Origin of the sequence: Variovorax sp. TBS-050B (assembly GCF_029893635.1) — a bacterium.
In the GTDB taxonomy this organism is placed as follows: domain Bacteria; phylum Pseudomonadota; class Gammaproteobacteria; order Burkholderiales; family Burkholderiaceae_C; genus Variovorax.
This window is the reverse complement of record NZ_JARXYR010000002.1, coordinates 1,125,244-1,235,187: the sequence shown is the minus strand read 5'-3', so window position 1 is coordinate 1,235,187 and position 109,944 is coordinate 1,125,244. Positions and strand designations below refer to the sequence as shown.

At 69.6% G+C, this 109,944-nt stretch carries 107 protein-coding genes, 1 tRNA gene and 3 pseudogenes (2 of these 111 cut by a window edge); 66 read left to right on the top strand and 45 right to left on the bottom strand.

Annotated features, from left to right (window positions below):
- Both M2165_RS08920 and pyk read left to right on the top strand, forming a co-directional pair.
- Positions 1–335, top strand: partial view of a phosphoglycerate kinase gene (locus M2165_RS08920; RefSeq protein ID WP_280814292.1) — the final stretch only. It extends 859 nt beyond the left edge of the window; the window shows 335 of its 1,194 coding nt (coding positions 860–1,194); its start codon lies beyond the left edge, outside the window; the stop codon is at positions 333–335.
- Between the two features lie 84 nt (positions 336–419).
- Positions 420–1,868, top strand: a complete 1,449-nt coding sequence (gene pyk, locus M2165_RS08915) for a pyruvate kinase (protein WP_280814291.1) — start codon at positions 420–422, stop codon at positions 1,866–1,868.
- A gap of 114 nt (positions 1,869–1,982) precedes the next feature.
- On the opposite strand, the gene M2165_RS08910 is transcribed toward pyk, so the two are convergent.
- Positions 1,983–2,999 carry a 1-aminocyclopropane-1-carboxylate deaminase gene (locus tag M2165_RS08910; protein WP_280814290.1) on the bottom strand — a complete coding sequence of 339 codons (1,017 nt, stop codon included), beginning with the start codon at positions 2,997–2,999 and terminating at the stop codon, positions 1,983–1,985.
- A gap of 137 nt (positions 3,000–3,136) precedes the next feature.
- On the opposite strand from M2165_RS08910, the gene M2165_RS08905 reads away from it, so the two are divergent.
- The 5 genes from M2165_RS08905 to M2165_RS08885 all read left to right on the top strand — a co-directional run bounded on the left by M2165_RS08905 (position 3,137) and on the right by M2165_RS08885 (position 8,058).
- Positions 3,137–3,646 carry an Lrp/AsnC family transcriptional regulator gene (locus M2165_RS08905; protein ID WP_280814289.1) on the top strand — a complete coding sequence of 170 codons (510 nt, stop codon included), beginning with the start codon at positions 3,137–3,139 and terminating at the stop codon, positions 3,644–3,646.
- 56 nt (positions 3,647–3,702) lie between these two features.
- Entirely contained in the window at positions 3,703–4,641 is a 939-nt protein-coding gene (locus tag M2165_RS08900) for an alpha/beta hydrolase (protein WP_280814288.1), read from the top strand.
- A gap of 62 nt (positions 4,642–4,703) precedes the next feature.
- A complete protein-coding gene (fba, locus tag M2165_RS08895; protein ID WP_280814287.1) occupies positions 4,704–5,768 on the top strand; it encodes a class II fructose-bisphosphate aldolase in 1,065 nt (354 codons plus the stop codon).
- 25 nt (positions 5,769–5,793) lie between these two features.
- Positions 5,794–7,077 carry a DUF2254 domain-containing protein gene (locus tag M2165_RS08890; RefSeq protein ID WP_280814286.1) on the top strand — a complete coding sequence of 428 codons (1,284 nt, stop codon included), beginning with the start codon at positions 5,794–5,796 and terminating at the stop codon, positions 7,075–7,077.
- A gap of 75 nt (positions 7,078–7,152) precedes the next feature.
- Positions 7,153–8,058 (top strand): phosphoribosylaminoimidazolesuccinocarboxamide synthase, encoded by a 906-nt coding sequence (locus tag M2165_RS08885; protein WP_280814285.1) that lies wholly within the window; start codon positions 7,153–7,155, stop codon positions 8,056–8,058.
- Positions 8,059–8,080: 22 nt separating this feature from the next.
- On the opposite strand, the gene M2165_RS08880 is transcribed toward M2165_RS08885, so the two are convergent.
- From M2165_RS08880 to M2165_RS08865, 4 genes are all read right to left on the bottom strand, one after another.
- Entirely contained in the window at positions 8,081–8,515 is a 435-nt protein-coding gene (locus M2165_RS08880; protein WP_280814284.1) for an META domain-containing protein, read from the bottom strand.
- A 64-nt stretch (positions 8,516–8,579) separates the two neighbouring features.
- Positions 8,580–9,860: a HipA domain-containing protein gene (locus M2165_RS08875; protein WP_280817501.1), complete on the bottom strand. Its 1,281-nt coding sequence runs from the start codon at positions 9,858–9,860 to the stop codon at positions 8,580–8,582.
- Positions 9,861–9,901: 41 nt separating this feature from the next.
- A complete protein-coding gene (locus tag M2165_RS08870) occupies positions 9,902–10,213 on the bottom strand; it encodes a helix-turn-helix transcriptional regulator (protein ID WP_280814283.1) in 312 nt (103 codons plus the stop codon).
- Between the two features lie 127 nt (positions 10,214–10,340).
- Positions 10,341–11,261: a tetratricopeptide repeat protein gene (locus tag M2165_RS08865; protein WP_280814282.1), complete on the bottom strand. Its 921-nt coding sequence runs from the start codon at positions 11,259–11,261 to the stop codon at positions 10,341–10,343.
- Positions 11,262–11,297: 36 nt separating this feature from the next.
- Between M2165_RS08865 and purE the strand changes: the two genes are divergently transcribed.
- Genes purE through M2165_RS08850 form a run of 3 tightly spaced genes read left to right on the top strand, consistent with a single transcriptional unit; the run spans position 11,298 to position 14,028 of the window.
- On the top strand, positions 11,298–11,840 hold the full coding sequence (gene purE, locus M2165_RS08860; protein ID WP_280814281.1) for a 5-(carboxyamino)imidazole ribonucleotide mutase: 543 nt from the start codon (positions 11,298–11,300) through the stop codon (positions 11,838–11,840).
- Complete coding sequence (locus M2165_RS08855; protein ID WP_280814280.1) at positions 11,837–13,030, top strand: 5-(carboxyamino)imidazole ribonucleotide synthase; 1,194 nt, start codon at positions 11,837–11,839, stop codon at positions 13,028–13,030. Before purE ends, M2165_RS08855 begins: the two co-directional genes overlap by 4 nt.
- On the top strand, positions 13,027–14,028 hold the full coding sequence (locus M2165_RS08850) for an L-threonylcarbamoyladenylate synthase (RefSeq protein ID WP_280814279.1): 1,002 nt from the start codon (positions 13,027–13,029) through the stop codon (positions 14,026–14,028). The genes M2165_RS08855 and M2165_RS08850 overlap by 4 nt, the downstream gene beginning before the upstream one ends.
- Positions 14,029–14,175: 147 nt before the next feature.
- Here M2165_RS08850 and M2165_RS08845 read toward each other — a convergent pair whose 3' ends face one another.
- The 3 genes from M2165_RS08845 to M2165_RS08835 form a co-directional block, all read right to left on the bottom strand.
- Entirely contained in the window at positions 14,176–15,780 is a 1,605-nt protein-coding gene (locus tag M2165_RS08845) for a prolyl oligopeptidase family serine peptidase (RefSeq protein WP_280814278.1), read from the bottom strand.
- Between the two features lie 130 nt (positions 15,781–15,910).
- Positions 15,911–17,347 (bottom strand): D-alanyl-D-alanine carboxypeptidase/D-alanyl-D-alanine-endopeptidase, encoded by a 1,437-nt coding sequence (gene dacB / locus M2165_RS08840; RefSeq protein WP_280814277.1) that lies wholly within the window; start codon positions 17,345–17,347, stop codon positions 15,911–15,913.
- A 7-nt stretch (positions 17,348–17,354) separates the two neighbouring features.
- Positions 17,355–17,942, bottom strand: coding sequence for a GDP-mannose pyrophosphatase (locus M2165_RS08835; RefSeq protein ID WP_280814276.1), 588 nt, complete (start codon positions 17,940–17,942; stop codon positions 17,355–17,357).
- Positions 17,943–18,022: 80 nt separating this feature from the next.
- Here M2165_RS08835 and M2165_RS08830 point away from each other — a divergent pair, with 80 nt between their 5' ends.
- The 6 genes and pseudogenes from M2165_RS08830 (at position 18,023) to pyrF (ending at position 22,722) form a co-directional block, all read left to right on the top strand.
- On the top strand, positions 18,023–18,787 hold the full coding sequence (locus tag M2165_RS08830) for a DeoR/GlpR family DNA-binding transcription regulator (protein WP_280814275.1): 765 nt from the start codon (positions 18,023–18,025) through the stop codon (positions 18,785–18,787).
- A gap of 57 nt (positions 18,788–18,844) precedes the next feature.
- On the top strand, positions 18,845–19,858 hold the full coding sequence (locus tag M2165_RS08825) for a DMT family transporter (RefSeq protein ID WP_280814274.1): 1,014 nt from the start codon (positions 18,845–18,847) through the stop codon (positions 19,856–19,858).
- Positions 19,851–20,568 (top strand): annotated as a pseudogene (gene tsaB / locus M2165_RS08820) (tRNA (adenosine(37)-N6)-threonylcarbamoyltransferase complex dimerization subunit type 1 TsaB). Before M2165_RS08825 ends, tsaB begins: the two are co-directional and overlap by 8 nt.
- The gene (rimI, locus tag M2165_RS08815; RefSeq protein ID WP_280814273.1) at positions 20,565–21,107 is read left to right on the top strand and encodes a ribosomal protein S18-alanine N-acetyltransferase; all 543 of its coding nucleotides are present in this window, start codon (positions 20,565–20,567) and stop codon (positions 21,105–21,107) included. Before tsaB ends, rimI begins: the two are co-directional and overlap by 4 nt.
- A complete protein-coding gene (locus M2165_RS08810; protein ID WP_280814272.1) occupies positions 21,104–21,886 on the top strand; it encodes a uracil-DNA glycosylase family protein in 783 nt (260 codons plus the stop codon). The genes rimI and M2165_RS08810 overlap by 4 nt, the downstream gene beginning before the upstream one ends.
- Positions 21,887–21,897: 11 nt before the next feature.
- Positions 21,898–22,722, top strand: coding sequence for an orotidine-5'-phosphate decarboxylase (gene pyrF / locus M2165_RS08805; RefSeq protein ID WP_280814271.1), 825 nt, complete (start codon positions 21,898–21,900; stop codon positions 22,720–22,722).
- Positions 22,723–22,867: 145 nt separating this feature from the next.
- Here the strand turns inward: pyrF and M2165_RS08800 are convergent, their stop codons facing one another.
- Positions 22,868–23,602: a helix-turn-helix transcriptional regulator gene (locus M2165_RS08800; protein WP_280814270.1), complete on the bottom strand. Its 735-nt coding sequence runs from the start codon at positions 23,600–23,602 to the stop codon at positions 22,868–22,870.
- Positions 23,603–23,753: 151 nt separating this feature from the next.
- On the opposite strand from M2165_RS08800, the gene M2165_RS08795 reads away from it, so the two are divergent.
- The 6 genes from M2165_RS08795 (at position 23,754) to M2165_RS08770 (ending at position 29,610) form a co-directional block, all read left to right on the top strand.
- Positions 23,754–24,611: a hypothetical protein gene (locus tag M2165_RS08795; RefSeq protein ID WP_280814269.1), complete on the top strand. Its 858-nt coding sequence runs from the start codon at positions 23,754–23,756 to the stop codon at positions 24,609–24,611.
- Positions 24,612–24,625: 14 nt separating this feature from the next.
- On the top strand, positions 24,626–26,587 hold the full coding sequence (locus tag M2165_RS08790; RefSeq protein WP_280814268.1) for an MFS transporter: 1,962 nt from the start codon (positions 24,626–24,628) through the stop codon (positions 26,585–26,587).
- Positions 26,588–26,704: 117 nt separating this feature from the next.
- A complete protein-coding gene (locus M2165_RS08785) occupies positions 26,705–27,208 on the top strand; it encodes a YiaA/YiaB family inner membrane protein (protein ID WP_280814267.1) in 504 nt (167 codons plus the stop codon).
- Between the two features lie 47 nt (positions 27,209–27,255).
- Positions 27,256–27,723: a hypothetical protein gene (locus M2165_RS08780; protein ID WP_280814266.1), complete on the top strand. Its 468-nt coding sequence runs from the start codon at positions 27,256–27,258 to the stop codon at positions 27,721–27,723.
- Positions 27,720–28,517 (top strand): DUF2145 domain-containing protein, encoded by a 798-nt coding sequence (locus M2165_RS08775; protein WP_280814265.1) that lies wholly within the window; start codon positions 27,720–27,722, stop codon positions 28,515–28,517. Before M2165_RS08780 ends, M2165_RS08775 begins: the two co-directional genes overlap by 4 nt.
- Positions 28,518–28,557: 40 nt before the next feature.
- Entirely contained in the window at positions 28,558–29,610 is a 1,053-nt protein-coding gene (locus M2165_RS08770) for a serine endopeptidase (protein WP_280814264.1), read from the top strand.
- A gap of 16 nt (positions 29,611–29,626) precedes the next feature.
- Here M2165_RS08770 and M2165_RS08765 read toward each other — a convergent pair.
- Positions 29,627–30,422: pseudogene (locus M2165_RS08765) on the bottom strand (SDR family oxidoreductase).
- Between the two features lie 125 nt (positions 30,423–30,547).
- Between M2165_RS08765 and M2165_RS08760 the strand changes: the two are divergent.
- Positions 30,548–30,922, top strand: a complete 375-nt coding sequence (locus M2165_RS08760; protein ID WP_280814263.1) for a hypothetical protein — start codon at positions 30,548–30,550, stop codon at positions 30,920–30,922.
- A 12-nt stretch (positions 30,923–30,934) separates the two neighbouring features.
- On the opposite strand, the gene tgt is transcribed toward M2165_RS08760, so the two are convergent.
- From tgt to queA, 3 genes are read right to left on the bottom strand one after another with little or no spacing between them, the layout of a single operon-like run.
- Positions 30,935–32,134: a tRNA guanosine(34) transglycosylase Tgt gene (tgt, locus tag M2165_RS08755; RefSeq protein WP_280814262.1), complete on the bottom strand. Its 1,200-nt coding sequence runs from the start codon at positions 32,132–32,134 to the stop codon at positions 30,935–30,937.
- A complete protein-coding gene (locus M2165_RS08750) occupies positions 32,131–33,375 on the bottom strand; it encodes a PQQ-dependent sugar dehydrogenase (protein WP_280814261.1) in 1,245 nt (414 codons plus the stop codon). The genes tgt and M2165_RS08750 overlap by 4 nt, the downstream gene beginning before the upstream one ends.
- Positions 33,372–34,427 (bottom strand): tRNA preQ1(34) S-adenosylmethionine ribosyltransferase-isomerase QueA, encoded by a 1,056-nt coding sequence (gene queA / locus M2165_RS08745; protein WP_280814260.1) that lies wholly within the window; start codon positions 34,425–34,427, stop codon positions 33,372–33,374. Before queA ends, M2165_RS08750 begins: the two co-directional genes overlap by 4 nt.
- Before the next feature lie 89 nt (positions 34,428–34,516).
- Between queA and recG the strand changes: the two genes are divergently transcribed.
- Positions 34,517–36,655: an ATP-dependent DNA helicase RecG gene (gene recG, locus M2165_RS08740; protein WP_280814259.1), complete on the top strand. Its 2,139-nt coding sequence runs from the start codon at positions 34,517–34,519 to the stop codon at positions 36,653–36,655.
- Positions 36,656–36,686: 31 nt separating this feature from the next.
- Here the strand turns inward: recG and M2165_RS08735 are convergent, their stop codons facing one another.
- From M2165_RS08735 to M2165_RS08725, 3 genes are all read right to left on the bottom strand, one after another.
- The gene (locus M2165_RS08735; RefSeq protein WP_280814258.1) at positions 36,687–38,486 is read right to left on the bottom strand and encodes a redoxin family protein; all 1,800 of its coding nucleotides are present in this window, start codon (positions 38,484–38,486) and stop codon (positions 36,687–36,689) included.
- Positions 38,487–38,586: 100 nt separating this feature from the next.
- Positions 38,587–39,960, bottom strand: a complete 1,374-nt coding sequence (locus tag M2165_RS08730) for an ATP-binding protein (protein WP_280814257.1) — start codon at positions 39,958–39,960, stop codon at positions 38,587–38,589.
- Between the two features lie 32 nt (positions 39,961–39,992).
- On the bottom strand, positions 39,993–40,412 hold the full coding sequence (locus M2165_RS08725; protein WP_280814256.1) for an organic hydroperoxide resistance protein: 420 nt from the start codon (positions 40,410–40,412) through the stop codon (positions 39,993–39,995).
- 210 nt (positions 40,413–40,622) lie between these two features.
- Here M2165_RS08725 and M2165_RS08720 point away from each other — a divergent pair, with 210 nt between their 5' ends.
- Positions 40,623–41,366, top strand: a complete 744-nt coding sequence (locus M2165_RS08720; protein WP_280814255.1) for a response regulator — start codon at positions 40,623–40,625, stop codon at positions 41,364–41,366.
- Here M2165_RS08720 and M2165_RS08715 read toward each other — a convergent pair.
- Positions 41,330–41,488 carry a hypothetical protein gene (locus M2165_RS08715; RefSeq protein ID WP_280814254.1) on the bottom strand — a complete coding sequence of 53 codons (159 nt, stop codon included), beginning with the start codon at positions 41,486–41,488 and terminating at the stop codon, positions 41,330–41,332. The two genes, M2165_RS08720 and M2165_RS08715, sit on opposite strands and share 37 nt — an antisense overlap.
- A 1-nt stretch (position 41,489) precedes the next feature.
- A complete protein-coding gene (locus M2165_RS08710; protein WP_280814253.1) occupies positions 41,490–42,071 on the bottom strand; it encodes a thioredoxin family protein in 582 nt (193 codons plus the stop codon).
- 285 nt (positions 42,072–42,356) lie between these two features.
- On the opposite strand from M2165_RS08710, the gene M2165_RS08705 reads away from it, so the two are divergent.
- From M2165_RS08705 to ubiA, 4 genes and pseudogenes are all read left to right on the top strand, one after another.
- The gene (locus tag M2165_RS08705) at positions 42,357–46,247 is read left to right on the top strand and encodes an autotransporter outer membrane beta-barrel domain-containing protein (RefSeq protein ID WP_280814252.1); all 3,891 of its coding nucleotides are present in this window, start codon (positions 42,357–42,359) and stop codon (positions 46,245–46,247) included.
- A 124-nt stretch (positions 46,248–46,371) separates the two neighbouring features.
- Positions 46,372–47,337, top strand: a complete 966-nt coding sequence (locus M2165_RS08700) for a LysR substrate-binding domain-containing protein (RefSeq protein ID WP_280814251.1) — start codon at positions 46,372–46,374, stop codon at positions 47,335–47,337.
- Between the two features lie 140 nt (positions 47,338–47,477).
- Positions 47,478–48,041 carry a DNA starvation/stationary phase protection protein gene (locus M2165_RS08695; protein WP_280814250.1) on the top strand — a complete coding sequence of 188 codons (564 nt, stop codon included), beginning with the start codon at positions 47,478–47,480 and terminating at the stop codon, positions 48,039–48,041.
- A gap of 63 nt (positions 48,042–48,104) precedes the next feature.
- A pseudogene (gene ubiA, locus M2165_RS08690) lies at positions 48,105–48,966 on the top strand (4-hydroxybenzoate octaprenyltransferase).
- Positions 48,967–48,986: 20 nt separating this feature from the next.
- Here the strand turns inward: ubiA and proC are convergent.
- Positions 48,987–49,844 carry a pyrroline-5-carboxylate reductase gene (proC, locus tag M2165_RS08685; RefSeq protein WP_280814249.1) on the bottom strand — a complete coding sequence of 286 codons (858 nt, stop codon included), beginning with the start codon at positions 49,842–49,844 and terminating at the stop codon, positions 48,987–48,989.
- Positions 49,841–51,016 (bottom strand): esterase-like activity of phytase family protein, encoded by a 1,176-nt coding sequence (locus tag M2165_RS08680; RefSeq protein ID WP_280817500.1) that lies wholly within the window; start codon positions 51,014–51,016, stop codon positions 49,841–49,843. Before M2165_RS08680 ends, proC begins: the two co-directional genes overlap by 4 nt.
- A gap of 226 nt (positions 51,017–51,242) precedes the next feature.
- On the opposite strand from M2165_RS08680, the gene rplN reads away from it, so the two are divergent.
- From rplN to M2165_RS08590, 18 genes are all read left to right on the top strand, one after another.
- Positions 51,243–51,611, top strand: a complete 369-nt coding sequence (gene rplN / locus M2165_RS08675; protein WP_009124801.1) for a 50S ribosomal protein L14 — start codon at positions 51,243–51,245, stop codon at positions 51,609–51,611.
- Between the two features lie 12 nt (positions 51,612–51,623).
- Entirely contained in the window at positions 51,624–51,956 is a 333-nt protein-coding gene (gene rplX, locus M2165_RS08670; protein WP_280814248.1) for a 50S ribosomal protein L24, read from the top strand.
- An 11-nt stretch (positions 51,957–51,967) separates the two neighbouring features.
- On the top strand, positions 51,968–52,507 hold the full coding sequence (gene rplE / locus M2165_RS08665; RefSeq protein ID WP_057593145.1) for a 50S ribosomal protein L5: 540 nt from the start codon (positions 51,968–51,970) through the stop codon (positions 52,505–52,507).
- An 8-nt stretch (positions 52,508–52,515) separates the two neighbouring features.
- Positions 52,516–52,821 carry a 30S ribosomal protein S14 gene (rpsN, locus tag M2165_RS08660; RefSeq protein ID WP_280814247.1) on the top strand — a complete coding sequence of 102 codons (306 nt, stop codon included), beginning with the start codon at positions 52,516–52,518 and terminating at the stop codon, positions 52,819–52,821.
- 20 nt (positions 52,822–52,841) lie between these two features.
- Complete coding sequence (gene rpsH, locus M2165_RS08655) at positions 52,842–53,237, top strand: 30S ribosomal protein S8 (protein WP_280814246.1); 396 nt, start codon at positions 52,842–52,844, stop codon at positions 53,235–53,237.
- A gap of 25 nt (positions 53,238–53,262) precedes the next feature.
- Complete coding sequence (gene rplF / locus M2165_RS08650) at positions 53,263–53,796, top strand: 50S ribosomal protein L6 (RefSeq protein ID WP_280814245.1); 534 nt, start codon at positions 53,263–53,265, stop codon at positions 53,794–53,796.
- Positions 53,797–53,810: 14 nt separating this feature from the next.
- On the top strand, positions 53,811–54,176 hold the full coding sequence (gene rplR, locus M2165_RS08645; RefSeq protein WP_280817499.1) for a 50S ribosomal protein L18: 366 nt from the start codon (positions 53,811–53,813) through the stop codon (positions 54,174–54,176).
- A gap of 18 nt (positions 54,177–54,194) precedes the next feature.
- Positions 54,195–54,713 carry a 30S ribosomal protein S5 gene (rpsE, locus tag M2165_RS08640; protein ID WP_280814244.1) on the top strand — a complete coding sequence of 173 codons (519 nt, stop codon included), beginning with the start codon at positions 54,195–54,197 and terminating at the stop codon, positions 54,711–54,713.
- 35 nt (positions 54,714–54,748) lie between these two features.
- The gene (rpmD, locus tag M2165_RS08635; protein ID WP_009124818.1) at positions 54,749–54,934 is read left to right on the top strand and encodes a 50S ribosomal protein L30; all 186 of its coding nucleotides are present in this window, start codon (positions 54,749–54,751) and stop codon (positions 54,932–54,934) included.
- Between the two features lie 11 nt (positions 54,935–54,945).
- Positions 54,946–55,377, top strand: coding sequence for a 50S ribosomal protein L15 (gene rplO / locus M2165_RS08630; RefSeq protein ID WP_280814243.1), 432 nt, complete (start codon positions 54,946–54,948; stop codon positions 55,375–55,377).
- 26 nt (positions 55,378–55,403) lie between these two features.
- Positions 55,404–56,717, top strand: a complete 1,314-nt coding sequence (secY, locus tag M2165_RS08625) for a preprotein translocase subunit SecY (RefSeq protein WP_280814242.1) — start codon at positions 55,404–55,406, stop codon at positions 56,715–56,717.
- Positions 56,718–56,766: 49 nt separating this feature from the next.
- Positions 56,767–56,880 (top strand): 50S ribosomal protein L36, encoded by a 114-nt coding sequence (gene rpmJ, locus M2165_RS08620; protein WP_038201958.1) that lies wholly within the window; start codon positions 56,767–56,769, stop codon positions 56,878–56,880.
- Positions 56,881–56,904: 24 nt separating this feature from the next.
- A complete protein-coding gene (gene rpsM / locus M2165_RS08615; RefSeq protein WP_019653977.1) occupies positions 56,905–57,270 on the top strand; it encodes a 30S ribosomal protein S13 in 366 nt (121 codons plus the stop codon).
- 12 nt (positions 57,271–57,282) lie between these two features.
- A complete protein-coding gene (rpsK, locus tag M2165_RS08610) occupies positions 57,283–57,687 on the top strand; it encodes a 30S ribosomal protein S11 (RefSeq protein ID WP_009124825.1) in 405 nt (134 codons plus the stop codon).
- Positions 57,688–57,819: 132 nt separating this feature from the next.
- The gene (gene rpsD / locus M2165_RS08605) at positions 57,820–58,443 is read left to right on the top strand and encodes a 30S ribosomal protein S4 (RefSeq protein WP_280814241.1); all 624 of its coding nucleotides are present in this window, start codon (positions 57,820–57,822) and stop codon (positions 58,441–58,443) included.
- A gap of 124 nt (positions 58,444–58,567) precedes the next feature.
- Positions 58,568–59,557, top strand: a complete 990-nt coding sequence (rpoA, locus tag M2165_RS08600; protein WP_009124827.1) for a DNA-directed RNA polymerase subunit alpha — start codon at positions 58,568–58,570, stop codon at positions 59,555–59,557.
- Between the two features lie 82 nt (positions 59,558–59,639).
- The gene (gene rplQ, locus M2165_RS08595; RefSeq protein WP_280814240.1) at positions 59,640–60,038 is read left to right on the top strand and encodes a 50S ribosomal protein L17; all 399 of its coding nucleotides are present in this window, start codon (positions 59,640–59,642) and stop codon (positions 60,036–60,038) included.
- Between the two features lie 18 nt (positions 60,039–60,056).
- Positions 60,057–60,133: transfer RNA gene (locus tag M2165_RS08590), tRNA-Met, on the top strand.
- 135 nt (positions 60,134–60,268) lie between these two features.
- Here the strand turns inward: M2165_RS08590 and M2165_RS08585 are convergent.
- From M2165_RS08585 to M2165_RS08560, 6 genes are read right to left on the bottom strand one after another with little or no spacing between them, the layout of a single operon-like run.
- Positions 60,269–60,667, bottom strand: a complete 399-nt coding sequence (locus M2165_RS08585) for a RidA family protein (protein ID WP_280814239.1) — start codon at positions 60,665–60,667, stop codon at positions 60,269–60,271.
- Positions 60,664–62,289 (bottom strand): AMP-binding protein, encoded by a 1,626-nt coding sequence (locus tag M2165_RS08580; protein ID WP_280814238.1) that lies wholly within the window; start codon positions 62,287–62,289, stop codon positions 60,664–60,666. The genes M2165_RS08585 and M2165_RS08580 overlap by 4 nt, the downstream gene beginning before the upstream one ends.
- A gap of 5 nt (positions 62,290–62,294) precedes the next feature.
- Entirely contained in the window at positions 62,295–63,488 is a 1,194-nt protein-coding gene (locus M2165_RS08575) for an acyl-CoA dehydrogenase family protein (RefSeq protein WP_280814237.1), read from the bottom strand.
- A 4-nt stretch (positions 63,489–63,492) separates the two neighbouring features.
- Positions 63,493–64,347 (bottom strand): enoyl-CoA hydratase family protein, encoded by an 855-nt coding sequence (locus tag M2165_RS08570; RefSeq protein WP_280814236.1) that lies wholly within the window; start codon positions 64,345–64,347, stop codon positions 63,493–63,495.
- Complete coding sequence (locus M2165_RS08565; RefSeq protein WP_280814235.1) at positions 64,344–64,823, bottom strand: MarR family transcriptional regulator; 480 nt, start codon at positions 64,821–64,823, stop codon at positions 64,344–64,346. The genes M2165_RS08570 and M2165_RS08565 overlap by 4 nt, the downstream gene beginning before the upstream one ends.
- A 1-nt stretch (position 64,824) precedes the next feature.
- Positions 64,825–67,215, bottom strand: a complete 2,391-nt coding sequence (locus M2165_RS08560; protein WP_280814234.1) for a bifunctional salicylyl-CoA 5-hydroxylase/oxidoreductase — start codon at positions 67,213–67,215, stop codon at positions 64,825–64,827.
- A gap of 116 nt (positions 67,216–67,331) precedes the next feature.
- On the opposite strand from M2165_RS08560, the gene M2165_RS08555 reads away from it, so the two are divergent.
- Together M2165_RS08555 and M2165_RS08550 are read left to right on the top strand one after the other, a co-directional pair.
- Positions 67,332–68,600, top strand: coding sequence for a cyclopropane-fatty-acyl-phospholipid synthase family protein (locus M2165_RS08555; protein WP_280814233.1), 1,269 nt, complete (start codon positions 67,332–67,334; stop codon positions 68,598–68,600).
- Positions 68,601–68,616: 16 nt separating this feature from the next.
- Entirely contained in the window at positions 68,617–68,940 is a 324-nt protein-coding gene (locus tag M2165_RS08550) for a DUF1840 domain-containing protein (protein WP_280814232.1), read from the top strand.
- 145 nt (positions 68,941–69,085) lie between these two features.
- Here the strand turns inward: M2165_RS08550 and M2165_RS08545 are convergent, their stop codons facing one another.
- Both M2165_RS08545 and M2165_RS08540 read right to left on the bottom strand, forming a co-directional pair.
- Entirely contained in the window at positions 69,086–70,093 is a 1,008-nt protein-coding gene (locus M2165_RS08545) for a tripartite tricarboxylate transporter substrate binding protein (RefSeq protein ID WP_280814231.1), read from the bottom strand.
- Between the two features lie 67 nt (positions 70,094–70,160).
- Positions 70,161–71,090, bottom strand: a complete 930-nt coding sequence (locus M2165_RS08540) for a LysR family transcriptional regulator (protein ID WP_280814230.1) — start codon at positions 71,088–71,090, stop codon at positions 70,161–70,163.
- 113 nt (positions 71,091–71,203) lie between these two features.
- Between M2165_RS08540 and M2165_RS08535 the strand changes: the two genes are divergently transcribed.
- A complete protein-coding gene (locus M2165_RS08535; protein ID WP_280814229.1) occupies positions 71,204–71,977 on the top strand; it encodes an SDR family oxidoreductase in 774 nt (257 codons plus the stop codon).
- Between the two features lie 10 nt (positions 71,978–71,987).
- On the opposite strand, the gene M2165_RS08530 is transcribed toward M2165_RS08535, so the two are convergent.
- From M2165_RS08530 to M2165_RS08520, 3 genes are all read right to left on the bottom strand, one after another.
- Positions 71,988–72,968 (bottom strand): transketolase C-terminal domain-containing protein, encoded by a 981-nt coding sequence (locus M2165_RS08530; RefSeq protein ID WP_280814228.1) that lies wholly within the window; start codon positions 72,966–72,968, stop codon positions 71,988–71,990.
- Complete coding sequence (locus M2165_RS08525; protein ID WP_280814227.1) at positions 72,959–73,981, bottom strand: thiamine pyrophosphate-dependent dehydrogenase E1 component subunit alpha; 1,023 nt, start codon at positions 73,979–73,981, stop codon at positions 72,959–72,961. Before M2165_RS08525 ends, M2165_RS08530 begins: the two co-directional genes overlap by 10 nt.
- A gap of 78 nt (positions 73,982–74,059) precedes the next feature.
- Complete coding sequence (locus M2165_RS08520) at positions 74,060–74,989, bottom strand: hypothetical protein (protein ID WP_280814226.1); 930 nt, start codon at positions 74,987–74,989, stop codon at positions 74,060–74,062.
- Between the two features lie 170 nt (positions 74,990–75,159).
- Here M2165_RS08520 and xylF point away from each other — a divergent pair, with 170 nt between their 5' ends.
- The 5 genes from xylF to M2165_RS08495 all read left to right on the top strand — a co-directional run bounded on the left by xylF (position 75,160) and on the right by M2165_RS08495 (position 82,229).
- A complete protein-coding gene (xylF, locus tag M2165_RS08515; RefSeq protein ID WP_280814225.1) occupies positions 75,160–76,182 on the top strand; it encodes a D-xylose ABC transporter substrate-binding protein in 1,023 nt (340 codons plus the stop codon).
- 100 nt (positions 76,183–76,282) lie between these two features.
- A complete protein-coding gene (locus M2165_RS08510) occupies positions 76,283–77,473 on the top strand; it encodes an ABC transporter permease (protein WP_280814224.1) in 1,191 nt (396 codons plus the stop codon).
- Positions 77,474–77,636: 163 nt separating this feature from the next.
- A complete protein-coding gene (locus M2165_RS08505; protein ID WP_280814223.1) occupies positions 77,637–78,410 on the top strand; it encodes an ATP-binding cassette domain-containing protein in 774 nt (257 codons plus the stop codon).
- Entirely contained in the window at positions 78,407–79,564 is a 1,158-nt protein-coding gene (locus tag M2165_RS08500; RefSeq protein ID WP_280814222.1) for an ROK family transcriptional regulator, read from the top strand. Before M2165_RS08505 ends, M2165_RS08500 begins: the two co-directional genes overlap by 4 nt.
- Positions 79,565–79,745: 181 nt before the next feature.
- Positions 79,746–82,229 (top strand): membrane-bound PQQ-dependent dehydrogenase, glucose/quinate/shikimate family, encoded by a 2,484-nt coding sequence (locus tag M2165_RS08495; protein WP_280814221.1) that lies wholly within the window; start codon positions 79,746–79,748, stop codon positions 82,227–82,229.
- A gap of 151 nt (positions 82,230–82,380) precedes the next feature.
- Here M2165_RS08495 and M2165_RS08490 read toward each other — a convergent pair whose 3' ends face one another.
- Positions 82,381–83,616 carry a helix-turn-helix domain-containing protein gene (locus tag M2165_RS08490; protein ID WP_280814220.1) on the bottom strand — a complete coding sequence of 412 codons (1,236 nt, stop codon included), beginning with the start codon at positions 83,614–83,616 and terminating at the stop codon, positions 82,381–82,383.
- A gap of 162 nt (positions 83,617–83,778) precedes the next feature.
- Here M2165_RS08490 and M2165_RS08485 point away from each other — a divergent pair, with 162 nt between their 5' ends.
- Positions 83,779–85,905, top strand: coding sequence for a PQQ-dependent dehydrogenase, methanol/ethanol family (locus M2165_RS08485; protein ID WP_280814219.1), 2,127 nt, complete (start codon positions 83,779–83,781; stop codon positions 85,903–85,905).
- Positions 85,906–86,057: 152 nt separating this feature from the next.
- Here the strand turns inward: M2165_RS08485 and M2165_RS08480 are convergent, their stop codons facing one another.
- Complete coding sequence (locus M2165_RS08480; protein ID WP_280814218.1) at positions 86,058–87,032, bottom strand: tripartite tricarboxylate transporter substrate-binding protein; 975 nt, start codon at positions 87,030–87,032, stop codon at positions 86,058–86,060.
- 212 nt (positions 87,033–87,244) lie between these two features.
- Here M2165_RS08480 and M2165_RS08475 point away from each other — a divergent pair, with 212 nt between their 5' ends.
- The 3 genes from M2165_RS08475 to M2165_RS08465 all read left to right on the top strand — a co-directional run bounded on the left by M2165_RS08475 (position 87,245) and on the right by M2165_RS08465 (position 90,774).
- The gene (locus tag M2165_RS08475) at positions 87,245–88,435 is read left to right on the top strand and encodes a M48 family metallopeptidase (RefSeq protein WP_280814217.1); all 1,191 of its coding nucleotides are present in this window, start codon (positions 87,245–87,247) and stop codon (positions 88,433–88,435) included.
- Positions 88,436–88,578: 143 nt separating this feature from the next.
- Positions 88,579–90,042 carry an NAD-dependent succinate-semialdehyde dehydrogenase gene (locus M2165_RS08470; RefSeq protein WP_280814216.1) on the top strand — a complete coding sequence of 488 codons (1,464 nt, stop codon included), beginning with the start codon at positions 88,579–88,581 and terminating at the stop codon, positions 90,040–90,042.
- 156 nt (positions 90,043–90,198) lie between these two features.
- Positions 90,199–90,774, top strand: a complete 576-nt coding sequence (locus tag M2165_RS08465) for a type 1 glutamine amidotransferase domain-containing protein (protein ID WP_280814215.1) — start codon at positions 90,199–90,201, stop codon at positions 90,772–90,774.
- Here the strand turns inward: M2165_RS08465 and M2165_RS08460 are convergent.
- Complete coding sequence (locus M2165_RS08460) at positions 90,734–91,972, bottom strand: citrate synthase (RefSeq protein ID WP_280814214.1); 1,239 nt, start codon at positions 91,970–91,972, stop codon at positions 90,734–90,736. The genes M2165_RS08465 and M2165_RS08460 overlap by 41 nt on opposite strands.
- An 86-nt stretch (positions 91,973–92,058) precedes the next feature.
- On the opposite strand from M2165_RS08460, the gene M2165_RS08455 reads away from it, so the two are divergent.
- Both M2165_RS08455 and M2165_RS08450 read left to right on the top strand, forming a co-directional pair.
- Positions 92,059–93,171, top strand: a complete 1,113-nt coding sequence (locus M2165_RS08455; protein ID WP_280814213.1) for a citrate synthase/methylcitrate synthase — start codon at positions 92,059–92,061, stop codon at positions 93,169–93,171.
- Between the two features lie 122 nt (positions 93,172–93,293).
- Positions 93,294–94,340 carry a hypothetical protein gene (locus M2165_RS08450; RefSeq protein ID WP_280814212.1) on the top strand — a complete coding sequence of 349 codons (1,047 nt, stop codon included), beginning with the start codon at positions 93,294–93,296 and terminating at the stop codon, positions 94,338–94,340.
- On the opposite strand, the gene M2165_RS08445 is transcribed toward M2165_RS08450, so the two are convergent.
- The 7 genes from M2165_RS08445 to M2165_RS08415 form a co-directional block, all read right to left on the bottom strand.
- Positions 94,331–95,578 carry an AMP-binding protein gene (locus M2165_RS08445; protein WP_280814211.1) on the bottom strand — a complete coding sequence of 416 codons (1,248 nt, stop codon included), beginning with the start codon at positions 95,576–95,578 and terminating at the stop codon, positions 94,331–94,333. The two genes, M2165_RS08450 and M2165_RS08445, sit on opposite strands and share 10 nt — an antisense overlap.
- Before the next feature lie 313 nt (positions 95,579–95,891).
- Positions 95,892–96,704 carry an ABC transporter ATP-binding protein gene (locus M2165_RS08440; protein ID WP_280814210.1) on the bottom strand — a complete coding sequence of 271 codons (813 nt, stop codon included), beginning with the start codon at positions 96,702–96,704 and terminating at the stop codon, positions 95,892–95,894.
- Positions 96,705–96,786: 82 nt separating this feature from the next.
- Entirely contained in the window at positions 96,787–98,121 is a 1,335-nt protein-coding gene (locus tag M2165_RS08435; protein ID WP_280814209.1) for an ABC transporter substrate-binding protein, read from the bottom strand.
- Between the two features lie 64 nt (positions 98,122–98,185).
- A complete protein-coding gene (locus M2165_RS08430) occupies positions 98,186–99,250 on the bottom strand; it encodes a branched-chain amino acid ABC transporter permease (RefSeq protein ID WP_280814208.1) in 1,065 nt (354 codons plus the stop codon).
- Position 99,251: 1 nt separating this feature from the next.
- On the bottom strand, positions 99,252–100,181 hold the full coding sequence (locus M2165_RS08425) for a branched-chain amino acid ABC transporter permease (protein WP_280814207.1): 930 nt from the start codon (positions 100,179–100,181) through the stop codon (positions 99,252–99,254).
- Positions 100,182–100,361: 180 nt separating this feature from the next.
- Positions 100,362–101,144 (bottom strand): ABC transporter ATP-binding protein, encoded by a 783-nt coding sequence (locus tag M2165_RS08420; RefSeq protein WP_057597139.1) that lies wholly within the window; start codon positions 101,142–101,144, stop codon positions 100,362–100,364.
- Positions 101,145–101,291: 147 nt separating this feature from the next.
- The gene (locus tag M2165_RS08415) at positions 101,292–103,259 is read right to left on the bottom strand and encodes an AMP-binding protein (RefSeq protein ID WP_280814206.1); all 1,968 of its coding nucleotides are present in this window, start codon (positions 103,257–103,259) and stop codon (positions 101,292–101,294) included.
- Positions 103,260–103,350: 91 nt separating this feature from the next.
- Here M2165_RS08415 and M2165_RS08410 point away from each other — a divergent pair, with 91 nt between their 5' ends.
- Positions 103,351–104,166 (top strand): Crp/Fnr family transcriptional regulator, encoded by an 816-nt coding sequence (locus M2165_RS08410; RefSeq protein ID WP_280817498.1) that lies wholly within the window; start codon positions 103,351–103,353, stop codon positions 104,164–104,166.
- Positions 104,163–104,639 (top strand): hypothetical protein, encoded by a 477-nt coding sequence (locus M2165_RS08405; protein WP_280814205.1) that lies wholly within the window; start codon positions 104,163–104,165, stop codon positions 104,637–104,639. The genes M2165_RS08410 and M2165_RS08405 overlap by 4 nt, the downstream gene beginning before the upstream one ends.
- A 50-nt stretch (positions 104,640–104,689) precedes the next feature.
- Here M2165_RS08405 and M2165_RS08400 read toward each other — a convergent pair whose 3' ends face one another.
- On the bottom strand, positions 104,690–105,418 hold the full coding sequence (locus M2165_RS08400) for a hypothetical protein (RefSeq protein WP_280814204.1): 729 nt from the start codon (positions 105,416–105,418) through the stop codon (positions 104,690–104,692).
- A 164-nt stretch (positions 105,419–105,582) separates the two neighbouring features.
- Here M2165_RS08400 and M2165_RS08395 point away from each other — a divergent pair, with 164 nt between their 5' ends.
- On the top strand, positions 105,583–106,353 hold the full coding sequence (locus M2165_RS08395; RefSeq protein WP_280814203.1) for an SDR family NAD(P)-dependent oxidoreductase: 771 nt from the start codon (positions 105,583–105,585) through the stop codon (positions 106,351–106,353).
- Positions 106,354–106,375: 22 nt separating this feature from the next.
- A complete protein-coding gene (locus M2165_RS08390) occupies positions 106,376–106,633 on the top strand; it encodes a hypothetical protein (protein ID WP_280814202.1) in 258 nt (85 codons plus the stop codon).
- 72 nt (positions 106,634–106,705) lie between these two features.
- Here M2165_RS08390 and M2165_RS08385 read toward each other — a convergent pair whose 3' ends face one another.
- Together M2165_RS08385 and M2165_RS08380 are read right to left on the bottom strand one after the other, a co-directional pair.
- Positions 106,706–107,758, bottom strand: coding sequence for an MBL fold metallo-hydrolase (locus tag M2165_RS08385; RefSeq protein WP_280814201.1), 1,053 nt, complete (start codon positions 107,756–107,758; stop codon positions 106,706–106,708).
- 47 nt (positions 107,759–107,805) lie between these two features.
- Positions 107,806–108,786, bottom strand: coding sequence for a tripartite tricarboxylate transporter substrate binding protein (locus tag M2165_RS08380; RefSeq protein WP_280814200.1), 981 nt, complete (start codon positions 108,784–108,786; stop codon positions 107,806–107,808).
- A gap of 142 nt (positions 108,787–108,928) precedes the next feature.
- Here M2165_RS08380 and M2165_RS08375 point away from each other — a divergent pair, with 142 nt between their 5' ends.
- Entirely contained in the window at positions 108,929–109,306 is a 378-nt protein-coding gene (locus M2165_RS08375; protein ID WP_280814199.1) for a VOC family protein, read from the top strand.
- 142 nt (positions 109,307–109,448) lie between these two features.
- Here the strand turns inward: M2165_RS08375 and M2165_RS08370 are convergent, their stop codons facing one another.
- A protein-coding gene (locus tag M2165_RS08370; protein WP_280814197.1) for a Fe-Mn family superoxide dismutase crosses the window boundary here: on the bottom strand, positions 109,449–109,944 show its 3' portion. Its footprint extends 86 nt past the window's final position; only the last 496 of its 582 coding nucleotides appear in the window; its start codon lies beyond the right edge, outside the window; its stop codon occupies positions 109,449–109,451.

Sequence of the window (109,944 nt, the reverse complement as noted above, 5' to 3'; positions counted from 1 at the left end):
TGGCCGACGACGACCTGATCCTCGACATCGGCCCGAAGACCGCGGCCCAGCTGGCCGCGCAATTGCGCGAGGCCGGCACCATCGTCTGGAACGGGCCGGTCGGCGTGTTCGAGTTCGACGCCTTCGCGGGCGGCACCAAGGCCATCGCGCAGGCGATCGCCGACAGCAGCGCCTTCTCGATCGCAGGCGGCGGCGATACGCTTGCGGCCATCGCCAAGTACGGCATCGAGAAGCAGGTCGGCTACATCTCGACCGGCGGCGGCGCCTTCCTCGAAGTGCTCGAGGGCAAGACCCTGCCGGCCTTCGAAATCCTGGCCAAGCGTGCCGCCGGCTGATTTTTCTTCGCGCCCGGTGCGTGTCCGCTTCCGGTTGTCACACAAAGTGTATACAGTAGCGGATACAAAATGGAGACTCGCTCAATGATCACGGACCGCCTTCCCCGCCACGCCACCAAGATCGTCGCCACGCTCGGCCCCGCTTCCAGCACGCCCGAGCTGCTGGAGCAGATGATCGTGCACAAGGTCAGCGTGGTGCGGCTCAACTTCAGCCATGGCACCGCGCAGGACCACATCGACCGCGCGACCATGGTGCGCGAGGCGGCGCGCCGGGCGGGCCGCGAAGTGGCGATCATGGCCGACCTGCAGGGTCCGAAGATCCGCGTCGGCAAGTTCGCGCAGGGCAAGGTCTGGCTCGAGCAGGGCGCCAAGTTCGTGCTCGACGCCTCGCGCACCGAGCCCGGCGACGCCGAGGCCGTGGGCCTCGACTACAAGGACCTGCCGCGCGACGTGCGCCCGGGCGACCGGCTGCTGCTGAACGACGGGCTGATCGTGCTCGTGGTGGATGCGGTGCGCGGCGAGGCGGTGCACACCACCGTGAAGCTCGGCGGCGAGCTCTCGAACAACAAGGGCATCAACAAGCAGGGCGGCGGCCTCACGGCGCCGGCGCTCACGGCCAAGGACATGGAGGACATCAAGACCGCCATGAGCTTCCAGGCCGACTACGTGGCCGTGAGCTTCCCGAAGAACGCGACCGACATGGAAATGGCGCGCCAGCTGTGCAACGTGGCCGCGGCCGAGTACGGCCACAAGCCCGGCCTGATCGCGAAGATCGAACGCGCCGAGGCGATCCCCAAGCTCGAGGAGATCCTGCGCGCGAGCGACGGCATCATGGTGGCGCGCGGCGACCTCGCGGTCGAGGTGGGCAACGCGGCCGTGCCGGCGCTGCAGAAGAAGATGATCCGCATGGCGCGCGACATGGACAAGGTGGCGATCACCGCGACCCAGATGATGGAGTCGATGATCACCAACCCCGTGCCCACGCGCGCCGAGGTGAGCGACGTGGCCAATGCGGTGCTCGACGGCACCGACGCCGTGATGCTCTCGGCCGAGACCGCGTCGGGCCGCTATCCGCTCGAGACGGTGCAGGAGATGAGCCGCATCTGCGAAGCCGCCGAAGCGGCCGAGGACAAGCAGCTCGACGCCGATTTCAGCGGCAAGACCTACAGCCGCATCGACCAGTCGATCGCCATGGGCGCGCTGTTCACCGCGCACCACCTGGGCGCGAAGGCGATCGTGGCGCTCACCGAATCGGGCTCCACGCCGCTGTGGATGAGCCGCCACCGCGCGCACATCCCGATGTACGCCCTGACCTCGCGCCTGTCCACGCAGCGCCGGATGGCGCTCTACCGCAACGTGCGTCCGCTGCTCATGGATTCGGAAAGCGACCGCGACACCGCGCTGCAGCAGGCCGAGAACCACCTGAAGAAGCGCGGCATCGTGCAGGCCGGCGACGTCTACGCCATCACCTGCGGCGAGCCGATGGGCGCCCCCGGCGGCACCAACATGTTGAAGATCTGCCGGGCGAGCTGAAGACGCTATTCGGGAAACACCGCGGAACCGGCTTTGCCGGGCCGCAGGTGTTGCCCCCTGCAAGGGGGGTGGCGAAGCGACACGAAGTGCGCGCAGCCTGGGGGTTTGCCAATTTCAGCCGTTGCGGAACAGGAAGCTGTAGGCGTTGAGGGCGGGCACGCCGCCGAGGTGCGCATACAGCACCTTCGAGCCGGCCGGGAATTCGCCGCGCCGCACCTTCTCGATCATCCCGTGCATCGACTTGCCCTCGTAGACGGGGTCGGTCAGCATGCCTTCGAGGCGCGCGCAGAGGCGGATCGCCTCCAGCGTGCCCTCGTTGGGCAGGCCGTACTCGGGGCCGCCGAAGCGGCGGTCGAGCACCACGTCCTGGTCGGTGATGTCGCGGCCGAGCTCGACCAGTTCGGCCGTGCCCTTGGCGATGCGCACGATCTGCTCGAAGGTCTGCTGCGGCTTGGCCGAGGCATCGATGCCGATCACCCGGTCGGCACGCCCGTCGGCCGCGAAACCCACCACCATGCCTGCCTGCGTGCTGCCGGTCACCGAGCAGACCACGATGTAGTCGAACCTGAAGCCGAGTTCGGCCTCCTGCTGCCGCACCTCTTCGGCGAAGCCGACGAAGCCCAGCCCGCCGCGCGGATGCTCGGAGCATCCGGCCGGGATCGGGAAGGGCTTGCCGCCGGCCTTGCGCACGTCGGCCATGGCCTCTTCCCAGCTCTTGCGGATGCCGATGTCGAAGCCCGCGCTGTCGAGCCGCACGTCGGCGCCGAGGATGCGCGACATCTCGATGTTGCCCACGCGGTCGTACACCGCGTCCGAATAGTTGACCCAGTTCTCCTGCACCAGCACGCACTTCAGGCCCAGGTGCGCCGCCACGGCCGCGACCTGCCGCGTCTGGTTCGACTGGATGCCGCCGATCGACACCAGCGTGTCGTAGCCGCCTTCGAGCGCCTCGGGGATCAGGTATTCGAGCTTGCGCGTCTTGTTGCCGCCGAAGGCGAGGCCGCTGTTGCAGTCCTCGCGCTTGGCATAGAGCGCGACCTCGCCGCCCAGGTGCGCGCTCAGGCGCGGGAGCGGATGGATCGGCGTGGGGCCGAAGGTCAGCGCATGGCGCGGGAATTTCTTCAGGTTCATCGATGGACTCCAGGCAGGGGGGATGCCATCGATCGTAGGAAGAAGGCGCCGACGGGTGGTTGCAAACTTTGCGCGAAATCCGAAACGAAAACGGACAAGATGGCGGGATCAGCCACTTTCGTTTTGCAGGAGAGCCCATGCGCACAACAAAACTGCGTGCCACGCCGAGGCCGGCCACCGACGCACCCGCGGACCTCGACCGCACCGACCGCGCGATCCTGCGCGCGCTGCAGCGCGACGCCTCGGTGTCCAACGTGGCGCTCGCGGCCAAGGTGAATCTCAGCGCGCCGGCCTGCCTGCGCCGCGTCGAGCGGCTCAAGGCGGCGGGGCTCATCAGGGGCGTGGTGGCGCTGCTCGATGCCGATGCGCTCTCGCTGGGCATGCTGGTGATGATCGGCGTGGTGCTCGACCGCTCCACGCCGGATTCGTTCGCCGCCTTCGAGAAGGCGGCGCAGAAGGTCTCGGGCTGCCTCGAATGCCATGTGGTCACGGGCGAGTTCGACTATTTCATGCTCGTGCGCACGCGCGACAACGACAGCTTCAACCGCCTGCATGCCGAGCAATTGCTCTACCTGCCCGGCGTGCGGCAGATCCGGACCTTCGTGGTGCTCAAGCAGGTGCTGTCGACCACGCAATTGCCGATCTAGTCGCCCGAATCGACCGTGCCGCAAAACCGGCTGGCGCCTGCGCGCGTACAAGCGCGATGACCACGGCAGAACCCTCCTCTTCCCCACCGATCCGCCGGCGCCGCAGCGCCTTCCTCGGCCTGCTCGCGGCCGCCGCGGCGGGCGCGCTCTCCGCCTGCTCGCCGATCAAGCTGCTCAACGGGCTGGTGCCGGGCGACACCTACCGCTTCGAAGGCGGCATCGCGTACGGGCCCGCCCCGCGGCAGCGGCTCGACGTCTACCAGCCGCTGCCCGATGCGCTGCCCGTGAGCGGCCAACGCCCGCTGGTGGTGTTCTTCTACGGCGGCGCATGGACCGGCGGCGACCGCGCCAGCTATCGCTTTCTCGGCGAGGCGCTGGCCGCACGCGGCGCAGTGGTGGTGGTGCCCGACTACGGGCTCTCGCCAAGCCACACCTACCCGGTGTTCGTGCGCGACAGCGCACTCGCGGTCAAATGGGCGCTCGACAATGCCGCGCGCCTGGGCGCCGATCCGAAGCGGGTGCACGTGATGGGCCACAGCTCGGGCGGCTACAACGCGGCGATGGTGGCGCTCGACGCGCGCTGGCTGGCCGAGCTCGGCGCCAGTCCCGCGCAGCTCGCGGGCTGGATCGGCCTCGCGGGGCCCTACGACTTCCTGCCCATCGGCGACCGCGACGTGCAGCTCGCCTTCAACTGGCCGGACACGCCGCGCGACTCCCAGCCCATCGCGCACGCGGGCGCCGCATCGCCGCGCACGCTGCTGCTGGCGGCTTCGAAGGACAACCTGGTCTATCCCGAACGCAACACCCTGCGCCTGGCCGCGGCGCTGCGCGCGGCGAAGGTGCCGGTGGACGTGCATCTGTACGACAACCTGAGCCACGTCACGCTGATGGGCGCCTTCGCGCGGCCCATCCAGTGGCTCGGCGGGCCGGTGCTGCCGCCCGTCGTCGAATTTCTCGGCCTGCCGTCGGCCGCGTCTTACAAGGCCCGTCGGTAGAATTGCGGCAGTTTTCTTTCGTCTTTTCCGCTCTTCTCACCCCATTCCCACGAGGTATTCCCATGGCACTCGTCTCGATGCGCGAACTGCTGGACCACGCAGCCGCCAACGGCTACGGCATTCCGGCCTTCAACGTCAACAACCTCGAACAGGTCCAGGCCGTCATGGAGGCCGCCAAGGAAACCGGCGCGCCCGTCATCCTGCAGGCCAGCGCCGGCGCACGCAAGTACGCGGGCGAAGCCTTCATCAAGCACCTGATCCAGGCCGCGATCGAGCAGTACCCGAACATCCCGCTGGTGATGCACCAGGACCACGGCCAGAGCCCCGCGATCTGCCAGGGCGCCATCGACCTCGGCTTCTCCTCCGTCATGATGGACGGCTCGCTCAAGGAAGACGGCAAGACGCCGGCCTCGTTCGACTACAACGTGGACGTGACCCGCAAGGTCGTCGAGCTCGCGCACAAGGTGGGCGTCACCGTCGAGGGCGAACTGGGCTGCCTCGGCTCGCTCGAGACCGGCATGGCCGGCGAGGAGGACGGCATCGGCGCCGAGGGCGTGCTCAGCCATGACTCGCTGCTGACCGACCCCGAGGAGGCCGCGCAATTCGTCAAGGCCACGCAGCTCGACGCGCTGGCGATCGCCATCGGCACCAGCCACGGCGCCTACAAGTTCACGCGCAAGCCCACGGGCGACATCCTCTCGATCCAGCGCGTGAAGGAGATCCATGCCCGCCTGCCCAACACCCACCTGGTGATGCACGGCTCGTCGTCGGTGCCGCAGGACCTGCTCGAGATCATCCGCAAGTACGGCGGCAACATGAAGGAGACCTACGGCGTGCCCGTCGAGGAGATCCAGGAAGCCATCAAGTACGGCGTGCGCAAGATCAACATCGACACCGACATCCGCCTGGCGATGACCGGCGCGGTGCGCAAGTTCATGGCCGAGAACCCCGAGAAGTTCGACGCCCGCGAATGGCTCAAGCCCGCACGCGAGGCCGCCAAGCAGATCTGCAAGCAGCGCTACATCGAGTTCGGCTGCGAAGGCCAGGGCGCCAAGATCAAGGGCGAACCGCTGCAGGTCGTGGCCGCCAAGTACGCCAAGGGCGAACTCGCGCAGCAGGTGGTCTGAGCGCCGCGCGGCGACGGGCTGCCGCATGCTGGCCGCGTTCCGCCACAGGCTCTGGTGGAGCCGCCTGCGCGAGCAGCTCTGGTTCCGCCCCGCGGTCTGGAGCCTGGCGGCCATCGGCGCGGCGCTGATCGCCGCCGCCGCCAACGAATTCGTGCCGCCGGGCCTGCTGCCCGACATCGCGCACGACACCCTCTCGGGCCTGCTCTCGATCATCGCGGCGAGCATGCTCACGGTGAGCACCTTCTCGCTGTCGATCCTGGTCAGCGCCTATGCCTCGGCCTCGTCCACCGCCACGCCGCGCGCCACGCGGCTGGTGATGGCCGACAACGATGCGCAGAACGCGATCGCCGCCTTCGTTTCGGCCTTCATCTTCTCGATCATCGCGCTCGCGGCGCTGGGCGTGCGCTACTACGGCGCGGCCGGGCGCTTCGTGCTGTTCGTCTTCACGCTCTGCGTGCTGGCCTACCTGATCCTTGCGCTGCTGCGCTGGATCGGCACCCTGTCCACGCTCGGCCGCATGAACCACACGATCGAGACGGTGGAGCGGGTGGCGACGCAGGCAGTGCGCGACTGGTGTGCCGCACCCGGACTGGGCGCGCGCCTCGTGGCCGAGGCGGGGCCCCGCGCGCCGGGCGCGCCGATCCATGCCCCGTGGACCGGCTACCTGCAGCACATCGACGTGGCCGGCATCGATGCCGCCGCCAAGGCCGCGGGCGCCAGCGTGCATGTGTGCGTGCGCCCCGGCACCTTCGTTTCGCACCAGACCGTGCTGGCGCGCGTGATGCACGCATCGCGCGGCCCGGACGGGCCCGAAGACCTGCGCGCGCAGGTGGCCGGCGCCTTCGTGATCGGCCGCGAGCGCACCGAGCGCCAGGACCCGCGCTTCGGCCTCGTCATGCTCAGCGAGATCGCCCAGCGCGCGCTGTCCCCGGCGGTGAACGACGCCGGCACCGCCATCGCGGTGCTTGGCGCGATGGCGCGCGTGCTGGTCGAAGGCACGCGTCGGCGCGAGAACGACGACGAGGCGCCATCGGAAGCTGTGGTCGAGGCCGCGCACGTCACCATCGCACCGCTCGACCCGGCCGATCTGGTGCGCGACGTGATCGAGCCCATCGCCAGGGACGGGGCGGCGTCCATCGAGGTGGCGCTGCGCATCCAGAAACTGCTGGCCCTCGTGGCGGCCAACACCGAAGGCGCCCTGCGTGCCGCGGCATGCGCGGCGGCCGGGAACGCGCGCGACCACGCGCTGGAGGGGCTGCGTCTGGAGCGCGAGCGGGCGCTGCTGCGCGCGCACGCGCCGAAGCTCTAAACTCTGCCTCCGGCCTTTCCCTTTCCCGATCTTCTTTTCCATCCCGCGTCGCCGACGCCGCCCGCCGCCCCTGCCATGACCACCGTCCACACCTCTTCCATCCAAAGCCTGCCCCTGCTTGCGCGCGGCAAGGTGCGCGACAACTACGCGGTCGGCGAGGACCGCATCCTGATGGTCGCGAGCGACCGGCTCAGCGCGTTCGACGTGATCATGGGCGAGCCGATTCCTGGCAAGGGCGAGATCCTCACGCAGATGGCGCTGTGGTGGTTCGACCGCCTCGGTGCGCTGTGCCCCAACCACCTGACCGGCGAGTCGCCCGAGAGCGTGGTCACGCCCGACGAGGTGCCGCAGGTCACGGGCCGCTCGATGCTGGTCAAGCGGCTGAAGCCGATCCCGGTCGAGGCGGTGGTGCGCGGCTACCTGGCCGGCAGCGGCTGGAAGGAATACCAGGAAAGCCGCTCGGTCTGCGGCGTGCCGCTGCCCGAGGGCCTGACCAATGCGGCCAAGCTGCCGCGCCCGATCTTCACGCCCGCCGCCAAGGCCGCGGCCGGCGAGCACGATGAGAACATCAGCTACGACCGCGTGGTCGAGATCGTCGGCCCCAAGCTAGCGCAGCAGATCCGCGACACCAGCCTCGAGATCTACGAGGCCGCGGCGCAGATCGCGCTGGCGAAGGGAATGATCATCGCCGACACCAAGTTCGAGTTCGGCCTCGACGAGGACGGCACGCTGGTGCTCATGGACGAGGTGCTCACGCCCGACAGCTCGCGCTACTGGCCGGTCGAGGGCTACCAGGCCGCGCTGGCCGCGGGCGCCAATCCGCCGAGCTACGACAAGCAGTTCGTGCGCGACTGGCTCGAGGCCACCAGGATCAATGGCAAGCCCTGGGACAAGACGCCGCCCGCGCCGCGCCTGCCGGCCGAGGTGATCGAGAAGACCGCGGCCAAGTACCGCGAGGCGCTCGAACGCCTCACGGGCTGATTCTTTCGGCGCTTTCTTTTTTTCAGCGGCCGGCGTTCAGCGTCGCCACCGTGCGACCGCTCGCGTCGAGCAGCGCGAGCCGGCCGGGCCCTGCGAGGCGATAGCTCGCGGTGTTCTGCAAGGCCGCGATGAACTGCGCTTCGGTCGCGGCGCGCACCGGATCGGTACAGGCCATGCGGGTCGAGGCCAGCTGGCCGATGCGCAGGCTGATGCCGCTGCGCGTGAACGCGCCCGACACCCGGTTGCAGCCGCCCGAGCCGCTCACGCGGCCGCTCGAAGCGTCGAACTGCACCTGCGCCTCGCCGCCCGGCGCCACCGGCTCGTTGCCGAGCTGGGCGAGCCGCCACACCGGGCCTTCGATCGGTTCGTCGAGGCTGATGCCGCTGCCGCAGCCGGCAAGGGTGGCCGCAAGCCACAGCAGGGACGCGAGGGCGGCGGGTCGTGCGAAGGGGCGCATGGCCGGTTTTCCTTTTCTCTCAAATGCAACGAGTTGAATCGGCGCCATCGTATGCGAGGCGGCCTCAGGCCGCCAAGGCCGTGCCGCCCGCGAGCCGCGCACGCACGCAGCGGCGCACGCTCGCGGGCGTGGCCTCGTCGTCGAGCAGCGCGGGCCACTCGGCCTTCGCCTGGCGCACGGTGTCGCGCGCGATCGCCAGCAGCCGCGCCGGGCGCAGCAGCCCGGCGGCGCGCAGCAGCGCATCGAGCGCGGCCCAGTCGAAGGCGCGCAGCCTGGCGTCGATGGCGCGGTTGACCGCATAGTCGCGCGCCGGCACCTCCTCGAAGAAGGCGGCGACGCACACCGGGTCGTAGAGCGGCGCGAGCACCGGCGCCACGCCGTCGGGATAGCGCAGCGCCCAGTTCTTCAGGTGCGCATCGCTGTTGCCGAGCAGGATGAAGGCGACGATGCGCCGCACGCATTCGCGCACGTCGGCCACCGGGTTAGGCGACAGCCGGTCGAGCACGCGCAGCATCGCCGGCCAGTCGACCGCGAGGCCGCGGCCGTATTTCTGGCGCGGCTCGTACTGCAGCACCTGGGCGAATTCCTCCATGTGGATGCGGCCGCCCTCGGCCGTGCGGTCGAAGCGGCGCACCGCGAGGATCTGGCCGAAAGGCACCTGCTCGGGCAGTTCGGCGTCGGCGCGGTCGATCACGCTGGCTTCGGCGCAGTCGAGCCCGAGCGCGCCGCACAGGCGGTAGCCGGTGTGTTCGTTGGCGACCAGGTCGGGGTGGCGCGTGGTGGGCAGCTTGAGGATGAAGCTACCGGCCGCACCGTGGCGCCGCACCACGTAGCGGCGGCCGTCCTGCACGGCCGAGAACTTGGTCACCACGCCGGGAATGGCGGCCGCGTCTTCCACCGGCAGCTCGACGAAATCCGGTTCGAGCACATCGAGGCCCAGCGCGGTGTGCCAGTGCCGGACCGTCTGCGGAATGCCTTCGGCCGCGGGCACCGGCTCGACCTCGAGCGCGCCCATCAGGTCGTGGCCGGCGGCGGCCAGCAGTTCGAATTCGTCGTCGGCGCTGCAGCCGCGCTGCTGGGCCAGGCGCTCGCGGTTGTGGCCTTCGGGCAGCAGGTTCTGGAAGTAGCTCGGCCAGTGGCCGTCGCCGCGCGAGACGCGCGCATCGCGCGCCGACGACAGGATGGCGCGCGTGGCCGCCTCGTCGGCGCCGCGGTAGGCGAGCGAGAGCGTCGGCCGGGCCGGGTCGGCGACATAGGCCTCGTCGAACGAGACGCGCAGGATGTCGCCGTACTGCGAGAGATAGCCGATCGCGCGCCGGCCGCCGTCGGGCGCGTGCAGGTACATCCGCAGGTAGCGGATGCCGGTGTTGAAGGCGGCGTCGGGGTTCACCCGCCGCGCCCGCCGGCCAGGGTCTCGGCGATCGACGGCGGCGCGCCCGCACCCGCTGGCTGGCCGAGCAGCCGGCCGCCCGAGCGGACGAAGTCCTCGAGCTGCGGCCGCAGCGCGGCGGGCACCGTCATGAGTTCGAGCCCCAGCACGCGCGCCATTTCGAGCAGCGTCGACAGGCGCGGGTCGATCTGGCCGCTTTCGATGCGCTGCACCGTCATGCGCGAGAGGCCCGCCTGCGTGGCCAGCACCTCCTGGCTCAGGCCGGCGGCCTTGCGGGCGTTCTGCAGTTGGTCGGTGATCTGGCTCATTGGCGTACTCTTTGGAAGGATTCCGAGTAGCAATGGTAGCTGCGTGGCACGCCATAGGCAAATAAAAAAGCGACTCAAGAGTCGCTTTTTTGGTGATATGCGCATCGAAGTGCGCATTTTGAGCCGTTCAGCTCAGCACCACGCTGCTGAGCCGGCGCCGATAGGCCGCCACCAGCGGATCGTCGGGCGGGATCTGGCCGTCGGCCACCTTGACCTTCGGCGGTTCGATGAGGTCGAGGATCGCGATGTAGGTCTTGCGTGCGAGGTCCTCGTTCCAGGCCTTGTCGCGCATCAGGATCTCGAGCAGCTCGTCCATCGCGTCGGTCCAGCGCTGCGCCGCCATCAGCAGCCGCGCACGGCCGAAGCGGGCGTCGAAGTCGCGCTTGCCGGCGGCGATCTTCGCGTCGAACTCGGCGATCGAAGGCGCGCTGCCAGAAGGGGGCAAGGCGAAATCGATCGCGTCCATCCAGCGCTGCAGCGCGTCGAAGCGCCGCACCAGCGTGGTCTTGGCGATCACCGGCGCGAAGGCCACCTTGGCGTCGTCGGTGCGGCCCTGCTGCAGCAGCAGCTTCACGTAGTCGAAGCGCGCATCGTTGTTGGCCGGGTCGGCCGCCACCGCATGCTGCAGCCGCTCGAGCGCACCCTCGGTGTCGCCCTCGGCCAGCGCCTCCTGGGCGGCGGCTTCCTCGGAGGCGGCCTCGAGCTCCTCGGCGCCGGGCACGTGCTTGTCGAGGAACTCGCGGATCTTCTCGGCCGGGATCGCGCCGACGAAGCCGTCGACCGGCTGGCCGTCCTTGAACATCACGCAGAACGGGATGCTGCGCACGCCGAACATCTCGGACAGCTGCGAGGAGATCTGCGGCACCTTGTCGGCGTCGAGCTTGGCGAGCGTGAAGCGGCCGGCATACTCGACCTCGAGCTTTTCGAGCACCGGGCCGAGCTGCTTGCACGGCCCGCACCATTCGGCCCAGATGTCCAGCAGCACCGGCCTGGCCATGGAGGCTTCGATCAGTTCGGCCTGAAAATTTTCGAGAGTGATGTCGATCATCGGAAGCAGCTGGGGGTGAAACGTAAAATTGAAACCATGAACGAAACCATTCAGGTCGGTGTGGTGATGGGCTCGAACTCCGATTGGGAGACGATGCGCAACGCCGTCGAGATTCTCCAGCAATTCGGTATCCGGCACGAAGCCAAGGTGGTGTCCGCCCACCGGATGCCCGATGCGCTCTTCGCCTACGCCGAAAGCGCGGCCGGCCGCGGCCTGGCCGCGATCATCGCGGGCGCGGGCGGCGCGGCCCACCTGCCGGGCATGCTGGCTTCCAAGACCACGGTGCCGGTGCTCGGCGTGCCGGTCGCGAGCCGCCACCTGCAGGGGGTCGATTCGCTCTACAGCATCGTGCAGATGCCCAAGGGCGTGCCGGTCGCCACCTTCGCGATCGGCAATGCCGGCGCGGCCAATGCGGCGCTGTTCGCGGTGGCGATGCTGGCGGTGAACGACCCGGCCCTGCGCGCCAAGCTCGACGCCTTCCGCGCCGCGCAGACCGCCGCGGCCGAGGCCATGGCGCTGCCGCCGGCCGAACCCGGCGCCGTCTCGCCGTTCTCGCCGCAGGGCGGGGGTGCGCTGTGAGCGGCGGCAACGGCCTTCCGATCCTGCCGGGCGCCACGCTCGGCGTGCTCGGCGGCGGCCAGCTGGGCCGCATGTTCGCCCACGCGGCCCAGCGCATGGGCTATTTCACCGCGGTGCTCGACCCCGATGCCGACAGCCCCGCCGGCCGCGTGAGCCACCACCACATCCACACCGACTACGCCGACGTCGATGGCCTCGCGCGGCTCGCGGGCCTCGCCGATGCGGTCACGACCGAGTTCGAGAACGTGCCGGCGCCCTCGCTCGAAAAGCTGTCGGTCGCCCGGCCCGTCGCGCCCGGCGCCTCGGCCATCGCGATCGCGCAGGACCGCATCGCCGAGAAGGCCCATTTCACGCGCTGCGGCGTGGCCTGCGCGCCCTATGCCGTGATCGAGACCGCCGCGCAGCTCGCCGCGGTGGACGCGGCCGCGCTGCTGCCCGGCATCCTCAAGACCGCGCGCATGGGCTACGACGGCAAGGGCCAGCTGCGCGTGTCCACCCATGCCGAGCTGATCGACGCCTGGCAGGCCGTGGGCTGCGTGCCTTGCGTGCTCGAGAAGCTGCTGCCGCTCGAATTCGAATGCTCGGTGATCGTCGCGCGCGGCCGCGACGGCCAGCTGGTGCACTTTCCGCCGCAGCGCAACCTGCACCGCGACGGCATCCTCGCCGTGACCGAGGTGCATGCGCAGAACATGCCCAAGACCGTGGCGCAGGCGGCGATCAATTCGGCCAAGAGCATCGCAGCCGGGCTCGAGTACGTCGGCGTGCTCTGCGTCGAGTTCTTCGCGCTGGCCGACGGCTCCCTGGTGGTGAACGAAATGGCGCCGCGGCCGCACAACAGCGGCCACTACACGATGGAAGCCTGCGACGTGTCGCAGTTCGAACTCCAGGTGCGCACGCTCGCCGGCCTGCCGCTGGCCGCGCCGCGCCAGCACAGCCCCGCGATCATGCTGAACCTGCTCGGCGACCTGTGGTTCGGCGCCGACGGCACCAAGGCCCCGCCGCGCTGGAGCGAGGTGCTCGCGCTGCCCGGCGCGCACCTGCACCTGTACGGCAAGGTCGAGCCGCGCCGCGGCCGCAAGATGGGCCACCTGACGCTCACCGGCGCCACGCTCGAGGGCGTGCGCGCCGCGGCGGCGCAGGCCGCGCTGCTGCTCGGACTGCCGGCGCTCGCGCCCGCGGACTTCGCATGATCCTCGACGGCCGGTCCCCCGAGGCGCTCGCCGAGGCCGCGCGCGTGCTGCGCGCGGGCGGGCTGGTCGCGTTCCCGACCGAGACCGTCTACGGGCTCGGCGCCGACGCCACGAACGACATGGCGGTCGGCGGCATCTTCAAGGCCAAGGGCCGGCCGGCCGACCATCCGCTGATCGTCCATGTGGCGGCGGGCCTCAAGGGCAGCGAGTCGCTGTCGCGCTTCGCCCAGCCGCTGCCGCCCTTCGCGCAGAAGCTGGTGCAGGCCTTCTGGCCGGGGCCGCTGACGCTGATCGTCACGCGGCAGCCCGGCGTCGCCGCAGCGGCGGCCGGCGGGCAGGACACCATCGGCCTGCGCTGCCCCTCGCACCCGGTGGCGCAGGCGCTGCTCGAAGCCTGCGCCGAGCAGGGCGTGCCGGGCCTCGCGGGGCCGAGCGCCAACCGCTTCGGCCGCGTCAGTCCCACCACCGCGCAGCACGTGGCCGACGAGTTCGGCGACGCCCTGCCCGTGATCGACGGCGGCGCCTGCGAGGTGGGCATCGAATCGACCATCGTCGACTGCAGCCGCGGCGCGCCGGTGCTGCTGCGCCCGGGCCTCATCACGCGCGCGCAGATCGAGGCCGCGCTCGGCGAGCGCCTGCGCGACCGCGAGGTGCTCGAGACGCCGGAGCCGCGCGCCTCGGGCACGCTCGAGGCGCACTATGCGCCCGATGCCAAGCTGCGGCTGATGGACGCCAAGGCGATCCAGACCGGGCTCGACGTGCTCGGCCCCGGCGCGGCGCACATCGCGGTCTGGACCCGCGCCGAGGTGCGCAGCCGCTCGCAGCGCGTGCTGCTGCGGCGCATGCCCGACGATGCGGTCGCGACCGCGCACCAGCTGTTCGCGGTGCTGCGCGAATTCGATGCCCAGGGCGTCAAGCTGATCTGGGTCGAGACGCCGCCTTCCACGCCCGACTGGGAAGGCGTGCGCGACCGGCTGCAGCGCGCGGCGGCAGCCTGAGCGGGATCGGGCAGCCGAACGCAGAGGTCGCGAAGGTTTCGCGGAGGTCGCAGAAGAAGACCAAAAAGTGAAGGTCTTCTCTGCGACCTTCGCGTCGCTTTTGTCTTTCTTCTTCTGCGTTCGGCTGTCCGCCTCCGGCTGACTGACTCAGCCGCCCGCCGCCAGCACGCCCTGGAAGAAGCCGCGCGCGGAGGCGAGGCAGAAGGGCGGTGCCAGGGTGCCGTGGTAGGCCTGCGTCACGGCGCGCGCCTTGTCGGCGTCGGTGCCGGGGGTGTTCTGCGCCAGGGTGCTCCGGGCCTGGGCGAAGCCGGCGCGGGCGGCCGAGTAGGCGTCGCTGGTGCCCGTGTCCTCCAGGTCCACCACCGTCAGCGCGGCGGCCGGCATGCCGCGGGCGCGGAAGTAGCCGGCCGTGGCGCGGGTGCTGATGAAGTTCACCGTCGGATCGTTCGCGCCGCCGCACATCAGCATCGGCCGCGTCGGCAGCCAGTTGCGCAGGTCGTTGGCGCGCGCCGCCTTGCGGAAGCCCACGCTCGGGCGGCAGTCCAGCGGCGCGGTGGTGCTCAGTGAGGCGGCCGTGGGCGGCAGCGCGTTGCCGGGGCAGGGGTTGGCCTGGATGTCGCCGGCCGCCTGCGCCAGGAAGCTCTGGCGGATCAGGTTGTTGGGGCCGTAGAAGACCGACAGCTCCGGGCTCACCGGCCCCGGCGTGGCGCCGGCCGGGAACAGCGCGAGCTGCGGCAGCCGGCCGCTGGCGAACAGCTGCGTCACCGGCGTCAGGCTCGGCAGCAGGGTGTCGATGCCCGCGGCGTACTGCGCCTCGTAGATCTCGCCGGTGCTGCCGTAGACGTCGCCGAACTGCTGCTGCCAGCTGGTCGAGAGCAGCGGCACGAACAGCGTGCTGCCGAGCGCCGGCCAGCCCTGGTAGGTGTAGTCGGCCAGCAGGCCGATCGCCGAGGGCGCCGACAGCGGCGCGGAGGCCGTCACCGGCCGGCCCGTGGCCTGCATCTCGCGGTGCGCCGCCATCGCGACGTAGCCGCCCTGCGAATAGCCGGTGATCAGCAGCGAGCCGGCGTCGGTGGCGTCGAGGCCCGGCAGCACCTTGCGCGCGGCCGTGAGCGCATCCACCATGTCCTTGCCCTGCTGGTCGCCGTTGAGGTAGGGGTGGTAGGGCAGCGTCGACTTGTCGTAGCCCGCGTAGTTGGGCGCCACCACGATGTAGCCCTGCGCCGCGAACATGGCGGCGATCATCAGGCCCTCGCCGGCGGCGGGCTGCGAGGCCTCGGTCCACTTCGCGAGGTTGTAGTTGCGCGCGACGGTGGTCCCGTGCGCGTACAGCACCACCGGCCGCGGGCCGTTGCAGGCCAGGTCGGTGCCCGAGGGCACCATGACCGCGGCCGTGGCGTTGGTGGCTTCGCCCTTGCCGCCGACGGTGCGGTATTCGAGGTAGCGCAGGTCGAAGCCGCACTTGGGCGAGCCGGCCACCTGCAGCAGCGCCTTGCCCTGGTCGCTGGCCTGCAGGCTGCTCCGGAACTGGTCGGCCGAGAGCTTGGCGGTCTGTTCGGGCGGATCGGTCACCACCGTGCCGCGGCCCGTGTCGCTGCCGCCGCCCGGCGGCGGAAACGCGATGCCGATGCCGCCGCCCCCACCACCACCGCCCCCGCAGGCCGACACGAGCAGCAGCAGCGCCGCGGCGGAAATCGCCGCAGCCCCGCGGCGCGCCGGGGTGGATCGAAAGGGAGGCGGTGTTTTCTTCAAGGTGTGTCTCCTGCGGATGGATGGCGGCGTGGAATCGAACGACCGTCCGATTCTGTGCAGCGCCCCGGTCGCACGCAATGGGCGCCTATCCCTGCAGAAGTTTTCAGTACACCGCGGCCGGCAGGCCCCTTCAGTTGTCCTGCGAGGCCCAGTCGACCAGCGCATCGAAGGCGGCGCGCGCCGCGCCCGCGTTCTCGCCGTTGGCGATCGCCACCAGCACGTAGCGCCGTCCGCTCGCGCCGTGCACGTAGCCGGCCACGCCCGACACGTCGCGCAGCGAGCCGGTCTTCAGGTGCGCGGCGCCGCCCGAGCGCAGCGCGCGCTTGCGCAGCGTGCCGTCCACGCCCGAGGCGGGCAGCGAGGCGACCAGCTCCGGCATCACCGGCGAGCGCCAGGCGAGCTGCAGCATGCGGCCGAGCGCCGCGGCGCTGATGCGCTCGTCGCGCGACAGGCCCGATCCGTTGTCGAACACCGGCGGCGCCTCGCCGGTGCCCACGCGGTCGCGCCACCACTGGCCCAGCGCCGCGCGCGAGGCCTCGAAGGTGCCGCGGTTCTTCTGCACCAGGCCGAGCGTAAGGAACAGCTGCTGCGCCATCACGTTGTTGCTGAACTTGTTGATGTCGCGCACCACCTCCGTGAGCGGCGGCGAGGCGAACTCGAAGGCCGGCCGCAGCCCCGGCGGCACGCGGCCGTCGCGCATCTGTCCGCCGACGCGGCCGCCCATCTCGGCCCACAGGCCGCCCATGGCGCGCAGACCGTAGGTGCGCGGATCGGCATACGCCACCGACCAGCTCTTCTCGCCGCAGGCCGCGGGCAGGCCGCCGTTGAAGCGGATGCGGTTCGGATCGGCGAAGTCGGGCCGCAGCGCCGCGCGCCAGTCGCCGCATTCGCCGGGCACCAGCGGCACCGTCGGCTGCATCGACACGCTCGCGAGCGGCGGCTCGTAGTTCACGCGCGCCTGCTGGCCGCCGCGCTCGGGCGTGAAGCTCATCGCGACCGACTTGAAGTTGACCAGCAGCGCCTCGGGCGAGGCGTTGTAGGGCCGCAGGGGCTCGCCGTCGAAGGCAGCCGGGTCGTTCTCGGTCGTGCTCTCGAAGGCGCTGCGGTCGAGCACGATGTCGCCGCTCACGGTCGTGATGCCGAGGCCCTGCACGCGGCGCAGCAGCAGCCACGCGCGTTCGAGCACGAGCTTCGGATCGCCCTGGCCCTTGATGTAGAGGTTGCCGTTGAGCACGCCGTTGCTCACCGTGCCGTCGACGTACACCGGCGTGCTCCAGCTGAAGGCGGGCCCGAGCGTGTCGAGCGCGGCGTAGGTCGTGACCAGCTTCATGATCGACGCGGGATTCACCGGCACCTGGGTGCGCCAGGCGAGGCGCGGCGGGCGCGTGCCCTCGGCATCGGCCACGAGCATCGTCACCGATTCGCGCGGCACCCGGGCGCGCGCGAGCGCGGCGTCGACCTCGGGCGGGAAGGCCTGGGGCTGCGGTTGCTGGGCGGCGGCGCCGGGCGCCGCGAGCGCGGCCAGTGCGGCGAAGGAAGAAGCGAGGACGGTGCGGAGCAGGCGCATCGGCCGATTATCCCGGCCCGAAAACATGCAGCTGCGCGTGGTACAGCAGCATCACCGTCTTGCCGTCGACGATGCGGCCGTCGGCCACCATCGCCAGCGCCTCGTCGATGCCGAGTTCGAGCACCTCGATGTCCTCGCCTTCCTCGGCCAGCCCGCCGCCCTCGGCGACGCGCATCGAGGGCTCGTAGGCGGCGACGAAGAAGTGCAGCTTCTCGGTCACCGAGCCCGGGCTCATGAAGGCCTCGAACACCTTCTGCACCGCGCCGAGCCGGTAGCCCAGCTCTTCCTCCACTTCGGCGCGGATGCGTTCCTCGGGCGCGGCATTGTCGAGCAGGCCCGCCGCGGCCTCGATCAGCAGCTCGTCGTGCCCGTTGACGAAGGCGGGGTAGCGGAACTGCCGCGTCAGCAGCACCGTGCGCTGCGCGAGGTTGAAGGGCAGCAGCGTGGCGCCGTTGCCGCGGTCGTAGGTCTCGCGGTGCATGCGCTGCCAGCGGCCGTCGCGGCGCCGCCAGTCGAAGGCGGTGGTGCGCAGCGTGTACCAGTGGTCGGAAAGCAGGGTGACTTCGTGCACCCGGACGCGGTCCTGGAGGGTCATGGCCGCGGAGCTTATGGGCAATCTCGTGCAAAAACAAGAAATTTCGTGCAAACAACCGCGTGCCCGGCTACGATCGACCGATGCTCACCAGCCAGCGCAAGCAACACATCCTGTCGGTCCTGCGGCGCGACGGCAACGTGGTCGCCCGATCGCTCAGCGAGGAACTCGCGCTGTCCGAGGACACCATCCGCCGCGACCTGCGCGAACTCGCCGCCGAGGGCCTGCTGCGGCGCGTGCATGGCGGGGCGCTGCCGCTCGCGCCGGCCGAGGCCGACTACGCCGGCCGCATGCAGCTCGCCACCGCCGAGAAAGTGGCCATCGGCCGCGCGGCGGCGGCCCTGGTGCGGCCGGGCCAGGTGGTGCTGATCGACGGCGGCACCACCGCCGTGCAGATGGCGCGGCATCTGGGCGCCGACCTGCGCGCCACGGTCGTGACGCACAGCCCGTCGGTCGCCGTCGAGCTGGTGGACCATGCCGGCATCGAGGTGGTGCTGATCGGCGGGCGGCTCTTCCGGCATTCGATGGTCGCGGTGGGGGCGGCGGCGATGGAGGCGATTTCGCGCATCCGCGCCGACATCTGCTTCCTGGGCGTGACCGGCGTGCACGCCGAGGCCGGGCTGACCACCGGCGACGCCGAGGAGGCCGCGATCAAGCGCGCGCTGATGGCCGCGGCCGCGGAGACGGTGGTGCTGGCCTCCTCCGAAAAGATCGGCGCCGCCTCGGCCTGGGTGATCAACCCGCTCCCGGCCGCCGCGCGCCTGCTGGTCTCGCCCGAGGCGCCCGCAGCGGCGCTGGCGCCGCTGCGCAAGGCAGGCCTCGCGATCCTGCGCAGCGACGGCGCCTGAGCGCGGCGCAATGCCCCCCGCCCGGCGGGGCGGCGCCGCGCCCTCGATAATCGCCCGATGCCCGCCCTGCCCCGCTTCTCGCCCCGCACGCTCGGCATCGGCGCGGCCGTGGTCACGGTGCTGGTCTGGACCGCCTTCATCGTGATCGCCCGGGCCTCGGCCGGGCGCTCCCTCAGCCCCTTCGACCTCGCCCTCGCGCGCATTTGCGGCGCGAGCCTGGTGCTCGTGCCCTGGGGCGCCTGGCTGGTCATGAAGAGCCGCCGCCAGCAGGACGGCACGGCCGCGTCGCTGTTCGGCCTCTCGCCGCTGTCGCTGCGCGTGACGGCCGCCGCCGGCATCTTCGGCGGCGTGGCGTATGCCTCGCTCGCCTACAGCGGCTTCTTCTTCGCGCCGGCCGGCCATGCCGCGGTGCTGATGCCGGGCAGCCTGCCGTTGTGGACCACGCTGCTGGCCGCGCTGGTGCTGCACGACCGCATCACGCCGGCGCGCGCCTTCGGCCTCGCGCTGATCGTCGCCGGCGACCTGGTGGTCGGCGGGCGCAGCCTGCTGCATGCCTTCGAGGGCGGCGAGGTGTGGAAGGGCGACCTGCTCTTCATGGGCGCGGCCTTCTGCTGGGCCTGCTACAGCGTGGTGGCGCGCCGCCACGGGCTCGATGCGGTGCGCGCCACGATCGCCATCACCGTCTTCGCACTGCTGACCTACGTGCCGGTCTACGCGCTGCTGGTGGCCTTCGGCGCGGTCGCGAGCCGCATCGGCAGCGCGCCCTGGGGCGAGCTGGCGTTCCAGATGCTGTTCCAGGGCGTGGGCTCGGTGGTGATCTCGGGCATCAGCTTCACGCGGATGGTCCAGCACTTCGGCCCGGTGCGCACCACCATGATCACGGCGCTGGTGCCCGGCCTGTCGGCCTTCGGCGCGGTGATCTGGCTCGACGAGCCGCTGCACTGGAACCTCGTCGCCGGACTGCTGCTCGTGACCGCGGGCATCCTGTTCGGCGTGCACAAGGCGTCCGCCGCGCGCCGCGGGCCCGTGGGCCCCGTGCCGGCCGCCGCCGCGGGATGCCGCGATGCCTAGGCTGCTGGCTTTCGACACCAGCACCGAGCAGCTCACGGTGGCCGTGCGCCATGGCGAGCGCGTGCTCGCGCACAGCGGCGCGGGCGGCGCGCAGGCCTCGGGCACGCTGATCCCGCTCGTGCTGCAGCTGCTGGCCGAGGCCGGGCTCGCACTCGCGCAGCTCGATGCGATCGCCTTCGGCCGCGGGCCGGGCTCCTTCACCGGCCTGCGCACGGCCTGCGCGGTGGCGCAGGGCCTGGCCTTCGGCACCGGCGTGCCGCTGCTGCCGGTGGACACGCTGCTCGCGGTGGCCGAGGAAGCGCGCCATGCCTTCGGCACCCGCCCGCGTGGTGGCGACGCTCGATGCGCGCATGGACGAGATCTATGCCGCGCGCTACGACTTCGATGCCGGCGGCCCGCTCGGCGGCGACGGCGCCGAGCCGCTGCTGCTGGCGCCCGAGGCGCTCGAGGTGCCCGCGGGCTGGTCGCTGGCGGGCAACGCCTTCGCCGCCTACGGCGACCGCCTCGCGCCCGCCGCGGCGCGCCATGCGGTGCTGCCGACGGCCGCCGCGATGCTCCGGCTGGCGCCGGCCCTGCTCGCCGCCGGCCGCGCGGTCGATGCGGCGCATGCCTGGCCGCTCTACGTTCGCGATAAAGTGGCGCAAACGACCGAGGAGCGCGCCGCCATCAAGGCCGCCGCCGCGGCCGTCGCACCGCAGACCCTGCCATGAGCGCCGTTCTTCAATCCGTCGAGGCCCGCCTGGAGCCGCTCACCGTCGAGCGGCTCGATGCCGTCTGCGCGGTCGAGCAGACCGCCTACAGCCATCCGTGGACGCGCGCCAACTTCATCGACTCGATGGCCGTCGGCTACCACTGCCAGTGCCTGCTCGCGCCCGCGGTCGCGCCGGGCCTGGCCACGCCCGTCACCGGCTTCGGCGAGACGCTGATCGGCTACTTCGTGGCGATGAAGGGTGTGGAAGAGGTGCATCTGCTCAACATCACCGTGGCGCCGGCCTTCCAGCGCCAGGGATGGGCGCCGCTGATGCTGGAGGCGCTCACCGGCTGGTCGCGCGCCCAGGCCGCCCAGTGGCTCTGGCTGGAGGTGCGCGAAAGCAACCGGCGCGCGCTCGACATCTACATGCGCCACGGCTTCCGGAGCGTCGGCGTGCGCAAGGGCTACTACCCCGCGCTCGACGGCAAGCGCGAGGACGCCGTGGTCATGAGCCTGCGGCTCAACGAATCCGGCACGGCCTGGGGGGCGCTGCGATGAATGCGGTGCAGACCCTGCAGCTCGATGCGCGGCGCCGCGCGATGCTCGACGAGATGGGCGTGAAGGTCTGGTGGCCGATGCCCGAGGCGCCGGCACCTGCGGCCGCGCCGGCGCCCGCGCCGGTGGCGGCCGCCGAGATCGCGGCGCCGCCGGTGGCCGCGCCGCGCGAGCGGCCTGCCGCCGACATCCCGCCGGCCGCCCCCGTCGCCGCGCCGGCGCCCGCCCCGCGGCCCGCGGCCGTGCCGCTCGCGCAGGGCGCTGCCGTGCTCGTCGAGGCGCCGCGCCGCCTCTATGCCGAGGCCGGCGCCGACGCCGCGCAGGGCGGCTGGCTGGTCGTGGCCGACATGCCCCCCGAGGCCGACGGCCGCCATGGCGAGCCCTTCGCGGGCGATGCCGGCAAGCTGCTCGACAACATGCTGCGCGCGCTGCGGCTGCACGACGGCGCCACGCCGGTGCACCTGATGCGCACGCACCGCGGCGTGGCCGCCGGACGGCCCGGCAGCCCGCAGCCGCTGGGCGAAGCCTTCGCCGCGCATGCCGCCGCGCTCGCGCCGCGCGTGGTGCTCGCCATGGGTCCGCTCGCCGCGCAGAGCCTGATGCAGAGCGCCGATCCGCTCGGCAAGCTGCGCGGCCGCGCGGTGCCGCTCGCGCTCGCCGGCGACGGCGTCGCGGTGGTCGCCACCTACCACCCGGCCTACCTGCTGCGCAATCCGGCCGACAAGGCGCGCGCCTGGGCCGATCTCTGCGTCGCGGCGGAGCGGTGGCAGGCCGGTCCGTAAAATCGGACCCCATGACTTTCCTAGACCAGCTGGCCACCGCACAGCGACACAACGGTTCGATGCTCTGCGTGGGGCTCGACCCGGAGCCAGCCAAGTTCCCCGGCGCACTCAAGGGCGACGCCGGCCGCATCTACGACTTCTGCGCCCGCATCGTCGACGCGACCGCCGACCTCGTCATCGCCTTCAAGCCGCAGATCGCCTATTTCGCGGCGCACCGCGCCGAGGCCCAGCTCGAGCAGCTGATGGCGCACATGCGCCGCAACGCACCCCATGTGCCCGTGATCCTCGACGCCAAGCGCGGCGACATCGGCTCCACGGCCGAGCAGTACGCGATCGAGGCCTTCGAGCGCTACGGTGCCGACGCCGTGACGCTGTCGCCGTTCATGGGCTTCGACTCGGTGGCGCCGTACCTCAAGCACGAGGGCAAGGGCGCCTTCCTGCTCTGCCGCACCAGCAACCCCGGCGGCTCGGACCTGCAGGGCCAGCGCCTCGCGGGCATCGACGGCCAGCCCTTCCTCTACGAACACGTGGCCCGGCTCGCGCAGGGACCGTGGAACCTCAACGGCCAGCTCGGCCTCGTGGTGGGCGCGACCTACCCCGCCGAGATCGAGCGCGTGCGCGAACTCGCGCCCACCGTGCCGCTGCTGATCCCCGGCGTCGGCGCCCAGGGCGGCGATGCCGTCGCCACCGTGCGCGCCGGCTGGCGCCCCGAGGCGCCGATCATCGTGAACTCCTCGCGCGCGATCATCTACGCCTCGTCGGGCGACGATTTCGCCGAGGCCGCCAAGGCTGCCGCGCGCGCGATGCGCGACACGCTGGAGTCTGCAAAGGCCTGAGCGGGAGCGGGGCCGGACAGCCGAACGCAGAAGTCGCAAAAGCAGCGCAGAAACCGCGAAAGAAGCCCAAAAAACTGGCTGTTCTTTCGCGTCCTTCGCGAAACCTTCGCGCCCTCTGCGTCCGGCTGTCCGAACCCGGCCCCTCTCAGCTCCGCCGCAGCCGGGTGAAGGCTTCGAATTCCCAGTTGCGCATCCCGAGCAGCAGCGTGTAGCCCTCGCGGTCGCTGGGTGACAGCTTCTGGTCGGTCTGGTGCTGCTGCGCGAAGTCCTGCGCCACGCGCTGCAGCCGCTCGAGGAAGGCCGGCGCGAGCGAGCGGCTGATGGAGCCGTGCACCAGCAGCAGCCCCTCGGCCGGGCCGTCGAAACCGCCGCGGTAGTAGTCGAGCACCACGTTCTCGCGGAAGAAATCCATCACCGGGCCGTGCGGCCGCCAGCGGAAGGTCTTGGCGAGCTTGAGCCGGTAGCGGTTGAGCGGCCGCAGCTCGATGATGCCGATGCGGTCGAGCTGCGCGAAGAAGCCGATGCACTCGGCCTCGCTGATCCGGTAGGCCGCCACGATCTGCTCCAGGGTCCACTGGCTCAGCACGCTGATCGCCACCAGCAGCAGCTTCTTGTCCTTGACGACCGCGCGTTCCTGCTCGTGGGTGAGTTCCTTCAGCAGCGGCTGGGCGTCGGCCACGCGGCGCGCGAGCTCGGCGAAATCGATCTTCAGCGCACGGCAGATCGCATCGACCCGCGACAGCGGCATGTCGCTCTTGGCCAGCATCCGCTTGACACTGGATTCCGCCATGTCGAGCGAGCGCGCCAGGTCGGCGTAGGTCATGCGCGCGCTCTTGAGTTCGTTCTTCAGGGCCTGGACGAGGTCGACGGTGGTGCTCATGGGTGAAGAGGGAAGGGATGGAGGTATCGAAAAAAGATACCGAAGGGTGTGAATGCGTGTCTCGTATCGATTCTCGATGCCGCTGGACGCACTGGCAACTAGATTCCGCGGCGCGCACCACCCACCACCACCGTCACCCACGAGGCCCGCCATGCTCCTGCCCACCCTCAGCCGCCGCGAGCGCCGCCTGCTCTTCACCTTCGCGCTGCTCGCGCTCGTGGCCCTGTTCGGGCCGGAACTGCCTGCCTCGCAGGTGGCGATCGCCTCGGTGTTCGCCGACGACCGCAGCTGGCACGGGCTGCCCAACGCCATGGACGTGCTGAGCAACCTGCCCTTCCTGCTGATCGGCGGCTGGGGCCTGTACCGGCTCAACCGCATCGACCGCGCGCACCAGCAGGCGCTGGCCGAATTCCCGCTCGCGCCGCCCGCCAACGACCCGCCGGACAACACGCTCGACTGCGCCTGGCTGTTCTTCGCCGGCCTGATCGCCACCGCCGCGGGCTCGGCCTTCTACCACCTGGTGCCCGATGCGCCCCGGCTTGCGGCCGACCGCGCCGGCATGGCGGTGGCCTTCGCGGGGCTGATCGGCGTCGCGGTCTGCGAACGCGTGAGCCAGCGCGCCGGCTGGCCCGCGGCCTGGTTCGTGCTGATGGCGGGGCTGCTCTCGGCCGAGGTGTTCCACGAAAGCGGCAACGTGCTGCCCTGGGCCGTGGTGCAGTTCGGCGGCATGGCGCTGGTGCTCACGCTCGCGCTGGCCCGGCCGATGCCGCATGCGGTCGGGCTGCGGCTGGGCTGGGTGGTGGTGTTCTACGTGCTGGCCAAGGCCTTCGAGCTCGGCGACCACGCCATCTACGAGGCCACCGGGCAGCTGGTGTCGGGCCACACGCTCAAGCACCTGACGGCGTCGCTCGCGGGCCTGCCGGTGCTCTTCGCGCTGCGTTCGCTCGAGAAGGACTGGCAGGCGAAGCTGCTGCGGCACAATCCCGACCCAGCCGCCGTAGCGGCATGAGGAGAAACCGTCGAATGACCGATCCCGCTGCTGCCGCCGCCACCACGCCCGCGGCCCCCGATGCGAACGCCCATGCCAACCAGTTCGCGCTTCTGCGGCAGCGGCGCTTCGCGCCCTTCTTCTGGACCCAGTTCGCGGGCGCGGCGAACGACAACCTGTTCAAGTTCGCGTTCACCGTGATGGTGACCTACCAGCTGCAGCTCGGCTGGATGCCGCCCGCGATGGCGGGCCTCGCGATCGGTGCGCTGTTCATCCTGCCGTTCCTGCTGTTCTCCGCCACCGCGGGGCAGCTCACCGACAAGTTCGACAAGACGCGGATGATCCGCTTCGTCAAGAACCTCGAGATCGCGATCATGCTGATCGCCGCCTGGGGCTTCGTGCGCGCCGACGCGGTGGTGCTGCTGGGCTGCGTGTTCCTCATGGGCCTGCATTCCACGCTCTTCGGTCCGGTCAAGTTCGCCTACCTGCCGCAGGTGCTCGATGCGCGCGAACTCACGGGCGGCAACGGCATGGTCGAGATGGGAACTTTCGTCGCGATCCTGCTCGGCCAGGTCGCGGGCGGGCTGCTGGTGGCGCTGCCGCAGATCGGCCACACCACCGTGGGGGCCGCCTGCGTGCTGCTGGCGCTGGTCGGGCGCGCCACGGCGCAGGCGATTCCGCCCGCACCCGCCACCGATCCGGGGCTGGTCATCAACTGGAACCCGTTCAGCGAGACCTGGCGCAACCTCAAGCTCGCGCACGGCAACATCGTGGTGTTCCGCTCGCTGCTCGGCATCTCGTGGATGTGGTTCTTCGGCGCCGTGTTCCTGAGCCAGTTCCCGAGCTTCGCGAAGGAGGTGCTGCACGGCGACGAACAGGTGGCCTCGCTGCTGCTGGTGGTGTTCTCGGTCGGCATCGGCATAGGTTCGCTGCTGTGCGAGACGCTGAGCCGGCGCCAGGTGGAGATCGGCCTCGTGCCGCTCGGGGCGATCGGCATGAGCGTGTTCGCGATCGACCTGTACTTCGCCTCGCGCGCGCTGCCGCCCGCCGCGGGCACGGGACTCGCCGCCTTCCTCGGCCAGTCGGCCCACTGGCGCGTGATGGCCGACCTGGCGCTGCTGTCGCTGTTCGCGGGCCTCTACAGCGTGCCGATGTACGCGCTGATCCAGCTGCGCAGCCAGCCCACGCACCGCGCGCGCATCATCGCGGCCAACAACATCCTCAATGCGCTCTTCATGATCGGCAGCTCCGTGATCGCGGGTGCGCTGCTCGGCGCGGGCTTCACGATCCCGCAGATCTTCCTGTTCACCGGCATCGCCAACGCGGTGGTCGCGTTCTACATCTTCATGCTGGTGCCCGAGTACCTGCTGCGCTTCGTCGCCTGGGTGCTGTCGCACTTCGTCTACCGCTTCGAGATCAAGGGCGAGGAGCACATCCCGACCGAGGGCGCCGCGGTGCTGGTGTGCAACCACGTGAGCTTCATCGACGCGATCCTGCTGATGGCCGCGAGCCCGCGGCCGATCCGCTTCATCATGGACCACCGGATCTTCAAGGTGCCGGTGCTCGGCTGGCTGTTCAAGCTCGCCAAGGCGATCCCGATCGCGCCGCAGAAGGAAGACCCGGCGGCCTACGAGGCGGCCTTCGCGAGGGCGCTGGCCGTGCTGCGCGAGGGCGACCTGCTCGCGATCTTCCCCGAGGGTGCGATCACGCGCGACGGCCAGCTGCAGCCCTTCAAGGGCGGCGTGGTGAAGATCGTCGAGAGCGCGCGCGCCGAAGGCTTGGAGCCGCCGGTGATCCCGATGGCGCTGACCAACCTCTGGGGCTCGTACTTCAGCCGCATCGAACTGCGCGGCGGCCAGAACGTGGCCATGGCCAAGCCCTTCCGCCGCGGCTTCTTCAGCCGCGTGGGCCTGCACGTCGGCCACGCCGTGCCGCCGGTCGAGGTGCAGCCGGAGGCGCTGCAGCGGCGCGTGAGCGGCCTGTTCAGCGCCGGCTGAAAAGTATCGCTTTGCGATACCTCCGGCGCCTGAAGCCGGAACTGGTCGAAGAATCCGAGCCCCGCGATGGGCGAGCGAACCATCATTCGCTCACCTTCACTACGCCGCGAGGCCTTCATGCAACCCTTCCCTTCCACCACCGTTTCGATCCAGCGCGACACGCGGGCCTGGCAGCTCCAGGTCTGGACCTCGTTCGCGATCGCCGTCTTCCTTTGCGCCACCGGCCTCGCCTGGCTGCCGGGCGAGGCGCTGGACCGTGCGTTCATGGTGATGGGCTACGTGTTCTGCCTCAGCACCGCCTTCATGCTCGCGAAGTTCGTGCGTGACAACCAGCAGGTGCAGGCCGGCGGCGCCGCCACCGGCCGCGACGTGCCGATGTGGCGTCTGGTCGTCTGGGGCAGCTTCTTCACCGCCATGGGCCTCACCGGCTGGGGCCTGGTGCGGATGGAGATCAACGAAGCCTACAAGGCCTTCCTCGGCGTGAGCTGGCTGTTCCTCATCAGTTCGGCCTTCACGCTCGCCAAGACGCTGCGCGACCGGCACGAGGCCGACCTGGCCGAGGCACGCCTGCAGGGCCGCCGCGCCGCACGCCAGGAAGCCGCCGCCGGCACGGGCGAATGAGCGCGCCGCTCCCACTTCAATTTCGTCTTCCCAAAGGAAAGATCGCGATGAAAAAGTCGATGGTTTCTCTTCTGGCCGCTGCCTGCACCGTGCTCGCGGCCGCCACGCTTCCCTTGCAGGCGCAGGCCCACGACGGGGCCTCCGAGGCATCGGCCGGACTCTCGCTGCTGCCGGTGGCCTCGGTGGTGGGCGCCGCGTCGGCGGTGGGTGCGTCCGCCACCGCGGTGGTCGCGCTGCCGGCGGCGCTCTCGGTCGGCGGCTCGGTGCTGACGGTGGTGGCCGTGGAAGCCGTGGCCGACGGCACGGTGTACCTGCTCGAGCGCGCCTCGGACGGCGCGCGCGCCAGCGTCAAGGTGGCCGGCCGCGCGGCCAACGGTCTCTCGGCGGCCGTGGGCACCAGCGTGCTCGTGAGCGTGATCGGCACCGGCGTCGTGCTGTCGGCCGCGGGCGAGGTGCTGGCCTTCGTGCCCAACGCCATCGGCCGGGCGCTGCTCTACAACGAGAAGCTGTCATGAAGCCGCTGCTGCTTCGCGCGCTGCTTGCGCTCACGCTCGTGGCGGCCCTGCCGCTGCAGGCACAGGCCGGCCGCTCGTGCCAGGAGGCCAGGCCGACCGCGGCGTCCATCGTGCAGGGCATGCAGCTGGCCCAGCGCACCGCCGAGCGGCTCGACGCCAGCGGCGCCCGCGTGGTGCTGCTGGCGCGCGCCGGGCAGGACCTCGGCAAGTACGGCCTGCGCTATTCGCACATGGGCATCGCCTACAAGACCGACGAAGGCCCGTGGCGCGTGGTGCACAAGCTCAACCAGTGCGGCACGGCCGTGGCCGCGCTCTACCGCCAGGGGCTCGGCGAGTTCTTTCTCGACGATCCGTGGCGCTACGAGGCCGCCTGGTCGGTGCCCGCGCCGCAGGTGCAGGCGCAGCTGCTGGCCGCGCTGCGCGAGCCCGCGGCGCGCATCGCGCGGATGAACGTTGCGCCCTACAGCATCGTGAGCTACGCCTGGGGGCAGAAGTACCAGCAGTCGAACCAGTGGGCCATCGAGACGCTGGCCGCGGCCATGGAGCCCGCGACGATCGCCAGCCGCGCGCAGGCGCAGGCCTGGCTGCAGTTCAAGGGCTACCAGCCGACGACGCTGCGGCTCGGTCCGCTCACGCGGCTCGGCGGCCGCGTGGGCTCGGCCAACGTGGCCTTCGACGACCATCCGAACGACAAGCGCTTCTCGGACCGCATCGAGACCGTGACGGTCGATTCGGTGTTCGAATGGCTGCCGCGCGCGGGGCTGGGCGCCGCGCCGGTGGTGCTGAAGCTGTGATCGCGCCCTTGCGCAAAGAACAACGAGGAGAAAGAAGGAAATGAGCAAGTCATTGCGTCTGTCCGAGAAATGGTTTCGCCGCGGGCTCTGGCTCGTGGCGCTGGTGTTCGCGAGCTTCCTGATCGGGCTCGGCGGCACGGTGGTGGGCGACCTGCCGCAGGTCGAGCGCGCGCTGCAGCTCGACGACTTCATCGACCGCCCCGCGGCCGAGCCGCTGCGCAGCGCCATCAAGGCGTCCGAGCAGGCCGAGCTCGAAGCCTCGCGCGAGCTCGACCAGATCCAGCTGCAGGCCAATGCCGCGCGGCAGGCCAGCGCCAATGCGCGCGAGACCTTCGGCAACTGGATCGCCACGCGGCGCGCCACCGCGCAGCCCGACCAGGACCCGGAGCTGATCTCGCGCACCCGCGCGCTCGATGCGCTCAAGCAGAAGGAAGACGAGCTGCAGCGCAAGCTCGACGCCCAACGGCAGATCGTGCTCGACGCGCGGCAGTCGGAGCAGCGTGCGCGCGAATCGCTCGCGGTGCTGGAGCGCGCGGCGCAGGAGAAGCTCGAGGCCGAGTACCGCCGCGTGGAACTGCGCGTGTTCGGCTACCGACTCGCGCTCACGCTGCCGCTGCTCGTGATCGCGGGCTGGCTGTTCGTGAAGAAGCGCAAGAGCACCTACTGGCCCTTCGCCTGGGGCTTCATTTTGTTCGCGCTGTTCGCCTTCTTCGTCGAGCTCGTGCCCTACCTGCCGAGCTACGGCGGCTACGTGCGCTACGTGGTGGGCATCGTGGTCACGGTGCTCGTGGGGCGCTACGCGATCCTCGCACTCAACCGCTACCTCGCGCGGCAGAAGGCGGCGGAGCAGCAGCCCGACCCGGTGCGGCGCCAGGAGCTCAGCTACGACACCGCGCTCGCGCGCCTCGCGAAGAACGTGTGCCCGGGCTGCGAGCGGCCGGTGGACCTGAAGAACACCGAGATCGACTTCTGCCCGCATTGCGGCATCGGCCTGTACGACCATTGCGGCCACTGCAGCACGCGCAAGAGCGCGTTCTCGAAGTTCTGCCACGCCTGCGGCACTGCGGCCTCGGCCGCGCCGCAGCCGGGCTGACCGGTGGCGCGGCGCCTCAGGTCCAGCCCGCGTCCACCACGAAGTCCTGCGCGGTGCACATGCGCGAATCGTCGGCCGCGAGGAACAGCGCCATCGCGGCGATGTCCTCGCCCATCACGCGGCCCGGCAGGCACTGGGCCGCGTCGATCTCGGCGCCCGATTCGGGCTTGACCCAGAGCCGGATCTGCCGTTCGGTCATCACCCAGCCGGGCACGATCGAATTGACGCGGATGTTCTGCTTGCCGAGGTCGCGCGCGAGCGAGCGCGTGAGGCCGCGCGCGGCCGCCTTGCAGGCCTGGTAGACCGGGTAGCCGCGGCCCTTGATCATCCAGCTGATCGAGCCGAAGTTGATGATCGAACCGCCGCCGAGCGCGCGCATGTCGTCCGCCACCGCCTGCGCGGCGAAGAACTGGTGCTTGAAGTTGACGGCCACGAGGCGGTCGAAGTCCTCGTCGGTCACGTCGGCCATCTCGTGGCGGCGGTCGTTGGCGGCGTTGTTGAGCAGCACGCCCACGGGACCGAAGTGCGCCCGCACGGCGGCGATGGCGGCCGCGAGCGCCGCGGTGTCGGGTCACGTCGCAGGGCAGGAAGAGCGCGGGATGCTCGCCGCGCAATTGCCCCGCGAGCGCCTGGCCCGCGGCGGTGTCGAGGTCGCAGAAGCCGACCTTCGCGCCCTGCGCATGGAAGGCGCGCACCAGCGATTCGCCGATGCCGCTCGCCCCGCCGGAGATGAACACGGTGCGCTCGGCGAGCGAGGGATAGCGTGCGGAATAGGCGGCCGCGGCCGCAGTGTTGGATGAACCGTTCGTCATGCCGGCAGCGTAGCCGATCGGCCGTCCGCGCACATCCGGGCGAGGCCTGCATGCCTCCGGCTACCGGCGGCGTATGGCTTCCGGCCTGTGGGCAAGTGCCGCCCGCGTGGCTACGCTCGCGGTCCATGAACATCCTCCCTCGCCGCGGCGCGCTCGCCGCGCTCGCGCTCCTTCCGCTGGCCGCCGTCGTGCGCCCCGTCCGGGCACAGGCGGCGGCGCCCGTGCAACTCTTCAAGCTGGTGTCGCCGCGCGACGAGATCGTCGTCGGCGTCGAAGCCGCGCAGCTCGGCAGCGGTTCGGGCCCCGCCGTGCAGCGCCTGGCCGAACTGCTGGCGGCCAAGGGGCAGCTCACGCTCTGGCAATACGCCTCGCAGAAGGACGCCGCCGGCGCGCTGGTGCAGGCGCCGCTGCGGCAGGTCGCGGTGTTCAAGAGCGACCTGCTGCGCATCGAGCCCTACGGCACGCCCTTGCCCGTCAAGGCGCCGCCGGCCGCGAAGTAGCCGCTGCGCGCGCTACACGCCGCGCGCGCGGTCGGCCTTGAAGCGGGCGCGGAATTCGGCGAAGGTGCCCGCGTCGAGCGCCTCGCGGATCTCGCGCATCAGGTTCAGGTAGTAGTGCAGGTTGTGGATGGTCGTGAGCATCGGCCCGAGCATCTCGGCGCAGCGGTCGAGGTGGTGCAGGTAGGCGCGGCTGAAGCCCTCGCGCCCGCCGTCGTTCCAGCTTACGCCCGAAGTGCCCGCGCAGGCATGGCAGGTGCAGCTCGGGTCGATGGGCTGCGGGTCGTTCTTGTGGCGCGCGTTGCGCATCTTCAGGTCGCCGAAGCGCGTGAACAGCGTGCCGTTGCGCGCATTGCGCGTGGGCATTACGCAGTCGAACATGTCGACGCCGTCCGCCACGCCCTGCACCAGGTCCTCGGGCGTGCCCACGCCCATCAGGTAGCGCGGCTTGTGCGCGGGCAGCCGGTGCGGCGTGTGGGCCATGATGCGCAGCATCTCTTCCTTCGGCTCGCCCACGCTCACGCCGCCGATGGCGTAGCCGGGGAAATCCATTTCCACCAGCGCGGCGAGCGATTCCTCGCGCAGGCCCTCGAACATGCCGCCCTGCACGATGCCGAACAGTGCGTTGGGGTTCGCGAGCCGCTCGAACTCGTGCTGGCAGCGCTTCGCCCAGCGCAGGCTCAGTTCCATCGAGCTGCGCGCCTCGGCCTCGGTCGTGATGTGGCCCTTGGTGTCGTAGGGCGTGCACTCGTCGAACTGCATCACGATGTCGCTGTTGAGGATGGTCTGGATCTGCATCGAGACCTCGGGCGTGAGGAACAGCTTGTCGCCGTTGACAGGCGACGCGAACTTCACGCCCTCCTCGCTGATCTTGCGCATCGCGCCCAGCGACCACACCTGGAAGCCGCCCGAGTCGGTGAGGATCGGCTTGTTCCATTTCTCGAAGCCGTGCAGCCCGCCGAAGCCCGCCATCACGTCCAGGCCCGGGCGCATCCAGAGATGGAAGGTGTTGCCCAGGATGATCTGCGCGCCCATCTCCTCGAGGCTGCGCGGCATCACGCCCTTGACGGTGCCGTAGGTGCCCACGGGCATGAAGATGGGCGTCTGCACCACGCCATGGTTGAGCGTGAGCGTGCCGCGGCGCGCACGGCTCTCGGGGTCGGTCTTCAGCAGGTCGAACTTGAGGCGGGGCAGCGCGGTGGTGGTGTCGGTCATTGGCGGGGGGCGCTGCCGGCGTCCGGCAGCAGCATCAGGATGGTTCGGTTGAAGTCCTCGACCGCGAGCAGGCGGCCCTGCCGGTCGACGGTGATGCCGGTGGGGCGGCCCATCGGGCGCACGCCGGCCTTGGGCGCCCAGCCCGCGAGCCATTCGATCGGCTTGCCCGCAGGCAGGCCGCGCGCATCGAGCTTGAAGCCCACCACGCGATGGCCCGGCGGCTGGTGGCCGCGCCAGGCCACCAGCAACTGGCCCGCGAAGCGGCTGCCCGCGGGGCCGGTGATCATCTGCAGCGGCGCGGCATGCGCGGGCCAGAGCATCAGCGGCGCCTCGGTGGCCTTGCAGTCGTACCGGTTCTCGTAGCCGCGCGCGGCCTGCCGGTTGCCCACACAGTAGGGCCAGCCGTAGTCGCGGCCGGCCTGCAGGCGGTTGAGTTCCTCGGGCGGCTGGCCGACCTCCTCGTAGTCGATCGAGTTCTCGCCCTGCAGCACCGTGCCCTTGGCCGGGCCGTCGGGCAGCACGGTCAGCGCGACCGAGTTGCGCAGGCCGGTGGCGAAGGGCTTGAAGCTCTGCAGCTTGCGCTCCGGCCCCGCGAACACGGCCTCGTAGACCGCCGCGCGCGGCGTCGGGCCGGCACGGTCGGGGCAGGGCAGCGGGTACTGCCTCGCCGCGTCGCGGCAGGCGTCGGAGTCGGAGCCGACGTTGACGTAGAGCCGCCCGTCGGGCGCGAAGGCCAGTTCCTTGAGCGGATGGGTGCCGTCGCCGGGCAGCCCTTCGATCAGCGTCTCGCGCTGCAGCGCGCCGCCCGGCGCGGGGACCGGCGTGCGCCAGATCGCGTTCGATTCGCCGACGTAGACCTTGCCGTCGGGACCGATCACCAGCCCGAGCGGCCGGTCGAGCCGCTCGGCCAGCACGCTGAAGCGCGCGCGCCGCGGCGCGAGGCCGTCCGTGGGCAGCGTCATCTCGAGCAGCCGGCCGCGGCGCGGCTCCCACGAGCCCATGTCGACGACCCAGTAGCGGCCCGGCGCCACCTCGAGGATGCGGCGCGGCGCGCGCAGGCCCTCGGCCTCGTCGGCCAGCAGCGCGACGCAGGTGCCCGCGGGGCTCGCGATGTCGAGGCGTGCGTAGTCGCCGCAGCGGCCCTGTGGCGTGTAGCCGCGCGCCTGGGCCGCGAGCGGAAGGAGCAGGGCCGCGGCGCAGGCGAGCGCGGCGACCAGGAAGCGGAAGGCAAAGGTGCTCATGTCGGTGCGCGGGCCAGCAGCATGGCGTCGCCGTAGCTGAAGAAGCGGTAGCGCTCGGCGATCGCGTGCGCATAGAGGGCCATCACGCGCTCGTAGCCCGCCAGGGCCGAGACCAGCATCATCAGCGTGCTCTTGGGCAGATGGAAGTTGGTGACCAGCAGGTCGACGTGCGCGAAGGCGAAGCCCGGCGTGATGAAGATGCGGGTGTCGCCGCTGGCCTCGCCGCTCTTCGCCCACGATTCGAGCGTGCGCACGGTGGTGGTGCCCACCGCCACGATGCGGCCGCCGCGCGCCTTGCAGTCCGCGATCGCGCGCTGCGTGGCCTCGGGCACCTCGTAGCGCTCGGCATGCATCTGGTGCTCGGCGATGTTCTCGGTCTTCACCGGCTGGAAGGTGCCCGCGCCCACGTGCAGCGTGACGTTGGCGCGCCGCACGCCGCGTGCGGCTAGCGCCGCGAGCAGCGCCTCGTCGAAGTGCAGTGCCGCCGTGGGCGCAGCCACGGCGCCGGGCACGCGCGCGAACACGGTCTGGTAGCGGCGCTCGTCCTCGGCCGAATCGGTGTGCGTGATGTAGGGCGGCAGCGGCACGTGGCCGCAGCGCTCCATCAGCATGTAGGGGTTCTCGCCCGTGTCGCTCTCGAAGGCGAAGCGGAACAGGGCGCCGTCCTCCTCGGGCCAGCGGCCGAGCAGCGTGGCGCGGAAGCCCGGTCCGTTGGCGCCCACCATCTGGAGCGTGGTGCCCACGGGCGGCTTCTTGCTGACCTTCATGTGCGCCACCACTTCCTGCCCCTGCAGCACGCGCTCGACCAGCAGTTCCAGCTTGCCGCCGGTCGGCTTCTCGCCGAAGAGGCGCGCCTTGACCACGCGGGTGTCGTTGAAGACCAGCAGGTCGCCTTCGCGCAGCAGCGAAGGCAGGTCCTTGAAGATGCGGTCGGCGGGGGCGGCGCCGGTGCCGTCGAGCAGGCGGGAGGCGGTGCGCTCGGGCGCGGGATGCTGGGCCACCAGTTCGGGCGGCAGATGAAAGTCGAAATCGGAGAGCGTGAAGTCGCGCATGGTGCTTGAGGGTCGGACGGACCCGTGCCAAGTGGCGGGAAGGACGGAATGAGAAAGAATGCACGGCCGGAGCCGGGCAGAATTGTCCCATGCCCGCGACCGCGAAATCCCCGTTGCCCGAAAAGCCCCCGGCCCGCGCGGCGGCGGCTGCGCCCGCGGCGCCGGGCAGCGGCCTGAGCCAGGTCCAGCGCGCGCTGCGCAAGCTCGGCCTGGTGCGCGACATCGACTTCGCGCTCTACCTGCCGATGCGCTACGAGGACGAGACGCGCATCGTGCGGCTCGCCGACACGCGCGACGGCGACATGGCGCAGATCGAGGGCGTGGTGACCGAATGCGAGGTGGCGTACCGCCCGCGCCGGCAGCTCATCGCCACCATCGACGACGGCAGCGACACCTGCCAGCTGCGCTTCTTCAATTTCTATCCCTCGCAGCAGAAGCAGCTCGCGGTCGGTGCGCGCGTGCGGGTGCGCGGCGAGGTGCGCGGCGGCTTCGTCGGGCGGCAGATGATGCATCCGACGGTCAAGGCCGCGGGCACGGCGCTGCCCGAGGCGCTCACGCCGATCTATTCGACGGTGGCGGGGCTCGCCCAGCCGGTGCTGCGGCGCGAGGTGCGCTCGGGCTTGGCGCGCGCGGTGCTCGACGAGACCATCCCGGTGCAGATCGGCCTGCGCGGCGCGTGGGACCTGCGCAGTGCGCTCAACTTCCTGCACTACCCGGCGCCCGACGTGGCGATCGCCACGCTCGAGGACCACAGCCATCCGGCCTGGCAGCGCATCAAGGCGGAGGAACTGCTCGCGCAGCAGCTCTCGCAATTGCAGGCGCGGCGCGAGCGCGCGGCGCAGCGCGCGCCGGTGCTCGACGTGTCGACCGCGCCGGCCGGCGGCAAGGGGTCGCTGCACGACGAACTGCTCGGCGTGCTGCCCTTCGGCCTGACCGGTGCGCAGCAGCGCGTGGGCGAGGAGATCACGCGCGACCTCGGGCGCGAAGTGCCGATGCACCGGCTGCTGCAGGGCGACGTGGGTTCGGGCAAGACGGTGGTGGCCGCGCTCGCGGCGGCGCGCTGCATCGATGCGGGCTTCCAGTGCGCGCTGATGGCGCCGACCGAGATCCTCGCCGCCCAGCACTTCGGCAAGCTGGTCGGCTGGCTCGATCCGCTGCTGGCCGAGCGCGGCCTGCGCGTGGCCTGGCTCACCGGCAGCCAGAAGAAGAAGGAGCGCGACGCGATGGCGGCCGCGGTGGAAAGCGGCGAGGCCGCGCTCGTGATCGGCACCCATGCGGTGATCTCCGAGAAGGTGCGCTTCCACAACCTCGCGCTCGCGATCATCGACGAGCAGCACCGCTTCGGCGTGGCGCAGCGCCTGGCGCTGCGCGGCAAGGCGCGCAACGAACTGGAACCGCATCTGCTGATGATGAGCGCCACGCCGATCCCGCGCACGCTCGCGATGAGCTACTACGCCGACCTCGACGTCTCCACGCTCGACGAGCTGCCGCCGGGCCGCACGCCAATCGTCACCAAGCTGGTGGCCGAGCACCGGCGCGACGAGGTGATCGCGCGCATCCGGGCGCAGATCGAACAGGGCCGGCAGGTCTACTGGGTCTGCCCGCTGATCGAGGAGAGCGAGGCGGTCGACCTGCGCAACGCCACCGCCACGCGCGACGAGCTGGCCGAGGTGCTCGGCCCCGAGGTCGGCGTGGGCCTGCTGCATTCGCGCATGCCCACGGCCGAGAAGCAGGCGGTGATGGCGGCCTTCACCGCCAACACCCTGCACGTGCTCGTGAGCACCACGGTGATCGAGGTCGGCGTGGACGTGCCCAACGCCTCGCTGATGGTGATCGAGCATGCGGAGCGCTTCGGCCTTTCGCAGCTGCACCAGCTGCGCGGCCGCGTCGGGCGCGGCGCCGCGGCCTCGGCCTGCGTGCTGCTCTATGCGCCGGGCGACAGCGGCCGGGTCGGCGAGGCGGCGCGCGCGCGGCTCAAGGCGATGGCCGAGACCGGCGACGGCTTCGAGATCGCGCGGCGCGACCTGGAGATCCGCGGCCCGGGCGAATTCCTCGGCGCGCGCCAGTCGGGCGCGCCGCTGCTGCGCTTCGCCGACCTGACCACCGACACGCTGCTGCTGGACTGGGCACGCGAGCTCGCGCCGGTCATGCTGCAGAAGCATCCCGAACTGGCCCAGCGCCACATCGACCGCTGGCTCGGCACCAAGGCCGAATACCTGAAGGCCTGAGCCGCCCGCTTCCTGGCTTCGGCCCGCGGCCTCAGCCGAAGGTGAAGGCGTAGGCCTGCGCGCCCGGGTCGAGGAATTCGATCTCGAAGAGGCGCTCGCGCGCGCCGTCGCGCTGGCGCACCAGCTGGTAGAGCCGCTGCGCGTCGATCACGCCCGCGCCCTGCGCGTCGGTGTCGAAGCCGTGGTCGGCGCCGGGCGGCTGCCCGTCGATCCGCACGCGAAAGCGCACCGGCCTGCCGTCGGCCGCGGGCCCGAGCACGAGGTGCAGGTCGCGCGCCTGGAAGCGGTAGACGATGCGCCCGCCGGCGCGCGCGAGCACCGCGCGCTCGGCGTCCACCGTCCATTCGCCGGCCAGCGCCCACTGGTTGATGCGCAGCGAAGCGGGCGCCTGGTAGGCCTGCGTGCGGTCGCGCACCAGCCCGCCCGGCGACGCGAAGCCTTCGGCACGCGCGTGGCCCAGGTAGGTTTCGCCCGACAGCGCCGGCTCGCTCCCGGCCGCAGCCTGGGTGCCCAGGCCCTGGGGTGCGACCAGCCCCGCGGTGACGCGTGGCCGTCCGGCTTCGGCCAGCAATTGCTGGATCACCTGCTCCGCCGTCGCGTAGCGGCCTTCGCCGGCCTGCTGGTGGCGGATGCGGCCTTCCGCGTCGACGAAGTAGAAGGCGGGCCAAGCGCGGTTGCCGAAGGCGCGCCAGATGGCGTAGTCGCTGTCGAGCGCGACCGGGAAGCCGATCTCCAGGTCCTTGACCGCGCGCCGCACGTTGGCGGGGCGCTTCTCGAACGCGAACTCCGGCGTGTGCACGCCCACGACCACCAGGCCCGCGTCCTTGTACTTCTCGGCCCAGGCGCGCAGGTAGGGCAGGGTGCGCAGGCAGTTGATGCAGGAGTAGGTCCAGAAGTCCACCAGCACCACCTTGCCGCGCAGCGCCTCGGGCGTGAGCGGCGGCGAATTGATCCACTCGGTGGCGCCCGCGAACGATGGCATCGCGCCCTGGTCGCGCAGCGTGCGCAGCACCGGCGGGACCGGGGGTGGCTCCGCGGCGGCGGCGGTCGGCACGAGGCCGCCCTGGTCTGCGCCCTGCCGCGGCTCGGCGTCGGGCGCCTGCGGCACGCCGGGCCGGGGCGAACCGATGCGGTCGAGCAGCGCCTGTTCGAGCGCCGTGGTGGTGCCGCCCGAGAGCCGGGCCAGCAGCCCGGTGTCGAGCCCGAGCGCGATCGCGCCCACGCCGACCAGCACCGCCGCGCCCGCGGCACGGCGCAGCCATTCGCCGGTGCCGAGCGCGCCCTTCATGCGTGCGAACACGCGGTGGCCGAAGAGCAGCGCCGCGGCCAGCGAGGTGCAGGCGCCGGCGGCATAGGCCAGCAGCAGCAGCGAGGTGCCGATGCTCGCGCCATTCAGCGCCGCGCCGGTCAGGATCAGCCCGAGGATCGGGCCGGCGCAGGGTGCCCACAGCAGGCCGGTGCCCACGCCGAGCAGCAGCGGCGAGAAGGCCGTGCCGCCGGCCTGCCCGTCGGCGAGCCGCAGGCCCAGCGCCACCAGCGGCCGGCTCAGCCGGTCGGCCAGCCGGGGCAGCAGCAGCGTGAGGCCGAACAGCGCCAGCAGCGCGATCGCCGCGTAGCGCCCGTATTCGTTGGCAGCGACCACCCAGCCGCCGCCCACGGCCGCCAGGCTGGCGACTGCGGCGAAGGCCAGCGCCATGCCAGCGAGCATCGGCAGGCCGTGGGCGCGGAAGGGGCGGTCCGCCCGCGCGAACACGAAGGGCAGCACCGGCAGGATGCAGGGGCTCAGGATGGTGAGCACCCCGCCCAGGTAGGCAACGATGAGAACGAGCATGGCGATCCTCGGTGGAACGGACGATGAAACACGCGCTGGGCGCGGGAGCCGCGGCCCGGTGCATGGGGTTGAAGAAGAAGGAAAGAAGGCGCCGGCCGGCTCAGTCCGCGCCCGGGGGGCGCGTCGGCATCGTCAGCCGCGCCTCGAGCCCGCCCTGCGCGCGGTTGGCGAGCTTCAGCTCGGCGCCCATCGCGGTGGCGAGCTGCTGCGCGATCGCCAGCCCGAGGCCGGTGCCGCCGGTGCTGCGGTTGCGCGAGCTCTCGACGCGGTAGAAGGGCTTGAGCACCGCCTCGAGTTCGTCGGGCGGAATGCCCGGTCCGTCGTCGAGCACCGCGACCACCAGCCGCCCGGGCCCGGCCTGCACGCGCACGGTCACCTCGCTGCCGAAGTTCAGTGCGTTGTCGATCAGGTTCGCGAGGATGCGGCGCAGCGCGTTGGGCCGCGTCACGATCGGCGCGCCGGCGCGGCCCTCGAGCCGCACCTGCTCGCCGGCGTCCTCGTAGTCGGCGACCATGCTCTCGATCAGCGCGTCGGCGTCCACGCGCAGCGGGGGCTCGGTCGCACCGTGGAGCGTGCGCGCATAGGTCACGCCCTCGCGCACCAGCGCATGCATCGCGTCGAGGTCCTGGCGGAACTTGTCGCGGTCGTGCCCGTCGTCCATCAGGTCGGTGCGCAGCCGCATCCGCGTGATCGGCGTCTGCAGGTCGTGCGAGATGGCGGCCAGGATCTCCACGCGCTCGGCCATGTAGCCCGCGATGCGGCGCTGCATCGCATTGAATGCGCGCGCCGCATGCGCCACCTCGCTCGGGCCGGTCTCGGACAGGGCGCGGCCCTCGAGGTCGGGCCCCAGCTCGTCCGCTGCCGCCGCCAGCTGCGCGAGCGGCCGCGTGACCAGCCGCACCGCGGCCCAGGCGCACAGCGCCAGCACCAGCAACTGCACCGCCAGGCCCCAGATCAGCCAGGGCGACATCGGCATGCCCACGCGCTGCGCATGCACGATGAGCGGCGAGCCGTCGCGCAGCCGCACCTCGATCTCCAGGCCGCCCGCGGGGCTGGCGACCTCGCCCACCTTCACGATCTCGAAGGGGCGCATCGCCTCCGCGATGGCCCGGCCGAACTCGCGCTGCGAGGCGGACGCCGGCGCCACGCCCCCGGCGCTGCCGCCGAGGGTGAAGTGATAGTTGCGGCGCTCCAGCCGCCCGAGCCAGTCCGCACGCTCGCTCGCGGGCAGCCGGTCGATCAGCGCGACCGAACTCGCGATGTCGCGCTCGATGCCGATCATCATCAGCTCGCGCATCGCGATGCCGCGCTCGAAGCCGATCGCGGCGAAGGTCAGGGCCTGCGCCACCGCCAGCCCGACCACGATGATCAGCGTGACGCGCGCGAACAGCGAGCGCGGCACCAGCCGGCGCAGCCCGCCGCGAGCGGGGGCGGCCACGGCCGGATCGGCGGAAGGGCGGGCGAGGGTGGACATGGGCGCCTTTATAGACCGGGACGGCAGGCCGTTCAGACCAGCTGCAGTGCGACCTCGATGTTGCCGCGCGTGGCCTTGGAGTAGGGGCAGGTCTGGTGCGCCGTCTCGATCAGCGCCTGCGCGAGCTCGCGGTCCACGCCGGGCATGCTGACGTGCAGGCGCGCCTGCAGGAAGTAGCCGCCGCTGCCGGTGCCGAGGTCGACCTCGGCGTCCACCGCGAGGTCGGGCGGCAGCGTCACCTTGCGCGCCGCCGCGGCCAGGCCCATGGCGCCGATGAAGCAGGCGGACCAGCCGGCGGCGAACAGCTGCTCGGGGTTGGCGCCCTGGCCCGACGAACCGGGCGACGACAGCTGGATGTCGAGGCGGCCGTCGCTGCTGCGCGCGCTGCCGTTGCGGCCGCCGGAGGTGGTGTGGGTCTTGCCCGTGTAGAGGACCTTGTCGATCTGGCTCATGGTGATTCCTTGCAGGGTGGTGAAGCTGGAGAAGCGTTCTGTCGATGAACGGAACGGATTCTTGGGCCCGCATGCCCCTGGCGGCGCGGAATGCGTATGCCTGTGTCGCGCCCGGTCGGGCCGGATACTTGCGAATACAAAGAAGCTCGCGCTGCCCGGGGCGGCCGCTACATTCCCCCCAGATCGCAGACCACCCTCCAGAGACCGCCCATGAACACCAGCAGGCCCTCCGACCACATCCTCATCGTCGACGACGACCGGGAGATCCGCGAACTGCTCACCGCCTACCTCGTGAAGAACGGCCTGCGCGTGGTGGCGGTGCCGACCGGGCGGCACATGCGCGCGGCGCTGGAGGACGCGGGGCCGTTCGACCTCATCATCCTCGACCTGATGCTGCCGGGCGAGGACGGCCTCACCCTGTGCCGCGACCTGCGCACCGGCAAGTACAAGGCCACGCCGATCCTGATGCTCACCGCGCGCAGCGAGGAGGCCGACCGCATCCTCGGGCTCGAGATGGGCGCAGACGACTACCTGGCCAAGCCCTTCTCGGCCCGCGAGCTGCTCGCCCGCATCCGCTCGGTGATGCGCCGCACCCGCATGCTGCCGCCCAACATGCATTCGACCGAGCCGGCGCAGAAGTTGGTGTTCGGCGAATGGCAGGTGGACACCGTGGCGCGCCACCTGCTGGACGAGAGCGGCACCATGGTGGCGCTGAGCGGCGCCGAGTACCGGCTGCTGCGCGTGTTCCTCGACCATCCGCAGAAGGTGCTCACGCGCGACCAGCTGCTGAGCCTCACCCAGGGCCGCGAGGCCGAGCTCTTCGAGCGCTCGATCGACCTGCTCGTGAGCCGCCTGCGTCAGCGCCTGCGCGACGACGCGCGCGAGCCGCGCTACATCAAGACCGTGCGCAGCGAAGGCTACGTGTTCGCCTCGGCGGTCGAGGCGCGCGACTGAGCACGGCGCCGGCCCGGCGCGGCCGCGGCGCTGGCCGAGATGCACTGGCACTGGACCGGGTTGCGCAGCTCGTGCGCGAAGCCGCCCGCGAGGAAAAGCAGCGCGAACCAGAGCTTCCGCATCTCAGGACCCCGCCTTCGGCACAGGCGCGGGCGCCGGCTCGGCCAGCAGCGCCTGGATCTTCTTCTCGGTCGCGCCGTAGCTGCCCTCGCCGAAGTGCGAATAGACGATGCGGCCCTGCTTGTCGATCAGGTAGACCGCGGGCCAGTACTGGTTGCGGAAAGCCTTCCAGGTGCCGTAGCTGTTGTCCTGTGCCACCGCATGGCGGATCTGGAGGCGCTCGATCGCGTCCTTCACGTTCCTGGTCGACTTCTCGAACGCGAACTCGGGCGTGTGCACGCCGACCGTGACCAGGCCCTTGTCGCGGTACTTCGCGTCCCATTCCTTCACGTAGGGCAGGTGGTTCAGGCAGTTGATGCAGGTGTAGGTCCAGAAATCGATCAGCACCACCTTGCCGCGCAGCGCCGCCATGTCCAGCGGCGGCGAGTTGATCCAGGTATCGATGTCCTTGAAGGCCGGCGCGGGCTGCGCCTGCTCGGCCGGGATGTCGCCGCCGAGCGAGGGCGCGGCGAGCGTGACGACGGCCGCCGAAGCGGCGATGACCGCGGCGGCGGCCACGGCGAGCGAGGGGGAGGGGAGGCGCATGGCGGTTTCCTTCGGGCGGTGCCGGGTTCGGCGATGCCCGGATTCTTCGGCGCCTGGGCCGTTGCGGCACGCGTCGCGTATGTCTCTGTATCCCGCTGGCGGGGGCTACAACAGTACGTTGCCTCCACGTCCGCGCGCCGGCGCGGCACGGCCCGGCGGCCGGGTGCGACGATCGCCCGCGGCCCATACCGGTGGGCGCTCGATGACTACTTTCGGGTAGTTGAATCGCGTGTTGCAAATGTTACATTGCGGCCGGTTTTTGCCCTTTTGTTGAGGATCGGCGGAATGAACCGTACTTATCGCGTTGTCTGGAATGGCGTCCTGGGTGTCTGGCAGGCCGTGTCGGAGCTTGCCGCATCGCCTGCGCGGCGCTCGACGGTCGAAGGAAGCCGCAAGGCGAAGCGGCTCGCGGCGGCCGCGTGCCTGCTCACGCTGGCCGGCATGGCCGGCGGTGCCTGGGCTCAGGCTGCGGGCGGCCAGACCTACGTCGGCCTTGGCGGCACAGGCGGCCACGGCGGCGCGGGCAACGGCAGCGGCGGCGGCGGCGGCCGCCTCGGTGAGTTCACCGAGTCCAACGGCCTGGCGCCGTCGGGCGGCACGGGGGGCAATGGCGGCATCGGCGGCGGCGGGATTGGCGGAACGGGCGGCGCCGTCGGGGCGACCAGCGTGGCCGGCTCGGTCACGGGGGGCTCGGGAACCGACGGCACGCCCGCTGGGGATCCGACCTTCGGCGGTGGCGCCGGTGGTGGCGGCGGTGCGGCCGTGTACACCTCCGACACGGGCATCACCGTGTCGGGCGGCACCATCCTGCAGGGCGGCACTGGCGGCGCCGGCAGCGTCGCGCGGCTGGCCGGCGGCGGCGGCGGTGGCGGCGCGGGCCTGCAGTCCACGGCGGCCGGCGTCAACCTGAACAATGCGGGGCAGACGATCGGCGGCAACGGCGGCGCGGGTGGCGTCGGCCAATGGGCCGGCGGCGGCGGCGGTGGCGGCGACGGCATCGTGCTGCAAGGCGGCGGCGCGACCGTCGTCAACAGCGGCGGGTCCGTCGGCGGTGCCGGCGGCATCGGCACCGTCAGCGGCACGTTCAACGGGACGTCGTCATTCGGGGGCGAGGGCGGCGCGGGCCTCGCGCTGGAGTCCAGCAACAACTCGGTTTCCAACACCGGCACGCTGACGGGGGGCGCGGGCGGTGCCGGCGGCATCCCCGTGCGTTTCGGCGTGGGTGGTGCGGCGCTGCGCGTTCGGGGCGACTCGAACACCATCGTCAACACCGGGACGCTGACGGCCGGCATGGGCGGCGACGGTGCCACACGCGGCGACGCGGTACGGATCACCGGCAACGACAACCGGCTCGAACTGCGTGCCGGCTCCTCGATCACCGGCCTGCTGAGGGTGGTTTCCGGCACCGGCAACGTGCTGGCGCTGGCGGGCGACACGACCAACGGGACCACTTCGCTCGACGCCAGCACCTACAGCGGTTTCGCGCGCTACGAAAAGACCGGTGCCAGCACCTGGACGCTGACCGGCATCAACACCGGCCTGACGCCCTGGTTCGTGCGCGGCGGCGCGCTCTCCATCGCGGACGATCGCGCGCTCGGCAACTCCAGCAGTGGGCTCACGCTCGACGGCGGCGCGCTGAACGTCACCGGCGACACCACCGCCACCCGCGCGGTCGCGCTGGGCCCGGGAGGCGGCACCTTCGATGTGAACCCGGTCCGCACGCTGACGCTGAACGGCGAAGTCTCGGGCGGCGGAGCGCTCCTGAAGACCGGCCAAGGCACGCTGGTGCTGGGCGCGGCCAATTCGTACACGGGCGGCACCTCGGTGGCAGCGGGCAGCCTGCAGGCGCTGGCGACGGGCGCGCTCGGCACCGGGCCGGTGTCGGTGGCCGGCAACGCCTCGCTGCTTTTCGGCGGCAATGCCGACGCGGGCGGATTGACGATCACTGCCGCCGAGCGCGGCCCCCTGCCGACGGACAACGCCGGCTTCGTGCAGTTCGGCGGCAGCAGCTCGGCGGGGAATGCCCGCCTCGTGATGAACAGGGATGCGTCGGTCGAGTTCAGGGACAACGCCTCCGCCGGCAACGCCGTGATCGAGAACCGCGGCGGCCTGATCGACATCTTCGACCACGCGACCGCCGACCAGGCCACCGTGGTCAACAACGCGGGCGGACGCCTGCGCATCCTTTCGCTGACGGCGGCCGGAATCTCCATCGGCTCGCTGTCCGGCGCGGGGGATGTGATCCTCGGCGCCAAGACGCTGACCACGGGCGGACTCAACGGCGACACCGAAGTCTCGGGCGTGATTTCGGGCACCGGCGGCTCGCTGGTGAAGGTGGGCACGGGCACGCTCACGCTCTCCGGCGCGAACACCTACACGGGCGGCACCGCGCTCAAGCAGGGCCGGCTCAACCTCGGCCACAGCCAGGCGCTCGGCACCGGCGCGCTCGCGATGGACGACGGCACCACGCTGGGATTCAGCGCCGACGGCCTCACCATCGCCAACGCGATCCAGCTCACGGGCACCACCGATCCGGTCATCGACACCGGCGCCTTCAACGCGACCCTGAGCGGCGCGATCAGCGGCGGCGGCTTCATCACGAAGGAAGGCGCGGGCACGCTGACGCTGTCCGGCGCCAACAGCTACACCGGCGCCACCAACGTCGCGCAGGGCACGCTCAGGGCGGGCGCCGCCAACACCTTCAGCGCGGCCTCCGCCCACAGCGTGGCCCCGGGCGCCACGCTGGACCTCGCAGGCTTCAGCCAGACAGTGGCCTCGCTGGCCAACGGCGGCACCGTCTCGCTCCCGGGCGCCACCGCCGGCACCACGCTCACGGTCACGGGCGCGTACGTCGGCAACAACGGCGTGCTCAGGCTCGGCACCGTGCTCAACGGCACGGGACCGTCCGACCGCCTGGTGCTCGACGGCGCCACGGCATCCGCAAGTGGCCGGACCACGGTGCAGATCGCCAACCTCGGCGGCCTGGGGGCGCTCACCAGCGGCAACGGCATCGAGGTGGTCACCGCGAGCAACGGTGCCACCACCACGGCCCAGACCACCAGGGACGCGTTCAGCCTGGCCAACGGCCACGTGGATGCCGGCGCCTACGAATACCGCCTCTACGCGGCCGACGCGAACGGTGCCGGCGAGAACTGGTACCTGCGGTCGAACACGATCGCATCACCCGCGGCTCCCGCGCCGGTGATCACCTACCGCGCCGAAGCCTCGCTTTACTCCGCGCTCCCCGGCCAGCTGCGCCAGGGCAGCCTCGCGATGCTGGGCGACCTGCGCAAGCGCGTGGGCGACGACGACGTGAAGGGCACCGCGACCGCCCCGACCGGCTCCGATCGCCGCGCCTGGGGCCGCGTTCTGTCCACCGACGTCGACATCCAGCAAGGCGGCGCGGTATCGCCCGCCAGCAAGGGCCGCCTCACCGGCTTCCAGGCCGGCACCGACCTGCTGGCCACGCCCAACTGGCGCGCGGGCCTCTACGTCGGCCAGCTCGATGGCGACGCCAGCGTGCGGGGCTTCGCCAGCGGCCTCGCGAACCTGGCCGTGGGCCGCAACGACCTGCGCAGCCAGTACCTGGGCCTCTACGGCACCTACACCGGCGACAGCGGTTTCTACGCCGATGTCGTGGTGCAGTCGGGCCGCCATCGCTACACGGTCGAGCCCCTCGCGAGCCTGGGCGTGAGCGGCAAGGGCAACAGCCTGCTGGGCTCCATCGAGGTGGGGCAGTCCTTCGCGCTGGGCGGCAGCGGCTGGCGCATCGAGCCGCAGCTGCAGCTGATCCACCAGCACATGGACCTGAACAACGCCGCCATCGTCGGCGCAGTGGTCCAGCCGCAGGCCGACAGCGGCTGGATCGCCCGCGCGGGCGTGCGGGTCAAGGGCGAGATCGCCACGGGCGTCGGCACGCTGCAGCCGTACGGCCGCGTCAACGTCTACCGGACATCAAGCGGCGCGGACATCACACGCTTCGTGAACGGCGCGACCACCACAGGCATCGCGGCGCCGACGGGCGGCACGAGCACCGAGCTCGCGGGCGGCTTCACGCTCGCGCTGGGCCAGTCGACCAGCCTCTACGGCGAAATCGGCAAGCTCTGGGCGAGCGGGGGCGACGCCAAGGTCAGGAGTTCGATCAACGGCTCGGTCGGCGTGCGGATGAAGTGGTGAAGGGCTGAGCACGGAACGGACCGGCTGGCCGCAGCTGGTCCGTCGCGCGCGTGTGCTCGAAGGATGAGCTCCAAAGCCCTGCCCGGGCGGCGTCACGGTCGCTTGCGCATAATTGACGCAAGCTATGACTCTGACCGAACTCAAATACATCGTTGCGGTGGCCCGGGAGCGGCATTTCGGCAAGGCGGCCGAAGCCTGTTACGTCTCCCAGCCGACGCTCTCCGTGGCCATCAAGAAGCTCGAGGACGAACTCGAGGTCAAGCTCTTCGAGCGCAGCGCCGGCGAGGTCACGGTCACGCCGCTGGGCGAGCAGATCGTGCAGCAGGCGCAGAGCGTGCTCGACCAGGCCGCGAGCATCAAGGAGATCGCCAAGCGCGGCAAGGACCCGCTGGCCGGGCCGCTGAACCTCGGCGTGATCTACACCATCGGCCCCTACCTGCTGCCCGACCTCGTGCGCCAGGTGATCGCGCGCACGCCGCAGATGCCGCTGGTGCTGCAGGAGAACTTCACCGCCAAGCTGCTCGAGATGCTGCGCGCGGGCGAGATCGACTGCGCGATCATGGCCGAGCCCTTCCCCGACACCGGCCTCGCGATGGCGCCGCTCTACGACGAACCCTTCATGGCGGCGCTGCCCGCGAAGCACAAGTTCGCCGACCGCGAGTCGGTGACTTCCGACGAGCTGCAGAACGAGACCATGCTGCTGCTCGGCACCGGCCACTGCTTTCGCGACCACGTGCTCGAGGTCTGCCCCGAGTTCGCGCGCTTCTCGAGCAATGCCGAGGGCATCCGCAAGAGCTTCGAGGGCTCGTCGCTCGAGACGATCAAGCACATGGTGGCCTCGGGCATGGGCGTGACGCTGGTGCCGCGCCTGTCGGTGCCGGCCGACGCGCTCAAGCCCAAGGCCAAGGGCCGCAAGGAGAGCGAGCAGATGGTGCGCTACCTGCCGGTGCGCGATGCGCACGACCGCGATCCGCCGACGCGGCGCGTGGTGCTCGCATGGCGGCGCACCTTCACGCGCTACGAGGCGATCGCGGCATTGCGCAACGCCATCTATGCCTGCGAGCTGCCGGGTGTCAAACGGCTGTCTTAGAAAGAAGGCGAACTTCGCCTACGGCCGCGCCATTCGGAATCGTTCATCGCTGAGATAGAGTGCGGCTGTTGCGAAGCCGCCTGCCGGCTTTCAGAATCGACCCGTGTTCCTCAAGCAGACCTGAAGAAAGAGCTCACGCCATGGCCAAAGCATCGAAGAAGACCTCGTCCGGCAAGGTGCCCAAGAAGGGCGACGCGCAAGTGGCGCAGGAGTCCGGCAGCCGCAATGCGCCGATCATCAACATCGGCATCGAGCGCCAGGACCGCGCCGCGATCGCCGAGGGCCTGAGCCGCGTGCTGGCCGACACCTACACGCTCTACCTCACGACCCACAACTTCCACTGGAACGTGACAGGCCCGCACTTCAACTCGCTGCATGCGATGTTCATGCAGCAGTACACCGAGCTCTGGGGCGCCACCGACGTGATCGCCGAGCGCATCCGCGCACTGGGCCACTACGCCCCCGGCTCCTACGCCGAGTTCAGCAAGATCGCGACCGTGCCCGACGTGCCGCAGCAGCCGCCCAAGGCGATGGAGATGGTGCGCATCCTCGTCAAGGGCCACGAGACCGTGTCGCGCATCGCGCGCGAGTTCATCCCCGTGGCCGAGGAGGCCGGCGACGATCCCACGGCCGACATGCTGACCGCGCGCTGCACGGTGCACGACCAGACGGCCTGGATGCTGCGCTCGCTGCTCGAAGACTGAGCGGCCGGCCCTTCCCCCGAGAGCGGCACAATGGCCGCTCTTTTTTTGCCCGCTGCCCGCCGAATGCTCGCCCGTCGTTTCGCGCTCTATCTCGATCTGATCCGCTGGAACCGCCCCGCGGGCTGGCTGCTGCTGCTGTGGCCCACGCTCGGCGCGCTCTGGTTCGCGGCCGACGGCTGGCCCGGCTGGCACCTGCTCGCGGTCTTCGTGCTCGGCACGATCCTGATGCGCAGCGCGGGCTGCTGCGTCAACGACGTGGCCGACCGCGACTTCGACCGCCATGTGAAGCGCACCGCCCAGCGGCCCGTGACCAGCGGCGCGGTGTCGGTGCAGGAGGCGCTGCTGCTCGGCGCGGTGCTCGCGCTCGCGGCCTTCGCGCTGGTGCTCACGACCAACCGCGTCACGGTGTACTGGTCGTTCGCGGCGCTCGCGGTCACGCTCGTCTATCCGTTCGCGAAGCGCTTCGTGTCGATCCCGCAGGCGGTGCTCGGCATCGCGTTCAGCTTCGGCATTCCGATGGCCTTCGCCGCGGTGCAGGCGACGGTGCCCGCCTTCGCAGGGTGGCTGCTCGCGGGCAACCTGTTCTGGGTGCTGGCCTACGACACCGAGTACGCGATGGTCGACCGCGACGACGACCTCAAAGATCGGCATGAAGACCTCGGCCATCACTTTCGGCCGCTTCGATGTCGCCGCGGTCATGGCGAGCTACGCCGTCTTCCTGATCGTCTGGGGCTGGGCCGGCGCGAGCCGGGACCTCGGTGCGGTCTTCTTCGCGGCCATCGGCATCGCCGCGGCGCAGGCCGTCTGGCACTGGCGGCTGATCCGCGACCGCACGCGCGAGGGCTGCTTCAAGGCCTTCCGGCTCAACCACTGGCTGGGCTTTGCCGTCTTCGCCGGCATCGCGGCGGCCTACGCGCTGCGTTGAACGGCCGGCGCAGCGTTCTTCTAGGTCTTGCCGAACTCCTCGCCGAGCTCGCCCGCGCGCTTCTGCGCCGCGCGGATGGCCTCCTTGAACTTCGCCTTCACGTCGGCCGCCTCGAGCGCACAGAGGGCCGCGTAGGTCGTCCCGCCCTTCGAAGTCACGCGCTCGCGCAGCACCTGCGGGGGCTCGGTCGCGCTGTGCGCCAGGGCCGATGCGCCGGTGAAGGTGCCGATCGCGAGCCGCAGCGCCTGCTCGGGCGACAGGCCCATGTCGACGCCGGCCTCGGCCATCGCCTCGATGAAATAGAACACGTAGGCCGGCCCCGAGCCCGACATGGCGGTGACCGCATCGAGCGCGCTTTCGTGGTCTACCCACAGCAGCTCGCCGGTCGGCGCGAGCAATTGCGCCACCAGCGCCCGGTCGGCCGCTTCCACGCCGTCGCGCGCATAGAGCCCGGTCATGCCCTGGCCGACGAGCGCCGGCGTGTTCGGCATGGCGCGGACCACGCGCTCGCTGCCGAGCCAGCGCGCGATGCTGTCCGACGGAATGCCGGCCGCGACGCTCAGGTGCAGCGCGCTGGCGGCGAAGGGGCGCATCGCGCGGGCGGCCTCCGCGAAGGTCTGCGGCTTGACCGCCCACACGACCACCGCGCAGCGCGACAGCGCCTCGCCGGCTTCGGCCCGCGCCGAGATGCCGAAGGATTTCGCGAGCTTCGCGCGCGCTTCCTCGAAAGGCTCGACCACCTCGAAGGTGCCGGCCGGCGTGCCTTGCTGGATCAGCCCGCCGATGATGGCGCTGGCCATGTTGCCGCCGCCGACGAAGGCGATCGGAGGAAGGGGCGAGGGCGCGGTGCGCGGAAGAAAGGTGGCGGCGATGGTCATGGTCGGTCGGTGAATTCGAAGGCCGCGAACCGGGTGGTCTGCAGCGGATTGAAATTGTCGTCGCTCACGACCACCAGCAGGCGCGCGCCGCCCGGCAGCGGCGGGCCCCAGCACATGCCTTCGATGTTGTCGAGGCGCGAAAGGCCGAGCGCGGCGAAGTCGGCGACCAGCGTTTTCGCGGCCGGGCGGTGGTTGCCGGCGGCGAGCGCATCGATGTCCAGCACGTCGCCGGCTTCGCGCGTGTCGATCTCGTAGAGGCGCAGCGCGTTGCCGGCGCCGGTGGCGTAGGCGCGTTCGAGCACCAGCATCCGGTCGGCATCGAGCATCAGGATCTCGCTCACCCCGTTGTCCGCATGGCTGCCGGGCACGATCGGCCGCAGCGGGATCGCATCGGGCAGGTAGGCGATCTGGCACGTGGCGCGGCCGCCGTCGAGCGCGATCCGGGTCAGGCGGCAGGGGCCGCCCGCGGCGCGCGTGGTGGGCACGGGGCCATCCTGGATCAGCGCGTTCTCCATCGCCAGCCAGGCATGGCGGCCGTCGGGCGTGAGGGCGAGGCCCTCGAGGCCCAGGTTGTCGCGCGGACCGCGGCGCTGCGCCGGGTCCGGTCGGAACATCGCCGGCAGCGTGAATTCGCGCAGCAGCCGGCCGTCGCGCCCCGACTCGTACAGCGCCGGGCCGAAGCCGCGCGACAGGTCGCCCTCGCCGGTCCACAGCAGGGTGCCGGTGCCCGGGCGCAGGCGCAGGGATTCGGGATCGACCACCGGCACGCCGGCTTCGGCATACCGTCGGTCCGGCCAGCGTCCGCCGCCCGGGCGTTGCAGCGGCACCACATCGGCGGCCGCGGGCGGCACCGCCCACGGCGCCGGCCAGTGGGCGGTGTAGAACCGGGCCGGGTCGATGTCCGATCGGTCATCGGACAGCAGCAGGTACTCACTTGTCGATGCGTCGTAGTCGATGCCGGAGAGCCCGCCCGCGGTCGTGCCGCCGATCGCGAGCCGGTGCGGCCACGCCGCCTCCGCCAGCCGGCGCAGCCGCGGCGGACCCGGAGGCGCGAGCGGCGGCGGGGCCGGATTCCCGCATCCACCCAGCCCCGTCAGCGCCGTGGCGGCAGCGCCCGCCAGCAGCAGGCGGCGACGCAGCCGCGAGGCAGCGGACGGGGCGGGCGGCAACATGGGCAAGGACACGCGGTGAGTCTAGGGGCAGTGCGCCGGGCGCTCAGAAGCCAGTTGACATGCCTCGGCTTGCGTGCAACAATCGCGGGCTTCGCTTCAAAAAGGCGAAGCTTTCAGCCCAAAGCGGAAGTGCCCCGAGTGGTTCGGGGTGCAGACGACGGGCCCAAGACTGACCGCAGCGCCTCCCTTTTGGATGCGCAACGGTACAAGTTGGGAACTACTAGCAATGATCCAAACTGAATCCCGGCTCGAAGTGGCCGACAACACAGGCGCGAAGTCCGTCCTGTGTATCAAGGTGCTCGGTGGCTCCAAGCGGCGTTACGCCAGCGTGGGCGACGTCATCAAGGTCAGCATCAAGGAAGCCGCTCCGCGTGGTCGCGTCAAGAAGGGCGAGATCTACAGCGCAGTGGTGGTCCGCACCGCCAAGGGCATCCGTCGCGCCGACGGTTCGCTCGTCAAGTTCGACGGCAATGCCGCCGTGCTGCTCAACGCCAAGCTGGAGCCGATCGGCACCCGCATCTTCGGACCGGTGACGCGCGAACTGCGCACCGAGAAGTTCATGAAGATCGTGTCGCTGGCCCCCGAAGTTCTCTAAGGACACAACGCCATGAACAAGATTCGCAAAGGCGACCAGGTCATCGTGTTGGCCGGGCGCGACAAGGGCAAGCGTGGCACCGTCACGCTGCGCAAGGACGATTCGCACGTGATCGTCGAAGGCGTGAACGTCGTCAAGAAGCACGCCAAGCCGAACCCCCTCAAGGGCACGACCGGCGGCATCGTCGAGAAGACCATGCCCATTCATCAATCCAACGTGGCGATCTTCAATGCCGCGACCGGCAAGGCCGACCGCGTGGGCATCAAGATCACCCAGGGTGCCGACGGCAAGCGCGTGGCTGTACGCGTCTTCAAGTCGAGCGGCGACGAAATCAAGTTCGCCTAAGAGGTACTCACATGGCACGTCTCCAACAACACTATCGCGAAAAGATCGCGAAGGACCTGACCGAGAAGTTCGGCTACACCTCGCCGATGCAGGTCCCCCGCCTCACCAAGATCACCCTGAACATGGGTGTGGGTGAAGCCGTCGCCGACAAGAAGGTGCTCGACAACGCCGTTGCCGACCTGACCAAGATCGCCGGCCAGAAGCCCGTGGTCACCAAGTCGAAGAAGGCCATCGCCGGTTTCAAGATCCGCGAGAACCAGCCGATCGGCTGCATGGTCACGCTGCGTGGCGTGCACATGTACGAATTCCTGGACCGCTTCGTGACCGTCGCGCTGCCGCGCGTTCGCGACTTCCGCGGTATCTCGGGTCGTGCTTTCGATGGCCGTGGCAACTACAACATCGGCGTCAAGGAACAGATCATTTTCCCCGAGATCGAATACGACAAGGTCGATGCCCTGCGCGGTCTCAATATCAGCATCACGACGACGGCCAAGACCGACGAAGAAGCCAAGGCGCTTCTCGCTGGTTTCCGTTTCCCGTTCAAGAACTGAGGTGATCCGTGGCTAAAGCATCTTTGATCCAGCGCGAACTCAAGCGTGACAAGCTGGTCGCCAAGTACGCTGCGAAGCACGCGGAACTGAAGGCGGCTTCCAACGACGTGAAGAAGAGCGACGAAGAGCGCGCTGCCGCCCGCCTGGCGCTGCAGAAGCTCCCGCGCAACGCGAACCCCACGCGTCAGCGCAACCGCTGCGAAATCACCGGTCGCCCCCGTGGCACCTTCCGTCAATTCGGTCTGGCCCGCGCCAAGATCCGCGAACTGGCTTTCAACGGCGACATCCCCGGTGTCACCAAGGCCAGCTGGTAAGCCAGGCAGGAGCAAACAACATGAGCATGAGTGATCCCATTGCCGACCTGCTGACGCGTATCCGCAACGCGCAGATGGTGGCGAAGTCCACTGTGTCGGTCCCGTCTTCCAAGGTGAAGATCGCGATCGCACAGGTCCTGAAGGACGAGGGCTACATCGACGGCTTCCAGGTCAAGACCGAAGCCGGCAAGAGCGAGCTCGAGATCTCGCTGAAGTACTACGCTGGCCGTCCGGTCATCGAGCGCATCGAGCGCGTGAGCCGCCCCGGCCTGCGCGTCTACAAGGCCAGCGCTTCCATTCCGCAAGTCCAGAACGGCCTCGGCGTTGCGATCGTCACGACCCCCAAGGGCGTGATGACCGACCGCAAGGCGCGCGCCTCCGGCGTCGGCGGCGAAGTTCTGTGCTACGTCGCCTGACCGAGACATCGAGGAGAACACTGAAATGTCCCGAGTAGGAAAAATGCCGATCGTCGTCCCCGCTGGCGTGGACGTGTCGATCAAGGAAGACCAGATCAGCGTGAAGGGCACGGGCGGTACGCTCAACCTGCCGCGCAATGCACTGGTCAACGTCGTCAACAAGGACGGCAAGCTGAACTTCGAGCCCGCCAACGATTCGCGCGAAGCGAACGCGATGAGCGGCACGATGCGCCAGCTGGTGAACAACATGGTCGTCGGCGTCACCAAGGGCTTCGAGAAGAAGCTCAGCCTGGTGGGCGTCGGCTACAAGGCTGCGGCGAGTGGCGCCAAGCTGAATCTGCAGGTCGGTTATTCGCACCCGGTCAACTTCGACATGCCCCAGGGCATCACGGTGGCCACCGCAACCCCGACCGAAATCGTGATCAAGGGTGCCGACCGCCAGCGCGTCGGCCAAGTGGCCGCTGAGATCCGTGCCGTTCGTCCGCCCGAGCCCTACAAGGGCAAGGGTATCCGCTATGCGGACGAGAAGATCGTGATCAAAGAGACCAAGAAGAAGTAAGGGGCAGCAAAATGATGTTGACCAAAAAAGCACAGCGTCTCCGCCGTTCGCGCCAGACCCGCATCCGCATCGCGACGCAGGGTGTGGCCCGTCTCACGGTGAACCGTACCAACCTGCACATCTACGCCACCGTCATCTCCGGCGACGGCTCCAAGGTGATCGCCACGGCCTCGACGGCCGAAGCCGAAGTGCGCACGTCGCTCGGCGGCTCTGGCAAGGGTGGCAACACCGCTGCAGCCACGGCCATCGGCAAGCGCATCGCCGAAAAGGCGAAGGCTGCCGGCGTCGAGAAGGTTGCATTCGACCGCGCAGGTTTTGCGTACCACGGCCGCGTCAAGGCGCTGGCCGATGCGGCCCGCGAAGCCGGTCTGCAGTTCTAACCGGACACGAGATTCAAAATGGCAAAGATTCAGGCAAGAACGCAGAACGAAGGCCCCGAGGACGGTCTGCGCGAGAAGATGATCGCGATCAACCGCGTCACCAAGGTGGTGAAGGGTGGTCGTATCCTCGGTTTCGCAGCGCTCACCGTGGTGGGTGACGGCGACGGCCGCGTCGGCATGGGCAAGGGCAAGTCGAAGGAAGTGCCCGCCGCCGTGCAGAAGGCGATGGAAGAAGCCCGTCGCAACCTGTTCAAGGCGCCGATCAAGAACGGTACGCTGCACCACCAGGTGCAGGGCCACCACGGTGCCTCCACCGTCGTGATGTACCCGGCTCCCAAGGGTACCGGCATCATCGCCGGCGGCCCGATGCGCGCCGTGTTCGAAGTCATGGGCATCACCGACATCGTGGCCAAGAGCCATGGTTCGTCGAATCCCTACAACATGGTTCGCGCCACGCTCGACGGGTTGAAGAACTCGACGACCGCCAGCGAAGTGGCTGCCAAGCGCGGCCTGACCGTCGAAGAAATCTTCGCCTGAGCGCGAGCTCACGCAAGGCTGAAGGAAGCATTCAAATGACGACGCAACAACAAACCCTCAAGGTGCAGCTGGTCAAGAGCCCGATCGGCACCAAGGAATCGCATCGCGCGACCGTGCGCGGCCTCGGCCTGCGCAAGCTCAACAGCGTGAGCGAGCTGCAGGACACCCCGGCGGTGCGCGGCATGATCAACAAGATCAGTTATCTGGTCAAAGTTCTCTGAGAGAGACTGATATGGAACTCAATGGCATCAAGCCGGCGGCCGGCGCCAAGCACGCCAAGCGCCGTGTCGGTCGTGGTATCGGCTCTGGCCTGGGCAAGACCGCGGGTCGCGGTCACAAGGGCCAGAAGTCGCGCGCAGGCGGTTTCCACAAGGTCGGCTTCGAAGGCGGTCAAATGCCGCTGCAGCGCCGCCTGCCGAAGCGCGGCTTCAAGTCGCACCTGCTGAAGTTCAACGCCGAAGTCACGCTGACCGCGCTCGAGCAGCTCGGCCTGGCCGAAGTCGACATCCTGGCGCTGAAGCAAGCCGGCCTCGTGGGCCAGCTCGCCAAGGTGGTCAAGGTCGTCAAGACCGGCGAACTCACCAAGGCCGTCAAGCTGACGGGCGTGGGCGCAACCGCTGGTGCCAAGGCTGCGATCGAAGCAGCCGGCGGCAGCATCGCCTGATCACACTGGACTGAAAGAAGTTCTTCGTGGCAACTAACGCGGCAACGATCGCAAAGACAGGCAAGTTCGGCGACCTGCGTCGCCGGCTGGTCTTCTTGCTGCTCGCGCTCGTGGTGTACCGGATCGGCGCGCACATTCCTGTGCCGGGCATCAACCCGGACCAGCTTGCGGCGTTGTTCCAGGGCCAGCAGGGCGGCATCCTGAGCCTGTTCAACATGTTCTCGGGCGGGGCGCTGTCGCGCTTCACCGTGTTCGCGTTGGGGATCATGCCGTACATCTCGGCGTCGATCATCATGCAGCTGATGACCTACGTGCTTCCGACCTTCGAGCAATTGAAGAAGGAAGGCGAGGCCGGCCGCCGCAAGATCACGCAGTACACGCGCTATGGCGCGCTCGGTCTGGCGCTGTTCCAGTCGTTCAGCATCGCGGTGGCGCTCGAGTCGTCGGCCGGCCTGGTGATCTCGCCCGGCTTCGGCTTCCGGATCACCGCCATGGTGAGCCTGACGGCGGGTTCGATGTTCCTGATGTGGCTCGGCGAGCAGATCACCGAACGCGGCCTCGGCAACGGCATCTCGATCCTGATCTTCGCGGGCATCGCGGCCGGCCTGCCGGCAGCGATCGGCGGCCTGCTGGAGCTGGTTCGCACCGGCGCCATGAACGTGATCGTCGCGCTGTTCATCGTCGCGGTGGTCGCCCTGGTCACCTACTTCGTGGTGTACGTCGAACGCGGCCAGCGCAAGATCCTCGTGAACTATGCGCGGCGCCAGGTCGGCAACAAGGTCTACGGCGGCCAGTCGTCGCACCTGCCGCTGAAGCTCAACATGGCCGGCGTGATCCCGCCGATCTTCGCATCCTCGATCATCCTGCTGCCGGCGACGGTGGTCGGCTGGTTCAGCACCGGCGAAGGCGGTTTCCGCTGGATCAAGGACATTGCGAGCGCACTGCGCCCGGGCGAGCCGATCTACGTGCTTCTGTACGCTGCCGCGATCGTTTTCTTCTGCTTCTTCTACACGGCACTCGTGTTCAACAGCAAGGAAACGGCCGACAACCTGAAGAAGAGCGGCGCATTCATCCCGGGCATCCGTCCGGGTGACCAGACGGCGCGCTACATCGACAAGATCCTGGTTCGCCTGACGTTGGCCGGCGCGGTGTACATCACCTTCGTCTGCCTGCTGCCCGAGTTCCTGATCCTGAAGTACAACGTTCCGTTCTACTTCGGTGGTACCTCCCTGTTGATCATCGTGGTCGTCACGATGGACTTCATGGCCCAGGTGCAGAACTACATGATGTCCCAGCAGTACGAGTCGCTGCTGAAGAAGGCCAATTTCAAGACTTCGTAAGGCACAGGGCACGGCCCCGCCGGGTTGAACAGAGTTTTAGGAGAATGAAATGAGAGTTTCGGCTTCGGTCAAAACCATTTGCCGTAATTGCAAGATCATCCGCCGCAAGGGTGTGGTGCGCGTGATCTGTACCGACCCGCGCCACAAGCAGCGCCAGGGTTGATTGAAAGAGTATTAGAGGACGCACATGGCACGTATTGCTGGCATCAACATTCCGCCGCACAAGCACGCTGAAATCGGCCTGACCGCCATTTTCGGCATCGGTCGCACGCGCGCCCGCAAGATCTGCGAAGCGAGCGGCATCGAATATTCGAAGAAGATCAAGGATCTGACCGACGCCGATCTCGAGAAGATCCGCGACCAGATCGCCTTGTTCACGATCGAAGGCGATCTGCGTCGCGAGACGACGATGAACATCAAGCGCTTGATGGACATCGGCTGCTATCGCGGCTTCCGTCACCGTCGCGGCCTGCCGATGCGCGGCCAGCGCACGCGCACCAACGCCCGCACCCGCAAGGGTCCGCGCAAGGCTGCGCAGTCCCTGAAGAAATAAGGATAGACCAGCATGGCTAAAGCACCTGCAAACAACGCCGCACAGCGCGTTCGCAAGAAGGTTCGCAAGAACGTCGCGGACGGTATCGCCCACGTGCATGCCTCGTTCAACAACACCATCATCACGATCACCGATCGCCAGGGCAATGCCCTGTCGTGGGCTTCGTCGGGTGGCCAGGGCTTCAAGGGCTCGCGCAAGTCGACCCCGTTCGCTGCGCAGGTGGCTTCCGAAGTGGCCGGCCGTGCTGCTGTCGAACAAGGCATCAAGAACCTCGACGTCGAGATCAAGGGCCCCGGCCCCGGTCGCGAATCGTCGGTGCGCGCACTGGCTGCGCTCGGCATCCGGATCAACTCCATCGCCGACGTGACGCCCGTTCCGCACAACGGCTGCCGTCCCCAGAAGCGTCGCCGCATCTGAGCGTCAGTCCGCAAGGCGCAGCCGGCTCTTCAGAAGCGGCTGCGCATTTGTTTTTTAACTAAGCCCACCGCCATCAGCGTCTCGCCGATGGCTCCCGCAGGCGACTGCGGCAGATGACACAAAGGAAACCACGTGGCACGCTACCTCGGCCCCAAGGCCAAACTTTCCCGCCGTGAAGGCACCGACCTGTTCCTGAAGAGCGCCCGCCGCTCGATCCAGGACAAGGCCAAGTTCGACTCCAAGCCCGGCCAGCACGGCCGCACCTCGGGCCAGCGCACCTCCGACTACGGCCTGCAGCTGCGCGAGAAGCAGAAGGTCAAGCGCATGTACGGCGTGCTCGAGAAGCAGTTCCGCCGCTACTTCGAGGAAGCCGATCGCCGCCGCGGCAACACCGGCGCCAACCTGCTGTTCCTGCTCGAATCGCGCCTGGACAACGTGGTCTACCGCATGGGCTTCGGCTCGACCCGTGCAGAAGCACGCCAGCTCGTGTCGCACAAGGCCATCACGGTGAACGGCCAGTCGGTCAACATCCCGTCGTACCTCGTGAAGACCGGCGACGTCATCGCCGTGCGCGACAAGTCGAAGAAGCAGACCCGCATCGTCGAAGCGCTGCAGCTGGCCCAGCAGGTCGGCATGCCGGCCTGGGTCGAAGTGAACGCCGACAAGGCCGAAGGCACCTTCAAGAAGGTCCCGGACCGCGACGAGTTCGCAGCCGACATCAACGAATCGCTGATCGTCGAACTGTATTCGCGCTAATCAGACCAAAACGGGCCGCTTCGCGGCCCGAACTTGTATTTTTTGTTCTCGCCGGAAGCGTTCCGGCGGGCACTTCACCAGCCTTACCGGTGTAACGAGCCGGGGGTATTGAGAGGAAGTCTGCATGCAAACCACCCTGCTGAAACCCAAGACCATTCAGGTCGAGCAACTGGCCGCCAACAAGGCGAAGGTCACGCTCGAGCCTTTCGAGCGCGGCTACGGCCACACGCTCGGCAACGCGCTGCGCCGCGTTCTGCTGTCGTCGATGGTCGGTTATTCGGCCACCGAAGTCACGATCGCCGGCGTTCTGCATGAGTACTCGTCGATCGACGGCGTGCAGGAAGATGTCGTCAACATCCTGCTGAATCTCAAGGGCGTGGTGTTCAAGCTCCACAATCGCGACGAAGTCACGCTGAGCCTGCGCAAGGACGGCGAGGGCCCGGTGCTGGCGTCGGACATCCAGACCCCGCACGACGTCGAGATCATCAACCCCGATCACGTGATCGCGCACCTGTCGCAAGGCGGCAAGCTCGACATGCAGATCAAGGTCGAAAAGGGCCGCGGCTACGTGCCCGGCACGATGCGCCGCTACGCCGACGAGCCGACCAAGTCGATCGGCCGCATCGTCCTCGACGCCTCGTTCTCGCCCGTCAAGCGCGTGAGCTACACCGTCGAGAGCGCCCGCGTCGAGCAGCGCACCGACCTCGACAAGCTGCTGGTCGAGATCGAGACCAACGGCGCGATCACGGCCGAAGACGCGGTCCGCGCCTCGGCTAAAATCCTGGTCGAGCAACTCGCCGTGTTCGCGCAGCTCGAAGGTGGCGAACTCGCCGCATTCGATGCACCCGCGCCGCGCAGCGCCCAGCAGTTCGATCCGATTCTGCTGCGCCCTGTCGACGAACTCGAACTCACGGTGCGTTCGGCCAACTGCCTGAAGGCCGAAAACATCTACTACATCGGTGACCTGATCCAGCGCACCGAGAACGAGCTGCTCAAGACCCCGAACCTGGGTCGCAAGTCGCTCAACGAAATCAAGGAAGTGCTCGCCTCGCGCGGCCTGACCCTGGGTATGAAGCTCGAAAGCTGGCCGCCGGCCGGCCTCGACAAGCGTTGATTTTTTAACGGCCTTTCAAAGGGCCAGTGCACCGGGCAGTACCTGATACGGCTGCCTGTTTTTATAAAGTAAGGAAAGCACCATGCGTCACGGACACGGACTCCGCAAACTCAACCGCACCAGCTCGCACCGCCTCGCGATGCTGCAGAACATGATGAATTCGCTCATCGAGCACGAAGTCATCAAGACCACGGTCCCCAAGGCCAAGGAACTGCGCCGCGTCATCGAACCGATGATCACGCTCGCCAAGAACCCCACGCTCGCCAACAAGCGCCTGGCCTTCGACCGCCTGCGCAACCGCGACAGCGTGGTGAAGCTCTTCGGCGACCTGGGCCCGCGTTTCGCAGCCCGTCCGGGCGGCTACACGCGCATCCTGAAGATGGGCTTCCGCGTGGGCGACAACGCTCCGATGGCGCTCGTCGAACTGGTCGACCGTCCTGAAATCAAAGAAGAAGCCGGCGAGCAAAGCGCTTCCGAATAAGGTATAATTTCCTCTTGCCGCGCGATGGAGCAGCCTGGTAGCTCGTTGGGCTCATAACCCAAAGGTCGCAAGTTCAAATCTTGCTCGCGCAACCAATTCGAAAGGCCCTTTGAGAAATCAAAGGGCCTTTTTCTTTGCTGCCAAAAAGCAAAAAAAGCAGACAAATAAAAAAGCCCTCGACCGAGGGCTTTTGGGTTTCTGCGGGCCGCTGTCGTGGCTGCCGCGCCGGCTCAGTCCGGAACGACCGCCGTGACCTCGATCTCCACCTTCGCGCGCGGCTCCACCAGCGCCGCCACCTGCACGCAGGTCATAGCAGGGAAGTTGCGGCCCATCGCATCGCGATAGACCGGGCCGAGCTCGGAGAGCCTGCGGCTGTATTCGTCGCGGTCGGTCACGTACCAGGTCATGCGCACCATGTGCTCGGGGCCCGCGCCGCCTGCACGAAGCACCTCGGCGATGTTGCGCAGCGCGAGGCCGCACTGCTCGATGAAGTCGTCCGACTCGAACTGCTGCTGTGCATTCCAGCCGATCTGGCCGCCGACGTACAGCGTCGTGCCGCGCGCCGCAACGCCGTTCGCATAGCCCTTGGGAGGCAGCCAGCCTTCGGGCTGCAGGAGTTTGTGGATCATGGTGTGTTGGTGTTGAGTTGTCTCAGTTTGAATCGCTGGAGCTTGCCGGTCTCGGTGCGTGGCAGCGCCGGCACGAACTCGATCTCGCGCGGGTATTTGAAGGGCGCGATGGTGGCCTTCACATGGTCCTGCAGCGCCTTCACGAGTGCCGCGTCGCCCTCATGGCCGGGCTTGAGCACGCAGAAGGCCTTCACGATCATGCCGCGCTCCGCATCGGGCTTGCCGATCACACCGCATTCGGCCACCGCCGGATGCTTGAGCAGTGCGTCCTCCACCTCCGGCCCGCCGACGTTGTAGCCGGCCGTGATGATCATGTCGTCGGCGCGCGCCTGGTAGAAGAAGTAGCCGTCCTCGTCCTGCACGAAGGAATCGCCGGGGTAGTTCCAGCCGTTCTTCACGTAGTCGGTCTGGCGCGGATCGTCGAGGTAGCGGCAGCCCACCGGGCCCTGCAGCGCGAGCTTGCCGACGGTGCCGCGCGGCACCTCGTTGCCCTGGTCGTCCACCACCTTCGCGGTGAAGCCGGGCACCACCTTGCCGACGGCGCCGCGGCGCACCTCGTCGCCGGCCGCGGAGATGTAGATGTGGAACACCTCGGTGCCGCCGATGCCGTCGAGCATCTCGATGCCCGTCGCTTCCTTCCAGAGCTGCCGCGTCGCGTCGGGCAGTGCCTCGCCCGCGCTCACGCAGATGCGCAGGCTCGGCGCGCCGTGCTGGCGCACGAAGGGCGCCATCTGGCGATAGAAGGTCGGCGCGGTGTAGCAGATGGTCGCGCCGACCTGGTTGATCAGCTTCACCAGCCCCTCGGGCGTGAAGGGCGCATCGGCGAAGTACACCGAGGCGCCGGCGTACATCGGAAACACCAGCAGCCCGCCGAGCCCGAAGGTGAAGGCCAGCGGCGGCGAGCCGATCACGATGTCGTCGCTGCGTGCGCGCAGCACGTGGCGCGGCCAGGTCTCGCACATCGCGAGCACGTCGCGGTGCGTGGTCACGGGCGCCTTGGGCTTGCCCGTGGTGCCCGAGGTGAAGGCGAGCAGCGCGATGTCGTCCGCGGCCGTGGGGCAGGCCGCGAACACGCCGCGCTTGGCCGCCGCGCGCGACGAGAGCGAATCGGGTGCGTCGGGCTGGTTGAACGCGATCACCGTCGAGAGCACCGGATGCTCGCGCTGCGCGAGCACGAGCTCGTCGAGCAGGCGCGCGTCGCACAGCGCGGCCACGGGTTGCGCCTTCTCGATGATGTCGCCGAGTTCCTTGGCACGCAGCAGCGGCATCGTGGCGACCGCGATCAGCCCGGCCTTGACCACCGCCAGCCATGCGAGCGCCATCGCGACCGAGTTGCCGCCGCGCAGCAGCACGCGGTTGCCGGGCACGAGGCCGAGGTCCTCGGTCAGCACCTGGGCGATGCGGTTGACCTCGACGGCCGCCTGCGCATAGCTCAGCGTGCCGGTCGGAGAGCGCAGCATCGGCCTGTCGCCGAAGCCCTTCGCGGGCGCCTTGTCGAGCAGTTCCTCGACCAGGTTCAGCTGGTCGGGCAGTTGCAGCTCGGGCAGGTCGTAGCGGAAGACCGGCAACTGCCCGGCAGGCGGCAGGCGGTCATGAACGAAGCGGTCGACTTGGGCAGACACGGTACTCACCCCCGCAGGACGGATTTGCCGATGATCAGTTGCTGGACTTCCGTCGCGCCTTCGTAGATGCGCAGCGAGCGGATGTCGCGGTAGAGGCTTTCAATCTTCGTGCCAACCTTCACGCCCAGGCCGCCGTGCATCTGCAGCGCCATGTCGATCACGCGGCTCGCGTTCTCGGTGGCGCACATCTTGGCCATCGCCGCCGCGGCCGACACGTCGCCCACGGCCGGCGCGCCGCGGCGTTCGGCGTCGTCGCGCATCCAGGCGGCGCGGTAGGTGAGCAGCGCGGCGCCGTCGAGCAGCGCGGCCATCTCGCCGAGCTTGGCCTGCGTGAGCTGGAAATCGGCGAGCGTCTGGCCGAACATGCGCCGGCCCTTCGCATGCGCGACCGCTTCCGCGAGCGCGCGGCGGCCCATGCCGAGCGCGGCCCCGGCGACCGAGGCGCGGAAGATGTCGAGCGTGCGCATCGCGAGCTTGAAGCCGCCGTTCAGCTCGCCGAGCTGCGCGGTGCGCGGCACCATGCAGTCGTCGAAGCGCAGGGTGGCGAGCGGATGCGGGGCCATCACGTCGATGTGCTCGGAGGTGTCGAGCCCCGGCGTCTTCGCATCGACGAGGAAGGCGGTGATGCCGCGCGTGCCCGCCGTCGGCTCGGTCTTCGCGAACACGCAGTAGAAGTCGGCGATGCCGCCGTTGCTGATCCAGGTCTTCACGCCGTTCAGGCGCCAGCCCTCGGCGGTGGGCTCGGCGCGCATCGCCATCGCGGCCACGTCCGAACCTGCGTCGGGCTCGCTCAGCGCGAAGGCGGCGATCCTCTCGCCCTTGCCAACCGAAGTGAGGTACTGCGACTGCTGCTCGGCCGTGCCCGCGAGCGTGATCGCGCCGCTGCCCAGCCCCTGCATCGCGAAGGCGAAATCGGCCAGCGGCGAGTGGTAGGCCAGCGTCTCGCGCAGCAGCACCAGCGCGCGCGAATCCAGGCGCTCCAGCGCGCCGCCCGCACTGCCGGGCACGGCATAGCGCAGCCAGCCGCCGTCGCCGAGGCGGCGCACCCATTCGCGGCAGGCCGCGCGGTCGTCGCGCTCGTCGAGATCCTGCGCCGCGCACCAGGGCAGCAGGCCCTCCGCCAGATGGCGGTGCGCATCGTCGAAGAAGGGCAGCGCGAGGTGCGCGGTCGAAGGGGGGGCGGGGAGCGGGGTCATCATCGCTTCAGTCCCCACCGAACACGGGCTTCTGCCTGGCCGCGAAGGCCTCGTAGGCGCGGCGGAAGTCCTCGGTCTGCATGCAGATCGCCTGGGCCTGGGCTTCGGCCTCGATCGCCTGGTCGATGGTCATCGACCATTCCTGCGAGAGCATGGTCTTGGTCATGCCGTGCGCGAAGGTCGGGCCCTCGGCCAGGTCGCGCGCCACCTGGGTGGCGGCGCCGAGCAGCGCTTCGCTCTCGTGCAGCGCGTTGAAGAAGCCCCAGGCATGGCCTTCCTGCGCCGTCATCGCGCGGCCGGTGAACAGCAACTCCGAGGCGCGGCCCTGGCCGATCACGCGCGGCAGCAGCGCGCAGGCGCCCATGTCGGCGCCCGCGAGGCCCACGCGCGTGAAGAGGAAGGCGGTGCGCGTGGCAGGCGAGCCGTAGCGCAGGTCGCAGGCCAGCGCGATCATCGCGCCGGCGCCGGCGCACACGCCGTCGATCGCGCCCACGATCGGCTGCGGGCAGGCGCGGATCGCCTTCACCAGATCGCCCGTCATGCGCGTGAACTCCAGCAGCTCGGGCATGCGCATGCCGGTCAGCGGGCCGATGATCTCGTGCACGTCGCCGCCCGAGCAGAAGTTGCCGCCCGCACCCGTGACCACGATCGCCTTCACGTCGGTGGCGTAGGTCAGTGCGCGGAACAGGTCGCGCAGCTCGGCGTAGGAGTCGAAGGTCAGCGGGTTCTTGCGCTCGGGGCGGCTGAGCGTGACGGTGCCGACGCCGTTGTCGAAGGTCCAGGCGAAGTGCTTCGCGCTGTAGCCGGCCTTCGGTTCGAATTGCGCATGCATGGGGTTGCCCGCGCCGATGTAGTGCTTCATTCCGTCTCCGCGATCAGTTGGATGTGTGAGTGCTGCTTGACCTTGCCGAGCAGCTTGTGGAGCTGCGCGATCTCCTTGGCGCTGAGGCCCGCGAAGGCCTCGACGATCCAGTCCTCGTGCTGCTCGGCCATGTCGTTGAAGAGCTTGCGCCCGCGCGGCGTGAGCCGCACGCGCCAGGCGCGGCGGTCGCCCTCGACGTTGATGCGCTCGACCAGCCCTTCGGTCACGAGCTGGTCGGTGATGCCGGTCACGTTGCCGCCCGTCACCATCATGCGGCGCGAGAGCTCGTTCATCTTCAGGCCCTCGGGCGCACGCTCGAGCTGCGCCATCAGGTCGAAGCGTGGCAGCGTGGTCGCGAACTGCGCGCGCAGGCCGTTGCGCACCTGCTTCTCGATCAGCTGGGTGCAGGTCAGAAGGCGCAGCCAGAGGCGCAGGGCCTCGGGGTGTTCGCTGTGGGCGCGTGCTTCGAGGTCCATGTCAGTGGGTCTCTTCGGCGTTCTGCGCGGCTGCGGCGGCATTCGCGGCCGCGGCCATCTGCTGCTGCTTGGCGATCTCGCGGTACATCTGGTCGCGTCCGCTCAGGTACTGCTTCGGCCAGTCGACGTCGCGGCTCTGCAGCTTCGCGGCCTCGTGCAGCGTCCAGGCCGGGTCGGCGAGATGCGGCCGCGCAATTGCGCAGAGATCGGCGCGGCCGGCCGCGATGATGCTGTTGGCCTGGTCCGCGTCGGTGATGGCGCCGACCGCGATGGTCGCGATGCCGACCTCGTTGCGGATGCGGTCGGCAAAGGGCGTCTGGTACATGCGGCCGTACACGGGCTTCGCAGCGCGCGTGGTCTGGCCGGAGGACACGTCGATGAAATCGGCGCCGGCCTCCTTGAAGAGCCGCGCCACGATCACCGCGTCGGCATCGGTGTTGCCGCCGGGCGCCCAGTCGTGCGCCGAGATCCGCACGCTCATCGGCCGGTCCTCGGGCCAGGCGGCGCGCATCGCGCGGAACACCTCGAGCGGATAGCGGCAGCGGGCTTCGATGTCGCCGCCGTACTCATCGGTGCGCAGATTGGTGAGCGGGCTGATGAAGGACGACAGCAGGTAGCCGTGCGCGCAGTGCAGCTCGAGCCAGTCGAAGCCGCATTCGGCCGCGCGGCGCGTGGAGGCCACGAACAGCTCGCGCATCTCGTCCATCTGCGCGCGCGTCATCGCCGCCGGCAGCTGGTTCTGCTCGCCGTAGGCGACCGCGCTGGCCGACAGCAGCGCCCAGTTGCCGCTTTCGAGCGGCTCGTCGGTGCCCTCCCAGCCCACGCGGGTGGAGCCCTTGGCCCCGCTGTGGCCGAGCTGCATCGCGATCTTCGCGCTCGACTGCGTGTGCACGAAGTCGACGATGCGCTTGAACGCGGCCTGCTGCGCGTCGTTGTAAAGGCCGGTGCAGCCGGGCGTGATGCGGCCCTCGGGCGTCGGGCTGGTCATCTCGACGAACACCATCGCCGCGCCGCCGAGCGCGCGCGCACCCAGGTGCACGAGCAGGAAGTCCTGCGGCACGCCGTCGACCGCGCTGTAGGTGGCCATCGGCGAGACCAGGATGCGGTTCTTGAGCGTGAGGCCGCGCACCTTGTAGGGCATCAGCATCGGCAGCACCGGCCTGCCGCCCGCGAGCCACTGCTCGTAGCCGCCGAGCCATCGGGTGTCGCGCAGCCGCAGGTTCTCGTGGCTGATGCGCTGCGAGCGCGTGAGCAGCGAATAGGCGAACTGCTCGATCTGCATGCCGGTGTAGCGCGGCACGTTCTCGAACCATTCGGTCGAGTTGCGCGCCGCGTTCTGGATCTTGAGCACCTCGACGCTGCGGCGCGCCTCGTAGCCTTCGAGCACCTGGTCCACCGTGCCGCCCTGCGCGAACTCGTTGGCGAGGTCGATCGCGTCCTCGAGCGCGAGCTTGGTGCCCGAGCCGATCGAGAAATGCGCGGTGTGCGCCGCATCGCCCATCAGCACCACGGGCACGGAGCGGCCCTCCACGTCGATGCGGTGCGTCCAGCGCTCGCACACCACGCGCGGAAAGCGGATCCAGTTGGCCGAGCCGCGCAGGTGCGTGGCATTGCTGATCAGCGAATGGCCGCCGAGGTACTTGGCGAACAGCTTCTCGCAGAAGGCGATGGCTTCGGGCTGCTCCATGCGGTCGATGCCATGGGCCTTCCAGACCGCCTCGGGCGTCTCGACGATGAAGGTCGAGGTCTTGTCGTCGAACTGGTAGGCATGGGCCTGGAACCAGCCGTGCTCGGTCTGTTCGAAGGCGAAGGTGAAGGCGTCGAAGGTCTGGTGCGTGCCGAGCCAGACGAAGCGGCAGTTGCGCAGGTCGACGTCGGGCTTGAACACCTCGGCATAGCGCTGGCGGATGCGGCTGTTGAGGCCGTCGCTCGCGATGACGAGGTCGGCGTTGTACCTGGCCGCCATGGCCTGGTCGTCGGCCACGTCGGTCTCGAAGACCAGCTGCACGCCCAGTTCGAGGCAGCGCTCCTGCAGGATGTTCAGCAGCCGCTTGCGCCCGATGCCGCAGAAGCCGTGGCCGCCCGAGCGCACCTGCCCGCCCTTGAAGAACACCTGGATGTCGTCCCAGTGGTGGAACTCGTTGCCGATGAGCGCGGCCGTCGCCGCGTCGGCGGCCGCGAGGTTGGCGAGCGTCTGGTCGCTGAGCACCACGCCCCAGCCGAAGGTGTCGAACGGCCGGTTGCGCTCGACCACGGTGATCTCGAGTGCCGGGTTGCGCGCCTTCATCAGCAGCGCGAAATAGAGGCCGGCGGGGCCGCCGCCGATGCACAGGATGCGTTGGAGGTCCATGGCGGGTGCGGCGGCCGGGCGGCCGTTGGCGAGGCTGTTCATGGTTGAATAGTTTAGACATAAACAATCTGCTGTCAACGGGGTCCTCCCGCCGCGCGCCGCGCGGCCGCATGCAACGTCATGCAAAAAACCCAAAAAATCAATACCATGGCCGCACCATGCAAAGCTTGATACCCAAGATCGAGTCGCAGCTTGCGTCGCTGCCGGTGCCCATCGCACTTGAATTGCCTGATGGGCGAAGAGTCGCCAAGCCGGGGTCGCGCGTCACCCTGGCGTTCAGAGAGTGGTCGGCGCTGGGCCAGCTCGCCGCGCGCCAGGTGGGCGCCATCGGCGAGGCCTACGTGGAGGGCAAGGTCCAGATCGAAGGCGCGATGCGCGACATCATCGACGCCACCGTCGGCATGCTGCCCGGCAACCCCGCCGAGACCAACACCACCTGGTGGACCCGCCTGCTGCGGCTCGCCAAGTCCCGCGGCTCGCATTCGCTCCACAAGGATGCGGAGCAGATCCAGTTCCACTACGACGTTTCAGACGATTTCTACGCGCTCTGGCTCGATCCGCGCCGGGTCTATTCGTGCGCCTACTTCCGCACGCCCGAGCTCACGCTCGCACAGGCGCAGGAGGCCAAGCTCGACCACATCTGCCGCAAGCTGATGCTCCAGCCCGGCGAGCGCTTCCTCGACATCGGCTCGGGCTGGGGCGGGCTGCTGCTCTGGGCGGCCGAGCACTACGGCGTGGATGCCACCGGCATCACGCTGTCGAGGAACCAGCATGCGCACGTGCAGCGCCTGATCGAGGAGAAGGGCCTCTCGGGCCGCGTGCGCGTGGAGCTGCGCGACTACCGCGAACTCTCCGCCGACCGGCCCTTCGACAAGATCTCGTCGGTCGGCATGTTCGAGCACGTGGGCGCGGCCTACATGCCCACCTACTTCCGCCAGATCCATGCGCTGCTGAAGCCCGGTGGCCTGGTGCTGAACCACGGCATCACCTCGGGGCAGCTCGACTACCGCCAGCTCGGCGCGGGCATGGGCGACTTTATCGAGAAGTACATCTTCCCCGGCGGCGAGCTGCTGCACGTGACGCACGTGCTGCGCGAGACGGCGGCCGCGGGCCTCGAGATGGTCGACACCGAGAGCCTGCGCCCGCACTATGCGCGCACGCTCTGGGCATGGTCGGATGCGCTCGAGGCGCAGCTCGACACCGCGCGCGAAGTGCTGCAGCGCGCCGGCGGACGGCAGGCCGAGAACGCGGAACGCATCCTGCGGGCCTACCGCCTCTATCTGGCGGGCTCGGCCATGAGCTTCGAGCAGGGCTGGATCTCGCTGCACCAGATGCTCTCGACCAAGCCCGACGGCAAGGTCGACCACGGCGTTCTGCGCGGCGCGCAATCGGTGTACCCTTTTGCCCGTGACTACATCTACAAGTAATCCAGGAAGGACCACCATGCTCTACCGATTCCAGTCCCGCGCCACCCCCGACTTCGTGATGTTGGAGGTGCATGCGCGCCAGCTGCTCGAGATCGTCGGCAAACCGGTTCAGCCGCAGGGCATCATCACCGTCGAGCAGATTCCCGCGGCGATCGCGGCGCTGGAGTCCGCGCTCCAGCGCGAGGCCGGCAATGCGCACAACCACGACGACCACGTCGTCGAGGGCCATGACGACGATTCCGAAAAACAGCATGTGGGGCTGCACCAGCGTGCGGCCCCGCTGCTTCACATGCTGAAGGATTCGCTGGCCGAAAAGAAGGACGTCACCTGGACGACCTGAGGCTGAAACGGACTTGACCGAACGCAGAAATCGCGAAGTGCCGCGAAAGTCGCAGAAGAAGACCTGAGCGGATCTTCCGTGGTCTTCCTTCGCGACTTCTGCGAAACCTTCGCGCCCTCTGCGTTCTGAACCCGAATCCGCGCCCTCAATCCACCTTCGCGCCGGATTCCTTCACCACCTTCGCCCACTTCACATGCTCGCTGGCGATCAGCTTCGCGAAGTCGGCCGGTGAGTTGCCGCTCGGGATCGCGCCCTGGGCGAGCATCTTTTCCTTGATGGCCGGGGTGGCGAGCGACTTGGCCACTTCCTGCTGGATGCGGTTGACGATCTCGGGCGAGGTGCCGGCCGGCGCGAGCAGGCCGAACCACGAGCTGGCCTCGTAGCCCTTGAGCGACGGGCCGCCGGCTTCTTCCACGGTCGGCACGTCGGGCAGCGCGGGCGAGCGCTGCGCGCTGGTCACGGCCAGGGGCGTGAGCTTGCCGCCCTTGATCTGCGCCATCGACGAAGGCAGGTTGTCGAACATCACGTCGGCGTTGCCGCCCACCATGTCGAGCAGCGCAGGGCCCGATCCCTTGTACGGGATGTGCGTCATGAAGGTGCCGGTCATGCTCTTGAAGAGCTCGCCCGCGAGGTGGATCGAGGTGCCGCTGCCGCTCGACGCCATGTTGAGCTTGCCGGGATTGGCCTTGGCGTACTTGATGAAGTCCTGCACGTTGCGGATGTTCAGTTCCTTCGCCTTCTGGGCGTTCATCTCCATCACGTTGGGCACCGCGGCCACGAGCGTGATCGGCACGAAGTCCTTGATCGGGTCGAAGGGCAGCTTCGGGTAGAGCGCGCGGTTGATGCCGTGCGTGCCGACGGTGCCCATCAGCAGCGTGTAGCCGTCGTTCGGCGCATGCGAGACGATCTCGGCGCCCACGTTGCCGCCCGCGCCGGCGCGGTTGTCGACGATGAACTGCTGGCCGAAGGCCTTCGAGAGTTCGGGCGCCACGGCGCGCGCGAGGATGTCGGTGGTGCCGCCGGCCGCGAAGGGCACGACGATGCGCACGGGTTTGGTGGGCCAGGTGCCCTGGGCCCAGGAGGGCATGGCGACGAGGGCGGCGGCGGAGGCTGCGAGCGCAGCGCGGCGGGTCAGTTTGAGCTTGGAAGTCATGGCTGCGTTTGTACAGGCTAAAGATGTCGGCCGCCGCCGGTAAAACCCGGCCGCGGCCGGTGATTCTTCAGGCCACCTGCATGCGCCGCGCGAAGCCTTCGCTGCGAAAGCGTTCCAGCACGAAGTCGATGAACACGCGCGTCTTCGCCGGCAGCAGCTTCTTGCTCGGGTAGTAGAGCCAGACCACGCCGGCGTCGTAGTGCCATTCGGGCAGGAGCCGCACCAGCGCGCCGCTGCCGAGGCCGCGCTCGACGAAGGGCATCGGCAGCATCGCCACGCCCAGTCCCATCAGCGCGGCATGCGCGATCGCTTCCGGGTCGTTGAAGATCGCGCGCGGCCGCGGCTGGTCCACCGTGACCTCGCGGCCGTCGGCATGCTGCAGCGCCCAGCCGCGCACCCGGCCGGTCGGCGAGGAGCGGCGCATCAGCGCGTCGAACTGCGCCAGTTCCGCCGGATGCCGAGGCAGCGTGCGGCCCGCGAGGTAGCGCGGCGCCGCCACCGCGACCACGTGGATGCGGGCCAGCTCGCGCGCTACCACGCCGGGCGACAGCGCGATGCCGCCGCCGATCGCGGCGTCGAAGCCCTCGCCCACCAGGTCGACCTGCTGGTTGTCGAAATGCCAGTCGGGCAGCACCGCCGGATAGCGCGCGAGGAAGTCGCCCATCATCGGCAGCACATGCTCGCGGCCGAAGGCCTGGCCCATGCTGACCTTGAGCGTGCCCGCGGGCTGGCCGTCCTCGCTGGAAAGGCCGGCCATCGCGTCCTGCAGCGTCGCGAGCGGTCCGCCGATCTGCGCGAGAAAGCGCTCGCCGCCCTCGGTCAGCGTGAGACTGCGGGTGCTGCGCTGGAACAGCCGCACGCCCAGCCGCGCTTCGAGCCGCGCCACGTTCTTGCTGACCGCGGCCGGCGTGAGCCCGAGCCGCCGCGCGGCGGCCGAGAAACTGCCGCTTTCCGCGCTCTGGACGAAGGATTCGAGGTGGTTGAGGGGAGGTGCCATCGCGCCATTTTCAACCAACGGTTGAATTTGATTGGCTGGATTGATGGCTAGCCAAGCGGTAATCGAATGTCCACACTGAGGCCCGTCATCCACAACCTTTCCAGGAAATCACCATGGCTTCCACTTCCTCCTCTTCTGCTTCCTCTTCCGCGGCGCTCGCGGGCAAGACTGCCTTCGTGACCGGCGGTTCGCGCGGCATCGGCGCCGCCATCGTGCGCCGGCTGGTGCAGGAAGGCGCCGCCGTCGCCTTCAGCTATGCCAGCTCCGCCGCGCCGGCCGATGAACTGGTGCGCAGCATCGAGGCCGAGGGCGGCCGCGCGCTGGCGCTCCGGATCGACAGCGCCGACGCCGCCGCCCTCACCGCCGGCATCGACGAGGCCGCGCGCCGGTTCGGCCGCATCGACGTGCTGGTCAACAACGCCGGCATCTTCCTGCCCGGCACCCTCGACGACTTCTCGCTCGAGGACTTCGACCGCACCTGGCACATCAATGTGCGCGCCATCTTCGTCGCGGCCAAGGCGGCGGCGCGCCACATGGGCGAGGGCGGACGCATCATCAACATCGGCAGCACCAACGCCGAGCGCATGCCCTGGCCCGGCGGCAGCGCCTACGCGATGAGCAAGTCGGCGCTCAAGGGGCTGGTGCAGGGCCTGGCGCGCGATCTCGGCCCGCGCGGCATCACGGTCAACAACGTGCAGCCCGGCCCCGTGAACACCGACATGAACCCGGTCGACGGCCCCAACGCGCCCGCGATGCACGGCCTGATGGCGCTCGCGCGCCATGCGCGGCCCGAGGAGATCGCCGCCATGGTGGCCTACCTCGCCGGCCCCGAAGCGGGCTTCGTGACCGGCGCGAGCCTCAACATCGACGGCGGCTTCGCGGCCTGAACGGCCGGGCCTAGTCGAGCAGCTTCCTCGCCGCCGCCGCGACGGCCTCCGCGCCCACGCGCGACTGCGCCTCGAGCACCGGCGCATAGCCGACCGGGATGCGCGGCGCGCCGAGCCTCGCGACGCGGCAGCCCGTGGCCTCGGCCGCGCTCGCGGCGATCTCGGCGCCGAAGCCCGCCACCTGCACCGCCTCGTGCACCACCAGCAGGCGCCGGGTGCGCGCGCAGGAGGCGAGCACCGTCTCGCGGTCCCAGGGCCAGAGCGTGCGCAGGTCGATCAGGTCCACCGCGATGCCCTCGGCCGCGAGCGCGTCGCAGGCCGCGGTGCAGGCCTGCAGCTGGCGGCTCCAGCTCACCAGCGTGAGCGCATCGCCTTCGCGCACGCGGCGTGCGCGGCCGAGCGGCACCTCCAGGCTGTCGTCGACCTCGCCGCGCAGGCCCCAGAGCGTCTTGTGCTCGATGTAGACCACCGGGTCGCCGCACTGCAGCGCCGCGCGCAGCAGGCCGTGGTTGTCCTGCGGCGTCGCGGGGCAGACCACCACCAGCCCCGGCATGTGCGCGAACCAGGCCTCGAGCGACTGCGAATGCTGCGCCGCCGAGGCGTCCCAGATGCCGCCCGGCATGCGCGCCACCAGCGGCACGCGGCCCTGGCCGCCGAACATGAAGCGGTTCTTGGCGGCCTGGTTCACCAGTTCGTCCATGCCGCAGAGCGCGAAGTCGACCACGCGCATCTCGACCACCGGCCGCAGGCCCGCGAGCGCCATGCCCACGCCCGCGCCCATGATCGCGGCCTCGCTGATCGGCGTGTCGATCACGCGGCTTTCGCCGAAGCGCTGCTGCAGCCCCTTGTACTGGCCGAAGATGCCGCCGCGGCCCACGTCTTCGCCGAGCACCACCACCCGGGGGTCGGCCTGCATCTCCTGCGCCAGCGCGCGCACGGCCGCTTCGGCATAGCTCAGTTCCTCCGGCGTCGTCGTCGTGGTCAGTGCCATTGGCCGGCTCCGGTGGTCTGCACGTCGGTGAAGGCGGCGCCGGCCTCGGGCCAGGGCGCCGCGTCGGCCATCGCGAGCGCGGTCGCGACCTCGTCGCGCGCCGCGTTCTCGATGGCATCGAGCGCGGACCCGGCCATGCCGTGCGCAAGCAGGTGGGCGCGGGCGCGCGCGATCGGATCGGTCTCGAGCGCGGCCGCGAGCTCCGCCGCGTCGCGGTAGGCCGCGACGTCGACCGAGACATGCCCCTTCACGCGGTAGGTCAGCGCATGCAGCAGGCGCGGCCCGCCGCCGCCGCGCACGGCCGCCACCAGCGCTGCGGCCGCCGCGTGCACCGCGAACACGTCGTTGCCGTCGACCTGCGTGGCGGCGATGTCCATCGCCTGGGCGCGCACCGAGGCGCCGTCGCCCGCCGTCATCGGGCCGCTCGCCGTGGTGGCGCTCCAGCGGTTGTCCTCGCAGACGAAGAGCACCGGCAATTGGTACACGCGCGCCCAGTTCAGCGCTTCGAGGAAGGGGCCGCGGTTGATCGCGCCGTCGCCGAAGAAGCACACCGTGATGCCGTCGCCCTTGCCGAGCAGCTTCTGCGCATGCGCCGCGCCCACCGCGATCGGCAGACCCGCCGCCACCACGCCGTTGGCGCCCAGCATGCCGACCGAGAAGTCCGCGATGTGCATCGAGCCGCCCTTGCCGCCGTTGAAGCCGGTGGCCTTGCCGAACAGCTCGCACATCATGCGGCCCAGGTCCGCGCCCTTGGCCAGCGTGTGGCCGTGGCCGCGGTGCGTGGAGGTGAGGTAGTCGCTCGTGCGCAGGTGGGCGCAGACGCCCGCGGGCACCGCCTCCTGGCCGGTCGAGAGATGCAGCGGCCCGCGCACCCGCGCGCTGCCGGCGGCCTCTTGGCCATAGGCGCTCACGCCGCCCTGGCTCGCCGCCTCGGCGGCATTCTCGAAGGCGCGGATCCGCACCATCGTGCGGTACAGCGCCGCCCCGTCGGGGCTCGAACTGCTGGTGTCCATCTTGTCTCCTGCGCTCGTGGGATCGGCGCTTGCGACAAAAATCCTAACAGCGGGCGGCCCTGTCTTCCGGCCGCGGCCTCAACCGGCTCCGCCGGCCTGTCCGTCCTGCGGGTGGTGGACCATCGAGCGGATCTCGCGCCGCTGGAACTGCGCGAGCCGCTCAGCGTAGCGCGGCGCGATGCGGTCGAAGTTGGCCCAGGTGGCTTCGGTCGGCGCCTCGCCCTCCTTTCTCCAGGCGTTGTGCTCGCCGAAGATCGCCTTCGCGTCGAACAGCGCCGAGGCTTCCTCGGGCTCCATCAACCGCCCCGTGTAGGCATGGCAGAAGGGCGCGTGCGCGGGCCGCACGTCGTGTTCCCAGAACAGGCCGCCGAGGCTTTCGACCAGGAAGTCCTGCGGGCCGAGCCGCCGCTCGCGCAGCGCCTCCATTTGCGCGGCGCCGAGGCGGTCCTCGCGCAGCAGGCCGTTGAGCGCGCACCAGCTCGCGAAGAAGGCGTCTTCGGCGTGGTTGCCGGATTCCTCGCCGGGGTAGATCGTGGCGTAGTCCTCTTCCTCGGCCACGCCCAGCAGCAGGTGCTTCGGCCGGCCGGCGTCGTTGAGCGACACCGTGGCGCGCAGGCCCGCGCGCGGTGGCGGCAGCACGTAGCGCACGATCTCGAGCGCGCCGTCGACGCGGCGTTCGAAGCGCGCGCCGAGCGCCGCATCGTCCATCTGCCAGTCGAAGCCCTCGGGCAGCGCGCCTGCGCAACGGGGGTAGACGAAGGCGTGCGACACCCGCGTGACCCAGGTGCGGCCTTCCTTGCGCGGCGGGAAGAAGTCGCGGTGCGTGAAGCGCGCCTTGGCGCCGACCGCGAGGCCGAGCTTGCTGTTCTCGAGGCTGCTGTCGCTGGTCGGCGTGGCGCTCTTGAACGGCTTCTTGCCGAGCGCTTCGGCGAGACGGACGGCGGCGGGGTCGTCGATGCGCTTTCCGAGCGCATCCACGACCAGAGAGACGAGGTCTTGGTCGGGCATGGTGTGAGAGAGGAGCGCACCGCAATCCGGGGGCCTGGCGATTCTAGGGAGCTCGCATGGCGCGCCCGGGAATTCCCCGATGCCCAGGACGCGCGCACGATGGGATAGTTAATTCGCCCGTCGAACTAACTTATTTCTTACATCCGGGCGCCAGCCCAAGGAGACATTCGATGCCCCTCAAGCACACCCTGGCCGCGATGGCCTTCGGCCTCACGGCGGCGAGCGCGCTCGCGCAGACCGTCGTCGGCGTGAGCTGGTCCAACTTCCAGGAAGAGCGCTGGAAGACCGACGAGGCCGCGATCAAGGCCCAGCTCGAGAAGCTCGGCGCGAAGTACATCAGCGCTGACGCGGGCGGCTCGCCCGAGAAGCAGCTCGGCGACATCGAGGGCCTGATGTCGAAGGGCGCGAAGGCGCTGATCGTGCTCGCGATGGACAAGGACGCGATCCTGCCCGCGGTCACCAAGGCCACGCGGCAGAAGGTGCCGGTGGTGGCCTACGACCGGCTGATCGAGGCGCCGGGCGTCTTCTACATCACCTTCGACAACGTCGAGGTCGGCCGCATGGAGGCGCGCGAGGTCTTCAAGGTCAAGCCTAAGGGCAACTACGTGATCATCAAGGGCTCGCCGAGCGACCCGAACGCCGACTTCCTGCGCGCAGGCCAGCAGGAGGTGCTCGATGCGGCGGTGAAGAAGGGCGACATCAAGATCGTCGGCGACGAATACACCGAAGGCTGGAAGCCCGAGGTCGCGCAGAAGAACATGGAGCAGATCCTCACCAAGGTGGGCAACAAGGTCGATGCGGTGGTGGCCGCCAACGACGGCACCGCGGGCGGCGCGGTCGCGGCGCTCACGGCCAAGGGGCTGCGCGGCATCCCGGTCTCGGGCCAGGACGCCGACTTCGCGGCGCTCAACCGCATCGCGCTCGGCACCCAGACCGCGACCATCTTCAAGGACTCGCGCGAGCTCGGCCGCGAGGCCGCGAGCGCCGCCATCGCGCTCTCGCAGGGCAAGCCGGTCGAGAAGGCCGCACCGTGGAATTCGGGGCCGAAGAAGGTCTCGCTGCAGTCGCGCCTGCTCACGCCGGTGCCGATCACGCGCGACAACCTCGACGTGGTGGTGAAGGCCGGCTGGATCAAGAAGGACGAGCTCTGCAAGGGCGTGCCCGCCGCGAGCGCGCCCGCCGCCTGCAAGTAGCCGCACCGCGCGGCAGGCATCCCCTGCGCCGCCGCCTGCCGGCCCGCACCAGCGGCCGGCGGTGCCGCGCACCCCGTGTTCTTTCGAGGAAGTTCCGAGCATGAGCAATCCAACACCCGGCTGGTGGCGCCGCGCGGGCATCGACCTGCGCCTTCTGCTGATGAGCGTGCTGCTGGTCGCGATGGGCGTGGTCTTCAACGTCATGTCGGGCGGCGTGTTCCTGTCGCCCGAGAACCTCTACAACGTTGCGCAGCAGACGGCGGTGGTGGGCATCGTGTCGACGGTGATGGTGCTGGTCATCGTGGCGCGCCACATCGACCTGTCGGTGGGCTCGGTGATGGGCTTCGTCGGCGTGCTGATCGCCTACCTGCAGTACACCTCGGGCTGGTCGTGGCCCACCGCCTGCCTCGCGGGCCTGGCGGTCGCGCTGCTGGTGTCGGTCTACCAGGGCTGGCTCACCGCGATGCTCGGCGTGCCGTCGTTCGTGGTCACGCTCGGCGGGCTGATGTCGTTCCGCGGCGCGGCCTTCCTGGTGGCCGACGGCAAGACGCAGCCGGTGAACGACGAGTTCTTCCAGCGCCTGGGCGGCGGCTACGACGGCGGCATCGGCACCACCGCGACCTGGGCGCTTGCGGCCTTCGTGGCGCTGGTGCTGTTCGTGCGCATGCTGCAGAAGCGCCGCGCGCGTGCGCACCACGGCATGCCCAACGAGCCGCTCTGGGCCGAGCTGCTGCTGACGGCGGTGCCCGCGGCCGTGGTGTTCGTCTTCGCCGCGGTGATGAACAGCTACCAGATCGCCTCCAAGGACGCGCCGCAGGGCCTGCCGATTCCGGTGCTGATCTGGGCCGTGGTGGCGATCGCGCTGTCGTTCATCGTGCACCGCACGCGCTTCGGCCGCTACGTGTTCGCGATGGGCGGCAACCCCGATGCGGCGGCGCTGGTGGGCATTCCGGTCAAGCGGGTCACGCTGATGCTGTTCGCCCTGCTCGCGGTGCTGGTCACGGTGGCGGCGATCGTATCGATCGCGCGGCTCAACGCCGGCACCAATTCGCTCGGCACCGGCATGGAGCTCTACGTGATCGCCGCGGCGGTGATCGGCGGCACCGCGCTCGCGGGCGGCACGGGCTCGATCTTCGGCTCGGTGCTGGGCGCACTGATCATGCAGTCGCTCGACAGCGGCATGCTGCTGCTCGACGTGCCGATCGGCAAGCGCATGGTCATCATCGGCCAGGTGCTGATCGTGGCGGTGGTCTTCGACGTGCTCTACCGCCGCAAGTTCGGGGAGAGCTGAGATGGGACCGGGATCGGACGGCCGAACGCAGAAGTCGCAAAGGTTTCGCAGAAGTCGCAGAAAGGAAGACCCAAATTTTTGAATTTCTCTTCTGCGACTTCTGCGCAACTTTTGTATTTCTTCTGCGTTCGGCTGTCCGATCCCACTTCCCTCTGCAACCGACATGACCACAGACACACTCCAACCCCTCGTCGAATTGCGCGAGATCCGCAAGGCCTTCGGCGGCGTGAAGGCCGTGGACGGCGTGAGCGTGAACCTGCATCCGGGCGAAGTGGTGGCGCTGCTCGGCCACAACGGCGCGGGCAAGTCCACGCTCATGAAGATGCTCGCGGGCGCCTACCCGGTCGATTCGGGCGAGACGCTGATCGCGGGCGACCCGGTGCACATCCGCACGCCGTCGGAGGCGCAGGCGCTCGGCATCGAGACCATCTACCAGACGCTCGCGCTGGCCGACAACCTCGATGCGGTGTCGAACCTGTTCCTCGGCCGCGAGAAGATGACGCGCTGGAACACGCTCGACGACCACTTCATGGAGGTCGAGGCGCGCAAGGTGTTCCAGCGCCTGAACAGGAACTTCACCAACATCCGCATCCCCGTGCGGCGCCTCTCGGGCGGGCAGCGGCAGGTGGTGGCGATCTCGCGGGCGCTGTACTTCAACGCGCGCATCCTGATCATGGACGAGCCCTGCGCCGCGCTCGGGCCCGAGGAGACCGCGATGGTCGGCGGCCTGGTGAAGCAGCTCAAGGCCGACGGCGTCGGCATCTTCCTGATCACGCACGACATGCCCGACGTGTTCGCGCTCAGCGACCGCGTCGCGGTCATGAAGAACGGCCGGCTGGTCGGCACCTACCGCACCGCGGACGTCACCGAGGACGAGGTGCTCGGCATGATCATCGCCGGCAAGCGGCCCGAGGGAAAGGAACAGGCCCACCGTTGACCACCGGCGACCAGCAGCTGCTCAAGCGCATGAACCGCAGCGTGCTGCTGCGGCTGCTGCGCGCGCAGCCCGGGCTGTCGCGCGCGCGGCTCGCGAGCGCGAGCGGCCTCACCAAGTCAACCGTCAGCCTGCTGGTGCGCGAGCTGATCGACGAAGACTGGCTCAGCGAAGCCGGCGCCACGGTGGCCGACGGGCTCGGCCGGCCTTCGACGCCGCTACGGATCAACGTCGGCGTGCGTGCGCTGATGGGCGTGGAGATCGCTGTGGAGACGGTGCGGCTCGCCTGCGTGTCGCTGCAGGGCGAGGTGCTCCATGCCGAGACGCATGCGCTGGACGACCGTGCGCCGGCCGGCGTGTGCGCGCAGGTGGCGCGCATGGCCGCGGCGGCGCAGCGGCAGCTGCGGCGCGCCGGCCTGCAGTTGTCGAGCATCGGCGTGGGCGTGCCCGGCGCAGTGGACGACTGCACCGGCGTGGTCCGCTTCGCGCCCAACCTCGGCTGGCGCAACGTGAGCCTGCTGCCCGCGCTCGAGAAGGCCTTCGCGGCCGCTCGGCTGCCGCGCGTGACCGTGCAGCTGCAGAACGATGCCGATGCCGCCGCGCTCGGCGAGTACGAGTTCTGCGGCGGCGGCGACGGCGGCGAGCCGCTGATCTTCGTGAGCTGCGACGTCGGCGTGGGCGCGGGCGTGGTGCTCAACGACCGGCTGTTCACGGGCGCGCAGGGCATGGCCGGCGAGATCGGCCACACCATCCTGCAGCCCGACGGCCCCGTCTGCTCGTGCGGCCGGCGCGGCTGCGCGGAAGCCTTCTTCGGCTCGCACGCGCTCGCGCGCGAAGCGCCGGGCGCGGCGCAGGCGGCGGCCTTCCTCGGCGTGCTGCTGCAGAACCTCTGGGTCACCTTCGATCCGCGCGCGATCGTGCTCGGCGGCAAGTCGTGCATCGGCGACGAGCGCCTCGCCCGGGTGGCGTTCGCCCATGTGAAGCGCCATGCCGAAGCGGCCGGCATGCCCGCGCCCGAGTTGCGCATCGCGCGCTACGGCGAGCTCGCGCCGGCCGTGGGCGCCGCGGCACTCGCCCTGCACGAGTACCTGCGGCCGCTGCAGCCCGATGCGCGCACGCGGCGTGCGCGCGCCGAGCGCATCGCCGCACCGGCCTGAGCGGAGCGTGCGCGGCATGCACGGCGTGCGCACGAATACGTAGGGCCTAAAGACGCGCGCCGCACGGCCCGATGCATGCCGGGCCACACGGCCACTTGCGCGATCCGCCTACGGACACGACCCGGGGCTTTGGCCTAGCTTGGAGGACCCGTCGTCATCCTGCCTCCGGAGCCCCATCGCCATGACCGAACCTGCCGTCCATCCCAGCGCGCCTTCCGCCCGTTCGCCCCTGCCCCGGCCGTCGACGCTGATCGTCGTCACGGCACTGGTCATCGGCCTCGCGGGCCTGGGGCTGGCCGCGGCGGGCGCATGGCTCGTCACGCTCGGCGGCTCGTGGTACTACCTCGTCGCGGGCGTGGGCCTGCTCGCGGCCGCCGTGCTGCTGCCGCGCGGCGGCGGCGCGGGTCTGTGGGTGTACGCGCTGGTGGTGGCATTCACGCTCGCCTGGGCGCTGTGGGAAGTGGGCTTCGACTGGTGGCCGCTCGCGGCACGCGGCGATGTGTTCTTCGTCATCGGCGCGTTCCTGCTGCTGCCCGCGGTCGCGCGCGCGCTCGGCCGCCGGCGCGCCGCGGGCATCGCGCCCGCGCGCGGCTTCCTCGGCGTGGTGCTGCTGGCCTTCCTGGTGGCCGCCGCGGTCTCGCTGATGCGCCAGCCGCACCGCATCGAAGGCACGGCCACGCCACCGGCCGCGCCGGCAGCAGCGGCCGCGGGCAGCCCCGCGCCCGCCGCCGACGACTGGACCGCCTACGGCGGCAACGCCATGGGCCAGCGCTATTCGGCGCTCGACCAGATCACGCCGGCCAACGTCGGCCAGCTGCAGGAGGCATGGCACTTCCGCACTGGCGACGTGCGCGGCCAGCCCGGCGATCCGGAAGAGACCACCTTCGAGGTGACGCCGCTGAAGATCGGCGAGCGGCTCTTTCTCTGCACGCCGCACCAGTCGGTGGTGGCGCTCAATGCGACCACCGGCGCGCAGCTCTGGCGCTACACGCCGGAGATCAAGCGCCCGCTCGCGCTGCAGCACCTGACCTGCCGCGGTCTGTCGTACGACCCGGGCAGTGCGGTGCGGCCGGCGCCCACGAGCACGCCCGCGCCCACGCCCACGCCTGCAGGCGCACCCGCCGCACCCGCTGCGGCCGGCGACTGCGACGCCAAGCTCTTCATGCCCACGGCCGACGGCCGCGTGATCGCGCTCAACCCCGAGAACGGCAAGCCCTGCATGCGCTTCGGCGGCGGCACCGGGCAGATCGACCTCTGGAAGAACATGCCCAACGTCAAGCCCGGCTCGTACTACTCGACCTCGCCGGTGGTGGTGACGCGCTCGCTCGTCATCGTCGGCGGCACGGTGCTCGACAACGTCTCGACCCAGGAGACCTCGGGCGTGATCCGCGCCTTCGACATCGACACCGGCGCGCTGGTCTGGAACTGGGACGCGGGCAACCCCGAGCAGACCGCGCCGATCGCGCCCGACGCCACCTACACCCCCAACTCGCCCAACAGCTGGTCGATCTCGAGCGTGGACGAGTCGCTCGGCATGGTCTACGTGCCCATCGGCAACCAGCCGCCCGACCAGTGGGGCGGCAGGCGCAGCGAAGGGGCCGAGCGCTACTCGTCCTCGGTGGTGGCGCTCGACCTCGCCACGGGGCGCGTGCGCTGGAGCTTCCAGACCGTGCACCACGATCTCTGGGACTACGACGTGCCATCGCAGCCCACGCTGATCGACCTGCGCGTCGGCAACGAGACCGTGCCCGCGCTGGTGCAGCCCACCAAGCAGGGCGAGCTCTTCGTGCTCGACCGGCGCGACGGTAAGCCGGTGGTGAAGGTGCACGAGCGCCCCGCGCCGCAGGACGCGGCCGAGGGCGACCATGCCTCGCTCACGCAGCCGGTGTCGGACCTCTCCTTCGATCCGCCCGCGCTCACGCCGGCCGACATGTGGGGCGGCACGGTGTTCGACCAGCTCGCCTGCCGCATCGCCTTCCATCGGCTGCGCTACGAGGGCCGCTTCACGCCGCCGTCGACGCAGGGCTCGCTGATCCATCCGGGCAACTTCGGCGTCTTCAACTGGGGCGGCATCGCGGTCGATCCGCAGCGGCAGCTGGCCTTCACCACGCCGGCCTCGCTCGCCTTCGTGTCGAAGCTGATCCCGCGCGCCGACGACACCACGCTCTACGTGCAGGGCAAGGACCGGCCCAACGACAGCCTGCCCGCGCTCAACGAGAACTTCGGCGCGCCGTTCGCGGTGAAGCTCAGCGCCTTCACCTCGGTCCTCGGGCTGCCCTGCCAGGCGCCGCCCTGGGGCTACGTGGCCGGCGCCGACCTGCGCACCGGCCGCGTGGTGTGGAAGCACAAGAACGGCACCGTGCGCGACAGCTCGCCGCTGCCGCTGCCCTTCAAGATGGGCGTGCCCAGCCTCGGCGGGCCGATGATGACGGCCGGCGGCGTGGCCTTTCTCTCGGGCACGCTCGACTACTACCTGCGCGCCTACGACGTGAGCAACGGCAAGGAACTCTGGCGCAGCCGCCTGCCCGCGGGCGGCCAGGCCACGCCGATGACCTACCGCGGCAGCGACGGCCGCCAGTACGTGGTGGTGGCCGCGGGCGGGCACGGCTCGCTGGGCACGAAGACGGGGGACAGCGTGATCGCGTACGCATTGCCGAGGCGCTGAAATGCGGGATCGGACAGCCGGACGCAGAGGACGCGAAGGTTTCGCGAAGGACGCGAAAGGAATCCAATCAAAAATTTTCTTGGCTGTTCTTTGGCGTCCTTCGCGGAACCTTCGCGCTCTTCGCGTATGGAAATCCGCTTTCTTGCAGCCTTCAACCCGCCGCCTCGTCCCGCCAGCCGCGCAGGCGGCGGTAGAGCGTGCCGCGCGAGACGCGCAGTTGCCGCGCGGCCTGCGAGACGTTGCCGCCGTGCGCGGCGAGGGTGTCCTCGATGAGCTTGCGGCTGTGTTCGCGCAGCGTCTCGGCGTGCGGTGACGCCGATGGCTGCCTCGCGGCGTGGTCGGCGTCGTCCGCCACTGCGGCGGGCGCCGCGAGCGCGGGCGCGCTCTCGCCCGGCAGCGCCACCGCATGGCGGAAGTCGGTGCCGTCGGCGGCCTTCAGGTGCGCCTGCACCCACACGCCCAGGCCGCTCGCCAGGCGCAGCGGCTGCGCCGCGTCGCGCCGCTGCAGCCGCAGCAGGCTCGCGAGGTCGTGCCCGAGCATGGCTTCGACGTCGCGCTCGCCCGCTTCTTCGGGCAGGCGGCCGATCAGACGCGCGCCGGCGCCGTTGAGCCAGGCCACGGTGCCGTCGGGCGCCACGCCGGCCAGCGCCTCCATCGGCGTGCCCAGCAGGTTGGGGCTGGCCTGGAAGCGCAGGATCAGGTGGTCGCGCGACTGCGCCTGCAGCAGCCGGTTCTCGATGATGGTGGCGTAGAGCGCCACCATCGAGGCCGCATCGAAGCCGAAGCGCCGCGCCTCCACCGTCAGGTCGAGCACGCCCGCGAGCCGGCCCGCCACGTCGCGGATCGGCGCCGCCGCGCACTGCATCTGGCCCAGCACCTCGAAGTAGTGCTCCGCGCCGTCGACCGTGCAGGCCTGGCCGGTGGTCGCCACGATGCCCGGCGCGGTGGTGCCGACGATGCGCTCGGAGATGTTCACGCCCACGCGCGCGGTCTTGCGCAGCACCGGCTGGTGCGCCGCGGCCGGCTGCTGCGTCACGTGCACCACCACGCCTTCGCGGTCGGTCAGGATCACGCGGCAGTCGGTGCCCGCGAGCGCGCTTTCCATGCTCGCGAGTTCCTGCCGCGCGACGTCGAGCAGTTCGCGGTTGCGTGCCAGCGTGGCATGCAGGCGGCTCGGCGTGACCGCGTCGAAGGGCACGATGCGGCGCCGGTCGCTGTGGTTGCGCGTGCAGCGCAGCCACGACTGGATCACCGCCTCGCCGACCAGGCCCGAGGGGCGCACGCCTTCCTCGAAGAACTGCTGCCGCGCGAGCGCCACGCGCTGCGCCGGGGTGCTGGAGAAGAGTTGGCGCGGCGCGTCGGCCGTGCCCAGTCGCTCGAAAGCCATGCGGTTCGCTGCTCCTCGGACGCGGGGTTCGGGAAAGGGCGGTGCGCGTGGCTGCCGCCCCTGCGAATGTGTTCCGCAATGGAACAGCGCCGGACTGGGGAAATCCCGAGGGTGAACGCGGGCGCCGCGCGAACGATCCTTGCGGCACAAAGGAGACCCACGATGAAAAGAATCCACTCCGGCCTGCGCATGCTGGCGGGCGCCGCACTGTGCCTCTTCGCCGCATCGGCCGCCCTGGCCCAGCAGGGCACGCCTTCGGCACAGGAGCGCGCCGCGGCCGCGATACAGCGCGTGAACGGCAGCTTCATCCAGGCCAATGCCGCGCAGAAGAAGACGCCCGACTGGCCGAGCTACGGCCTCGACCATGCCGAGACGCGCTTCAGCCGGCTCGACCAGGTCAACGCCGGCAACGTCAGGCAGCTGGGCCTGGTGTGGTCGTACAACCTCGAGTCCACGCGCGGCGTCGAAGCCACGCCGCTCGTGGTCGACGGCATCATGTACGTCACCGCCTCATGGAGCGTGGTGCATGCCATCGACACGCGCACCGGCCAGCGCCTCTGGACCTTCGATCCCGAGGTCGACCGCTCGAAGGGCTTCCGCGGCTGCTGCGACGTGGTCAACCGCGGCGTGGCGCTGCACGAGGGCAAGGTCTTCGTCGGCGCCTACGACGGCCGGCTGATCGCGCTCGACGCCGCCACCGGCCGCAAGGTCTGGGAGAAGAACACCATCGAGGGGCAGAAGGGCTCCTACACCATCACCGGCGCGCCGCGCGTCTTCAAGGGCAAGGTCATCATCGGCAACGGTGGCGCCGAATACGGCGTGCGGGGCTACGTCACGGCCTACGACGCCGCCACGGGCGAGCAGAAGTGGCGCTGGTTCACCGTGCCGGGCGATCCGTCCAAGCCCTTCGAGGACGAGTCGATGGCGCGCGCCGCGAAGACCTGGGACCCCTCGGGCAAGTACTGGGAGGCCGGCGGCGGCGGCACCGCCTGGGACACCATGGCCTTCGACCCCGAGCTCAACCTGATGTACATCGGCACCGGCAACGGCTCGCCGTGGGCGCACAGCAAGCGCAGCCCCAAGGGCGGCGACAACCTCTACCTCAGTTCGATCGTGGCGCTCGACCCCGACACCGGCAAGTACGTGTGGCACTACCAGGAGACGCCCGGCGACAACTGGGACTACACCTCCACGCAACCCATGATCCTGGCCAACCTCAAGATCGGCGGCAAGGAGCGCAAGGTGATCCTGCATGCGCCGAAGAACGGCTTCTTCTTCGTCATCGACCGCACCAACGGCAAGTTCATCTCCGCGAAGAACTTCGTCGAGGTCAACTGGGCCACCGGCTACGACGCCAGCGGCCGCCCGCTCGAAGTGGCCGCCGCGCGGCAGAACCAGAAGCCCGGCGACAGCATTCCCGGGCCCTTCGGCGCGCACAACTGGCATTCGATGTCGTTCAACCCGCAGACCGGGCTCGCCTACATTCCCGCGCAGCACATCCCGCTCAACCTGATGGACGACAAGGACTGGAAGTTCGACCAGAACGCGCCCGGCCGGCCGCATGCGGCGCTGGGCTGGAACACCGCCATGTTCCTCAACGCCGAGCCGTCCAAGGCCAAGCCCTTCGGCCGCCTCGTCGCCTGGGATCCGGTGAAGCAGAAGGAGGCCTGGGGCGTGGACCACGTCTCGCCGTGGAACGGCGGCACCCTCACCACCGCGGGCAACCTGGTGTTCCAGGGCACGGCCGACGGCCGCCTCGTGGCCTACAACGCGAAGACGGGCGAGAAGCTCTGGGAGACGCCCACCGGCACCGGCGTGGTCGCCGCGCCTTCGACCTACATGGTCGACGGCAAGCAGTACGTGTCGATCGCGGTCGGCTGGGGCGGCGTCTACGGCCTCGCGCAGCGTGCCACCGACCGCCAGGGCCCGGGCACGGTCTACACCTTCGCGATCGGCGGCACCGCGAAGATGCCCGACTTCGTGCAGTACCGCGCGGGCAAGCTGCTGCAGGGCGTGAAGTACGACCCCGCCAAGGTGCAGGCCGGCACCATGCTCTACGTGAGCAACTGCGTGTTCTGCCACGGGGTGCCGGGCGTGGACCGCGGCGGCAACATCCCCAACCTGGGCTACATGGATGCCGCGTACATCGAGAACCTCGACAAGTTCGTGCTCAAGGGTCCGGCCATGTCGCGCGGCATGCCCGACTTCACCGGCAAGCTCTCCACCGACGACATCGAGAGCATCAAGGCCTTCATCCAGGGCACGGCCGACGCGATACGGCCGAAGTAGCCCAAAAGAAAAGCCGCCCTCCAAAGAGGGCGGCCTTGCATTTCAATCCAGGAACACCGCGGAACCGGCTTCGCCGGGCCGCTGGTGTTGCCCCCGGTAGGGGGTTGGCGAAGCGGACACGAAGTGCCGCGCAGCCTGGGGGCGAGCAACAATCAGTCTGCGTAGACGCCGGCGGCCTTGATGATCGGGCCCCATTTGGCGATCTCGGCCGCGACGAACTTCTTGTGCTCGGCCGGCTGCGTGCGGTTGTCGGTCGTGATCACCGCGCCCAGGCCTTCCTGGCGCTTGATGAAGCCCGGGTCCTTCATGGCGGCCACGATCGCCTCGTTGAGCTTCTTCAGCACCGGCGCCGGCGTGCCCTTGGGCGCGTACACGCCGTGCCAGATCGTGACCTCGAAGCCCTTCAGGCCCGACTCGTCGAGCGTGGGCAGGTCCTTCAGGGCCGGCGTGCTCAGGCGCTTGCTCGTGGTGACGGCATAGGCCTTGACCTTCTTGGCCTCGATCTGCGAGGTGGTGTTGGTGGTCTGGTCGCACAGCAGGTCGATCTGGCCGCCCAGCAGGTCGGCGATGGCCGGCGCGGTGCCCTTGTACGGCACCGGCGTCATCTCGGTCTTCATCGCGCTCTGGAACAGCAGGCCGCACAGGTGCGAGGCGGCGCCCAGGCCGGCGTTGCCGAGGTTGATCTTGCCCTTGTTGGCCGCGATCCAGGCGGTCAGTTCCTTGTAGTTGTTGGCCGGCAGCGTGGGCTTGCCGATCAGCGTCATCGGCACTTCGTTGACCATGCCGAGGTATTCGAAGTCGGTCTCGACGTTGAACGGCAGCTTGCGGTAGAGCGCCGGCATCGTGGACATGCCGATGTGGTTGAGCAGCAGCGTGTAGCCGTCGGGTGCGGCGCGCGCCACCTTGGCGGTGCCGATCGAGCTGCCGGCGCCGGCGGTGTTGTCGACCACGATCGTGGTGCCGAGCGTCTTCTGCAGCGACTCGGCCAGGTCGCGCGCGACGCGGTCGGTCGGGCCGCCGGCCGAGAACGGCACGACCAGCGTGACGGTCTTGCCTGCGGGGAAATCCTGGGCGTAGGCGCCGACAGCCGCTGCGGCGATCGCCGTGAATGCAAGCAATTTCTTCATGTGAACTCCCAAAACGGTTGGATGGTGAAAAGCGGGCGCGATCTTAATGGCTGCCCGTGGGGCGCCTCATCCCCAATAGCCCTTAGTTCCGTGCACGAATGAGCACTTTACTCAGGCATGATGCGCGCCTTGCCAAACGCGCCCGGGGAGGGGCGCGAAGAAAAACCACAACACCGGCGGCGCCTGCCGCCTTTTCGAGGAGGAATTTCCACATGGATCCATGGGTCTATCCGCGCGAGCGTTCGCTCGGCACCATCACGCTCGTGCTCGGCCTGCTGGCCTGGGCCATCCTGGTGCTCGGCACCTTCGGCATCGCACTGGTCTACGTGCTGCTCGGCTTCATCGGCTACGTGTTCGCGCAGTCGGCCGTCATCGCCTGGATCAAGGGCACGGCCGTGAAGCTCTCGCCCACGCAGCTGCCCGAGCTGCATGCGCGCTTCCTGGACTGCTGCACCCGGCTCGGCATCGCCCAGCCGCCCGAGGCCTACCTGCTGCACGGCGACGGCATCTTCAACGCCTTCGCCACGCGCTTCTTCGGCCGCAACTTCGTCGTGCTGCTGTCCGACGTGGTCGATGCGATGGAGGCCCAGCCCGACGGCATCAGCTTCTACATCGGCCACGAGCTCGGCCACATCCGCCGCGGCCACCTCACGGGCCACATCTGGCGCGCGCCCGTGCTCTGGCTGCCGCTGCTCGGCCCGGCCTATTCGCGTGCCAAGGAATACACCTGCGACCTGCACGGCGCCGCCTGCTGCCTGCAGGCCGACTCGGCACCCCGCGCGCTCGTGGCGCTGGCCGCCGGCGCGCAGCAGTGGCGCCATGTGAACCTGCAGGGCTATGCCGACCAGTCGGCGGGCAACAGCGGCTTCTGGGCCTCGTTCCACGAGCTCGTGGCCGGCTATCCCTGGCTCACCAAGCGCGTGGCGCGTGCGATCGATCCGGCCGCGAAGCTGCCCAGCCGCAACCCGCTCGCCTACCTGCTCGCGATCTTCGTGCCCTACACCGGGCGCGCGGGCGGCGGCGCGCTGGCGCTGGTGGTGGTCGTGGCGGTCATCGGCGTGCTCGCCGCGGTCGCCCTTCCGGCCTACAAGGAGTACGAGGCGCGCACGACGGTCTCGGCGGCCTGGGCCGAGGCCGCGCCGGTGCGCATGGCGCTCGAGGACTACTACAAGGAGAGGGAAGAGATTCCCGACTCGCTCGCCACCGCGGGCCTGGCCGAGACCTTGCCGAGCGGCGCTGCGATCACGCTCGATGCCGATTCGATGGTGGTCGACATCACGCTGCCCAAGTCGACCGGCACGTTGCGCATGGAGCCCTCGGCGACCGAAGACGGCATCGCCTGGCACTGCGTGGCCGGCGACGACCTGCCCCAGAAGGCGCTGCCGGCGAGCTGCCGCAAGTAGCAGGGCAAGGCCCGCCAGCGGGCCGGGGCGAAGGCCCAAACCCGAGCCCGCCGCGCGGGCTTGCCCATGGCGCGCTTGCGGGCGGCGCGCCGACGTGGTCCCCTTGTCTCCGGAAACCACCATCCACTCCGGAGACATCTTCCATGCCATTGAAGCTCAAGGACCCGGGCCTGCTGCGCGAGCAGGTCTTTCTCGCCGGCGACTGGGTGAGCGCCGACGACGGCGGCACCGTGCCCGTGACCAACCCCGCCAACGGCGAACGCATCGGCAGCGTGCCGATGTGCGGCGCCGCCGAGACCGCGCGCGCCATCACCGCGGCCGAGACCGCGCAGCGCGCCTGGGCCCGCACGCCCGCGAAGGAGCGCTCGGCCATCCTGCGCCGGCTCAACGACCTGATGCTCGCGAACGTCGACGACCTCGCGCTCATCATGACCACGGAGCAGGGCAAGCCGCTCGCCGAGAGCCGCGGCGAGATCGCCTACGCCGCCTCCTTCATCGAATGGTTCGCCGAGGAGGCGCGCCGCGTCTACGGCGACACCATTCCCGCGCCGCAGGCCGACCGCCGCATCCTCGCGCTCAAGCAGCCCGTGGGCGTGACCGCCGCGATCACGCCGTGGAACTTTCCGGCCGCGATGCTCACGCGCAAGGCCGGCCCCGCGCTGGCCGCGGGCTGCGCGATGGTGGTCAAGCCCGCCACGCAGACGCCGTTCTCCGCGCTCGCCTTCGCCGAGCTCGCGCAGCGCGCCGGCGTGCCCGCGGGCGTGCTGTCGGTGCTCACCGGTTCCGCCAGCAAGATCGGCGGCGAGATGACGCGCAGCCCCGTCGTGCGCAAGCTCAGCTTCACCGGCTCCACCGAAGTGGGCCGCACGCTGATGAAGCAGTCGGCCGACACCATCAAGAAGCTCTCGCTCGAGCTCGGCGGCAATGCGCCCTTCATCGTGTTCGACGATGCCGACATCGATGCCGCCGTCGAAGGCGCGATGGTGTCGAAGTACCGCAACACCGGCCAGACCTGCGTGTGCGCGAACCGCATCTACGTGCAGCGCGGCGTGCTGGAAGCCTTCACGCAGAAGCTGGTGGCGCGCGTGCGCGCGCTCAAGGTCGGCGACGGCACCGAGCCCGGCGTGAACCAGGGTCCGCTGATCGACGGCAAGGCCGTCGAGAGGATCGAGCAGCACGTGGCCGATGCCGTGGCCAAGGGCGCGACGGTGCTCACCGGCGGCAGGCGCCATGCGCTCGGCGGCCTCTTCTACGAACCCACGGTGATCGGCGGCGCCACCGCCGACATGCTGTTCGCGCGCGAGGAAAGCTTCGGCCCGCTCGCGCCCGTGTTCGCCTTCAACACCGAGGAAGAAGCCGTCGCCGCGGCCAACGACACCGAGTTCGGCCTCGCCGCGTATTTCTACAGTCGCGACATCGGCCGCATCATGCGCGTGGCGGAAGCGCTGGAGTCGGGCATCGTCGGCGTGAACACCGGCCTCGTCTCCACCGCCGAGGCGCCGTTCGGCGGCGTCAAGCAGTCGGGGCTCGGCCGCGAAGGCTCGAAGTACGGCATCGACGACTACCTGGAGGTGAAGTACGTCTGCCTCGCGGGGCTCGACCGCTGACACGCCGCGTAAGCGAAGTTTTCCGACCGTCGAGCTGTCCGACAAGCGGAGCCGAAAGCTGCCGATGCGCGGGTCGGGTGCGGGGCCTAGGGTGAACCTTTTCGTGGTCGCGATTCAGCGGCCTCCGACAACAACCACCTTCAAGGAGTCTTCACCATGCCCAGCACCACCACCACTTCATCGCTCGACGGAATGAAGGTCGCCATCCTCGTGTCCGACGGCTTCGAGCAGGTCGAGATGACCGAGCCGCGCAAGGCGCTCGAAAGCGCCGGCGCCGAGACGCTGATCGTCTCGCCGCTCGACGGCAGCGTGCGCGGCTGGAAGCACCTCGATCCGGCCGACACCTTCGAGGTCGACGTGCCGCTCAAGACCGCGAACGCCGAGGACTTCGATGCGCTGCTGCTGCCCGGCGGCGTGGTCAACCCCGACGCGCTGCGCATCGACGAGAAGGCCGTGGCCTTCGTGCGCGCCTTCGTCGAGGCCGACAAGCCGATCGCCGCGATCTGCCATGGCCCGTGGACGCTCATTGATGCGGGCGGCGTGAAGGGCCGCAGGATGACCTCGTGGCCTTCGCTGCGCGCCGACCTGCAGAACGCGGGCGCGAAGTGGACCGACAAGGAGGTCGTGGTCGACCGCGCGCTCGTCACCAGCCGCAAGCCCGACGACCTGCCGGCCTTCAACCGCGAGATGGTCAAGCAGTTCGAGCTCGCCTACGAACCCGAGATTCATTGACCGGCGCACCGTCGGGCGCCGCGGGCCCGGCGCCGCGCACGCCGACGTAGCGCGCCCGCGGCCGTATCAATTGCCCGGCGGCCTGCTGCTCCAGCACGTGGGCCGTCCAGCCCACCGTGCGCGCGAGCGCGAACAGCGTGAGCGGCGCATCGGCCGGCAGCCTGTGCGCGGTCGCGAGCGCGGCGAGCGCGAAGTCGATGTTCACCGCTTCGCCGAGCAGCTTCTCGCCGGCCGCACGCAGCGCGGCGAACGCGGGCGGCAGGTCGATGTGCGCCAGCAGCGCGGCGCAGCGCACGTCGCCCTGCGGATAGAGCGGATGGCCGAAGGCCGCGAGCGGGCGCTCGTGCGCGAGCCATTCGCGCAGCGCCGCTTCGCTGCCGATCGCGGCGGCGCTGCGCACCAGCGCCTGCACGGCCGCCGCCGCGCCGCCGTGCATCGGGCCGGTCAGCGTGCAAAGTCCGGTGAGCAGGCAGGCCGCGAGCGAGGCGCCTGTCGACGCGGTCACGCGCGCGGCGAAGGTGGAGGCGTTGAGTTCATGGTCGGCCAGCAGCACGAGCGCGCGGCGCAGCACGTCGGCCGCGCGCGGGCGCCGCCATGCCGCCGCAAGCCGTGCGTGCAGCGGCGCGGCCGCCGACCCGGCCGGGCCGAGCAGCGCATCGGCGAGCGTGCCGATCACTTCGGCCGCCTCGACCTGCAGCACCGCGCGCGAGCGGCCGCGCGAGGGCAGGTCGCTGCCGGCGCGCGCCGCAATCGCGAGCAGCCCGGCCTGCAGCGGCGCGGCGGATGCGGCGCCCGCGCTGCGTGCCTTGGGCGCCGGCATCGCCATGAAGCGCGGCGGCGCGCATTCCCACAGCAGCCCCGCCGCCTCTTCGAGCGTGGCGCGTTCGGCCAGCAGGGCCGCATCCTGTCCGCGGTACCAGAGCCTTCCTTTCTCCACCGTCGACACGGTCGAGGGCAGCACCGGCTCGCCCCACCGGATCGCCTCGCTCGCCACCGCCTCGCTGCTGCGCCGCCCGCGCGTGCGCGCCGCGATGCGCTGCACGTCGTCGCGGTGATAGAGGCTGCGGCGCGGGTCGGCCGCGTCGGGCTTGGCGCGCACGCGGCCGCGGCTGACGTTCGCGTACAGCGTCTGCGGCCGCACCTGCATGAGCGCGAGGGCCTCGGCGGCGGGCAGCCAGAGCGGTGTCTTGCTTGTCATGTTGATGCAATTAATCAAGATTGACGTCAATGCTAGCGCGGCCAGAATCGTTGCATCGTGACAGACGCAAAGCAAGGAGCAAGGCGATGAATGAAGACGATGGCCTCGAAGGTGTGGTGGCCGCGCACACGGTGTTGTCCGAGGTGGACGGCGCGGCCGGGCGGCTGGTGATCCGCGGCCACGCGCTCGGCGAGATCGCGGGCCGCTGGCGGTATGAAGACGCGGTGGCGCTGCTGTTCGAGGGCTTCTTCCCGGGCCCCGCGCCCAGGGCGGACGCGCTCGCCCGCGCGCGCCGCGAAGCCTTCGAGCGCCTGCAGCCCGGTGATGCCGCGGCGCTCGGCAAGCTGCCGCCGATCGAGGCGGTGCGTGCGCTGCTGGCGCGCCTGCCCGATGGCGACGACCTGGCGACCGCGCTGCGCCTGGTCGCCGCGCCGGCCGTGTACACCGCCGCCGTGATGCGCTGGCGCCTCGGCGTGCCCGCGCTCGCGCCCGACGAATCCCTGCCGCAGGCGGCCGACATGCTGCGCATGCTGCACGGCCGCGCGCCGAGCGAGGCGCAGGCCGCCGCGCTCGACACCTACCTCGTCACCGTGTGCGACCACGGCCTCAACGCCTCCACCTTCGCCGCGCGCGTGGTCGCGTCCACCGGCGCGGGGCTCGCGTCGGCCGTGCTCGCGGGCATCAGCGCGCTCAAGGGACCGCTGCATGGCGGCGCGCCGGGGCCGGTGCTCGATGCGCTCGACGCCATCGGCAGCGCGGCCAATGCGCGCGCCTGGCTCGAAGGCGCAGTGGCCGGCGGCCAGCGGCTGATGGGCTTCGGCCACCGCATCTACCGCGTGCGCGATCCGCGCGCCGATGCGCTCAAGGCCGCGCTGCGCCGGCTCAGCGCCGAGGGCGGCGTCGATGCCTCGCGCTTCGCACTGGCCGAGGCCGCCGAGCACGCCGCGCTCGCGATCCTGCGCGAGCAGAAGCCCGGCCGCGCGCTGGAGACCAACGTCGAGTTCTACACCGCGCTGCTGCTCGAGGCGCTCGGCTTCGGCCGCGAGAGCTTCACTTGCGTGTTCGCGGCCGGCCGCGTGAGCGGGTGGATCGCCCATGCGCGCGAGCAGGTGCAGAAGGGGCGGCTGATCCGGCCGCAGTCGGTGTACGTCGGTCCGGCGCCGGAGAAGGAGCGCGACGCGCCCGCGCTCGCGCACTGAGCGCACGCCCCCATCATCGGATCGCCGCCCCGCGTTCCGGTACGCTCGCCGCTTTCGCATCGCCCGTGCCCTCGCGCGCCGGGCGGTGCGTCCATACAGGCGAAAGTATTCCTACCGATCCCATGGCGGCCCATCCTTCTTCCTTCTCGCCCTCTTCATCGTCTGCTTCGCCGGAGCGCGCCTGGCGCCTGCCGCGCCACTTCGCGTGGATCGCGGTGGCCGTGGATGCGTTGCTGTTCGTCGCGGGCATGGCCGTGCAGCTGCTGCCTGCGTCGCCGCATGGCGAGCAGATGCGCGGCGTGTATGCGCAGCCGGGCGTGTGGATCCCGATGCTGTCGCGCGTGGCCACGGTGTGGCTGCTCGCCGCCACGCTCGCCTGGTGCCATGCGCGCCATGCGCTGGAGCGGCGCGGCGCCGCCCGCATCGCGCAGCTTCGTGCGCCGGGCCTGCGCTTCGGCGCGGTGTACCTCGCGGTGATGCTGCTCAACGTGGTGGTGCTGAGCCCCTTGCTCTACCAGGTGCAGCTGCTCTTCATGCCGGGCGGCTCGCTGTACGGCAGTTTCGACATGCACGGCATGCAGTCGGTGCTGGCCTTGTCGCGGCTGATGCATGCCGTCGTGCAGGCGATCGTCATCGTCGCGGGCGTGTGGCTCGCGGCCTGGTTCGCGCTGCGCGAGCGCGGCCTGTCGTCGCCAGCCACGGAGGCGCCCGACCATGCGGCCGGATCGACGCGCAGCGCCGTGGCGCTGGTGGTGGCCGCCATGTTCGCGGCGCTGCAGATGTGGCTCGGCAACGTGCTGAGCGGCTGGGTCGACACTTCGCGCGACACCGACCTGCTGCCGCTGCTGCTCGCCTGGGTCGGCGCGCCGCTGCTGGTGGTCGCGCTCGCGTTCTGGGGCGGCTGGCTCGGTGCCGCGCCGGGGCCGGCGCAGGTGCGACCGTTCCGCGCCGTGGGTGCCACGGTCTCGGCCTTCGTGCTGCTGCAGGTGGCCTGCGTGGCGCTCGCGGCGGGCGGGCTGCTTTGGATCGCGAGCGCGAGCCAGATGGGCCGCAGCAGCGACAGCCGGCTGCTGATGCTGGGCCTCGCGATGGTGGCGATCTACCTCGTGCTGCTGGTGGTGCTGGTGCGCACCGTGGTGCGCGCGTTCTACCGCCGCCTCTACTTGTAGCTGCGCGCGTCCTCGATCACCTTGCCATCGTTCGGCAGGCTGCCGGGCGCCACCAGTTCGATGGTGCCGCGCAGCTTGGTGACCTCGCGCACCGCGTCGGCGATGCGCTCGGCCAGGCCCTCGGGCGCACCGGCGCATTCGAGGCGGAACGCCATCTCGTCGTTGCCCATCTCGCCCGAGACCACGAGCCGCGCGCGCTGCACCTCGGGAAAGCGGCGCACGATCTCGGCCACCTGCGAAGGATGGACGAACATGCCGCGCACCTTGGTGGTCTGGTCGGCGCGGCCGAGCCAGCCCTTGATGCGCTTGTTGGTGCGGCCCGTGGGGCAGCTGCCCGCGAGCACGGCCGAGAGGTCGCCGGTGCCGAAGCGCACCAGCGGATAGTCGGGGTTGAAGGTGGTCACCACGATCTCGCCCACCTCGCCGTCGGGCACCGGGTCGCCGGTGCCGGGGCGCACGATCTCGAGCAGCACGCCTTCGTCCACCACCAGCCCTTCGCGCGCGCTGGTCTCGTAGGCGATCAACCCCAGGTCGGCGGTGGCATAGCACTGCGTGCCCTGCACGCCGTGCGCCGCGATCCAGTCGTGCAGGCTCGGCGGAAAGGCCTCGCCCGAGACCAGCGCCTTGGTCAGCGAGGGCAATTTCAGGCCCTTTTCCTCGGCCTTCTCGAGCAGGATCTTGAGGAAGCTCGGCGTGCCCGCGTAGCCGTCGGGCCGCAGGTCGACGATCGCTTCGAGCTGCTGCTCGGTCTGGCCGGTGCCGCCCGCGAACACGGTGCAGCCCATGGCGCGCGCGCCACTTTCCATGATCGAGCCCGCGGGCGTCATGTGGTAGCTGAAGCTGTTGTGGATCAGTTCGCCGCTGCGGAAGCCCGCCGCATGCAGCGCACGCGCGGTGCGCCAGTAGTCGGGCGCCTCGCCCTCGGGTTCGTAGATGGTGCCCGGGCTCGCGAACACGCGCGGCATGCGCACGCCGCGCCCGATGGCCGAGAAGCCGCCGAAGGGATCGTTCGCGCGCGCCTGCTTCTGCCGTTCGAGCAGTTCGGACTTGCGCGTGACCGGCAGCTTCGCGAGCGCTTCGCGCGTGGTGACGTCGGCCGGCCTCACGCCGTCGAGGATCTTCGCGAAGGCCGGCGCCGCGGTCTGTGCCTGCGCGATCTGCTTCGGCAGCGCGGCGAGCAGGTCGCGTTCGCGCTCGGCGGGGTCGCGGATTTCGAGGGCGTCGTAGTGGTCGGTCATTCCGTACCCTTCATCTGTCAGTTCGGTTTCGCTGCGGCGGATTCGCTCGGGGCGCGTGCGCAGGCCAACGGGTTCTCCCCTCCGCGAATGTCCCCCGGCCTGCGGCCTCCTCCTTTATTTCGCTGCGGGGAGCACCCGATGCCCTGCACAGGACACGCGGCTGGTTCGCGGCCGATCGACAAGAGCGCTGAACGATCACGTCGATGGGGTGCCTTGCGCAGCGAAATAAAGGGGGAGGCCGCAGGCCGGAGGACATTCGCGGAGCAAGGTACCCCGTCGGCGTGATCGCACCCGCGGAGATTGCGGCGCCCAGTCATGCGAGCCACCGTTTGCGGCGCTTGTAGCTCTTGACGTCCTTGAAGCTCTTGCGGTCGGCGCCGCCGACGCCGAGGTAGAACTCCTTCACGTCCTCGTTCTCGCGCAGGCTCTGCGCGGCGCCGTCCATCACGATGCGGCCGTTCTCGAGGATGTAGCCGTAGTCGGCATAGCGCAGCGCCATGTTGGTGTTCTGCTCGGCAAGCAGGAAGGTCACGCGCTCCTTGGTGTTGAGGTCCTTCACGATCTCGAACACCTCCTCCACGATCTGCGGCGCGAGGCCCATCGAGGGCTCGTCGAGCAGCACCATCGTCGGATTGGCCATCAGCGCGCGGCCGATGGCGCACATCTGCTGCTCGCCGCCCGAGGTGTAGGCGGCCTGCGAGCTGCGGCGCGTCTTCAGGCGCGGGAAATACGCATAAACCTTCTCCAGCGTCTGCTGCACCGCGGCCTTGCCGTCGGTGCGCGTGTAGGCGCCGGTCATCAGGTTCTCCTCGATCGTCAGGTGCGCGAAGCAGTGGCGCCCCTCCATCACCTGGATCAGCCCGCGCTGCACCAGCGCGGCCGGGGAGAGCGCCTCGATGCGCTCGCCGCGCAGCTCGATCGTGCCCTTGGTCACCGCGCCGCGCTCGCCCGCGAGCAGGTTGCTCGCCGCGCGCAGCGTGGTCGTCTTGCCCGCGCCGTTGCCGCCGAGCAGCGCCACGATGCCGCCGTCGGGCACCGTCAGCGACACGCCCTTGAGCACGAGGATCACGTGGTTGTAGATGACCTCGATGCCGTTGACGTTGAGGAGGATGTTGGGTTGGCTCATGGTGTGATCCGAAGCATTCGCCAGCACGGCACGGCCGCGCTGGCGAATGGCGGCTCCTGCGAGCCGCCACGGACGAGCGAGGTCAGGCTCCGCAGTCTCCCGCGTCGCGGCGGGTCAGCTTCTTCTCACCCGCGTACTTGTCGGCCGCCGCCTTCACCATCGGCTTGATGATCTGCTCGTCGGCCTGGTACCAGTCGGACATGCCGCCCCACTGGCTGCCGTCCCAGGTGTGCACGCGCGCCCAGGTCGAGCCCATGTGGTCCTGGCACGAGGTGCTGATCGGGCGCAGCACGCCCGAGAAGCCCAGCGCGTCGAGCTTCTTCTGGTCGAGCGCGAGGTTCTCCATGCCCCAGCGCACCTGCTCGCCGGTCATGACCTTGCCCTTGCCGAAGCGCTCCTGCGCGCGCTTGACGGCCTCGACGCCGAGCATCTGGATGATCACGCCGCGCGTGTAGAGCACCGAGCCCACTTCGTCCTTCGGCCCCGTGCCCTGGCCCTTGTCGTGCACCTGCTTGAGGATGTCCTGGATCACCTTCGGTTGCGTGCCCGAGGTGTTGAGCGCGAGCGCGTTGTAGCCCTTGGCGTTGGCGCCCACGTCCTTCACGTCGGGCTCGGCGCCGGCCCACCACACGCCGTACATCTTCTCGCGCGGGTAGCCCGTGGCCACGGCTTCCTTGAGGGCGGTCGAGTTCATCACGCCCCAGCCCCACAGCAGCACGAAGTCGGGCCGCGACTGGCGCACCTGCAGCCAGGCCGACTTCTGCTCCACGCCCGGCGCCGTGACCGGGATCAGCGAGAGCTCGAAGCCGTTCTGCTTCGCGCGTTCCTGCAGCAGCGGGATCGGCTCCTTGCCGAAGGGCGAGTCGTGGTAGACCAGGGCGATCTTCTTGCCCTTGAGCTTGTCCATCCCGCCTTCCTTCTTGCCGATGTGCTGGATCAGGATGTCGGCCGCGGTCCAGTAGCTGCCCATGAGCGGGAAGTTCCACTTGAACACGCCGCCGTCCTGCGAGGCCGAGAGGCCGTAGCCCAGCGTGATCAGCGGGATCTTGTCGGTCGGCACCTTGTCGGTCAGCGCGAAGGTGATGCCCGTGGCCTGCGGGTCGAACAGCGACACGCCCGGGCGGCCCTTGAGGCGCTCGTAGCATTCCACGCCCTTGTCGGTGGCATAGCCGGTCTCGCATTCCTCGAACGCGATCTTCACGCCGTTGATGCCGCCCTGCGCGTTCACCAGCTTGATGTAGTCCTGCTTGCCGTTGGCCCAGGGCGTGCCGTTGGGTGCGTAGGGGCCCGTGCGGTACACCAGCAGCGGGAAGAACTGCTCCTTGGCCTGGGCCTGCGCGAGCGAAGGCGCCAGCGCGGAGCCGACGGTGCCGGCCACCAGGGCGGCGGCGAGGGCGAGCGATTTCAGTTTCTTCATTGCCTGTCTCCTTATGGGGCACCGCGGTGCCGGGTTGTCGTCGAAGCGGAATCGTTGCGAAGGGTCAATGCGGGAACGGCCAGAGGCGCAGCTTCTCTTTCGCGGTCGACCACAGCCGCGCAAGGCCGTGCGGCTCCACGATCAGGAAGAACACGATCAGCGCGCCGAAGATCATGTATTCGAGGTGCGAGGCCAGCGCGGTCGAGATCGAGAAGCCCAGCCAGCCCGGCAGCTGGTTCAGGAGCAGCGGCAGCAGCACGATGAAGGCCGCGCCGAAGAAGCAGCCCATGATCGAGCCCAGCCCGCCGATGATCACCATGAACAGCAGCTGGAACGAACGGTCGATGCTGAAGGCCGCCGGCTCCCAGGCGCCCAGGTGCACGAAGCCCCACAGTGCGCCCGCCACGCCCACGATGAAGCTGCTGACCGCGAAGGCCGTGAGCTTGGCGTAGACCGGGCGGATGCCGATCACCGCGGCCGCCACGTCCATGTCGCGCATCGCCATCCATTCGCGGCCGATGGCGCTGCGCACCAGGTTCTTGGCGAGCAGCGCGAAGATCACCACGAAGGCCAGGCAGAACAGATACTTCTGCACCGGCGATTCGATCGGCACGCCCAGCACGTTGAGCCCCGCCACGCTCACCGAGCCCGACGACGAGTTGTTGGTGAACCACTGGATGCGCAGAAAGGCCCAGTCGGTGAAGAACTGCGCCGCGAGCGTGGCCACCGCGAGGTACAGCCCCTTGATGCGCAGGCTCGGAATGCCGAACAGCACGCCGATCACCGTGGCGCACAGCCCGCCGAGCAGCAGCGAGGCGATCAGCGGCATGCCGTCGATGCGCACGTGGAAGTTGTAGGCCGCATACGCGCCCACCGCCATGAAGGCGCCCGTGCCGAGCGAGATCTGCCCGCAGTAGCCCACGAGGATGTTGAGCCCCAGCGCCGCGAGCGACAGGATCAGAAAGGGCGTGAGGATCGCGCGCATCCAGTAGTCGGACACCGCGAGCGGCACCACGACGAACGCGACCGCGAGCAGCGCGAGGATCGCGAGCCGGTCCTGCAGGATCGGGAAGATCTGCTGGTCGGCGCGGTAGGTCGACTTGAACTGGCCGTTTTCTCTATAGAACATGTCAGACCCGATCGATGATCTTTTCGCCGAACAGCCCCTGCGGTCGAACCAGCAGGAACACCAGCGCCAGCACATAGGCGAACCAGATCTCGATGCCGCCGCCGAACATCGGCCCGAGGTAGATCTCCGAGAGCTTCTCGCCCACGCCGATCAGCAGGCCGCCGATGATCGCGCCCGGGATCGAGGTCAGGCCGCCGAGGATCACCACCGGCAGCGCCTTCAGCGCCACCAGCGAGAGCGAGAACTGCACGCCGAGCTTGGAGCCCCAGATGATCCCGGCCACCAGCGCCGAGAAGCCGGCCACCGACCACACGATGACCCAGATGCGGTTCAGCGGAATGCCGATCGACTGCGCGGCCTGGTGGTCGTCGGCCACGGCGCGCAGCGCGCGGCCGGTGGCGGTCTTCTGGAAGAAGATCGCGAGCACCACCACCAGCGCCGCGGCCACCAGCGCGGCGATCAGGTCTTCCTGGCTCAGCAGCAGGCCGCCCTGGAAGGTCTTCTCGAGCACGATCAGCGGCTCCTTCGGCATGCCCACGTCGATCTTGTAGATGTCGTTGCCGAACAGCGTCTGGCCCAGGCCGTCGAGGAAGTAGGCGATGCCGAGCGTGGCCATCAGCAGCGTGATGCCCTCCTGGTTCACCAGCTTGCTGAGCGCGAGCCGCTCGATCAGCCAGGCCACCACCACCATCACCGCCATGGCCGCGACGAAGGCCAGCACGTTCGCGAGGATCAGGCTCTCGAAGCCGAACCACTTCGGGAACCACTCCGCGAAGCGCGCCATCGCGAGCGCCGCGAACAGCACCATCGCGCCCTGCGCGAAGTTGAACACGCCGGATGCCTTGTAGATCAGCACGAAGCCGATCGCGATCAGCGAATAGAGCATGCCGACCATCAGGCCGCCAAACAGGGTTTCGAGGAAAAAGCCCATGGTCACTGCCTCTCTTGTTGCTTTTCTCCCTCCCCTTCCGGGGGAGGGTTGGGGTGGGGGCGCGCGGCGTTCGATACGGCAACGCCGCCTTGTTGCGAGGGCCGCAGTGCCCCCATCCCAGCCTTCCCCCGGAAGGGGAAGGAGCAAGACCGGTGCTTCAGGGAAAGTTGCGGCATGGCTTCAGTGCTCCACACCAAGGTACGCCCGGATCACGTCTTCGTTGTTGCGCACCTCGTCGGGCGTGCCGTCGCCGATCTTCTTGCCGTAGTCGAGCACCACCACGCGGTCGGAGATGTCCATCACCACGCCCATGTCGTGCTCGATCAGCACGATGGTGGTGCCGAACTCGTCGTTCACGTCGAGGATGAAGCGGCTCATGTCCTGCTTCTCCTCCACGTTCATGCCGGCCATCGGCTCGTCGAGCAGCAGCACCTGCGGCTCCATCGCCAGCGCGCGCCCCAGGTCCACGCGCTTCTGCAGGCCGTAGGGCAGCCGGCCCACGGGCGTCTTGCGGTGGGCCTGGATCTCGAGGAAGTCGATGATGTGCTCGACGAACTCGCGCTGCTTCAGTTCTTCGCGCTCGGCCGGCCCCCAGCGCAGCGCCTGCGCGAGCAGGCCGCTCTTCATCTTGAGGTTGCGCCCGGTCATGATGTTGTCGAGCACGCTCATGCCCTTGAACAGCGCCAGGTTCTGGAAGGTGCGCGCCACGCCCATCTCGGCCACCTGGCGCGAGTTCATGTGCTTGAAGGTCTGACCGCGGAAGGTGATCGAGCCCTGCTGCGGCCAGTACACGCCGTTGATGCAGTTGAGCATCGAGCTCTTGCCCGCGCCGTTCGGCCCGATGATCGCCCGCACCTCGTGCTCGCGCACGTTGAAGCTGATGTCCGTCAGCGCCTTCACGCCGCCGAAGCTCAGCGAGATGTTCTGCACGTCGAGGATGACGTCGCCGGTTTTTCTAGCCATGGATGCGCTCCCGAATGCGGACATCCGAACGCAGAAGAAATACAAAAACTACGCAGAAGTCGCAGAAGGACTTCAACAGATCTTTCATGGTTTTCTTTTGCGACTTCTGCGAAACCTTCGCGACTTCTGCGTTCGGCTGCCCGTATTTCATGCAGCCTCCTTCAACACAGGAAACCGCTTCGCTTCGACGAGCTTCAAAGTGGCGCTCACCACCCCCGTGCGCCCGTCCTCGAACTTCACCTGCGTTTCGATGAACTGCTCCGTCTTGCCACCGTAGAGCGCGTTCACCAGCACCGCGTACTTCTCGGCGATGAAGCCGCGGCGCACCTTGCGCGTGCGCGTGAGTTCGTCGTCGTCGGGGTCGAGCTCCTTGTGCAGCACCAGGAAGCGCGCGATCTGCGTATCGCCCATGCCCGGCTCGGCCGCGAGGTCGGCATTGACCTTGGCGATGCATTCGCCCACCAGCGCCAGCACCTCGGGCTTGCCCGCCAGGTCCACGTAGCCGCCGTAGGCCAGCCCGCGGCGCTCGGCCCAGTTGCCCACGGCTTCGTAGTCGATGTTGATCGCGGCGCAGACCTCGTTGCGCGCATGGCCGAAGCACACCGCCTCCTTGATCTGCGGAAAGAACTTCAGCTTGTTCTCGATGTAGTTGGGCGCGAACATCGCGCCGCCCGCGAGGCGGCCCACGTCCTTCGCGCGGTCGATGATGCGCAGGTGGCCTTCGCCGTCGAGCACGCCCGCGTCGCCGGTGTGGAAGTAGCCCTCGGCGTCGAGCACCTCGGCCGTGGCATCGGGCCGCTTGTAGTACTCCTTGAGCACCGAGACGCCGCGCACCAGCACCTCGCCGTCGTGCGCAATCTTCAGTTCGATGCCCGGTGCGGCCGTGCCCACCGTCTGCAGCTTGACCTTGCCGTCCTGCTGCAGGCACACGTAGGCGCAGGTCTCGGTCTGGCCGTAGAACTGCTTCAGGTTCACGCCGATCGAGCGGTAGAAGCGGAACAGGTCGGGCCCGATCGCCGCGCCCGCCGTGTAGGCCACGCGGATGCGGCTCATGCCGAGCACGTTGCGCAGCGGCCCGTAGACCAGCACGTTGCCCACCGCGTACATCAGCCGGTCCCATGCGCCCACCGGCTGGCGGTTGAGGATGTCGGCGCCCACGCGCTGCGCCAGCGCCATGAACTTCGCATACATCCAGCGCTTGGGCGCGGCGGCGTCCTCCATGCGGATCGACACCGCAGTGAGCAGCCCCTCGAAAGTGCGCGGCGGGCCGAAGTAGTAGCTCGGCCCGATCTCGCGCATGTCGTTCATCACCGTGGCCGACGACTCCGGGCAGTTGAGCGTGAAGCCGCCCACCAGCCACTGCGCCACCGAGAACAGATGGTCGCCCACCCATGCCATCGGCAGGTAGCTCATGATGTTGTCGCCCGGGCCGAGCCGGTCGGTCTCGACCCCGCCGCGGCCCGCCGCGATGAAGCTCGCATGCGTCTGGCACACGCCCTTGGGCCGGCCGGTGGTGCCCGAGGTGTAGAGGATCACGCCCACGTCGGTGGCCTCGCCGCTCGCCACCGCGCGGTCGTAATGGCCCGGGTTCGCCTTGTCGAACTCGCGGCCCAGCTCGCGCAGCCTGTCGTAGCTCATCAGGCCCGGCTGCTCGTAGTGCCGCAGGCCCTTCGGGTCGTCGTACACGATGTGGCGGATGCCGCCCGCACGGCCCGCCGCCGCCTGCAGCTCGCGGCATTCGAGCAGCTTGTCGACCTGCTCCTGGTCCTCCACGATCACGAAGTCGATCGCCGCGTCCTCGAGCATGAACACCATCTCGCCCGCCACCGCATCCTGGTAGAGCGGCACCGGCACGCCGCGCAGGCTCTGCGCCGCCACCACTGCCATGTACAGGTGCGGCCGGTTCGCGCCCACGATCGCCAGGTTGTCGAATGCCTTGAAGCCCAGGCTCGCCAGGCCGCACGCGATCTCGCGCACCTCCTGCGCCACCGCGCTCCAGGTCCAGGTCTGCCAGATGCCGAGATCCTTCTCGCGGATCGCGGGCGCCTCGGGCTGTGCCTGCGCATGCGCCAGCAGCAGCCGCGGGAAGGTGGGGGCGGTAGACGATTTGTTCACAGTGGGCGGATCGTAGGCTTGCACTTTGACGTCAAGTTGTCGTTCCGACGACAATCCTAGGGAACCTACTCCCCGGAGTTTCCCGATGACCATGAGCGGATCGAACACCCTGCGCGACCGCGTGCGCCCCGCGGCCGAGGCCGAGCTCGAAGGCATCCCCTGGCTGCCCGCGCTCACCCCCGCCGAGCGCCGCCGCGCCGAGGCCGCCCTCGTCGTCGGCGAGGCCGAGGTCGGCGACCTCGTCTGCCGCGTCGGCCGCTCGCCCACCTACTGGTTCGGCGTGGTCGAGGGCCTGCTCAAGATGAGCAACGACAGCGCCGACGGCGGCTCCGTCACCTACACCGGCGTGCCGCCCGGCGGCTGGTTCGGCGAAGGCACCGTGATGAAGCGCGAGCCCTACCGCTACAACATCCAGGCCCTGCGCCGCAGCGTCGTCGCCGGCCTGCCGATCGAGAGCTTCCACTGGCTGCTCGACCATTCGATCGGCTTCAACCGCTTCGTCATGAACCAGCTCAACGAGCGCCTGGGCCAGTTCATCGCCGCACTCGAGATCGACCGCCTCAACAACCCCGACGCCCGCGTCGCACGCAACCTCGTGTCGCTGTTCAACCCCGTGCTCTACCCCGGCGTGGGCGAGGTGCTGCGCATCACGCAGCAGGAGCTCGCCTACCTGGTCGGCCTGTCGCGCCAGCGCGTGAACGAGGCGCTCAACATGCTCGCGGCGCAGGGACTGATCCGCGTCGAGTACGGTGGCCTGCGCGTGCTCGATCTGCCGGGCCTGCGCGCGACGGCGATGATGAGCCGCAAGGCTTCGCCGTCGTCTTCAACGCCCGCGCACGGCGATTCGGAAAAAGACGCGCACGGCGCCAAGCAACAACCCCGCAACCGGAACAGCAGCAAGCCATGAGCCTCAAGGACCAACTCCAGATCGTGCCGGCCGACGCAGACGTCGCCGGCTTTGCACCGCCGCCCACGCCCGCCGCGGCGGCCAAGACAGAGCCCGCGGGCCCCACGCCCGAGCAGCTCGCCGAGCGCAACGCGGCCCTGAGCGAGCGCCTCGAAGCCATGGACGAACTGCTCGCCAAATCGCTCAAGGACATCCTCGCCGACCACGAGAAAGCGCAGGAAGCCGCACTCGCATGGGACCGCTTCGGCGCGATGTGGATGCTGTCGCAGCGCGCCATGCGGCGTGTGGCGATGGACCTGGGCGCGCAGCTTGGCGTGAGCGAGCAGGAGATCGTGCAGCGGGCGATGGGGTATGCGAATGCGGTGCTGAATGGGGCGGATGAGGAAGATCTTGGAGGGACGATTGCGCCTGCGCAGATGCAGCACATCGGGCGGCACAAGGCGTTTCTTCGGGGGCAGTTCAGGGGTGGGTAAGGTCTGCGCTGCTACGGGCGGGCCGTCGCTGCGCGTGCGGCCATGGACTTCTAGTGCTCCCCATCCTGCGTCACTGAGAACGTGACGTTCTCAGCACTTGCCTTTTCGATGGCAATGCGCATTTGACGGAACGTAATGCTCTTTGCATCTGCCGGGTAGGTCAGGTTCTGGAAGAACGCGACCCGGGCGAGGCCCTCTGGACTGAACTCCCTGTATGTCAGGTTGAGTCCGCTGGAATTCAGGCCCGTGTAGATCAACTCGTAGTTGATGAAGCTGTGGCTTGACGCCACCCTGGTGGATCGCTGTCTGACCAGCTTTGCCGCGGGCGGATCGATCGTCATGGTGTAGATAACCATCACGTGATTGCCGTTCGGCATCCGTGCCACCACGCGATCCAATATGGTGCCGTCCTCGCTCACCAGGGCGGCTTGATAGACGGGATCCTCGGTATTCGGAACCACCAGAAAGGTCTTGCCGTCATGGGGGATGCGGCCTCGGATGGGATAGCTCCGGCCGGCGTTGAAGCGAAGGTTCACGGGGCCGCCCTTGAGCGAAACGGATTGCGATGGCGACGCGGTCGGTTCCTCGATCATCTGGTTCCAATAATCGATCACCTTGACCATAGGCTCGCCAACGTTGACGGTCTTGGGAACGCCAACCTTATAGTTCTTGGTGAGCACATGCTCCAAGCCTGCCTCTCTGGGCCCTTCATGCTGAATGGGCGCAGTGCATGCAATCAAAAATGCCGGCAGCAGGCCGGCGATCAACGCGCGCAACATCGAAAGTCTCTCCTCGCTCTTTGGTAGTCAGCGGATTGTGCCGCCTTTGCGGTGGCTCTTGCGTGATGACGAGTTCTGCGCGATGGTCTCCATCGGATAGGAGCGGCAAGCGTGGCAGGCATCTTCTATATTCCTCACATCCCTGAGCTCAACAGTCCACCACCATGCCCCACCTCCACCTCATCACCGGCGCCTCCCGCGGCCTAGGCCACGCCATCGCCGAGCAACTCCTCCAGCAGCAGCCCGGCACCGTCCTGCTCTGCATCTCCCGCCACCAGAGCCCCGCACTGGCCGAGCTCGCGGCCAAGCAGAAGTCGAATGTCGAACTCATCCAATGGGAGCAAGACCTCTCCAACCCCATCGCCGCCGCCGCCCGCGTGCGCGAATGGCTCGCGACGCAGGACGCGCAGCGCTTCGACAGCGCCACGCTCATCAACAACGCCGGCACGGTCGGCAACCCCGCGCCGCTGTCGGCGGCTGTCGATGGCGACCTGTCGCAGGCGCTGCGCATCGGGCTCGAGGCGCCGATGCTGCTGACGGCGGCGTTTCTCGGCGGCACGCGCGACTGGCGCGCAGCGCGCAAGGTGCTCAACATCTCGTCGGGGCTGGGCCGCAATGCGATGGGCAGCCAGGCGCCGTATTGCGCGGCGAAGGCGGGCATGGACCAGTACTCGCGTGCGGTGGCGCTCGAAGAAGCGAATGCGCCGAACGGCGCGCGCATCGTGTCGCTGGCGCCGGGGGTGATCGACACCGACATGCAGGTGCAGCTGCGCGGTGCCTCGGCCGAGAAGTTTCCGGCCCGCGGGCGTTTTGAAAAGCTCAAGAGCGAAGGGCTGCTCGACAGTCCGGCATCGGCGGCGGCGAAGGTGTTGAAGTACCTCGCGCGTGCGGACTTCGGCAGCAAGCCGGTGGCCGACGTGCGCGATCCCGATTGACGAAAGCATCGAGAAGCAGCGCATGGCCACCGCACAAGCGATCGACACCGGCGAGTACAAGCTCTTTCCCTCGCCGCGCAACCGGCACCGCATCGTGTTCGCGCACCAGGTGTTCGTGCCCTATCCGTATGCGCTGATCGTGATGGACGAGTTCGGGTTTCAGGGGCGCTACAGCCTGTTTGCGGCCTATCGGTTGAAGGATGGGAAGAACGGGCAGGTGGCGAGCTTTGAGCTTGAAGCGGATGTGGAGATCTTCAATCGGAAGTTTGTGCCGGATTGAAGTCTGCGGCGGTGGGGGCGCTGTTTGCCCCCATCCCGGCCTTCCCCCAGCGGGGGAAGGAGGAATACCGAACTACGACTGCATGGCGAAACGGTCGCGCTGGGCCTGCGCGCATTCGCCCATGACGGCGAGGGCGCGTTCGACGTTCGGCGTGCCCATCACGAACGGGTTGGCGGCGGGGGCAGGCGTGGCGCGCAGCGCGGCGAGCTTGGCCTGGGAGCCGTCGATGTTGGAGTGATTCGACAGCATCACGTCGATGCGCTGGCCCTGCACGATGGCGCCCATGCGCTGGGTGGCGCCGATGTAGGCGTCGAGGCGCGGGATGTCCTTGCCGAAGTTGAAACCGGTGCCGCCCCAGAGCATGGCGCGGTGCGTGCGCCCGCCGCTCTTCACGTCGAACACGGGCGAGATCGTGCCCATGGTGTGGCCGGGCGTCACGTAGAGCGTGACGCTGGTGTCGCCGAGGGTGATGCGGTCGCCGTCCTTCACCGCGATGTCGCGCTTGGGCGGGGCGCCCCACAGCGGCGTGGCGAACTCGAGCCGGGTCTCGGTCATGCGCCAGTCGGCCTCGCTCATGACCACGCGGGCGCGGTACTTCTGTGCGAGGTAGCCCGCGCCGCCGTAGTGGTCGCCATGGCCGTGGGTGACGATCACGTACTTGATCTGCGCGGGGTCCAGACCCAGCCTGCGCATGCCGCCCTCGATGAGCGCGGCGGCCTCGGCCTGGGTGTTGAGCGCATCGATGAGGATGATGCCCTGCGAGGTCTTGATGGCCCAGGCGCTGACCCAGTCGGCGCCGACGAAGTACAGGTTGTCGAAGGCCTGGCCCGGCGGCGGCGCGGGGCGGGCGATGTAGTCGGCGAGGCTCTTGTCGAGCGCATCCTGCGGCGGCCGCGCGGCGGGCGCGGGCTTGCAGAGGGTCAGGAGCGCGGTGAGGTCGTTGCCGGCGGCGCGGGTGGCGGTGGCCACGTGGTCCGCCACGCTGGCGTCCGACGGTGCGCTGGTGCGAGGGCCCTTCGGTATCTGTGCGCACCCCTGCACGAGGGCGGCCACCGCGGCGAGCGCGGCGGCCTTCGTCAGCAGGGAGTTTGGAGAGGGAAGCTTCTTCGTGCGTGATGCGGCCATCGATGATGTCTCCGAGTGGTGGAGACATCATTCTGCAAGCAAGGCGCTTATTCGATGGTCGCGCCCGAGGCTTTGACGATGCCTTCCCACTTCTCGTAGTCGGTCTTGAGCAGGGCGCCGAACTGCTCGGGCGTCATGCTCTGCGGCTCGGCGCCCTGGGCGACGATGGCGGCCTTCATCTCGGGCGTGGCGAGCAGCTTGTTGACTTCCGTATTCAAGGTGGCGATCACGTCCTTCGGCGTCTTGGCGGGCACGAAGAGGCCGTACCAGGTGCTCACGTCGAAGCCCTTGTAGCCGAGCTCGGCCACGGTGGGCGTGTCGGGCAGCGAGCTGCTGCGCTTGGCGCTGGTCACGGCCAGCGGGCGCAGCTTGCCGGCCTTGATCTGCGCGAGCGCGGAGGGCACCGACGAGACCATCAGGTCGACGTTGCCCGCGAGCACGTCCATCATCGCGGCGTTCGAGCCCTTGTAGGGCACGTGGCGCATCTTGATCTTGGCCGCGCCGTTGAAGATCTCGCCGGCGAGGTGGATGGTGGTGCCGTTGCCGGGCGAGCCGTAGGTCACGGTGTCGGGCGCGGCGCGCGCGGCCTTCACCACGTCGTCGAGCGTCTTGTACTTGGAGTCGGCCTGCGTGACGATGACCACCGGCGTGTAGGCCACGTGGGCCACGGCGGTGAGGTCCTTCACGGGGTTGTAGCTCAGGTTCTTGTAGAGCCAGGGCGCGACGACCATGTTGTCCTTCTGGCCCATCACGATGTCGTAGCCCGTGGGCGCGGCGCGCGCGGCCTCGGCGATGCCGATGGTGCCGCCGGCGCCGCCGCGGTTGTCGGGCACCACGGTCCAGTGCTTGGCCTCGGTGAGCTTCTGCGCCACCAGGCGCGCGAGGATGTCGGTGCCGCCGCCAGGCGGGAAGGGCACGATCATGCGCACCGGCTTGGCGGGGTAGGGCTGTGCGTGGGCGAGGGGGGCCGCGATGGCCAGCGGGAGTGCCAGCGCGATGGCCAGCGTGCCGAAATGTCTGCGGATCATGGGTTTGTCTCTGGTCTGAACGGGGCTATTGTCCTTCGGATTGACAGCGCCCCCGGGTGGGCGAATACTTCACCCGATGGTTGAGTATTTTTGGCTCGCCCGCCGCGCCGCCACGACACGGTGGGCTTCACAGGAGACGCTCATGCTCGGAAACATCGACGCGGTGGCCAACCTCGCGGTCAAGGACCTCGCCGCGGCCCGCCGCTTCTACGAAGACACGCTGGGACTGGCGCAGGTGGATGCCGAAGGCGACGAGGTCATCGTCTACCGCAGCGGCAACACCCGCATCAACGTGTACCGCTCCGACTTCGCGGGCACCAACAAGGCCACGGCCGTGACCTGGAGCGTGGGCGCCGAGATCGACCGCCTCGTGGCCGCGCTCAAGGCCAAGGGCGTGCCCTTCGAGCACTACGACATGCCCGGCGCGCAGCGCGAAGGCGACCTCCACGTCTTCGGCAAGATCAAGGTCGCCTGGTTCAAGGACCCTGACGGCAACATCCTGAACCTCATCAACGCCTGAAAAAGGCGGGATCGGACAGCCGAACGCAGAAGGAAGACAAAAGTTACGCAGAAGTCGCAGAAGGAATTCAATTTGTTTTGACTTCTTCTTTTGCGACTTCTGCGAGACCTTCGCGACCTCTGCGTCCGGCTGTCCGTATTTCTCAGCCGAAGTTCTTCGCCGCGAAGTCCCAGTTGACCAGCTTCGCCAGGAAGGTCTCGACGAACTTCGGGCGCAGGTTGCGGTAGTCGATGTAGTAGGCGTGCTCCCAGACGTCCACCGTGAGCACCGGCGTGTCGCCGGTCGTCAGCGGCGTGCCCGCGGCGCCCATGTTCACGATGTCCAGCGAGCCGTCGGCCTTCTTCACCAGCCAGGTCCAGCCCGAGCCGAAGTTGCCCACGGCCGACTTCACGAACGCTTCCTTGAAGGCGTCGTAGCTGCCCCACTTGGCGTCGATCGCCTTGGCCAGCGCGCCCGTGGGCGTGCCGCCGCCCTGGGGCTTCATGCAGTTCCAGAAGAAGGTGTGGTTCCAGATCTGCGCGGCGTTGTTGTAGATGCCGCCGCTGGACTTCTTGACGATCTCCTCGAGCGTCATCGACTCGAACTCGGTGCCCTTCTGCAGGTTGTTGAGGTTCACCACATAGGCGTTGTGGTGCTTG

Excerpts from the sequence above, each read along its gene's own strand:
- M2165_RS08790 (WP_280814268.1), top strand. The coding sequence starts at position 24,626 with ATGACCGATCCCGCTGCTGCCGCCGCCACCACGCCCGCGGCCCCCGAT.
- M2165_RS08550 (WP_280814232.1), top strand. The coding sequence starts at position 68,617 with ATGCTCTACCGATTCCAGTCCCGCGCCACCCCCGACTTCGTGATGTTG.
- M2165_RS08545 (WP_280814231.1), bottom strand. The coding sequence starts at position 70,093 with ATGACTTCCAAGCTCAAACTGACCCGCCGCGCTGCGCTCGCAGCCTCC.
- M2165_RS08420 (WP_057597139.1), bottom strand. The coding sequence starts at position 101,144 with ATGGCTAGAAAAACCGGCGACGTCATCCTCGACGTGCAGAACATCTCG.
- M2165_RS08380 (WP_280814200.1), bottom strand. The coding sequence starts at position 108,786 with ATGATCCGCAGACATTTCGGCACGCTGGCCATCGCGCTGGCACTCCCG.
- M2165_RS08825 (WP_280814274.1), top strand. The coding sequence starts at position 18,845 with ATGCCCGCCCTGCCCCGCTTCTCGCCCCGCACGCTCGGCATCGGCGCG.
- M2165_RS08865 (WP_280814282.1), bottom strand. The coding sequence starts at position 11,261 with ATGATCGACATCACTCTCGAAAATTTTCAGGCCGAACTGATCGAAGCC.
- rplO (WP_280814243.1), top strand. The coding sequence starts at position 54,946 with ATGGAACTCAATGGCATCAAGCCGGCGGCCGGCGCCAAGCACGCCAAG.
- rimI (WP_280814273.1), top strand. The coding sequence starts at position 20,565 with ATGAGCGCCGTTCTTCAATCCGTCGAGGCCCGCCTGGAGCCGCTCACC.
- rpsM (WP_019653977.1), top strand. The coding sequence starts at position 56,905 with ATGGCACGTATTGCTGGCATCAACATTCCGCCGCACAAGCACGCTGAA.
- M2165_RS08760 (WP_280814263.1), top strand. The coding sequence starts at position 30,548 with ATGAACATCCTCCCTCGCCGCGGCGCGCTCGCCGCGCTCGCGCTCCTT.
- M2165_RS08455 (WP_280814213.1), top strand. The coding sequence starts at position 92,059 with ATGAATGAAGACGATGGCCTCGAAGGTGTGGTGGCCGCGCACACGGTG.
- M2165_RS08575 (WP_280814237.1), bottom strand. The coding sequence starts at position 63,488 with ATGATGACCCCGCTCCCCGCCCCCCCTTCGACCGCGCACCTCGCGCTG.
- rplE (WP_057593145.1), top strand. The coding sequence starts at position 51,968 with ATGGCACGTCTCCAACAACACTATCGCGAAAAGATCGCGAAGGACCTG.
- M2165_RS08910 (WP_280814290.1), bottom strand. The coding sequence starts at position 2,999 with ATGAACCTGAAGAAATTCCCGCGCCATGCGCTGACCTTCGGCCCCACG.
- M2165_RS08775 (WP_280814265.1), top strand. The coding sequence starts at position 27,720 with ATGAAGCCGCTGCTGCTTCGCGCGCTGCTTGCGCTCACGCTCGTGGCG.
- tgt (WP_280814262.1), bottom strand. The coding sequence starts at position 32,134 with ATGACCGACACCACCACCGCGCTGCCCCGCCTCAAGTTCGACCTGCTG.
- M2165_RS08795 (WP_280814269.1), top strand. The coding sequence starts at position 23,754 with ATGCTCCTGCCCACCCTCAGCCGCCGCGAGCGCCGCCTGCTCTTCACC.
- M2165_RS08705 (WP_280814252.1), top strand. The coding sequence starts at position 42,357 with ATGAACCGTACTTATCGCGTTGTCTGGAATGGCGTCCTGGGTGTCTGG.
- M2165_RS08395 (WP_280814203.1), top strand. The coding sequence starts at position 105,583 with ATGCCCCACCTCCACCTCATCACCGGCGCCTCCCGCGGCCTAGGCCAC.
- M2165_RS08905 (WP_280814289.1), top strand. The coding sequence starts at position 3,137 with ATGCGCACAACAAAACTGCGTGCCACGCCGAGGCCGGCCACCGACGCA.
- M2165_RS08870 (WP_280814283.1), bottom strand. The coding sequence starts at position 10,213 with ATGAGCCAGATCACCGACCAACTGCAGAACGCCCGCAAGGCCGCCGGC.
- M2165_RS08485 (WP_280814219.1), top strand. The coding sequence starts at position 83,779 with ATGAAAAGAATCCACTCCGGCCTGCGCATGCTGGCGGGCGCCGCACTG.
- rplN (WP_009124801.1), top strand. The coding sequence starts at position 51,243 with ATGATCCAAACTGAATCCCGGCTCGAAGTGGCCGACAACACAGGCGCG.
- M2165_RS08540 (WP_280814230.1), bottom strand. The coding sequence starts at position 71,090 with ATGGCACCTCCCCTCAACCACCTCGAATCCTTCGTCCAGAGCGCGGAA.
- fba (WP_280814287.1), top strand. The coding sequence starts at position 4,704 with ATGGCACTCGTCTCGATGCGCGAACTGCTGGACCACGCAGCCGCCAAC.
- M2165_RS08480 (WP_280814218.1), bottom strand. The coding sequence starts at position 87,032 with ATGAAGAAATTGCTTGCATTCACGGCGATCGCCGCAGCGGCTGTCGGC.
- M2165_RS08750 (WP_280814261.1), bottom strand. The coding sequence starts at position 33,375 with ATGAGCACCTTTGCCTTCCGCTTCCTGGTCGCCGCGCTCGCCTGCGCC.
- M2165_RS08890 (WP_280814286.1), top strand. The coding sequence starts at position 5,794 with ATGCTGGCCGCGTTCCGCCACAGGCTCTGGTGGAGCCGCCTGCGCGAG.
- rpsK (WP_009124825.1), top strand. The coding sequence starts at position 57,283 with ATGGCTAAAGCACCTGCAAACAACGCCGCACAGCGCGTTCGCAAGAAG.
- rplR (WP_280817499.1), top strand. The coding sequence starts at position 53,811 with ATGTTGACCAAAAAAGCACAGCGTCTCCGCCGTTCGCGCCAGACCCGC.
- M2165_RS08710 (WP_280814253.1), bottom strand. The coding sequence starts at position 42,071 with ATGCGCCTCCCCTCCCCCTCGCTCGCCGTGGCCGCCGCCGCGGTCATC.
- M2165_RS08725 (WP_280814256.1), bottom strand. The coding sequence starts at position 40,412 with ATGAGCCAGATCGACAAGGTCCTCTACACGGGCAAGACCCACACCACC.
- rpmD (WP_009124818.1), top strand. The coding sequence starts at position 54,749 with ATGACGACGCAACAACAAACCCTCAAGGTGCAGCTGGTCAAGAGCCCG.
- rpsH (WP_280814246.1), top strand. The coding sequence starts at position 52,842 with ATGAGCATGAGTGATCCCATTGCCGACCTGCTGACGCGTATCCGCAAC.
- M2165_RS08880 (WP_280814284.1), bottom strand. The coding sequence starts at position 8,515 with ATGCGCCCCTTCGCACGACCCGCCGCCCTCGCGTCCCTGCTGTGGCTT.
- M2165_RS08735 (WP_280814258.1), bottom strand. The coding sequence starts at position 38,486 with ATGCTCGTTCTCATCGTTGCCTACCTGGGCGGGGTGCTCACCATCCTG.
- M2165_RS08585 (WP_280814239.1), bottom strand. The coding sequence starts at position 60,667 with ATGATCCACAAACTCCTGCAGCCCGAAGGCTGGCTGCCTCCCAAGGGC.
- rpmJ (WP_038201958.1), top strand. The coding sequence starts at position 56,767 with ATGAGAGTTTCGGCTTCGGTCAAAACCATTTGCCGTAATTGCAAGATC.
- purE (WP_280814281.1), top strand. The coding sequence starts at position 11,298 with ATGAACGAAACCATTCAGGTCGGTGTGGTGATGGGCTCGAACTCCGAT.
- M2165_RS08400 (WP_280814204.1), bottom strand. The coding sequence starts at position 105,418 with ATGTTGCGCGCGTTGATCGCCGGCCTGCTGCCGGCATTTTTGATTGCA.
- M2165_RS08570 (WP_280814236.1), bottom strand. The coding sequence starts at position 64,347 with ATGAAGCACTACATCGGCGCGGGCAACCCCATGCATGCGCAATTCGAA.
- rplF (WP_280814245.1), top strand. The coding sequence starts at position 53,263 with ATGTCCCGAGTAGGAAAAATGCCGATCGTCGTCCCCGCTGGCGTGGAC.
- M2165_RS08375 (WP_280814199.1), top strand. The coding sequence starts at position 108,929 with ATGCTCGGAAACATCGACGCGGTGGCCAACCTCGCGGTCAAGGACCTC.
- M2165_RS08680 (WP_280817500.1), bottom strand. The coding sequence starts at position 51,016 with ATGTTGCCGCCCGCCCCGTCCGCTGCCTCGCGGCTGCGTCGCCGCCTG.
- M2165_RS08490 (WP_280814220.1), bottom strand. The coding sequence starts at position 83,616 with ATGGCTTTCGAGCGACTGGGCACGGCCGACGCGCCGCGCCAACTCTTC.
- M2165_RS08730 (WP_280814257.1), bottom strand. The coding sequence starts at position 39,960 with ATGTCCACCCTCGCCCGCCCTTCCGCCGATCCGGCCGTGGCCGCCCCC.
- M2165_RS08565 (WP_280814235.1), bottom strand. The coding sequence starts at position 64,823 with ATGGACCTCGAAGCACGCGCCCACAGCGAACACCCCGAGGCCCTGCGC.
- M2165_RS08530 (WP_280814228.1), bottom strand. The coding sequence starts at position 72,968 with ATGGCACTGACCACGACGACGACGCCGGAGGAACTGAGCTATGCCGAA.
- M2165_RS08835 (WP_280814276.1), bottom strand. The coding sequence starts at position 17,942 with ATGACCCTCCAGGACCGCGTCCGGGTGCACGAAGTCACCCTGCTTTCC.
- M2165_RS08410 (WP_280817498.1), top strand. The coding sequence starts at position 103,351 with ATGAGCGGATCGAACACCCTGCGCGACCGCGTGCGCCCCGCGGCCGAG.
- M2165_RS08695 (WP_280814250.1), top strand. The coding sequence starts at position 47,478 with ATGGCCAAAGCATCGAAGAAGACCTCGTCCGGCAAGGTGCCCAAGAAG.
- M2165_RS08520 (WP_280814226.1), bottom strand. The coding sequence starts at position 74,989 with ATGCCCGACCAAGACCTCGTCTCTCTGGTCGTGGATGCGCTCGGAAAG.
- M2165_RS08875 (WP_280817501.1), bottom strand. The coding sequence starts at position 9,860 with ATGTACCTGCACGCGCCCGACGGCGGCCGGCGCGCGATCGGCTATCTC.
- M2165_RS08555 (WP_280814233.1), top strand. The coding sequence starts at position 67,332 with ATGCAAAGCTTGATACCCAAGATCGAGTCGCAGCTTGCGTCGCTGCCG.
- M2165_RS08780 (WP_280814266.1), top strand. The coding sequence starts at position 27,256 with ATGAAAAAGTCGATGGTTTCTCTTCTGGCCGCTGCCTGCACCGTGCTC.
- M2165_RS08385 (WP_280814201.1), bottom strand. The coding sequence starts at position 107,758 with ATGGCCGCATCACGCACGAAGAAGCTTCCCTCTCCAAACTCCCTGCTG.
- M2165_RS08450 (WP_280814212.1), top strand. The coding sequence starts at position 93,294 with ATGGCGGCCCATCCTTCTTCCTTCTCGCCCTCTTCATCGTCTGCTTCG.
- M2165_RS08460 (WP_280814214.1), bottom strand. The coding sequence starts at position 91,972 with ATGACAAGCAAGACACCGCTCTGGCTGCCCGCCGCCGAGGCCCTCGCG.
- M2165_RS08435 (WP_280814209.1), bottom strand. The coding sequence starts at position 98,121 with ATGAAGAAACTGAAATCGCTCGCCCTCGCCGCCGCCCTGGTGGCCGGC.
- dacB (WP_280814277.1), bottom strand. The coding sequence starts at position 17,347 with ATGCGCCTGCTCCGCACCGTCCTCGCTTCTTCCTTCGCCGCACTGGCC.
- M2165_RS08425 (WP_280814207.1), bottom strand. The coding sequence starts at position 100,181 with ATGGGCTTTTTCCTCGAAACCCTGTTTGGCGGCCTGATGGTCGGCATG.
- rpoA (WP_009124827.1), top strand. The coding sequence starts at position 58,568 with ATGCAAACCACCCTGCTGAAACCCAAGACCATTCAGGTCGAGCAACTG.
- recG (WP_280814259.1), top strand. The coding sequence starts at position 34,517 with ATGCCCGCGACCGCGAAATCCCCGTTGCCCGAAAAGCCCCCGGCCCGC.
- M2165_RS08430 (WP_280814208.1), bottom strand. The coding sequence starts at position 99,250 with ATGTTCTATAGAGAAAACGGCCAGTTCAAGTCGACCTACCGCGCCGAC.
- M2165_RS08445 (WP_280814211.1), bottom strand. The coding sequence starts at position 95,578 with ATGACCGACCACTACGACGCCCTCGAAATCCGCGACCCCGCCGAGCGC.
- xylF (WP_280814225.1), top strand. The coding sequence starts at position 75,160 with ATGCCCCTCAAGCACACCCTGGCCGCGATGGCCTTCGGCCTCACGGCG.
- M2165_RS08850 (WP_280814279.1), top strand. The coding sequence starts at position 13,027 with ATGATCCTCGACGGCCGGTCCCCCGAGGCGCTCGCCGAGGCCGCGCGC.
- M2165_RS08800 (WP_280814270.1), bottom strand. The coding sequence starts at position 23,602 with ATGAGCACCACCGTCGACCTCGTCCAGGCCCTGAAGAACGAACTCAAG.
- M2165_RS08475 (WP_280814217.1), top strand. The coding sequence starts at position 87,245 with ATGGATCCATGGGTCTATCCGCGCGAGCGTTCGCTCGGCACCATCACG.
- M2165_RS08525 (WP_280814227.1), bottom strand. The coding sequence starts at position 73,981 with ATGGACACCAGCAGTTCGAGCCCCGACGGGGCGGCGCTGTACCGCACG.
- M2165_RS08495 (WP_280814221.1), top strand. The coding sequence starts at position 79,746 with ATGACCGAACCTGCCGTCCATCCCAGCGCGCCTTCCGCCCGTTCGCCC.
- pyrF (WP_280814271.1), top strand. The coding sequence starts at position 21,898 with ATGACTTTCCTAGACCAGCTGGCCACCGCACAGCGACACAACGGTTCG.
- rplQ (WP_280814240.1), top strand. The coding sequence starts at position 59,640 with ATGCGTCACGGACACGGACTCCGCAAACTCAACCGCACCAGCTCGCAC.
- M2165_RS08715 (WP_280814254.1), bottom strand. The coding sequence starts at position 41,488 with ATGCGGAAGCTCTGGTTCGCGCTGCTTTTCCTCGCGGGCGGCTTCGCG.
- proC (WP_280814249.1), bottom strand. The coding sequence starts at position 49,844 with ATGACCATCGCCGCCACCTTTCTTCCGCGCACCGCGCCCTCGCCCCTT.
- M2165_RS08885 (WP_280814285.1), top strand. The coding sequence starts at position 7,153 with ATGACCACCGTCCACACCTCTTCCATCCAAAGCCTGCCCCTGCTTGCG.
- M2165_RS08560 (WP_280814234.1), bottom strand. The coding sequence starts at position 67,215 with ATGAACAGCCTCGCCAACGGCCGCCCGGCCGCCGCACCCGCCATGGAC.
- M2165_RS08700 (WP_280814251.1), top strand. The coding sequence starts at position 46,372 with ATGACTCTGACCGAACTCAAATACATCGTTGCGGTGGCCCGGGAGCGG.
- M2165_RS08470 (WP_280814216.1), top strand. The coding sequence starts at position 88,579 with ATGCCATTGAAGCTCAAGGACCCGGGCCTGCTGCGCGAGCAGGTCTTT.
- rpsE (WP_280814244.1), top strand. The coding sequence starts at position 54,195 with ATGGCAAAGATTCAGGCAAGAACGCAGAACGAAGGCCCCGAGGACGGT.
- M2165_RS08440 (WP_280814210.1), bottom strand. The coding sequence starts at position 96,704 with ATGAGCCAACCCAACATCCTCCTCAACGTCAACGGCATCGAGGTCATC.
- M2165_RS08720 (WP_280814255.1), top strand. The coding sequence starts at position 40,623 with ATGAACACCAGCAGGCCCTCCGACCACATCCTCATCGTCGACGACGAC.
- M2165_RS08810 (WP_280814272.1), top strand. The coding sequence starts at position 21,104 with ATGAATGCGGTGCAGACCCTGCAGCTCGATGCGCGGCGCCGCGCGATG.
- M2165_RS08510 (WP_280814224.1), top strand. The coding sequence starts at position 76,283 with ATGAGCAATCCAACACCCGGCTGGTGGCGCCGCGCGGGCATCGACCTG.
- M2165_RS08785 (WP_280814267.1), top strand. The coding sequence starts at position 26,705 with ATGCAACCCTTCCCTTCCACCACCGTTTCGATCCAGCGCGACACGCGG.
- M2165_RS08770 (WP_280814264.1), top strand. The coding sequence starts at position 28,558 with ATGAGCAAGTCATTGCGTCTGTCCGAGAAATGGTTTCGCCGCGGGCTC.
- queA (WP_280814260.1), bottom strand. The coding sequence starts at position 34,427 with ATGCGCGACTTCACGCTCTCCGATTTCGACTTTCATCTGCCGCCCGAA.
- M2165_RS08405 (WP_280814205.1), top strand. The coding sequence starts at position 104,163 with ATGAGCCTCAAGGACCAACTCCAGATCGTGCCGGCCGACGCAGACGTC.
- M2165_RS08535 (WP_280814229.1), top strand. The coding sequence starts at position 71,204 with ATGGCTTCCACTTCCTCCTCTTCTGCTTCCTCTTCCGCGGCGCTCGCG.
- M2165_RS08505 (WP_280814223.1), top strand. The coding sequence starts at position 77,637 with ATGACCACAGACACACTCCAACCCCTCGTCGAATTGCGCGAGATCCGC.
- M2165_RS08390 (WP_280814202.1), top strand. The coding sequence starts at position 106,376 with ATGGCCACCGCACAAGCGATCGACACCGGCGAGTACAAGCTCTTTCCC.
- rplX (WP_280814248.1), top strand. The coding sequence starts at position 51,624 with ATGAACAAGATTCGCAAAGGCGACCAGGTCATCGTGTTGGCCGGGCGC.
- pyk (WP_280814291.1), top strand. The coding sequence starts at position 420 with ATGATCACGGACCGCCTTCCCCGCCACGCCACCAAGATCGTCGCCACG.
- M2165_RS08900 (WP_280814288.1), top strand. The coding sequence starts at position 3,703 with ATGACCACGGCAGAACCCTCCTCTTCCCCACCGATCCGCCGGCGCCGC.
- M2165_RS08465 (WP_280814215.1), top strand. The coding sequence starts at position 90,199 with ATGCCCAGCACCACCACCACTTCATCGCTCGACGGAATGAAGGTCGCC.
- M2165_RS08830 (WP_280814275.1), top strand. The coding sequence starts at position 18,023 with ATGCTCACCAGCCAGCGCAAGCAACACATCCTGTCGGTCCTGCGGCGC.